General features: G+C 70.4%; 82 protein-coding genes, 1 tRNA gene and 1 rRNA gene (1 of these 84 running past the window's edge). 27 read left to right on the top strand and 57 right to left on the bottom strand.

Annotated features, from left to right (window positions below; all coding sequences use genetic code 11):
- A protein-coding gene (gene helR, locus AC068B_RS10175; protein WP_478671250.1) for an RNA polymerase recycling motor ATPase HelR crosses the window boundary here: on the top strand, positions 1-880 show its 3' portion. Its footprint begins 1,382 nt before the window's first position; only the last 880 of its 2,262 coding nucleotides appear in the window; its start codon lies off the left edge, out of view; its stop codon occupies positions 878-880.
- A 3-nt stretch (positions 881-883) separates the two neighbouring features.
- Here helR and AC068B_RS10170 read toward each other — a convergent pair whose 3' ends face one another.
- Genes AC068B_RS10170 through AC068B_RS10160 form a run of 3 tightly spaced genes read right to left on the bottom strand, consistent with a single transcriptional unit; the run spans position 884 to position 2,981 of the window.
- A complete protein-coding gene (locus tag AC068B_RS10170) occupies positions 884-1,141 on the bottom strand; it encodes a hypothetical protein (RefSeq protein ID WP_478670436.1) in 258 nt (85 codons plus the stop codon).
- Positions 1,138-2,715: an amidohydrolase gene (locus AC068B_RS10165; RefSeq protein WP_478670435.1), complete on the bottom strand. Its 1,578-nt coding sequence runs from the start codon at positions 2,713-2,715 to the stop codon at positions 1,138-1,140. The genes AC068B_RS10170 and AC068B_RS10165 overlap by 4 nt, the downstream gene beginning before the upstream one ends.
- Before the next feature lie 53 nt (positions 2,716-2,768).
- Positions 2,769-2,981, bottom strand: coding sequence for an MbtH family protein (locus AC068B_RS10160; RefSeq protein WP_478670432.1), 213 nt, complete (start codon positions 2,979-2,981; stop codon positions 2,769-2,771).
- A 153-nt stretch (positions 2,982-3,134) separates the two neighbouring features.
- Between AC068B_RS10160 and AC068B_RS10155 the strand changes: the two genes are divergently transcribed.
- Complete coding sequence (locus AC068B_RS10155; protein WP_478670431.1) at positions 3,135-4,235, top strand: alpha/beta hydrolase-fold protein; 1,101 nt, start codon at positions 3,135-3,137, stop codon at positions 4,233-4,235.
- 41 nt (positions 4,236-4,276) lie between these two features.
- Here AC068B_RS10155 and AC068B_RS10150 read toward each other — a convergent pair whose 3' ends face one another.
- The 8 genes from AC068B_RS10150 to AC068B_RS10115 form a co-directional block, all read right to left on the bottom strand.
- The gene (locus tag AC068B_RS10150) at positions 4,277-5,983 is read right to left on the bottom strand and encodes an ABC transporter ATP-binding protein (protein WP_478670429.1); all 1,707 of its coding nucleotides are present in this window, start codon (positions 5,981-5,983) and stop codon (positions 4,277-4,279) included.
- Positions 5,967-16,931, bottom strand: a complete 10,965-nt coding sequence (locus AC068B_RS10145) for a non-ribosomal peptide synthetase (protein ID WP_478670427.1) — start codon at positions 16,929-16,931, stop codon at positions 5,967-5,969. Before AC068B_RS10145 ends, AC068B_RS10150 begins: the two co-directional genes overlap by 17 nt.
- Before the next feature lie 58 nt (positions 16,932-16,989).
- Entirely contained in the window at positions 16,990-18,741 is a 1,752-nt protein-coding gene (locus AC068B_RS10140; protein WP_478671249.1) for an ABC transporter ATP-binding protein, read from the bottom strand.
- Between the two features lie 142 nt (positions 18,742-18,883).
- Positions 18,884-19,936 (bottom strand): iron-siderophore ABC transporter substrate-binding protein, encoded by a 1,053-nt coding sequence (locus AC068B_RS10135; protein ID WP_478670425.1) that lies wholly within the window; start codon positions 19,934-19,936, stop codon positions 18,884-18,886.
- 111 nt (positions 19,937-20,047) lie between these two features.
- Positions 20,048-20,887 carry an ABC transporter ATP-binding protein gene (locus AC068B_RS10130; RefSeq protein WP_468567616.1) on the bottom strand — a complete coding sequence of 280 codons (840 nt, stop codon included), beginning with the start codon at positions 20,885-20,887 and terminating at the stop codon, positions 20,048-20,050.
- Positions 20,888-20,947: 60 nt separating this feature from the next.
- Positions 20,948-22,009, bottom strand: coding sequence for a FecCD family ABC transporter permease (locus AC068B_RS10125; protein WP_478670423.1), 1,062 nt, complete (start codon positions 22,007-22,009; stop codon positions 20,948-20,950).
- A complete protein-coding gene (locus AC068B_RS10120; RefSeq protein ID WP_478670421.1) occupies positions 22,006-23,064 on the bottom strand; it encodes a FecCD family ABC transporter permease in 1,059 nt (352 codons plus the stop codon). Before AC068B_RS10120 ends, AC068B_RS10125 begins: the two co-directional genes overlap by 4 nt.
- A 112-nt stretch (positions 23,065-23,176) precedes the next feature.
- On the bottom strand, positions 23,177-24,529 hold the full coding sequence (locus AC068B_RS10115; protein ID WP_478670420.1) for a lysine N(6)-hydroxylase/L-ornithine N(5)-oxygenase family protein: 1,353 nt from the start codon (positions 24,527-24,529) through the stop codon (positions 23,177-23,179).
- Positions 24,530-24,791: 262 nt separating this feature from the next.
- Here AC068B_RS10115 and AC068B_RS10110 point away from each other — a divergent pair, with 262 nt between their 5' ends.
- Positions 24,792-25,739, top strand: a complete 948-nt coding sequence (locus AC068B_RS10110) for a methionyl-tRNA formyltransferase (RefSeq protein ID WP_478670419.1) — start codon at positions 24,792-24,794, stop codon at positions 25,737-25,739.
- Positions 25,740-25,816: 77 nt separating this feature from the next.
- On the opposite strand, the gene AC068B_RS10105 is transcribed toward AC068B_RS10110, so the two are convergent.
- A complete protein-coding gene (locus AC068B_RS10105) occupies positions 25,817-27,976 on the bottom strand; it encodes a RecQ family ATP-dependent DNA helicase (RefSeq protein ID WP_478670416.1) in 2,160 nt (719 codons plus the stop codon).
- Positions 27,977-28,325: 349 nt separating this feature from the next.
- Here AC068B_RS10105 and AC068B_RS10100 point away from each other — a divergent pair, with 349 nt between their 5' ends.
- Entirely contained in the window at positions 28,326-28,973 is a 648-nt protein-coding gene (locus AC068B_RS10100) for a hypothetical protein (RefSeq protein WP_478670414.1), read from the top strand.
- Positions 28,974-29,144: 171 nt separating this feature from the next.
- On the opposite strand, the gene AC068B_RS10095 is transcribed toward AC068B_RS10100, so the two are convergent.
- From AC068B_RS10095 to AC068B_RS10085, 3 genes are all read right to left on the bottom strand, one after another.
- Positions 29,145-29,861 (bottom strand): hypothetical protein, encoded by a 717-nt coding sequence (locus tag AC068B_RS10095; RefSeq protein ID WP_468567628.1) that lies wholly within the window; start codon positions 29,859-29,861, stop codon positions 29,145-29,147.
- Positions 29,862-29,940: 79 nt separating this feature from the next.
- A complete protein-coding gene (locus AC068B_RS10090) occupies positions 29,941-30,642 on the bottom strand; it encodes a ribonuclease HII (RefSeq protein ID WP_356249980.1) in 702 nt (233 codons plus the stop codon).
- A 90-nt stretch (positions 30,643-30,732) separates the two neighbouring features.
- Positions 30,733-31,347 (bottom strand): TetR/AcrR family transcriptional regulator, encoded by a 615-nt coding sequence (locus AC068B_RS10085; protein ID WP_478671247.1) that lies wholly within the window; start codon positions 31,345-31,347, stop codon positions 30,733-30,735.
- Positions 31,348-31,486: 139 nt separating this feature from the next.
- Here AC068B_RS10085 and AC068B_RS10080 point away from each other — a divergent pair, with 139 nt between their 5' ends.
- Positions 31,487-33,046: an MFS transporter gene (locus AC068B_RS10080; RefSeq protein ID WP_478670412.1), complete on the top strand. Its 1,560-nt coding sequence runs from the start codon at positions 31,487-31,489 to the stop codon at positions 33,044-33,046.
- A gap of 148 nt (positions 33,047-33,194) precedes the next feature.
- On the opposite strand, the gene AC068B_RS10075 is transcribed toward AC068B_RS10080, so the two are convergent.
- The 4 genes from AC068B_RS10075 to abc-f all read right to left on the bottom strand — a co-directional run bounded on the left by AC068B_RS10075 (position 33,195) and on the right by abc-f (position 38,591).
- Positions 33,195-35,042, bottom strand: a complete 1,848-nt coding sequence (locus AC068B_RS10075) for a DUF4153 domain-containing protein (RefSeq protein WP_478670410.1) — start codon at positions 35,040-35,042, stop codon at positions 33,195-33,197.
- 221 nt (positions 35,043-35,263) lie between these two features.
- Positions 35,264-36,172 carry an ADP-ribosylglycohydrolase family protein gene (locus AC068B_RS10070; RefSeq protein WP_478670408.1) on the bottom strand — a complete coding sequence of 303 codons (909 nt, stop codon included), beginning with the start codon at positions 36,170-36,172 and terminating at the stop codon, positions 35,264-35,266.
- Between the two features lie 114 nt (positions 36,173-36,286).
- Positions 36,287-36,946 (bottom strand): histidine phosphatase family protein, encoded by a 660-nt coding sequence (locus AC068B_RS10065; RefSeq protein WP_478670406.1) that lies wholly within the window; start codon positions 36,944-36,946, stop codon positions 36,287-36,289.
- A gap of 34 nt (positions 36,947-36,980) precedes the next feature.
- Positions 36,981-38,591 carry a ribosomal protection-like ABC-F family protein gene (abc-f, locus tag AC068B_RS10060; protein WP_478670405.1) on the bottom strand — a complete coding sequence of 537 codons (1,611 nt, stop codon included), beginning with the start codon at positions 38,589-38,591 and terminating at the stop codon, positions 36,981-36,983.
- 425 nt (positions 38,592-39,016) lie between these two features.
- On the opposite strand from abc-f, the gene AC068B_RS10055 reads away from it, so the two are divergent.
- The gene (locus AC068B_RS10055; protein WP_478670402.1) at positions 39,017-39,547 is read left to right on the top strand and encodes a TetR/AcrR family transcriptional regulator; all 531 of its coding nucleotides are present in this window, start codon (positions 39,017-39,019) and stop codon (positions 39,545-39,547) included.
- Between the two features lie 65 nt (positions 39,548-39,612).
- On the opposite strand, the gene AC068B_RS10050 is transcribed toward AC068B_RS10055, so the two are convergent.
- Positions 39,613-40,218 carry a YdbC family protein gene (locus AC068B_RS10050; RefSeq protein ID WP_478670401.1) on the bottom strand — a complete coding sequence of 202 codons (606 nt, stop codon included), beginning with the start codon at positions 40,216-40,218 and terminating at the stop codon, positions 39,613-39,615.
- 33 nt (positions 40,219-40,251) lie between these two features.
- Positions 40,252-41,073: an arylamine N-acetyltransferase family protein gene (locus AC068B_RS10045; protein WP_478670399.1), complete on the bottom strand. Its 822-nt coding sequence runs from the start codon at positions 41,071-41,073 to the stop codon at positions 40,252-40,254.
- A 123-nt stretch (positions 41,074-41,196) separates the two neighbouring features.
- On the opposite strand from AC068B_RS10045, the gene AC068B_RS10040 reads away from it, so the two are divergent.
- Positions 41,197-41,793: a TerD family protein gene (locus tag AC068B_RS10040; protein ID WP_478671245.1), complete on the top strand. Its 597-nt coding sequence runs from the start codon at positions 41,197-41,199 to the stop codon at positions 41,791-41,793.
- Between the two features lie 207 nt (positions 41,794-42,000).
- Here the strand turns inward: AC068B_RS10040 and AC068B_RS10035 are convergent, their stop codons facing one another.
- Together AC068B_RS10035 and nrdR are read right to left on the bottom strand one after the other, a co-directional pair.
- Complete coding sequence (locus tag AC068B_RS10035; RefSeq protein WP_478670398.1) at positions 42,001-44,898, bottom strand: vitamin B12-dependent ribonucleotide reductase; 2,898 nt, start codon at positions 44,896-44,898, stop codon at positions 42,001-42,003.
- Positions 44,899-45,035: 137 nt separating this feature from the next.
- Positions 45,036-45,581, bottom strand: coding sequence for a transcriptional regulator NrdR (nrdR, locus tag AC068B_RS10030; RefSeq protein WP_478670397.1), 546 nt, complete (start codon positions 45,579-45,581; stop codon positions 45,036-45,038).
- 495 nt (positions 45,582-46,076) lie between these two features.
- On the opposite strand from nrdR, the gene lexA reads away from it, so the two are divergent.
- A complete protein-coding gene (gene lexA, locus AC068B_RS10025) occupies positions 46,077-46,862 on the top strand; it encodes a transcriptional repressor LexA (protein ID WP_030778599.1) in 786 nt (261 codons plus the stop codon).
- A 127-nt stretch (positions 46,863-46,989) separates the two neighbouring features.
- Here the strand turns inward: lexA and AC068B_RS10020 are convergent, their stop codons facing one another.
- The 5 genes from AC068B_RS10020 to AC068B_RS10000 all read right to left on the bottom strand — a co-directional run bounded on the left by AC068B_RS10020 (position 46,990) and on the right by AC068B_RS10000 (position 55,536).
- Entirely contained in the window at positions 46,990-48,960 is a 1,971-nt protein-coding gene (locus AC068B_RS10020; protein WP_478670394.1) for an ATP-dependent DNA helicase, read from the bottom strand.
- A 40-nt stretch (positions 48,961-49,000) separates the two neighbouring features.
- On the bottom strand, positions 49,001-50,935 hold the full coding sequence (locus AC068B_RS10015; RefSeq protein WP_478670393.1) for an IucA/IucC family protein: 1,935 nt from the start codon (positions 50,933-50,935) through the stop codon (positions 49,001-49,003).
- Positions 50,936-50,993: 58 nt separating this feature from the next.
- Positions 50,994-51,710, bottom strand: a complete 717-nt coding sequence (locus tag AC068B_RS10010; RefSeq protein ID WP_478670391.1) for a GNAT family N-acetyltransferase — start codon at positions 51,708-51,710, stop codon at positions 50,994-50,996.
- Positions 51,711-51,746: 36 nt separating this feature from the next.
- Positions 51,747-53,822, bottom strand: coding sequence for an IucA/IucC family protein (locus AC068B_RS10005; protein ID WP_478670390.1), 2,076 nt, complete (start codon positions 53,820-53,822; stop codon positions 51,747-51,749).
- A gap of 100 nt (positions 53,823-53,922) precedes the next feature.
- A complete protein-coding gene (locus AC068B_RS10000) occupies positions 53,923-55,536 on the bottom strand; it encodes a diaminobutyrate--2-oxoglutarate transaminase family protein (protein WP_478670388.1) in 1,614 nt (537 codons plus the stop codon).
- Between the two features lie 498 nt (positions 55,537-56,034).
- Here AC068B_RS10000 and AC068B_RS09995 point away from each other — a divergent pair, with 498 nt between their 5' ends.
- Positions 56,035-57,264 carry a trypsin-like serine peptidase gene (locus tag AC068B_RS09995; protein ID WP_478670386.1) on the top strand — a complete coding sequence of 410 codons (1,230 nt, stop codon included), beginning with the start codon at positions 56,035-56,037 and terminating at the stop codon, positions 57,262-57,264.
- Between the two features lie 181 nt (positions 57,265-57,445).
- Complete coding sequence (locus AC068B_RS09990) at positions 57,446-58,657, top strand: trypsin-like serine peptidase (protein ID WP_478670385.1); 1,212 nt, start codon at positions 57,446-57,448, stop codon at positions 58,655-58,657.
- Positions 58,658-58,747: 90 nt separating this feature from the next.
- Here the strand turns inward: AC068B_RS09990 and hflX are convergent, their stop codons facing one another.
- From hflX to miaA, 6 genes are all read right to left on the bottom strand, one after another.
- Positions 58,748-60,238: a GTPase HflX gene (gene hflX / locus AC068B_RS09985; protein ID WP_478670383.1), complete on the bottom strand. Its 1,491-nt coding sequence runs from the start codon at positions 60,236-60,238 to the stop codon at positions 58,748-58,750.
- 194 nt (positions 60,239-60,432) lie between these two features.
- On the bottom strand, positions 60,433-61,917 hold the full coding sequence (locus tag AC068B_RS09980) for a M1 family metallopeptidase (protein WP_478670381.1): 1,485 nt from the start codon (positions 61,915-61,917) through the stop codon (positions 60,433-60,435).
- Positions 61,918-62,073: 156 nt separating this feature from the next.
- Positions 62,074-64,221 carry a RelA/SpoT family protein gene (locus tag AC068B_RS09975; RefSeq protein WP_478670380.1) on the bottom strand — a complete coding sequence of 716 codons (2,148 nt, stop codon included), beginning with the start codon at positions 64,219-64,221 and terminating at the stop codon, positions 62,074-62,076.
- Positions 64,222-64,363: 142 nt separating this feature from the next.
- Entirely contained in the window at positions 64,364-65,242 is an 879-nt protein-coding gene (gene dapF / locus AC068B_RS09970) for a diaminopimelate epimerase (RefSeq protein ID WP_478670378.1), read from the bottom strand.
- A gap of 47 nt (positions 65,243-65,289) precedes the next feature.
- Complete coding sequence (locus tag AC068B_RS09965) at positions 65,290-65,751, bottom strand: hypothetical protein (protein WP_356250205.1); 462 nt, start codon at positions 65,749-65,751, stop codon at positions 65,290-65,292.
- 107 nt (positions 65,752-65,858) lie between these two features.
- The gene (miaA, locus tag AC068B_RS09960) at positions 65,859-66,797 is read right to left on the bottom strand and encodes a tRNA (adenosine(37)-N6)-dimethylallyltransferase MiaA (RefSeq protein WP_478670376.1); all 939 of its coding nucleotides are present in this window, start codon (positions 66,795-66,797) and stop codon (positions 65,859-65,861) included.
- Positions 66,798-66,979: 182 nt separating this feature from the next.
- Between miaA and AC068B_RS09955 the strand changes: the two genes are divergently transcribed.
- Together AC068B_RS09955 and AC068B_RS09950 are read left to right on the top strand one after the other, a co-directional pair.
- Positions 66,980-67,270 carry a hypothetical protein gene (locus tag AC068B_RS09955; RefSeq protein WP_468567669.1) on the top strand — a complete coding sequence of 97 codons (291 nt, stop codon included), beginning with the start codon at positions 66,980-66,982 and terminating at the stop codon, positions 67,268-67,270.
- 25 nt (positions 67,271-67,295) lie between these two features.
- The gene (locus tag AC068B_RS09950; RefSeq protein WP_356250024.1) at positions 67,296-67,571 is read left to right on the top strand and encodes an antitoxin; all 276 of its coding nucleotides are present in this window, start codon (positions 67,296-67,298) and stop codon (positions 67,569-67,571) included.
- A gap of 63 nt (positions 67,572-67,634) precedes the next feature.
- Here AC068B_RS09950 and AC068B_RS09945 read toward each other — a convergent pair whose 3' ends face one another.
- Both AC068B_RS09945 and miaB read right to left on the bottom strand, forming a co-directional pair.
- Positions 67,635-68,360, bottom strand: coding sequence for a class III extradiol dioxygenase subunit B-like domain-containing protein (locus AC068B_RS09945; RefSeq protein ID WP_478670375.1), 726 nt, complete (start codon positions 68,358-68,360; stop codon positions 67,635-67,637).
- A gap of 50 nt (positions 68,361-68,410) precedes the next feature.
- Positions 68,411-69,901, bottom strand: a complete 1,491-nt coding sequence (gene miaB / locus AC068B_RS09940; protein WP_356250028.1) for a tRNA (N6-isopentenyl adenosine(37)-C2)-methylthiotransferase MiaB — start codon at positions 69,899-69,901, stop codon at positions 68,411-68,413.
- Positions 69,902-70,039: 138 nt separating this feature from the next.
- Between miaB and AC068B_RS09935 the strand changes: the two genes are divergently transcribed.
- Positions 70,040-71,035: a TAXI family TRAP transporter solute-binding subunit gene (locus AC068B_RS09935; protein ID WP_478670372.1), complete on the top strand. Its 996-nt coding sequence runs from the start codon at positions 70,040-70,042 to the stop codon at positions 71,033-71,035.
- A 29-nt stretch (positions 71,036-71,064) separates the two neighbouring features.
- Here the strand turns inward: AC068B_RS09935 and AC068B_RS09930 are convergent, their stop codons facing one another.
- Both AC068B_RS09930 and AC068B_RS09925 read right to left on the bottom strand, forming a co-directional pair.
- A complete protein-coding gene (locus tag AC068B_RS09930) occupies positions 71,065-72,480 on the bottom strand; it encodes a sensor histidine kinase (protein WP_478670371.1) in 1,416 nt (471 codons plus the stop codon).
- Between the two features lie 16 nt (positions 72,481-72,496).
- Positions 72,497-73,186, bottom strand: a complete 690-nt coding sequence (locus tag AC068B_RS09925) for a response regulator transcription factor (RefSeq protein ID WP_468567678.1) — start codon at positions 73,184-73,186, stop codon at positions 72,497-72,499.
- Positions 73,187-73,472: 286 nt separating this feature from the next.
- On the opposite strand from AC068B_RS09925, the gene AC068B_RS09920 reads away from it, so the two are divergent.
- The 8 genes from AC068B_RS09920 to AC068B_RS09885 all read left to right on the top strand — a co-directional run bounded on the left by AC068B_RS09920 (position 73,473) and on the right by AC068B_RS09885 (position 80,285).
- Positions 73,473-74,252, top strand: a complete 780-nt coding sequence (locus tag AC068B_RS09920; protein WP_356250036.1) for an amino acid ABC transporter ATP-binding protein — start codon at positions 73,473-73,475, stop codon at positions 74,250-74,252.
- 46 nt (positions 74,253-74,298) lie between these two features.
- Entirely contained in the window at positions 74,299-75,219 is a 921-nt protein-coding gene (locus tag AC068B_RS09915; RefSeq protein ID WP_478670369.1) for a glutamate ABC transporter substrate-binding protein, read from the top strand.
- Between the two features lie 120 nt (positions 75,220-75,339).
- Complete coding sequence (locus AC068B_RS09910; RefSeq protein ID WP_468567682.1) at positions 75,340-75,987, top strand: amino acid ABC transporter permease; 648 nt, start codon at positions 75,340-75,342, stop codon at positions 75,985-75,987.
- On the top strand, positions 75,984-77,012 hold the full coding sequence (locus AC068B_RS09905; protein WP_478670368.1) for an amino acid ABC transporter permease: 1,029 nt from the start codon (positions 75,984-75,986) through the stop codon (positions 77,010-77,012). The genes AC068B_RS09910 and AC068B_RS09905 overlap by 4 nt, the downstream gene beginning before the upstream one ends.
- A 328-nt stretch (positions 77,013-77,340) precedes the next feature.
- On the top strand, positions 77,341-79,011 hold the full coding sequence (locus AC068B_RS09900; protein WP_478670365.1) for an FAD-dependent monooxygenase: 1,671 nt from the start codon (positions 77,341-77,343) through the stop codon (positions 79,009-79,011).
- Positions 79,012-79,093: 82 nt separating this feature from the next.
- Positions 79,094-79,255 (top strand): putative leader peptide, encoded by a 162-nt coding sequence (locus AC068B_RS09895; protein WP_478671244.1) that lies wholly within the window; start codon positions 79,094-79,096, stop codon positions 79,253-79,255.
- An 80-nt stretch (positions 79,256-79,335) separates the two neighbouring features.
- A complete protein-coding gene (locus tag AC068B_RS09890) occupies positions 79,336-79,887 on the top strand; it encodes a cupin domain-containing protein (RefSeq protein ID WP_478670364.1) in 552 nt (183 codons plus the stop codon).
- On the top strand, positions 79,878-80,285 hold the full coding sequence (locus AC068B_RS09885) for a rhodanese-like domain-containing protein (RefSeq protein ID WP_478671241.1): 408 nt from the start codon (positions 79,878-79,880) through the stop codon (positions 80,283-80,285). The genes AC068B_RS09890 and AC068B_RS09885 overlap by 10 nt, the downstream gene beginning before the upstream one ends.
- Positions 80,286-80,348: 63 nt before the next feature.
- Here AC068B_RS09885 and AC068B_RS09880 read toward each other — a convergent pair whose 3' ends face one another.
- The 6 genes from AC068B_RS09880 to AC068B_RS09855 all read right to left on the bottom strand — a co-directional run bounded on the left by AC068B_RS09880 (position 80,349) and on the right by AC068B_RS09855 (position 87,520).
- Complete coding sequence (locus tag AC068B_RS09880; protein ID WP_478670362.1) at positions 80,349-82,895, bottom strand: FtsX-like permease family protein; 2,547 nt, start codon at positions 82,893-82,895, stop codon at positions 80,349-80,351.
- Positions 82,892-83,656 (bottom strand): ArsR/SmtB family transcription factor, encoded by a 765-nt coding sequence (locus AC068B_RS09875; protein ID WP_478670360.1) that lies wholly within the window; start codon positions 83,654-83,656, stop codon positions 82,892-82,894. The genes AC068B_RS09880 and AC068B_RS09875 overlap by 4 nt, the downstream gene beginning before the upstream one ends.
- 144 nt (positions 83,657-83,800) lie before the next feature.
- Entirely contained in the window at positions 83,801-84,556 is a 756-nt protein-coding gene (gene recX, locus AC068B_RS09870; RefSeq protein WP_478670358.1) for a recombination regulator RecX, read from the bottom strand.
- Positions 84,557-84,559: 3 nt separating this feature from the next.
- Positions 84,560-85,684: a recombinase RecA gene (recA, locus tag AC068B_RS09865; RefSeq protein ID WP_356250054.1), complete on the bottom strand. Its 1,125-nt coding sequence runs from the start codon at positions 85,682-85,684 to the stop codon at positions 84,560-84,562.
- A gap of 249 nt (positions 85,685-85,933) precedes the next feature.
- Complete coding sequence (locus AC068B_RS09860; protein ID WP_478670355.1) at positions 85,934-87,211, bottom strand: AI-2E family transporter; 1,278 nt, start codon at positions 87,209-87,211, stop codon at positions 85,934-85,936.
- Positions 87,212-87,325: 114 nt separating this feature from the next.
- A complete protein-coding gene (locus tag AC068B_RS09855) occupies positions 87,326-87,520 on the bottom strand; it encodes a DUF3046 domain-containing protein (protein ID WP_356250058.1) in 195 nt (64 codons plus the stop codon).
- 79 nt (positions 87,521-87,599) lie between these two features.
- Here AC068B_RS09855 and AC068B_RS09850 point away from each other — a divergent pair, with 79 nt between their 5' ends.
- The 4 genes from AC068B_RS09850 (at position 87,600) to AC068B_RS09835 (ending at position 95,099) form a co-directional block, all read left to right on the top strand.
- Positions 87,600-88,565, top strand: a complete 966-nt coding sequence (locus AC068B_RS09850) for a hypothetical protein (RefSeq protein WP_478670353.1) — start codon at positions 87,600-87,602, stop codon at positions 88,563-88,565.
- Positions 88,566-88,650: 85 nt separating this feature from the next.
- On the top strand, positions 88,651-93,336 hold the full coding sequence (locus AC068B_RS09845) for an ATP-dependent helicase (protein WP_478670351.1): 4,686 nt from the start codon (positions 88,651-88,653) through the stop codon (positions 93,334-93,336).
- 48 nt (positions 93,337-93,384) lie between these two features.
- Positions 93,385-94,185 carry an Fpg/Nei family DNA glycosylase gene (locus AC068B_RS09840; RefSeq protein WP_478670348.1) on the top strand — a complete coding sequence of 267 codons (801 nt, stop codon included), beginning with the start codon at positions 93,385-93,387 and terminating at the stop codon, positions 94,183-94,185.
- A gap of 101 nt (positions 94,186-94,286) precedes the next feature.
- Entirely contained in the window at positions 94,287-95,099 is an 813-nt protein-coding gene (locus AC068B_RS09835; RefSeq protein WP_478670345.1) for an SDR family NAD(P)-dependent oxidoreductase, read from the top strand.
- On the opposite strand, the gene AC068B_RS09830 is transcribed toward AC068B_RS09835, so the two are convergent.
- From AC068B_RS09830 to AC068B_RS09785, 10 genes are all read right to left on the bottom strand, one after another.
- Positions 95,047-95,418: a hypothetical protein gene (locus tag AC068B_RS09830; RefSeq protein WP_478671240.1), complete on the bottom strand. Its 372-nt coding sequence runs from the start codon at positions 95,416-95,418 to the stop codon at positions 95,047-95,049. The genes AC068B_RS09835 and AC068B_RS09830 overlap by 53 nt on opposite strands.
- 254 nt (positions 95,419-95,672) lie before the next feature.
- Positions 95,673-96,143 carry a Dps family protein gene (locus AC068B_RS09825; RefSeq protein ID WP_478670342.1) on the bottom strand — a complete coding sequence of 157 codons (471 nt, stop codon included), beginning with the start codon at positions 96,141-96,143 and terminating at the stop codon, positions 95,673-95,675.
- Between the two features lie 235 nt (positions 96,144-96,378).
- Entirely contained in the window at positions 96,379-96,753 is a 375-nt protein-coding gene (locus AC068B_RS09820; RefSeq protein ID WP_055564110.1) for a helix-turn-helix domain-containing protein, read from the bottom strand.
- Positions 96,754-96,862: 109 nt separating this feature from the next.
- Positions 96,863-97,495, bottom strand: a complete 633-nt coding sequence (locus AC068B_RS09815; RefSeq protein ID WP_478670340.1) for a CinA family protein — start codon at positions 97,493-97,495, stop codon at positions 96,863-96,865.
- Positions 97,492-98,190: a CDP-diacylglycerol--glycerol-3-phosphate 3-phosphatidyltransferase gene (pgsA, locus tag AC068B_RS09810; protein ID WP_478670337.1), complete on the bottom strand. Its 699-nt coding sequence runs from the start codon at positions 98,188-98,190 to the stop codon at positions 97,492-97,494. The genes AC068B_RS09815 and pgsA overlap by 4 nt, the downstream gene beginning before the upstream one ends.
- Positions 98,187-99,668, bottom strand: a complete 1,482-nt coding sequence (gene rimO / locus AC068B_RS09805) for a 30S ribosomal protein S12 methylthiotransferase RimO (protein ID WP_468567714.1) — start codon at positions 99,666-99,668, stop codon at positions 98,187-98,189. Before rimO ends, pgsA begins: the two co-directional genes overlap by 4 nt.
- A gap of 138 nt (positions 99,669-99,806) precedes the next feature.
- On the bottom strand, positions 99,807-100,712 hold the full coding sequence (locus tag AC068B_RS09800) for a helix-turn-helix domain-containing protein (protein WP_478670334.1): 906 nt from the start codon (positions 100,710-100,712) through the stop codon (positions 99,807-99,809).
- Between the two features lie 206 nt (positions 100,713-100,918).
- Positions 100,919-103,708 (bottom strand): DNA translocase FtsK, encoded by a 2,790-nt coding sequence (locus tag AC068B_RS09795; RefSeq protein WP_478670333.1) that lies wholly within the window; start codon positions 103,706-103,708, stop codon positions 100,919-100,921.
- A gap of 146 nt (positions 103,709-103,854) precedes the next feature.
- Positions 103,855-104,538 (bottom strand): response regulator, encoded by a 684-nt coding sequence (locus AC068B_RS09790; protein WP_055564115.1) that lies wholly within the window; start codon positions 104,536-104,538, stop codon positions 103,855-103,857.
- 244 nt (positions 104,539-104,782) lie between these two features.
- Complete coding sequence (locus AC068B_RS09785; RefSeq protein WP_478670331.1) at positions 104,783-110,290, bottom strand: HAMP domain-containing protein; 5,508 nt, start codon at positions 110,288-110,290, stop codon at positions 104,783-104,785.
- 348 nt (positions 110,291-110,638) lie between these two features.
- Here AC068B_RS09785 and AC068B_RS09780 point away from each other — a divergent pair, with 348 nt between their 5' ends.
- A complete protein-coding gene (locus AC068B_RS09780) occupies positions 110,639-113,260 on the top strand; it encodes a SpoIIE family protein phosphatase (protein ID WP_478670328.1) in 2,622 nt (873 codons plus the stop codon).
- A gap of 97 nt (positions 113,261-113,357) precedes the next feature.
- Here AC068B_RS09780 and AC068B_RS09775 read toward each other — a convergent pair.
- A tRNA-Thr gene (locus AC068B_RS09775) sits at positions 113,358-113,430 on the bottom strand.
- A gap of 116 nt (positions 113,431-113,546) precedes the next feature.
- On the opposite strand from AC068B_RS09775, the gene AC068B_RS09770 reads away from it, so the two are divergent.
- Positions 113,547-114,470, top strand: coding sequence for an extracellular catalytic domain type 1 short-chain-length polyhydroxyalkanoate depolymerase (locus tag AC068B_RS09770; RefSeq protein WP_478670325.1), 924 nt, complete (start codon positions 113,547-113,549; stop codon positions 114,468-114,470).
- Positions 114,471-114,473: 3 nt separating this feature from the next.
- Here AC068B_RS09770 and AC068B_RS09765 read toward each other — a convergent pair whose 3' ends face one another.
- Positions 114,474-115,136, bottom strand: coding sequence for a DegT/DnrJ/EryC1/StrS family aminotransferase (locus AC068B_RS09765; RefSeq protein WP_478671239.1), 663 nt, complete (start codon positions 115,134-115,136; stop codon positions 114,474-114,476).
- 117 nt (positions 115,137-115,253) lie between these two features.
- Positions 115,254-115,343, bottom strand: a 5S ribosomal RNA gene (gene rrf, locus AC068B_RS09760); the annotation flags it as partial.

Below are 115,343 nucleotides of genomic sequence, written 5' to 3'. Positions count from 1 at the left end.
GCCGCTGCTGGACGCCGCGCGGCAGCGACTCGGCGACCCTGAGGCGGCCCGGCGCAAGCGGCGCCACGACGCCGCCGTCGCGGCCGAACGCGAGCGCATGGCCGGTGTCATCGACGAGATCCTCTCGGCCGCCGACTTCGCCTCGGCCGGGGACGACAGCGAGGGCGCGGTACGGATGCTGCGCGGCAAAGACCTCCAGGACACCCTGATCGACGAGAGCGCCCTGCCCACCGACGACCCGGACCGGCTCGCGGGCCCGTTCGTGCACGTCGTCGTGGACGAGGCGCAGGAACTGACCGACGCGGAGTGGCAGATGCTGCTGCTGCGCTGCCCGTCCCGGAGCTTCACCATCGTCGGTGACCGCGCCCAGGCCCGGCACGGTTTCACCGAATCGTGGCAGGAGCGGCTTGAGCGGGCCGGGATCGACCGGGTCACGATGGCCTCCCTGAGCATCAACTACCGCACGCCGGAAGAGGTCATGGCGGCGGCCGAGCCGGTCGTCCGGGCCGCGATCCCCGACGCGAACGTGCCGACGTCCATCCGCAGCAGCGGCATCCCCGTCGTCCACGGATCGGTCACGGACCTGGACCGGACGCTCGACACCTGGCTCGACGCGCACGCCGAGGGGGTCGCCTGCGTCATCGGCGATCCGGCCTTCCACGAGAAGTTCCAGGAGCAGTGTCAGGAGCGGTGGCAGGAGCCGTTCCGGGGCCCGTCACGCGTACGGTCCCTCACTCCTGAGCTGTCGAAGGGGCTGGAGTTCGACCTCGTCGTCCTGGTCGACCCGGCGACGTTCGGCGAGGGCGTCGAAGGGACGGTCGACCGCTATGTCGCGATGACCCGTGCGACGCAGCAGCTCGTCATCCTCACGAGCCCCTGAGGATCAGGCGCACGGGCGGCCCGGATACGCATCCGTCTCGGGCACGCCCGCCTCGCGCAGCCTGCGCAGCACCTCGGGCAGGGCCTCGTCGCCGACGTCCGCGGGGCAGTTGATCCGCCGGTCGAAGACGAGGGTCTCCCCGGCCGTGTGCCAGATGACGTAGCGCCGCCCGGACCCGTCGCCGTCCCTCACGTACAAACCGCCCTCGTACGAACGGCCCTCGTACAAACCGCCCTCCCAGGAGCTCACCTGCTCGCTCACGACGCCGCCTTCCCCGTCTCGCAGCCGTCGACGTACGTCGCCGCCACTTCGATCCCGCCGATACGTGAGGTGTCGACACGTCGGGGGTCGTCGCCGAGCACCACCAGGTCGGCGCGCTTGCCCGGGGTGAGGGTGCCCAGGGTGTCCTCCCAGTGACAGGCATGCGCCCCGGCCACCGTGTAGGCGCGCAGGGCCTCGTCGACGGTGAGGCCCTCGTCCGGCCCGATCACCCGGCCCGACTCGGAGGCGCGCTCGACCATGAACTGGACGGCCCGCAGCGGGGATCCGTCGGTGACGGGGCGGTCGGAGCTGCCGACCAGGGGCACGCCGTGGTCCAGGAACCCGCGGCCGCGGTAGAGCCAGGGGGCCCGCTCCTCCCCCATGATCTCCGCGTAGTCGTCGCCGAAGTAGCGCAGGAAGTTGGGCTGGACGACCGCGCTGACGCCGAGTCGCGCGAAGCGCGGGAGCTGGTCGGGGCGGATCAGGCCCGCATGCTCGATGCGGTGCCGGGCGGCGGGCCGCGGCCGGAGTCGCTGGGCCCGTTCCAGGGCGTCGAGGGCGAGGTCGGCCGCGCGGTCGCCGATGGCGTGGACGGCGAGCTGCCATCCCGCCAGATGACCGTCGACGATCATGTCGGTGAGTGCGTCCGGGTCGTCCTGCAACTGGCCCGCGTGGCCGAGCCCTTCGTACGGCCTGCTGAGCGCGGCGGTCCGGGCCATCATGCCGCCGTCGGTGTAGATCTTCAGCGCGCCCACGGAGAGCCAGTCGTCGCCGAAGCCGGTGCGCAGGCCGAGGTCGAGGGCCCTGGAGATGCCGTCGGTCTCGTGCGCGGCGACCGGGCCGAGCCGTTCCGCGGAGACCATGAGCTGCACGCGCAGCGGCAGCAGGCCCTCCTCGCGGGCGAGTTGATACGCGCCGAGCTCGACGGGGCTGTGGCCGAAGAGGGTGCCGCCGATGCCCGCCTCGGCGCAGGCGGTGACGCCCTCGGCCAGACAGGTCCTGGCGGCGCGCCCTATGGCCTCGGCCAGTTCACGCTGGGAGTACGGCAGGCGCAGGGCGCGGGCGGCGCCCATCGCGCCCTCGGCGAGGAAGCCGTTCTCGTGCGGGACGTCCGCGGGGAGCAGGTCCAGGACGGCGGAGTTGACCACGCAGCCGTGCCCGGAGTCGTGCAGCATGAAGACCTTGTGGCCCCGGCTGACCGTGTCCAGTTCGGCGGCGGTCAGATGGCGGCCCAGGGCCCGCTGGTCGTAGCCGACGAGGTTCAGCCAGGCGCCGGGTGAGCGTTCGCGCGCCGCGGCGGCCGCCACGACGGCGAGCACGTCGTCGATCCTCGTGCGGCCCGCGATGCTCAAGGTGCTCTCCTTGAGCCCGGTCCAGGCCAGATGCACGTGGGCGTCGATGAACCCGGGCAGCACGGTGGCGCCCTGGAGGTCGATCACCTCGCGCGCGGGCGTGGAGGTCACGGCCGCGTCCAGGCCCGCGATCCGGCCCCGCCAGATGCCCAGGTCGTGGGCGACGGGGTGGTCCGGATCCATGGTGAGGAAGCGCGCGTTCGTCAGTCTCTTGCAGAGCATCGGCGATCTGCCCCTCCGAATAGCCGGTGACCGGTGGCCGGTGGCCGGTGAGGTCAGCCGTCGACGGACGCCGCGAGCGAACGGGGGCGCAGATCGGTCCAGTTGGTCTCGATGTACTCCAGGCAGGCGTCCCGCGACTCCTCGCCGAAGGCGGTGGTCCACCCGCCGGGCACCTCGGCGAAGGAGGGCCAGAGCGAGTGCTGCCCCTCGTCGTTCACCAGGACCAGGAAGCGGCCTTCGGGGTCGTCGAAGGGGTTGGTGCTCATGTGTCAGTGCCTCCTTGGGCGCGACGGATGCGGAGTGCGGGTCAGGGTTGGAAGAGGAGGGAAGAGGATGGAAGGAGAGGTCAGGATTAGGTTAGGCTCCCCTAATTAATGCGAGCTTAGCCTTTCTCCCTTCCCTCTCACAAGGAGACGTTGATGCGCCCCGCGGCCGACACCGGGAACGCCTTCGCCGAGTACGGACTGCCCGGTGAACCCGGCACCGAAGCCTTCTGGTCGGCCGCCCGGAGTCCCCTCTCCGTGCCTGCCGACGACGGCGGTTGGACCACTCTGTTCCTGTGGCGCGGGTCGCAGGCGAGCATCGGTTTCGAGAGCTGGTCCGAGCCGGTGGCGCTGAACCGCTGGGCCGACACGGACTGCTGGTACGCCGAGGTGGCCATGCCCGCGCGGCTGCGCGTGACCTATCAGGTCCTCGTGGGCGAGGAGGCGTACGCCGACCCGCTCAACCCCGTCGGCGCGGGCGGCGACCGTTCCGTCGCCGCGACCCCGGACGCCCCCGCCCAGCCCCACTGGCCCGACATCGGCGCCGACGACACCCTGCCCCTGCCCGGCACCCGCATCCGCTGGGCCAGCCAGCGGCTCGGCGGGCGGCGCACCGTGCGGGTCCACGCGGTGGGCGGCGGCGGGCCGGTGGTCCTGCTGCTCGACGGGGACGACTGGCTGTATCTGCACCCGGCCATGACCGCCTTCGAATCGGCCGTCGCCAGCGGCGAGATGCCCCCGGTGACCCTCGTTTTCCTGCCGTCCAAGGACCGCCTCGCCGAGTTCGGGTGCAACCCCGCCCTGTGGGAGGCGGTACGGGACGAACTGCTGCCGCTGGTGGCGGAGAGCGGCGTGCCCGCCGACGCGGGCCGACTGGTGGTCGCCGGGCAGAGCCTGGGCGGGCTGAGCGCGATGTACGCGGCGCTGGACTTTCCCGACCTGGTGTCCCGCGTGGCCTGCCAGTCGCCGTCGTTCTGGTGGACGCCGGACGCCATGGCGACGGCGGACCCGCTGGGCGGCACGGTCGGCGGCACCATCGCCGAGCGGCTGCGCAAGGAGCGCCCCGATCTGTCCGGTCTGCGCATCGCGTTCGACCTGGGGGAGCACGAGCCGCGGATGCTCCCCCACTGCGAGCTGGCCGAGTCGCTGGTCCAGGAGGCCGGTGCGACCGTACGGGTCTCGCGGGCGGCCTCCGGCCACGACCGGGCGGGCTGGCGGGACGCGCTGCTCAGGGACGTCGCCTGGGCACTCGCCTAGGAGACGCCACCAGGCACTGACAACCCCCTAACCGCCCCCCATCACCTCGCCACTGCCAAGCAGTAGTCCTCATCCGTGGCGAGGAGATTCCGGTGGCTGTCCTCCGCCGTGATGACGCCCTCGTCCAGGACGAGGACGCGGTCGGCCGCGTCCAGCATCGCCGGGCTGCTCGTGATCACAACAGTGGTGCGGCCCCGGCGCAGCTTCGCGACATTGCGCGCGATGAGCTGTTCGGTGACCGCGTCGACGGCCGTCGTCGGATTGTGCAGGACGAGGACGTCGGTGTCGGCGGCCAGCGCGCGGGCCAGGGAGAGGCGCTGGCGCTGTCCTCCGGAGAGGTTCGCTCCCCGATCGCGTACTCCGTAGTCGAGCCCTTCGCGGTGGAGGGCGACGACATCGGTCAGCATGGACGCCTCGACGGCCTCGGGCACCGTCCGGCTGCTGCCCGCCGGGTCGATGTTCGTGCGCAGGGTGCCCGCGAAGATCTCCCCGTCGTACGGGTTCACCAGCATGTGCTCGCGGACCGCCTCGACCGACAGGTCCGCCATCTCCCGCCCGCTGACCCGCACCACTCCCTCGTACGCGTCCGGCGGCACGTTCATCGCCAGGATCGACGCGAGGTCGGCCACCGCGCGCGGCTGGTACCCGGCGATCGCCACGAACTCACCGGCCGCCACCGTGAACTTGAGCTTGCGCAGCGACCCGTAGCGGACGCAGTCGACCTCCAGGTCCCCACCCGCGGCCGGGCGCTCGGTCCCGGGGGCCGTCACCGGCGGCGCGGAGAGCACCAGCGACATCCGCTCGGCCGACGCCCTCGCGATCATCACGTACTTGGGCATCTCCGAGAACATCTTCAGCGGTTCCATGATGAACTGCGCCAGGCCGACGGCCATGACGAGCTCGCCGATGGTGATGCCGCCATCGAACGCCAGCCAGCCCGCCGTCAGCGTCACCGCGGCCGCCAGGACCGCGTTGAGCGCCTGCGCGGTGCCCGCGTACACGCCGTTCACCTTGGCGACGGTGACCGACTGGCGCTTCGCCTCCGTGCTGACCGCGCGGTAGGAGCGGAACGCCGCGTGGTTGCCGCCGAAGCCGTGCAGCGGACGCAGGCCGCTGATCAGGTCGGCGACCTTCGCGCCTGCGCGCGCCACCCGGGCCTGCTGCTCGCGGGTGCTCGACCCGATCCGCTTGGACATCACGCTCAGGATCGACAGGATCGCGACGGTCCCCACGATCACAAGGAGTCCGAGCCTGAAGTCGGCCATGCCGAGGGCGACCGCCGCCACGAGCACCGCGACCAGCGAGCTGACAAGGAGCGGCACCACCTCGACGATGTCGGCGGTCTGGTCGGCGTCCTCGGTGGCGATGGTCAGCACCTCGCCGGACTTGAGGTCGACGTCCCTGGCCACCGGCTGGAGCCCGCAGGCCGCGACCTTCACGCGCCAGCGGTGCGCCTCGGTCGTGTTGGCCTTCTGCAGGACGCGCATGCCGAACCGCCACGACAGCGAGACGGTCGTGATGATCACGGCGAGCGCGCCGATGGAGATCCCGAGCGCGCCGAGACTGCGGTCGTCCCGCATCGTGTGCTCGACGATCAGGCCGAGCGCGATGGGGAAGGCCGTCTCGCCTGCCTGGTAGAGGCCCATGAGGACGGTGCCCCAGACCATGGCGCCGATGTTGCGGCGCAGTGCGGTCCTGAGGATGTCGGACCCCGGTCGGGGCCGCTTCGTGTCAGTTGTCGGAGTCATCGAGATGGCGGGCAATCGCTTCCGGGGTTCGCAGGGTGAAAAGGTCTCGGATGGTGACCACAGGACCGTACTCGCGGCGGAGCAGCCCGATCAGCCGCACCGCCAGCATCGAGTGTCCGCCGAGGGACACGAAGTCACTCACCGCGCTCACCTCGTCGTCGTCGAGGTCCAGTGCTTCGGCGAAGAACTCGCAGACCACGCTCTCGGTCTCGGTCTCCGGGCCGCGCTCCCCCACCGTGGTCAGCGCGCCGAGGGGTTTGGCCTCGGGCAGCGCCTTGGTGTCAGCCTTCCCGTTCACGGTCAGCGGGATGCTGTCCACCTCGGCGAAGTGCGTCGGGCGCAGGAAGTCCGGCAGGCCCGTGCCCACTTCGGCGGCGACTGCGGGCAGCTCGGCGCCGTCGAGCACCAGGTAGGCGGCGAGGCGGTACGCGCCGTCGACCTGCGGGTCGGGCTGGGCGACCGCGGCGACGAACCGCACCGCCGGGTGCGCGGCGAACGCGGCCTCGACCTCGCCCAGTTCGACCCGGTGGCCGCGGATCTTGACCTGCTGGTCGGTGCGGCCCAGATACGTCAGGTTGCCGTCGGGCCTGCGGAACACCAGGTCGCCGGTGCGGTACATGCGCTCGCCGGGGGCGCCGAACGGGCACGCGACGAAGCGGTGCGCGCTCTGCGCGTACTGGCCGAGGTAGCCGCGGGCGATGCCGATGCCCGACACGTACAGCTCGCCGGGGACGCCGTCCGGCAGCGGCCGCAGCCACGGGTCGAGGACGTACACGTCGGTGTTGTCGATCGGCACGCCCACCACCGGGTCCTGGCACTCGAAGGTGCCGACGCCGAGGGTGTTGATCGTGTACTCGGTGGGGCCGTACAGGTTGTAGCCGACCGTGCCCTCGGTCTCGGCGAGCCGCTGCCACAGCGTCGGCGTGACGGCCTCACCGCCGAGCAGCACGAGCGCGGGGCGCCGCTCCGGGTGGTCGAGCAGGCCCTCGGAGACCAGCTGCTGCGCGTACGTCGGGGTCACGTTGATGACGTCGATCCCGTGCGCCAGGCAGTACTCGACCAGGCCGGGCGCGTCGCGGCGCAGCTCCTCGTCGCAGATGTGCACCTCGTGGCCGTCGGCGAGCCACAGGAGCTCCTCCCACGACATGTCGAACGCGAACGACACGGTGTGCGCGATCCGGAAGGTCCGGTGGCCGTGCTCGGCGAGGACCGGTTCGAAGATCCGGCGCTGGTGGTTGACGAGCATGTTGGTGAGCCCGGCGTACTCGGTCACCACGCCCTTGGGCTTTCCGGTCGAGCCGGAGGTGTAGATCGTGTACGCGGGGTGCCGCAGCCGGTCCGGGTCCTCGGGGGCGAACGTCACGAACGGCTCGGCCGCGGGCAGCGGACGGTCCAGCTCGATCAGGCCGCCGGTGTCGGCCACGGTGCCGGTCAGCCGGGGCGCCACGGCGCTCACGGTGAGGATCGCGTCCGGACGGGCGTCCTCGACGATCGCCGCGATCCGCTCGTCCGGGTGGTCGAGCTCCAGCGGTACGTAGGCGGCGCCGACGCGCAGCACGGCGAACAGCGCCACGATCGAGTCGAGGGAGCGCGGGATCGCGAGACCCACGGTCGTCTCGGGCCCGAGGCCCCGCCCGGCGAGCACCCCGGCCACCGCGCGGCTGCGGTCCCGCAGTTCGGCGAAGGTCATGGTCGAGCCGTGGGCGACGAGGGCGACCCGCTCCGGGTCCCGGTCGGCCGCCCGGTCGAACCGGTCGACGACGGTGTCCGTGCCGACGTCCGTGCGCTCGGCGGGCTCGGGTGCCGCGCCGAGGCCCGGCAGCGCGCCGAGCGGTCCTGTCGAGCGGGCCAGGTCTTCGAGCACCCGCACGTAGTCGTCGAGGAGACGGCGGGCGTCGGCGGTGTCGCCGTGACGGTGCTCCAGCTTGACCGTGAGCCGGTCGCCCGGGGTGACGACCCAGGTGAACGGGTAGTGGGTGGAGTCGTCGGCCTTGACGGAGGTGATGCCGTGCCGGGTGTTCATCTCGGCGAAGGCGTCCATGTCGAGGAAGTTCTGCAGCACGAACAGGTTGTCGAACAGCGTGTCGTGGCCGCTGGCCCGCTGGATCTCGCCGAGCCCGAGGTGCTCGTGCTCCATCGCCTCGACCCTGGCCGCCTGTACGGCCGACAGGTATGCGCCGACGGTGTCGTCCGGCCGGGCCTTCGTCCAGGTGGGCACGGTGTTGAGTAGCACGCCGACGATGTCGGAGAGGCCCTCGCCGTCGCGGCCCGAGACGGTCACGCCGAACACGGCGTCGCTGCGGCCCGTGTGAGCGCCGAGCAGGAGGCCGAAGGCGCCGGTCAGCACCGCGTTCAGGGTCACGCCGTGCCGCTTGGCCGCGTCCCGCAGCAGCTCCGACTGCTCGGCGGAGAGCTGGTGCACGAGTGCGGGCGGCAGCTCCTGCGAGAGGACCGGTGCGGGTCCGGCGAGCAGGGTCGGGCCGGGGACCTCCGCCAGGTGCTCCGCCCAGAAGCGTTCCGATACGGCGGGGTCCTTGGCGGCGAGCGCCCTGGCGTACTCCTCGAAGCTCGGCGTGGCAGGGGCCGCGTCGAGCCGCTCGCCCGCGAGGACGGACTCGTACGCGTCGAACAGGTCCCGCAGCACGATCTCGCGGGACCAGCCGTCCCACAGCAGCAGGTGGTAGCTGAGCAGCAGCCCGTCGTTGCCGTCGGGCAGCCGGACCACGGTCAGCCGGATCAGCGGCGCGTCTGCCGGGTCGAAGCCCGCGTCGCGGTCCTGGGTGCGGAACGCCTCGACGTCCTCGTCGCCCGTCAGCTCGACCGTGCGCACGTCGACGCGTCGGCCCGCCTTGAGGACCTGGACCGGGTTTCCGTCGTCGTCGGTGGTGAAGCCCGCGCCGACGACGGGGTGCCACGCGATGACGTACGCCATCGCCTCGGCCAGCGCGTCGGCGTCCAGGCACCGGTCGAAGGTGAACCAGCTCTGGGCGACGTAGTGTCCGGCCGTGCCCGCCATCTGAGCCTGGAAGAACAGGCCCCGCTGGAGCGGGGTGACCGGCGCGGTGCGCTCGGCGGTCACGGAGGCGTCCGCGATGCGCTCCAAAGCGCCGAGCCAGTGCTCGGTGATCTCGTCGGGGATGCCGTCGGCGAGGGTGAAGGCCGCGTGCAGGCTGCCGGTGGCATCGTCGGTCCAGGCGTTGACCTCGACGGCGTACGGGCTGCCCTGGTCGCCTCCGGTGACGTGCACCGCCTGGGACTCGCTGCCGCGGCCCAGGTAGTTGAAGAGGACCTGGGGGCGGCCGGTCAGCAGCGGGGCCGTCTGCGGGTCGAGGTACTTGAGCTGTCCGTACGCGACGTGCCCGGCCTCGTCCGGCTGGCGCTCGGCGACCTCACGCGCGGCGGCGACGGGGTCGGTGTGCGCGGTGAGCCGTACGGGCGCGATGGAGGTGAACCAGCCGACGGTGCGGGTGTAGTCGTGCTGTTCGACGACCGGGACCCGGCCGTGCCGCTCCAGCTCGACCGCGAGGTCGGTGGGCGACGGCTGGACGTGGGTCAGCGCGGTGCGCAGCGCGCCGCACAGCAGCTCGGTGAGACCGACGCCGAGGGCGGCGGGCGCGGTGCGCGTCAGGCGGTCGCTCGCCTCGGGCGGGAGGATGACGGTGGTCTCGCGCAGGGCCCCGGCGGCGGGCTCCGGGAGCAGCGCGGGCGCCTGGAGCGTGGTGATCCAGTGCCCGAGGGCGTCGATCGCCTCGCCGGACCCGAGCGTCAGCGCCTCGGCGTACTCGGCGTAGGACGTGGTCGTCGGCGCCGGTGCGGTGCCGCTCATGGCGGCGGCCAGGTCGTCGAGGATGACCAGCCAGGACACCGCGTCGACGGCGATGTGGTGCACGGTGACGACCAGGGTGCGGCTCGTCTCCAGCCACGAGAACGCGATGACGTTCCCGGCCTCGGGGTCGAGCCGTCCTGCGGCCTCATCTGCGGCGGCCGTCGCGTCGGCGGCGTCCGTGCGGACGACCGTGACCTCGCGGGCGGGTTCGGTGCGCAGCGCCCACACGCCGTGCTCGACGCGCAGCCGCATCCGCAGGGCGGGGTGCGCGGCCACGACGGCGTTCGCGGCGCGCTCGGCGTCGGCGAACCCGGTGCCGTCGGGGGCCGTCAAGGTCCTGGCCTGCACGAACCGGTCGAGCGATCCGCCAAGGTCGCGCTGGCGCAGGATGATCGGCGTCGGCGGGAACGGGCCGTCCTCGCGGCGGTCGGGGGCAGGCGCGGCGGCCTGCGGGGCGCTCGAACCCAGGTGCTCGGCGAGCGCGCGCGGCGTCCTGAAAAGGAAGACGTCGCGGGGCGCGATCGGTAGGCCGAGCGCCCTTGCGCGGTTGATCACGGTGATGGCGACGATGCTGTCGCCGCCCGCCATGAAGAAGTCGGTGTCCCCGTCCACGGCGGTGGAGCCGGGCAGCGCCTCGGCGAAGATGTCGACCAGCGCGGCGAGCGCGGAATCACCGGCGGCCACGGAGGGGTTGCCGTCGTCGTGTGCGGCGCGCTCGACCAGCGCCTTGCGGTCCAGCTTGCCGTTGACCGTCAGCGGCAGGGCGTCGACCGAAAGGACCCGGCTGGGCACCATGTGCACGGGCAGCTTCGCGGCGAGCAGGCCCGCGAGGTCGCCGGGCACGCGGCCCACGACGTGCGCGACCAGGTGGTCGCCGCTGTCGGCGACGGTGACGGCCACGTCGACCACGCCGTCGAGCTCCCTGAGCGCGGACTCGACCTCGCCGAGTTCTATGCGGAAGCCCTTGAGCTGCACCTGGTCGTCGGCGCGGCCCGCGAACTCCAGCTCGCCGTCCAGCGTGCGGCGGGCCAGGTCGCCCGTGTGGTACATGCGGGAACCGTCGTCCGCGAACGGGTTCGCCACGAACCGGCTCGCGGTGAGGCCGGTCCTGCCCAGGTAGCCGAGCGACACCTGGTCGCCCGCGACGTAGATGGCGCCGACCCGGCCAGGCGGCACCGGCCGGAGCCGGTCGTCGAGCAGATAGGTGACGAGGCCGGGGATCGGGCCGCCGATCGGGCTCACGTCGTCGCCGGAGGCGCGGGAGCCGTCGGAGCCGCCGAAGTCGCCCTCGGTCAGCACCCGGTGGGTGACGTGGACGGTGGTCTCGGTGATGCCGTACATGTTGACCAGCTCGGGCGACGCGGTGCCGTGCCGCTCGATCCAGCCGCGCAGCCGCCCGAGGTCCAGGGCCTCGCCGCCGAAGATGATCCGGCGCAGCGCGGTCACCTGTTCACCGGCGTGCCGGTCGGCCTCGATGAACTGGTAGAACGCCGAAGGCGTCTGGTTGAGCACGGTCACACCGCGCTCGCGGACGAGCCGGTGGAAGTCGACCGGCGAGCGGGTCAGCGCGTACTCGGGCACCAGCAGCTCACCGCCGTGCGCCAGCGCTCCCCACAGCTCCCAGACGGCGAAGTCGAAGGAGAAGGAGTGGAACTGGACCCATACGTCGTGCGGCCCGAAGCCCATGTCGGGCCGGGTGTTGGCGAGCAGCGTCACGACGCTGGAGTGCGGTACGACGACGCCCTTGGGGCGGCCGGTGGAGCCGGACGTGTAGATCACGTAGGCGGGGTCGTGCCAGCGGGCCTCGGCAGCGGGTGCGTCGGCGTCCTGCGGCAGTTCGTCGTCCTGGACGAGCACGCGGGCCGAGATACCCGCCCGGTCCAGGAGGCCGGTGAAGCGGTCGCGCTGCTCGCGATCGACGAGGACGACCTGCGGGGCGGCGTCGGCGAGGATGTACTCGAGGCGCTCGTCCGGGTAGGCCAGGTCCAGCGGTACGTAGGCACCGCCCGCGGAGACGATCGCGACCAGCGCGACGACCTGCTCGACGGAGCGCGGGACGGCGACGGCGACGCGCTTGCCGGGGCCGACCCCGGCCGCGCGCAGCGAAGCCGCCAACCCGCTCTTGGCGTCGGCCAGTTCGCCGTACGTCAGCGACCGGGTGCCGCCGTCGAGCGCGCACTGGGTGACGGCGGTGGCCGCCGGGTCGCGGTGCGCGGCGGCGTCGAAGAGGCCGCCCAGGGTCGTCGGTTCGATCCGCGCGGGGCGCCGGGCGTCCGCGGGCTTCAGGTCGGCGACCAGGGCGTCCGGCCGGGTGAGCAGGCCGGTGAGGGTCCTGGCGAAGGTGCGCAGGATCTCCTGGGCGGTGGACTCGCCGAGGAGCTCGCCGTCGTAGATCAGGTTGAAGCGCGGCCGCCCGTCGAGCGCGCGCTCCACGACCAGCGTGAGCGGGTAGTGCGGGGCGCCCTCGTTCACGATGTCGGTGATGACGAGTTCGGCGTCGGCGGTCCGCAGGCTCTGCGGGTCGGTCGCCACGTCGAACACCACGAGGGTGTCGAACAGCGAACCGGCGCCCGCCTGACGGCCGATCCGCGCGAGCGAGACGTGCTGGTGCGGCAGGACGGCGCTCTGGTGCTCCCGCACCGAGGCGAGCAGGTCGCCCGCCGTGGTCGAGCCGGTCCAACGGGCCCGTACGGGGATCGTGTTGATGAACAGGCCGACCATGTCGCCGATGCCGGGCACGTCCGCGTCGCGCCCGGACACCGTGGAGCCGAACACGACGTCGTCGGTGTGCAGGATGCCGCCCAGCGTCACCGCCCACGCGCTGTGCACGGCGACGCTCAGGGGCACACCGGCGGCCCGGACGGCCGCATCGATGTCGTCGTCACCCTCGACCGCCGTGTCGGCGAACCGGTCCGAGGGAGTGTGACCGTCGGCGACCAGCGAGGCTCCCGGCAGCTCGGCGAGCTCCTCGCGCCACACCCGGTCGCTCTCGTCGTCGTCCCGCCCGGCGAGCCAGTGCACGTAGTCGGGGAAGCCGCCGACCGGGTAGACGGTGCCCGGCGCGTGGTACTCGGCGAGGAGCGCGCGCAGCATCGGCGGGACCGACCAGCCGTCGGCGATGATGTGGTGCACGGTCTGCACCAGGACGGTGCGGCCGCCACCGGCCCGGACGAGCGTGTACCGCATCAGCGGTCCGGTGGCCAGGTCGAACCCGGCGCGACGGTCGCGCTCGGCGAGGTCGCGTATCTCCTCGTCGGTGATGCCGGGGCGGTCCACGGTCGTGAAGGGCGCCTGGACGCCGCTCTCCAGGACGGAGACGACGCGGCCGTCGGCGAGGGCCGTGAAGCGTGCGGCCAGGTTCGGGTAGAGCGCGAGCAGCCGGGTCGCCGCGGCCGCGAGCCGGTCGGCGTCCACGTCGCCGTCCGCCGCGTCCAGCGTGAGGAGCTGCTGCTCGACGTAAGCGCCCGCCGATTCGTCGTCGAAGACCGAGTGGAAGTACAGGCCTTCCTGCAGCGGGGTGAGCGGCAGGATGTCGCGCAGCGCCGGGCTGTCCAGGTCGTCGACGTCGGCCTGGGTGAGCGGTACGAGGGGGAAGTCGCTGGGGGTGTGGCCGCCCTCATCGAGTGCGGCGAGACCGGCCAGGGCCACGCGGAAGTAGCCGCCGAGCGTCGCGATGTCCGCGTCGGTGAACATGCCGTCGGGCCAGGAGACGGTGGTGACGAGTTCGTAATCGCCGCCGGTCGAGGCCGGTTCGGCGATGGCGTTGAACTCCAGGGCGCGCGGCAGGCGCATGTGCGGGTCGCGCTTCTCGCCGAGCTGGCCGGTGGCGCCCGTGAGCTGCCAGTCCCCGGAGGCACCGGCGTCGAAGCGGCCCAGGTAGTTGAAGAGCACCTGGGGCGCGGGCGCGTCGAACGCGGTGCCCGCGAGGTAGCGCAGGGCGCCGTAGGAGATGCCGTTGCTCGGCACCCGGGAGAGGTCTTCCTTGACCGCCTTGAGCGCGGCGGCGAGGTACTCGGGGGCGGTGAGGTCGGGCGCGGCGCCGGGGTCGACGGTCACCGGGAACAGCGTGGTGAACCAGCCGACGGTGCGCGAGAGTTCCGGTTCGAATCCGGCCGCGTCCGCCACGAAGCGTCCCTCGCGGCCGTGGCCCTCCAGTTCGATGTGGGCGAACGTCTGGTCCTGTCCGAGGTCGCGGCGCCAGCGGGCGAGGGCGACAGCGAGCGCGGTCAGGAGGACGTCGTTGACGCCCGCGTGGAACTTGGCGGGGATCTCGCCGAGGAGCGCGGCGGTGATCTCGGGGCCGACGGTGACGGTCTGGATGCGCTCGCGGGCGACGGTGTCGGCGGCGGTGAGCGCGCGTCGGCCCACCGGCCGGTCCGGGCCCGGCAGGGGCCGCTGGAAGTGGTCGCGGTCGGCTTCGAAGCCCGCGCGTTCCAGGAGCTGTGTCCAGCGCCGGAACGACGTGCCGACCGGGGGCAGTTCGACGGGCTCACCGGCAGCGCGCTGGCGCCACGCCGTGGCCAGGTCCTCCATCAGGACCCGCCAGGAAACGCCGTCGATCACCACGTGGTGGACGACGACGACCAGTTGGTTCTCCGCGGGGCGCCGGACGGCGCGCAGCATCACTCCGTTGTCCGGGTCGAGCCCGGCGGTGGCGAGCTCGACGCACTCGTCCAGCGGCCGGTCGCTCTCCTGCCACACCGACCCCGCCGGGGCGGTCCGGTCGGCCTCGGGGATGTCGAAGCTCCAGTGGTCGCCGCGCACGAGCTTCGCGCGCAGCATGTCGTGCCGTGCGAGGACGGCGCCGAGTATCTCGTCGAGGGCCTCTGCGGTCAGGTCCTGCGGGGTGTTGAGGACCACCGACTGCACGAAGCCGTCGATGGCGTCGGTGGTCTCGCCGAGCCACTGGACGACGGGCGAGCCCACGACGGCGCCGGTCGCGACGTCGCCGTGGTCCACGGTGGAGACGTCCTCGCGGCTCGCGACCGCCGCCAGTGCGCCCACGACGGTGTGGGTGAAGATCTGCCGCGCCGTGACGTAGAGGCCCGCCTCGCGCAGCGCGCTGAGCAGCGAGATGGTCAGGATGCTGTCGCCGCCGAGCTGGAAGAAGTCCTGGTCGACGCCGACCTCGTCCAGCTGAAGGACCGCGGCGACGGCCGCGCAGACCACGCGCTCGTTCTCGGTGGTGGGCGGGGCGACCGCGCCGGTCGCCGTGCTGGGTTCGGGCAGTGCGTTCCGGTCGAGCTTGCCGTTCGCGGTGAGCGGGAACGCGTCCATCACGACGATGTGGGTGGGCACCATGTACTCGACCATGTGGTCGACGGCCCACGCCTTGACCTCGTCGGCCCGCAGGTTCTCGCTGCCCGCGGCGGGGATCACGTAGCCCACCAGGTAGGTGCCGCCCGCGGTGTTCTTCTTCGCGACGACGCAGGTGTGGCGGACGCGGGGGTGCTCGGCGAGGCCGACCTCGACGTCCTCGATCTCCAGGCGCATGCCGCGGATCTTGATCTGGTTGTCGGCGCGGCCGAGGAAGTCCAGGGACCCGTCGGGGGCGAACCGCGCGAGGTCGCCGGTGCGGTAGAGCCGGGACCCGTCCGAGGCGAAGGGGTTGGCGACGAACCGGGAGGCGGTCAGGCCGGGCGCGTTGACGTAGCCGCGGCCCAGGAGGAGGCCGCCTGCGTACAGTTCGCCGCCGACGCCGACCGGGACCGGGCGCAGCTCGTCGTCGAGGACGTACAGCTGCGTGTTGGGGTTGGCCCTGCCGATGGACGTCGAGAGGCGCTCGGCCTCGCCCCGGTAGATGACGTGGGAGACGCCGATGGTCGTCTCGGCCGGGCCGTAGCCGTGGTACATCGGGATGGCGAGCCGGGTGCGGAACCGCTCGTACAGCTCGGGGGTGAGCACCTCGCCGCCGCACCAGACGTGGCGCAGGCTGTCGAGGCGGCCGGAGTCCCCCGCCATCTCCAGGAGCACGTCCAGCATGGACGACACGAGGTACGTGAAGGTGACGCGCTGCTCGGCGATCACGCTCAGCAGGTGGTGCGGGTCGCGTTCGCCGCCGGTCCGCAGGACGACCAGGCGGGCGCCGCAGACCAGCGGCAGGAAGATCTCGTTGATGGAGATGTCGAACGACAGCGGCGCCTTGAACAGCGACGCGTCGTCGTGGCCGAAGTGCAGGATCTCGTCGACCTGCCAGAGCAGGCGCTCGCTGATCGCCTCGTGCCGGATCATCGCGCCCTTGGGCCGCCCGGTCGAGCCGGACGTGAAGATCACGTACGCGAGTGAGTCACCGGCGACGGGGACGCCGGTCCCCTCGGTGGGCAGGGAGTCGAACGCCCAGTCGGCGAGGTCGACGGCGACGGCTTCCGGCTCCTGCGGGTCGTGCTCGCCCGAGGAGTTGAGCTGCACGACGACGCGGGCGTCCTCGATGACGACGGAGCGGCGCGCGGCGGGCCACTGCGGGTCGAGCGGCACGAAGGCGCAGCCCGCCCTGAGTACGGCGAGCAGGCCGACCACCATGTCGGCGGAGCGGCCGAGCGAGATGCCGACGACCTGTTCGGGGGCGAGGCCGCGTGCGATGAGGTGGTGGGCCAACTGGGCCGACCGGTCGGCCGCCTCACGGTAGGTCAGCGACCGGTGCTCGTCGACGATGGCGATGGCGTCCGGCCTGGTCCGGGCCTGTTCGAGAAACATCTCGACGAGGGTCGGGCGGGCCCGGTCGGCGTCGGTGTCGTTCCACTCGGCCAGGGTCTCCAGCCGCGCCTGGGCGCTGTCCGGGCCTATGGTGCCGAGCGGCCGGTCGGGGAAGTCGGCCAGGTCGTCGAGCGCGAGCTGTGCGTCGTGCGGCTCGATGCCGTCGGGGACGGGGATGTGGTGGCCCGCCGCGCCCGCGTCCTGACTGCCGGGCCCGGTGCCTCCGTTGTCGACCCAGCCGAGGACGTCGGCGAAGAGCGTGCCCGGGGTGAGCTCGATGCCTTCGGGGCTCAGGCCCGTCGCCCAGTACGACAGGCCGATGGCACACGCCTCGGCGACGGTCCGGTCGGAGTAGTCACCGGCGCGCCGGCGCACATCGGCCAGGCGGGCGGGGGAAAGCAGCACGAGGCGAGTGCTCGGTTCCATCATCGAAGACACAGCGTCCCTTCCAGGTAATCGCAGTTAGGCTAACCTAAATTAGGGTTGCCTAACTACCCTCTCGCCAGGCCCGCCACAGTCGTGCGTACCGGCCGCCCAGTGCCACCAACTCGTCGTGGGTGCCCTGCTCCACTACGCGCCCCGCATCCAGCACGGCGATCCGGTCCGCGGCCATCGCCTGCGTCAGCCGGTGCGCCACGAAGAGCGTCGTCCGGCCCGCACACGCGGCGAGCACGGCACGCTCCAGCTCGGCCGCGCCCTCACTGCCCGCCTCCGCGGTCGACTCGTCGAGCACGACCACCGGCGCCCGGCCGAGCACCAGGCGGGCCAGGGCGATCTGCGCGATCTTGGTGACGTCCAGGCGCTCGCCGCCCTCGCCGACCGTGGTGCCGAGCCCCTCGGGCAGCGCCTCGACCCAGTCGGCGGCGCCCACCGTGCGCAGCGCGTCCATGAGTTCGGCATCGGTCGCCTGCGGCGCGGCGAGCCGCAGGTCATCGGCGAGCGGCCCGGAGAACACGTACGTCTCCTGCGTCAGGATGCTCACCAGGGCCCGCGCCCCGGCTTCGTCGAGACCGGCCAGGTCGTGCGCGCCGATGCGCACCGAACCCGTCTGCGGGGTCCCGATGCCCGCGATCAGCGCGGCCAGAGTCGACTTGCCCGCACCCGTCGCTCCCACGAGGGCGAGCGAGCCACCGGCCGGGATCGTCAGGTCGACGTCCCTGAGCACCGGTTCATCGGTGTCGGGATAGCTGTACGTCAGCCCCTCCACCGTCACCTGGTGCGGCACCGCGTCGGCCGGCGCGACGGACGTGTCGCCCACGAGCCGCTCCTCCGCGGACTCCCCGAGCACACCGACGAGGCGGGTCAGGCTGGCGCCCGACTTCTGCGCCTCGTCGAAGGTGAACATGATGGCGCCGAGCGGGGTGAAAAGGCGGTGGAACATCAGCGGGGCCGCCGACACCTCGCCCAGGCTGGCGGCGTCGGCCTCCAACAGGGCGTATCCCACCACGAGGATGAGGACGAGGCCGATGAACTCGGCGCGGTTCTCCCGGCCCACGAACCGCCCGAAGAACCGGAACACGTCGATGCCGAGGTTGCGCACCCGCCAGGACTCCGTGGTGACCTTCTCCCGGACGTCGTCCTCCAGGCGGTACGCACGCACGGTGTCGATCCCGTTCAGACCGCTGATCAGCGCCTGCGCGCGGTCGGCCTGGGCCACCCGCTGCTTGCGGTAGAGCGGGGCGGAGCGGGGCAGGTACCAGCGCAGGGCCAGCGCGTACGCGGGCAGCGCGGCGGCGCCCGCGAGGCCGAGCCGCCAGTCGAGGCCGAACATGCCGACCGTGGCGATGAAGACCAGCACGCCCGCCGAGAACACCGTGGGGATGGCCGTCCGGATGCCCTTGGACAGCACGGCCACGTCGTCGCCGACCCGGGAGAGCACGTCCCCGCGGCCGACCTGCTCGATCCGCGTGCTCGGCATGCCGAGCACCGCACGGACGGCGCCCTCCCGCAGCCGTGCGAGCAGATCCGCGCCGAGCCGTCCGATCAGATAGGTCGAGGCCGCGGTGGCCACCGCGCCGAACAGCGCGGCGACCCCCATCAGCACGGCGATCGTGACCAGGACGGAGCGCCCTTCGCCCTCGACCACTCCGTCGACCACCCGGCCGAGCAGGAGCACCGGGAGCACCTGGAGCGCCGCTCCCGCCACCGTGGTGAACACGGTGGCGGTCGTCAGCCACGGCACTTGGCGGCAGTGGGCCGTGACCCACCGGGTGGCCTCGCGTCCGGACGCCGTGCGCAGCGTCGCCGGGGCGGCGCCCGCGTCGGCGGCGGACGTGTCGGCGAGAGGCGTGCCGGTCGAGGGTGTTTCAGCGGTGGGTGATTCGGCGGTGCTCACACGTAGACCAAGTCGAGCCGGGGACGGGACAGGTGGAACGTCATCTCTATTCGACCGACTTGACGAGCTCGTCGATCGCGTACGGCAGGGAAAGCGCGGTGCCCTGCGACATCGCGGCGCCGACCGCCGGGCCCTCGCTGTCCAGGAGGTAGGACACGTTGCCCTTCTTCACGGCGTCCAGGTTGGCGAACAGCTTGAACTTCTTCAGCGCCTCGGTGTCCGCCTTGTCGTTGATGACGACGATGCGGTCGACGTCGACCAGGTCCGTGCGCTCGGGCGAGAGTTCGGTGGAGAACTTGCCGCCCGCGATCTTGTCGATCTTCGTCTGGTACTTGAAGCCCATGCCCGTCAGGAGGCGTCCGCGGACGTCCTTGGAGGTGAAGGGGTTGATGGAGTCCTTGTACCAGGACAGGGCGACGGAGGTCTGGTCCGCGAACTTCGGGTGCGCCTTCTTGGCCGCGGTCAGCTTGTCCTCGATGCCCTCGACGAGCTTCTTGCCCTCGTCCTCCTTGCCGAGCGCCTTGGCGATGTGCACCGCGTTGTCCTGCCAGGGGGCGCTGAAGAGCTCCTTCTCGCCCTTGGTGCGGCCCACCGTCGGGGCGATCTGGGAGAGCTTGTCGTAACCGGCCTTGTCGATCTCGGAGTAGACCGCGACGATCAGGTCCGGGCGCAGGGCGGCGATCTTCTCGTAGTTGGGTCCTGAGTCGCCGTTCTTCATGACGACGTCGGGCTTGGTGTCGCCCCACTTGTCCTTCACCCAGGGCCACTGGGTGTTGATGTCGGGGGACTTGCCCTCCGGGTTCGGGTACTGGTCGACCATGCCGACCGGCTTGGTGCCGAGGGCCAGCGCGGTCTGGTCGTCGGTGTAGCCGACGGTGACGACGCGCTTGGGGGCCTTGGTGACCTTCGTGGACCCGAACGCGTGCTCCACGGTGACCGGGAACTTGCCACCGGTGGCGGCCGCCGGGGTGTTGTCGCTCGCCTCGTCGTCCGAGCCGGAACCGCAGCCCGCGAGGAGGCCGACGCCGAGGGCCGTGGCGGTCAGTACGGCCGCCAGCCGCCGCCGGGGCTTCATGAGCGTGGTTCGGTGGAGGAGCATCCGGATTCCCTTGCTTTCGCGCTGACCGCTGCGCCCCGGTCTCAGGGCAGCCAAACCTTACCTTGCGGTGATGAGGTTAGCCTAGCCTTACCTGGCTGTTCTCCGGTGGGGTCAGTCGAGTTGGACGTGCGTACGACCGATCGGCACGATCAGCGGCCGGTCGCCCACCGGGTCGTCGACGACCCGGGCGCGCAGCCCGAACGCCTCGTGCAGCAGATCCGCGGTGATCACGTCGCGCGGGTGCCCCTGCGCCAGGATCGACCCGTCCTTCATCACGATGAGGTTGTCGCTGTACCGCGTGGCCAGGTTGAGGTCGTGCAGCACCATGACCACGGTGCGCCCCGACTCGTGCAGATCGTCCACCAGGTCCAGTACGTCGATCGCGTGGGCCAGGTCGAGATACGTGGTCGGCTCGTCGAGGAGCAGCAGATCGGTGCCCTGGGCCAGGGTCATCGAGATCCAGACGCGCTGGCGCTGCCCGCCGGACAGCGAGTCGACGGGGCGGTCCGCCAGGTCGGAGACGCCGGTCATGGCCAGCGCGCGCTCCACGACGCCCGCATCGTCCGACGACCACTGGCGCAGCCAACTCTGGTGCGGGTGACGGCCCCTGGCGACCAGGTCGGCCACCGTGAGCCCCTCCGGCGCGACGGGCGTCTGGGGCAGCAGCCCGAGCTTCTTCGCCACCTCGCGGGTCTTGAGCTTGACGATGTCCTGGCCGTCCAGCACGACCGAGCCGCTGACCGGCTTGAGCAGTCGCGTCAGGGTGCGCAACAGCGTCGATTTCCCGCAGCCGTTGGGGCCGATGATCGTCGTGATCACCCCGGGCGGGATCGACACGTCGAGGTCGTCGATGACGGTACGGCTGCCGTATCCGACCGAGACGCCCCTGGCGGCCAGCCGCGCGGCGTCCTCGACCGCCGGCTCGATCTCGGTGATGTACTGAGCGACCACAAGCCCCCCTATGTTATTAGGTTTGCCTCACCTTTGTACCAGCTAATGGGGCCGAGCCTGCTATTTGAGGTTCGCCCGTACCAACAGGTAGACGAGGAAGGGGCCGCCGATCGCGGCGGTCACCACGCCGACGGGGAGATTGTTCGGCAGCACCGCGCGCGCGGTCAGGTCGGCGCCGATCAGCAGCAGCGCCCCGGCCAGGCCGGAAGCGATCAGCGGCGGCGTCGGACGCCGCGCGAGACGCATCGCCACCTGGGGCGCCACCAGCGCGACGAACGGCACAGGGCCCGCCGCGCTCACCGCCACGGCCGCCAGCAGCACCGCGCACAGCAGCAGCACCGCACGCACCCGCGCGAAGCGGACACCGAGACCCGCGGCGATGTCGTCGCCGAGATGCATCGGCTTGAACTGGAACGCGGCCCCGGCCACGACGACCAGGAGGGCGAGCGAGCACCAGAGCGCCACCCAGACCTCGTCCCACGACCGGTTGTCCAGCGAACCGACCAACCACGCCTGGGCGCGGGCCACATCCCTGATGTCGGCCGAGACGAGGAGCCAGGTGGTGATCGCCTGCGTCACGGCGCTCACCGAGATCCCGATGAGGATGAGCCGGAAGCCGTCGACCCCACGGCGCCACGCCAGGAAGTACACGAGCAGGCCCGTGCAGAGGCCACCGGCGAGCGCCGCCGCGGACAGCCCCACGGAGTCGACGACCGCCGCGGCGGTGCCGCCCGACACCGTCACCGAGAACACCGCGACCGCGCTCGCGCCGCCGGTGATGCCCAAGATGTCCGGGCTGGCCAGCGGGTTGCGCGCGACCGACTGCGTGATCGCGCCGGAGACGCCGAGCGCGATCCCCACGACGAGCCCGGCCAGGGCGCGCGGCATCCGCAGATCCATGATCACGAACTCGTCGACCTGCTCACCGCGGCCGACGAGCGTGGCCATCACCCGGGAGAGGCCGATGGGGAAGTCGCCGATGCTGATGGACAGGCAGAACACCAGGAAGGTCGCCGCCATCAGCAGCAGCGTGACCAGGACGAGCCAGGGCCGCCATACGAAGGACATGGGGCCGAGCCGCACGCCCGGCGCCACCGTGGGCTTCACATCTGTCTCGCTCATGCGTTCTTGAACTTTCCTCGCCAGACCAGGACCGCGAAGAACGGAGCCCCGAGCAGGGCCACGACGACACCGGCCTCCAACTCGCCGGGCCGCACCACCAGTCGGCCCACGATGTCGCAGACCAGCAGGACGACCGCGCCGAGCAGCCCCGCGTACGGCACGAGCCAGCGGTAGTCGGGGCCGGTCAGATAACGGGCCACGTGCGCCACCATCAGGCCGAGGAACGCGATGGGGCCGCATGCCGCCGTCGCCGCACCGGCCAGCAGCGTGATGGCGAGGATGCCGACGGTCCTGCTGAACGCGATGTTCACCCCGAGTCCCCGCGCCACGTCCTCGCCCAGGTTGAGCAGGTTGAGGGAGGGCAGCGTGGTCAGGGCCAGGACGAGTCCGACCGCGATGAACGCGGTCACCGGCCAGATCACGTCGAAGTCGACGCCCGCCACGGAGCCCGCGTTCCAGAACCGCAGTGCGTTCAGGGACTTCTGGTCCGAGAGGGAGACGGCCGTGGTCATCGCGGCGAGGAACACCGTGATGCCCTGCCCGGCCAGGGCGAGTGTCAGGGGATTACCGGCCCCCCTGCCGAGGCTCGCGAGGCCGAACACGACGACACCGGAGACCGCCGCCCCCGCGAAGCCGAACCAGACGTACTGGAACGGATTGGAGAACCCGAACACGGCGACCACCGTGACCACGGCGAACGACGCACCGGCGTTCACGCCCAACAGGCCCGTGTCCGCGATGGGATTGCGGGTGTATCCCTGGATCAGCGCGCCGCCGACACCGAGCGCGATGCCCGCCACCACGGCGAGCACCGTCCGCGGCACCCGCACGGTCTGCACGATGAGGCGGATCTCGGTGAGCCGCTGGTCGGATTCCGGCGCGGCGAACAGCCCGTGCCACACCTCGGCCGGGGTCAGCGCGCGCGCCCCGACGGCCAGCGACACCGCCGCCGCGAGCACCAGGACCACGGCGAGGATGCCGAGCCCCACGACCCGCCGTCGACGGGTGTCCGTTGCGCCCCTCGGCACGGGGCGCTCCACTGCAGTCGTGCTCATGTCGACGTACGTTATCCCTTTGATCCGTTGTCCTTCTGATCGGATCGTGCCGTACGGCCGGTGGGGCCTCCCGGCGGACGGGGAGGTCCCGCCGGGAGGCCCCGCGGACTGCCTAGCGCGCGGCGCTGCCCGTTTCACCGGCGACCGGGCGGGCCCCGGCGGAGGCGGCGCTCCGCTCGCGCACCGAGTCCAGGATCTCGCCGACCCGGATCGCGATGTTGGACAGCAGCGACGACGTGATGCCGTGCGTGTGCTCCGTACCGCCCTGCAGATAGATGCCGCACCGGAGGTCGGCGTCCGTGGCCACGCGGTAGTCGCGCTCGACGCGGACGCGGCCGTCGTCGTCGCGGAGGCAGCGGTCGGCGACCTCGCCGAGGAGGCCGACGGGGTCGGCGGGGCTGTAGCCGGTGGCGAAGACCACGACGTCGGCGTCCACGAGGTTCTCCTCGCCCGTGACGAGGGACTTCACGGTGGCGCTGACTCCGTCGGCCGTCTCCTTCACGCCGGTGAGCCGGGAGACGTTGAGGAAGCGGAGGCGCTCGGTGCCAAGGACCTTCTCCCGGTACATCTGCCGGTACAGGTCGTCGATCAGATCGATGTCCACCACGGAGTAGTTGGTGTTGCCGTGGTAGCCCATCAGTCGCTGCTTGACGTCCTCGGGCGCGTCGAAGTACTCGTCGACGGCGTCGGGGTCGAAGATCCGGTTGGCGAAGCTGCTGTCGTCCGCGGGGCTGTAGCCGTAGCGCGAGAAGACCGCGCAGATTTCGGCATCGGGGAAGCGGCGGTGCAGGTACGCGACGTTCTCGGCGGCGCTCTGACCGGCGCCCACGACGACGAAACGGGAGGGCGAGGTGCCCTCCAGGGCGTCGACCTTGGTCAGCAGGTCGGAGTTGTGCCAGACGTGCTCGCCGCGCTCCACGCCCTCCGGCATGAGAGGACGCAGGCCGGTGCCTATGACGAGGTTGCGGGCCCGATGGACCGCGAGGCCCTCCGCCGAGCGGACCGTGACGTCCAGGTACTCCACGACGCCGTCGCGGACGAACGGCGTGACCCCGACGACCTCGTGACCATAGGAGACTTGGTCGTCGACCTTGGCGGCGGCCCACTCCAGGTAGTCGTGGAACTCGACCCGCAGCGGGAACAGGTTCTTGTGGTTGATGAAGTCGGTCAGGCGCCCCTTGCTCTTCAGATAGCAGAGGAAGCTGAACTCACTGGTCGGGTTCCGCTGCGTCACCAGGTCCTTGAGGAAGGACACCTGCATGGTCGCGTCGTCGATCAGCATGCCGCGGTGCCAGCCGAAGCTCGACTGCTGCTCGAAGAAGTGAGCGGTGACCGTCTCCTCCCTGCCGACGCTCGCATTGTGCTCGCTGAGTGCGATCGCCATCGCCACATTGGAGGGGCCGAAGCCGATGCCAATGAGGTCGTGGACCAGTGGTGCGTCGTCGCCAGGAAGAACCTGTGACATGTCACTCCCATCGTGCGGGGAAGTCGCCTGTCAGGCGTGGGGGAAGGTACAGAGAGTGGGCAGGTCGGCAGAGCCACCCACTCGAACTTAGGTGAGCCTAAGCTAATCCGACGCGACTGTCGACCGGGCAAACCGGGCGGGGGTACTTACCGGACGGGCGAACCGACCCCTTCAACTGGGGTGCCGAGTAGACTCGTTGCATACTAAGGTAAGGCTTGCTTTACTTAGCGTCAGTCATTCCCTGCCCTGAGGAGGAACCCCCATGCGGGTCGTCATGTTCGGTTACCAGACCTGGGGGCACCGCACCCTGCAAGCCCTCCTGGACTCCGAGCACGACGTGGCGCTGGTGGTGACGCACCCCAAGAGCGAGCACGCGTACGAGAAGATCTGGAGCGATTCCGTCGCCGACCTCGCCGAGGAGCACGGCGTTCCGGTGCTGATCCGCAACCGTCCTGACGACGACGAGCTGTTCGAGCGTCTCAAGGAAGCCGACGCGGACATCATCGTGGCCAACAACTGGCGCACCTGGATCCCCCCGCGCATCTTCGGCCTCCCGCGCCACGGCACGCTGAACGTCCACGACTCGCTGCTGCCCAAGTACGCGGGCTTCTCCCCGATCATCTGGGCGATGATCAACGGCGAGCCCGAAGTGGGCGTCACCGCGCACATGATGGACGACGAGCTCGACGCCGGGGACATCGTCCGGCAGGAGGCGGTCGCGGTCGGCCCGAAGGACACCGCCACCGACCTCTTCCACAAGACCGTCGACCTCATCGCCCCGGTCACCATCGGCGCGCTCGACCTCATCGCCGCTGGGCAGACGGAGTTCACCAAGCAGGACCGCTCCCAGGCGAGCTTCTTCCACAAGCGGTCCGCCGAGGACATCCGCATCGACTGGACCTGGCCCGCCGAGGACCTCGAGCGCCTGGTCCGCGCCCAGTCCGCGCCGTACCCGAGCGCCTTCGCCTTCCACAAGGGCAAGCGGCTCGAGGTCGTCACCGCGGTGGTGTCCGAGGGCCGTTACGGCGGCACGCCGGGCCGCATCTTCTACCGCGAGGGCGAGGGCGTGGTGATCGTCGCCGGAGCCGACGCCCGCAACGGCCGCAACCACGGCCTGGCCATCACGCGCATACGGACCGAGGACGGCCGCGAGCTGCCCGCGACGGAGTACTTCACCTCCATGGGCGGCTACCTGACGAGCCGTCCGTGAGCTGACGCCGACGTACCGGCTTCCCGTGCCGATGTTCCCGTACCGGGAGCGGCACGGGAGCCTCAGTCCAGGGAGGCTCAGCCCGCCGCGGCGAGCACCAGGGGCAGCACCTCCGCGCTGCCCGCCCGCCGCAGGAGGCGGGCGGCGACCGCGAGGGTCCAGCCGGAGTCGGTGTAGTCGTCCACGAGCAGGATGGGGCCCGGCGAGGCGGCCAGCGCGGCGGCCAGCTCCGCCGGGACGGTGAAGGCGTCGGACAACGACCGCAGGCGCTGGGCGGAGTTGCTGCGGCGCGCCGCGTGCGCGCCGTCAGGACCCTCGTACGCCAGCGTCCCCAGGAAGGGGAGGCGCCCGACGGACGCGATGCCCTGCGCGAGGGAGCCGACGAGCTGCGGGCGTGCCAGCGACGGCACGGCCACGACGCCCACCGGCCGGGCGGCGGCGTCCGCGGCGCCGCTCGCCCATCCCCCCGGAGAGCGCGCCCAGTCGGCGAGGACGGCGACCGCGGCCTTGAGCACGTCGTCGGGGACCTGCCCGTCCGGCGCACTCTCGGCCAGCAGCGGACGCAGCCGGTTGCCCCAGCCGATGTCCGAGAGGCGGCCCAGCGCGCGCCCGGTGGAGCACTGCTCCTTGGCCGGAATCCGGCCCTTGAGCTCGACGCCCAGCGCCGCCATGCCCGTCGGCCACATCCTGCGCGGCTCGACCTCGACACCGGGACGGTCGAGCTCCTTGGCCGCGCCCGACAGCGCGTCCTCGGAGACGGATGCGTCGGTCCAGGCGCCCGCGCAGTTGTCGCACCGGCCGCACGGGGCGGCCCCCTCGTCGTCCAGCTGCCTGCGCAGGAACTCCATCCGGCACTGGTCCGTGCTCACGTAGTCCCGCATGGCCTGCTGCTCGGCCTGCCGCTGCCTGGCCACCCATGCGTACCGCTCGGCGTCGTAGACCCACGGCTCGCCGGTGGAGATCCAGCCGCCCTTGACCCGCTTGACCGCCCCGTCCACGTCGAGCACCTTCAGCATCGTCTCCAGACGGGTGCGACGGAGCTCCACCACGGCCTCCAGGGCGGGCACGGACAGCGGCCGCCCCGCGTCGGCGAGGGCGGCGAGCGTCTGGCGGACCTGCGCCTCGGGCGGGAACGCGGTGTCGGCGAAGTAGCGCCAGATGGCCTCGTCCTCCTTGCCGGGCAGCAGCAGCACGTCGGCGTGCTCCACGCCTCGGCCCGCACGGCCCACCTGTTGGTAGTACGCGATCGGCGAGGACGGTGAACCGAGATGCACCACGAAGCCCAGGTCCGGCTTGTCGAAGCCCATGCCCAGCGCCGACGTGGCGACCAGCGCCTTGACCCGGTTCTCCTGGAGGTCGATCTCGGCCTGCAGCCGGTCGGCGTTCTCCGTGCGTCCCGTGTAGGAGGCCACCTTGAAGCCGCGCTGCCGCAGGAAGGCGGTGGCCTCCTCGGCCGCGGCGACAGTGAGTGCGTAGATGATCCCGGAGCCCTGCAGTTCGTCGAGGTGCTCGGCGAGCCAGGCCAACCGGTGCGCGGCGTCCGGCAGTTGGACGACGCCGAGGCGCAGGCTCTCGCGGTCCAGCGCGCCGCGCAGCACCAGGGCCTCACCGGCGCCGGTGCCCAGCTGTTCGGCCACGTCCGCCGTCACGCGCGCGTTCGCCGTCGCGGTGGTGGCCAGCACCGGCACACCGGCCGAGAGCTCGGCGAGCATGGCCCGAAGCCTTCGGTAGTCCGGCCGGAAGTCGTGCCCCCAGTCGGAGATGCAGTGCGCCTCGTCCACCACCAGCAGACCCGTGGTGGCCGCGAGCTTGGGCAGCACCTGGTCACGGAAGTCCACCGAGTTGAGGCGCTCCGGGCTGACGAGGAGGACGTCGGTCTCGCCGCGCTCGACCTCTCCGTAGATGGTGTCCCACTCCTCGGGGTTGGCCGAGTTGATGGTGCGGGCCTGGATGCCTGCGCGCGCCGCGGAGTCGACCTGGTTGCGCATCAGGGCGAGGAGCGGAGAGATGATCACTGTGGGGCCCGCGCCGCGCCGCCGCAGCAGGGCCGTCGCCACGAAGTACACCGCGGACTTGCCCCAGCCGGTGCGCTGCACGACCAGGGCGCGCCGCCGCTCCTGCACCAGTGCCGCGACCGCCTGCCACTGGTCCTCGCGCAGCCGCGCCGAACCCCCGGGGTCGCCGACGAGCTCGGCGAGGATGGCGTCGGCTTCGGTACGGAGCTCCAGGTTGTCCATGCCCCCATGCAACCCGATGGCACTGACAATCGCCCAATCCGCCACGGGTCGGCTCGCGGCTCTCGCGCCCCTCGCGGCACCGGCGGACTCGGCGGGCCCGGCGGACCCCTCGGCGCCGAAGGACTCGAAGGCCCCGGAGGACTCGAAGGGCGGCGATCTGGGCAGGGATATAAGCAGCGCATCGCCCGATACCGGCTTGTGGTGCCGATTGTTCATTGCCCCCGGCGATCGCGGCGGGAACAATTGGAACCGCTCCCCGTGCGGCCCCATGGTCCGGTAGGGCTGTGCCGCAGTGCGCTCCCCCAGACCGACCCCGCCCTCGCACGGGCGCGTAGCCGAAGGGAGGACCGTGACCTTCGGATTCGCCTCGTCCGGCGCGGCATCGTTGCCGGAACACTCGGCGTCGGCCGAATTTGCCCCCGACTCCGCCTACTCCGCCCACCGACTGGCCCGGGTACTCGAGCCCGCCGAGTGGTCGGCAGCGGGAATTCCCTTGCTGCGCAACCCGCGAGAGGTCGTCAGCGGCCTGCACGCGCGCCATCTGCCGACCACGGCGACGGCCGTCGTGGCCGTGCTGGATGCGGACGAACGGCTGCGGGCGAGCGCCTCGTTCAGTCGGCGCGCGGCCATGACGGACGGCTGGGTCTTCCGCAACGCGCTGCTCGCGCAGCTGCGCCGGATCATCCCGCACGACCTGCGGCGCCGCACCCCGGTGCGTACCGCCGTGCTGCTCTACTGCCGCGAGGGGGAAGCCCGTTGGACCCAGGAGGACGGGGCCTGGATGTGGGGCCTGCGAGATGCCTGCACGCTGCACGGGCTGCGCTGCGGCGCGTACATCACGCTGACGTCCGACGGCTGGCAGGTGCTTGGCGAGGGACGCGGCGGCCGACGGCCGAGCGTCGGCTCACGGCCCGAGCTCTTCCCCGGGACCGATGTGCCGACGATGCGCACCGGAGGGGCCGCCTCCGATGTGCTGCGCCGCGCGGCGGCACGCTGACCCGCACCACTGCCCGCCACACGTCGGCCGTCACACGGCGGCTGTCACACGACGCCCGTCGATCGGCGCTCCCGCGCGGTCGGCGCCTGACGGCACCACCGCGCGGTCGACCACGACTCCGCGCCAGCAACGACTCCACGTCAGCCATGACTTCGGCCGACGGAAGTCGTCTCAGACGCCCGCGCCCAGCATCGAGTTGATCCGCTGCGGGTCGCCGCAGACAATCAGCAGGGTGCTCGCACGGGTGAGGGCCGTCGGCAGGGCCGAGACCGCGGTCTCTTCGCTGCCGCCGTTGAGGGCGACGACGACCACGGGCCGGGACACGGCACGGTCCAGGGCGGCGGCGTCGGCGTAGAAGACGTCGTCGCCCGCGTCGTGCTGGGCCCAGTAGGAGGCCTCACCGAAGGACAGCTCGTGCGTGGCCCACGGGTGCGGGTCGCCGGTGGTGATCACCAGGACCTCGCCGGGGACACGTCCGGAGTCGAGCAGGAGGTCGACCGCTTCCTCGGCCGCGTCCAGCGCGCCCTCGGCCGAGGCCGGGATGAGCTGGATCTGCGGAACCGAGGCCGAGGCATCGGCGCTGCCGCCCGGCGCTTCGGCAACAGGCCCGCCAGAAGTGGCGGGGCCGGAAGCGGAAGCAACGGGACCGGAAGCGGCGGGACCGGCGGCAGCCGGGGCGGCAGGCCCGGGCTTGGCGGCCGCATCACGCGGCGTGCGCTGCGCGGGCGGCATCGGCCGGGCAGGACCCGGACGGCCGGGACGCGGCGGTGCCGCGGGACGCGGGCCGGGTACGGGGCGGGGGGTCGGCGCGGTGCGGCTGCTGGCCGGCGTGGCGCGGGGACCCTGGGCACTCTCGTGAATCTGAGGCTCCTCGGGAATGAGAGGCATGAAGTGTTGTCTATCAAACGCCGACGCGACTCGCGTCGGCGGGTGGCACATGAGTGCGACGGGAAGCACCGGAAAAGCGTCAGAACTCAAAGCCGAGCTGACCCTCGATTTCCGGAACATTTCCGTCCGCCCAGCTGCGGGCCTTCTTGAGGTGCCGCCACTGAGGCAACGCATCAAGATACGCCCACGTGAGCCGGTGGTACGGGGTGGGCCCCCGCTCCGCCAGTGCAGCCTTGTGCACCGGCGACGGATAACCGGCGTTGGCCGCAAAACCGAAGTCTGCATGTTCGATGCCCAGTTCGGCCATCATTTTGTCGCGCTGAACTTTAGCGATCACCGAAGCCGCGGCGACGGCCACACAGGACTGATCACCCTTGATCACCGTACGAACCCGCCAGGGGGAGCCGAGATAGTCGTGCTTCCCGTCGAGGATGACCGCGTCCGGGCGGACCGGCAGCCCCTCCAGAGCACGCACCGCGGCGAGCCGCAGCGCGGCCGTCATCCCCATGGCGTCGATCTCCTCGTGCGAGGCATGACCGAGGGCGTGCGCCGTGACCCAGCCCGTCAGTTCCTCGGCGAGCGCGGTGCGCCGCTTGGGAGTGATCAGCTTGGAGTCGGTGAGCCCTTCGGGCGGCCTGCGCAGTCCCGTGACCGCCGCACAGACGGTGACCGGACCGGCCCACGCGCCGCGCCCGACCTCGTCAACACCGGCGACGATCTTCGCTCCGGTGGTGGCGCGCAGGGAGCGCTCGACGGTGTGGGTGGGTGCTTCGTACGGCATGGCGGCAATAGCCTACGCCGCCCTGGACGGCCCGCGACACCCAGGCTCGCCGAACGGCCCCGGAGCCCGCTTCCCGGACGGACCGGGCCGTCAGGGCCGCAGCAGCGGAACCATCACCTGGTCGATCAAGGCCTCGAATTCATCGTCCTGCCATTCGCTCCCGCACACCTTCGAGCGATACATGAACATCGCCGGAATCACATCGCATACGTACGCGTCGACACCCCCGGAACGAACCTCTCCGCGCTCAATTCCGCGACCCACGACCTCCTTGATCAACTTGACGCTCGGCTCGATGATCCCTTCGAAGATCACGTCATGGAAGCGCTCGGCCGTCGCCGTGTCGCATTCGTGAAGCACCGAGCGCAGGGCGAAGCCGGTGCGCGAGAACATGGTGACCCGCATCTCCTTGCACAGCTGCAGCAGATCCTCCCGGACGCTGCCGAGGTCCGGAGGGCTGTCGAGCCGGGGCAGCCCGGCCCGCAGCGCGTCGACGACAAGATCCTCCTTGGACGGCCAGCGGCGGTACACGGCGGCCTTACCCGTCTGCGCGCCCGCGGCCACACCCTCCATGGTCAGCCCGCTCCAGCCGACCGTACTGAGCTGCTCCAGGGCGGCATCGAGGATCGCCCGCTCCAGCACAGGCCCCCGGCGGCGCGGGGACACCGCCCGGGCGGGAGCGGCCGACCAACGAGAAGTAGCCATCAATTTCTCTCCATCGAGCACACAAGGAAGGCGTAGACCAGAAGAAGGGTGAGTGAACGCTTGCGTTCACTCAAGAGGAGTCACTACCGTCGTAGTTGACAGTGAACGGGTCCGTTCACTAAGGAACTTGTGGGGGATCATGACGACCACCTCTCAGCTGACGAAGAATCAAAAGCCCGGATCCGCCCGCCGAGAGGGGCACCCCGGCTTAGCTCTCACCGTCATCGCGGCCTGCCAACTCATGGTGGTACTCGATGCGACGATTGTGAATATCGCGCTCCCCCACATCCAGGGAGCCCTCAAATTCTCGACGACCGACCTCACTTGGGTCGTCAGCGCATACACCCTCACCTTCGGCGGCCTGCTGCTGCTCGGCGGTCGCGCCGGTGACATCCTGGGACGCCGCCGCGTCTTCATGGCAGGCATCCTCCTCTTCACGGCCGCCTCGCTCCTCGGCGGTTTCGCCCAGGAGCCCTGGCAGTTGCTGGCCGCACGCGCCCTCCAAGGCGTCGGCGGCGCCATCGCGTCGCCCACCTCGCTGGCACTCATCACGACGACCTTCCCCGAAGGCCCCGAACGGAACCGCGCGTTCGGCGTCTTCGCGGCCGTCTCCGCAGGTGGTGGCGCCATCGGCCTGCTGGCGGGCGGCATGCTCACCGAGTGGCTCGACTGGCGCTGGGTCCTGTTCGTGAACGTGCCCATCGGCATCCTGATCGCCGTCCTCACCCCGCTCTACATCAATGAATCCGAGCGCCACCCCGGCCGCTTCGACATCCTGGGCGCGCTCACGTCGACGCTCGGCATGGCCTCCCTGGTCTACGGATTCATCCGCGCCTCCGAAGAAGGCTGGCGCGACAGCGTCACCGTGGGTTCGTTCGCCGCCGCGGTCGTCCTGCTCGTGGCCTTCGTGTTCGTCGAGAAGCGGGCGAAGGAGCCGATCACACCCCTCCGGATGTTCGCCGACCGCAACCGCTCGGGCACGTACGTGATCATGCTCAGCCTGGCCGCCGCGATGTTCGGCATGTTCTTCTTCATCGTTCTCTTCGTCCAGAACATCCTGAACTACACCCCGATCGAGGCGGGCCTGGCCTTCCTGCCGGTCACGGTGGTCATCGCGGTCGGCGCGGCCCTGTCGCAGAAGTTCCTCCCCGTGCTCGGCCCCAAGCCGTTCATGGTGACCGGTTCCGCCATCGTCGCCCTGGGCCTCGGCTGGCAGGCACTGATCGGCCCGGACAGTTCGTACGTCGGCGGCGTGCTCGGCCCGATGCTCCTCTTCGGCTTCGGCATGGGTCTGAACTTCGTGACCCTGACACTGACCGCCGTCTCCGGAGTGGCACTCCACGAAGCGGGCGCGGCATCCGGCCTGCTCAACGCCACCCAGCAGGTGGGCGGCTCCCTCGGCCTCTCCATCCTCACCACGGTCTTCGGCACGGCGAGCCGGAACGAGGCCAAGGACCAGGTGGCCGACTTCATGGCGAACGCCACACCGGAGCAGAAGGCCGAGTTCGCCAAGACCCATGAGCTTCCCGCTCCCTGGAGCCACGAGGTCCTGGCCCACGGCATTTCGACCGCCTTCATCCCGGCCGCCGCCATGGCCGTGGTCGCCCTGATCACCGCGGCACTGGTGATCCGCGTACGCAAGAGCGACCTCGACGCCCTCGCCGGCACGGCGAGCGCCGCGGGCCCGGCGGCCGGCTGACGGAACGGACAGTGGGCACCGCGCCGACCGGGCAACCAGGACCGGCAGGGTCGGCGCGGCACCCGCACCCGCGTACCGCCGCATAAACCCATGTCGATACATCGACTTAGGCAGTACGAAAGACACGGGGCGCACCCGCCCGGGATTATCAGTACGAGTCGTAGGGAGCATCCCGGCTCTCGCCACAGACACCGGGGTCCACGGCGAGCGGCCGCTCCTCGATGATCCGCCGGGCCCGGGACTCCCCCAGGCTGGTCGCGAACCACGGCTCGTCCCCGGATTCGAGGTCCTCAACCACGTCCTTGAGCGCGCAGGAACGCTCCGGCTCCGGCAGCTTGTCCAGGGCGGGCACCGCGTCCGCGGACAGCTGGCGCGTGTAGTCGAAGTCGAACTTCCCGGTCTCCTCATACCTCTGTACGTTCCGCTCGGCTATCAGCGCGTCGGGCGACAGCAGCCCGAACGCCAACACACCTGCCGCCGCACTGGCAGCAACAGCACGCGGCAGCCACCGGGCGCCCCATACCCCCGCGGCCATGATCAAGAGGACGATCACGCCGAGCCAGAGCTCCACCGCGACGACCGAGATCCTCAGCCTGGTCAGCCCGTACGCCTCCACGTACATGTCCATCCGACGCACCGCCGACGCCACCACGACGAGCGTCATCACACACAGCGTGCCGAGCACCGCGCGCACCAGCGTGCGGTCCTGAGCACTGCCGCGGGGAGCCCAGCGCAGGGCGAACACGATGACGAGCAGAGTGAGCAGAGTGGCGAGAAGCAGCTGCCAGAACCCCTGCCGCGCATAGTCGGAGTACGAGAGCCCCGTCTTGTCGAGCACGGTGTCGTACCCGCCGAAGAGCACAGCCAGCTGGACCGCGTTGAACGCCGCGAACAGCACGTTCAGCACGATCAGCGGCAGCGCCCACTCGACCCGCCCCCGGGCCCGCCCGGGATTCACCACGAGCCTGTCCCAACGCACGGGCGACGCCGCCGTGTGCGCAACCGCGAGCGCTCCGACCACCCCGATGACAAGGAGCAGGACACGCCAGGGGCTCCCAGAGACCGAGGCGTCGGGTATCAGATCGCCGAGCAGATCCGCGAAGGCGGCGTCCGCACCCGCGAACAGCGCACCGAACACAACGAGCAGCACCACCGTCACCGCAACGGCACGCAGCACAGGCCCCGCACCACGCGCCCCACCAGCCCGCTCCCGCACCCCGCGCCAGCCCCACCGCACCCCGGTGAGGATCGCGTCGAAGAGGCCGAACGGGCTCAGGAGTATGCCTATCCAGGTCTTGCTGCCATGCAGCGCGAACGAGCCGAGCGCGATCGAGGAGACGATCGCCAGGAACGAGGGCCACCCCGCGTCACGCAGCGCGGGCACGACCAACAGCCCGAGCCCGCCAACGGCCCACACCAGCGACCAGGCGCGCGGCCGAAGCCCACCCTTTTGCGCGGCGAAGTAGGCGGCGAGCGTGGCCGGGACGGCAACGATCAGCAGATTCAACGCCAGCCCGTCGCCCAGCAACAGCATGCTCAACAGCCCGGTGGCCAGCACCGCCCAGAGCGTCGCCGTCCGCACGGGCCCGGGCGGATCGACACGCAGATCAGCGAGAAGCGGCGTGTGTTCCACAGGCCCGGGAACCTCCCACGAGTCACGCCCACCCGCCCCGGCCGTCCCAGTTGACCCGGGCGACCCAGCCGCCCCCGCAGCCAATTCGCGCCGCTCACGCCCCACCTGCGACAGATCTACAACTTGAGCCGCCCCTACCGACTGAGGCACACCAACTGACTCGCCCACCTCAGTTGAAGCTTTCGCCTCGTCGATCTCACTGGGCTCACTGGGCTCACTGGGCTCACTGGAGCCAACAGCCTCACCCGTACTGCTCTTACCGTGCGCATCCTCTGCATCACGCGCACCTCCTGCATCACGTCCGTCTGACGTGTCGGACACGGGACCCCCTCCCGGCCGGTCCACACGCGCAGCACGCCACATACAGGTGGCCGCAGGGTCGCCAGGACCGGCATCTCGTTCAACGCACGCGAGTCAAGATCAACTAACGGCCCACCCGAGCGTAGCCGCATGCCCCACCGGCGCCGCCGCCCCGGTCGCGCCTGTGGCATGACCGTGACAGTGGTGGTCCAGAGGCGGGAACTCCCGAAACCGAGGGAGTCAGGTAAGAGATTCAGGAAGCGGACGCCGTGGACGAGGTCAGCTCAGACCGCCCCGCCGGAAGCCCAGTCGGGCAGCGCCTCGGTGCGCTCCAGCCACTCCTCGGGCGGCGCGCCGCCCTCCCCGGACGCGACGACCCCGCCCACGATGGCGCACGTCGTGTCCATGTCTCCGCCCACCCGGGCGGTGTCCCAGATGGCCCGCTCGTACGCCCCGAGCCCACGAGCCGCCGACCACAACGCGAACGGCACCGTGTCATGCGCCGTCGTCCGCCTACCGCACCCGAGAACCGCCGCGACCGTCCCGGCATCGCCGTAGTCGAGCATGTCCCGCGCCCGGCGCAGTCCCGCGCCCACCGCGCTGCGCGGCACCAGAGCGATGACCCCGTCGAGCAGCTCCTTCGGCGCGGGCGGCCCCGCGGGAGCGGCCACCAACGCCGCGGCCGCGGCCACCGCCATCGCTCCGACAACCGCCTCGCGGTGCTGATGCGTGGGGTAGGCCGAGATCTCCGCCTGGTGCGTCGCCTGCTCCGGGTCGTCCGCGTACCAGGCGCCGAGCGGGGCGATCCGCATGGCCGCGCCGTTCCCCCAGGACCCCTGCCCCTTGAAGAGCGCAGAGGCAAGCTCCCGCCAGTCCCCGCCTTCCCGGACCTGCCGCAGCAGCCGGTTCACGGCAGGGCCGTAGCCACGGTCGAAGTCATGGTGCTCGGCGAACGACAGGGCGAGGGCGTCCTGATCGATTCGGCGGTGCTCGGTGAGGATGGCCAGCACGGAGCAGGCCATCTCTGTGTCGTCGGTCCACTGCCAGGGAGCGTCGGGCAGCTCGCGGCGCTTGAGCAGTGGGTAATGCGCGGGCACGAAGAACTGTGAGCCCAGCGCGTCCCCCACCGCCAGTCCGCGCAGGCTGGCCAGAGCGCGCTCAAGGCGCCGGTCGGGAGAGGAATCAGCGGTCATCGCCCTGCCACTCTAATTCGTTGCCAACAGATCCAGCACCATCCAGGCGGCCCTGCCCACCCTGTCGGACCCCTGGGCCGGAGATATCGCCATCACGGCTCCCGGCCGGGGCGACTAGCCGGTGACGCCGTACGGCTCAGGCTCGCGCCAACGCTCGAACGGCCGGTCCAGCGTGTACTTGCCGTCGTCGCCCAGGACCAGCACCCTCATCTCCCCGTTGCCCGGGTTGGACAGCGACTCGAACTCGGCGACCGACCAGTGGAACCAGCGCATGCAGAACAGCCGCATGGTCAGTCCGTGTGTGACCAGCAGGACGTTCGGCGGGTGGTCCGGCGCTTCGAAGCTCCGGTAGAGGCTTTCGAGGAAGGCTCCCACCCTGTCGTAGACATCGGCCCCCGACTCCCCTTGCGCGAAGCGGTAGAAGAAGTGTCCGTACGCGTCGCGGTACGCCTTCTGCAGCCGAACGTCGTCCCTGTCCTGCCAGTTGCCCCAGTCCTGTTCGCGCAGCCTCGGCTCCTCCCGTACACGCACCAGCTCGGGGTCGAGCCGGAACGCCTGGAAGGTCTCGTGGGTGCGGCGATACGGCGACACGTACACACTCACCCGCTCGCGGCCGAGCAGTTCCCGCAGGTGTTTGCCTCTGTCCTCCGCCTGGGACCACCCCGTCTCGGTGAGCTCGAGGGCGTGGTCGGGTTCGCGCTCGTACACGGTGTCGTCGGCGTTGCCTGCCGACTCGCCGTGCCTGACCAGGATGATGCGCCGCGGGCGTGCCATACGGAAACCCTAGATCGGGTCACCGGTGGACTGCTCAGTCGGGTAGCCGCCCGGACTCCATCCGGCGTATTCGGCCCGTGAAGCGCCGACGGAGCAATCGGTCGTGCGAGACGACGACCAGTGCTCCTGTCCACTGGTCCAGTGCCGCCTCCAGCTCTTCGACCAGGCCCAGCGCCAAGTGGTTGGCGGGCTCGTCCAGCAACAGCAGGTCGGCGGGCCTGGCGAGCAGACGGGCGAGGGCCAGCCTCCTTCGCTGTCCGGCAGACAGGAAACCTACCGGGACGTGCAGGTCACGGGGCCGGAACAGGCCGTACGAGAGGAGCAGGTCCCGCTGCTCGTCGTCGGTCAGTCCAAGGCCTCTGCCGAACACTTCGAGGACGGGCTCAGCGGGGCGCCGTACCGGTATCTCCTGAGCGAGATAGCCGATCCGCCCTCTGCGGACGACAGTGCCTTCGTCGGGCTGGAGCACTCCCGCCATGGTGCGCAGCAACGTGGACTTGCCCGCGCCATTGCCTCCGTGGATCAGCAGCCGCTCGCCCGCCGAGACGGTGAGCGAAGCCACGGCCAGCCGCTCACCCACCTTCACGTCCCGCAGGCTTACCAGGGCCCCTTCGGTGGCTCCCGTCACCGGGCGCGCCGTGAAGCTCAGTGGTTCGGGAGGCCGGTGCACCGGCTGTTCCTGCAGCCTTCGGAGTCGCTCCTGAGCGTTCCGGACCCGCCCCGCGACCGAGGCCTGGACCCGTCCTCCGGCCCGGTCGTACGCCATCTTGTTGTTGTCCTTCATGCCACGTCCGCCCGCTACCTCATGGGCAGTGGTCGCCATGAACTCCTCAAGCCGGTTCGTCTCCTCGCACCACTGTGCGTACTGCTGCTCCCAGCGCTGCCGGGCGGCCGCCCGCTCCGCGACCAGTCCCTGATAGCCACCGCCGTGCCGCACCACCGACCGGCGGTCGGCGTCCACTTCAAGAATCGCGGTGGCGACGCGCTCCAGGAACACGCGGTCGTGAGAGACCGCGACCACAGTCCCGCGATGTGCCGAGAGGGCGCTCTCCAGCCAGTCCAGCGCGCCCTCGTCCAGATGATTGGTCGGCTCGTCCAGGAGCATGACTTCGGGGGCGGCCGCCAGGAGACAGGCGAGGCCGAGACGGGCCTGTTCACCACCCGACAGACTGCCCAGGACCCTGTCGCGGCCGATGTGCCCGAGCCCCAGTCCGTGCATCGCCTTGTCCACGCGCGCGTCCGCCTCATAGCCGCCGCGCAGCTCGAAAGCCGTGAGCAGGTCGCCGTACTCCCCCAGTTCACGCTCGGTCGCGGAACCGAGGTCCGCTTCCAGAGCACGCAACCGGCTCTCCATCGCCCGCAGTTCGGCCAGGGCCGCATCGATGGCGTCGTCGACGCACCGATCCGCCGGAAGCCGAGGGGTCTGCGCGAGAAGCCCGGCCCCGCGCTCGGCGACGGTCACCACCTCACCCTCGTCGGGCCGCTCATCGCCGGACATCAGGTGCAGCAGCGTGGACTTCCCCGCGCCGTTCTCCCCCACCACACCTATGCGCTCGCCCGGCCTGATCGTGAGAGACACCGCGTCGAAGATCAGCCGATCCCCGCGAGCCTTGGTCACGCCGTGCAGAGAGATCTGAGTAGGCACAGGCACCCCCGATTTTCGGTCCACCTCAATCAAACGCAACTCCTGTCGCATTACGACGAGTGTGGCAGACTGATCCGTCTAACGCAACACGAGTTGTGATTAATTGCCGGACTGGACCGCGAGGAAGGAACAGATCGATGAGCGAAAAGCCTGTTGCGGCTGGTCAGAGCGGTGGCGCGCCGCGCACCGAGCGGCGCGGACCGGGCGGAGACGGTCGACCCGCGGAAGCCGCAGAAGCCGCAGAAGCCGCGCAAGCCGGGGCGGGACCCGATCCATCTGCTTCACCAGCTTCATCCGCTTCGCCGGCGCCTTCCGCTGCGACCGCCTCGCCCACCGAGTCCGCCGAGCCCACTTCGCCCGCTCCCGGCACCCGTCGCCCCGGCGGCCGAACGGCCCGTACCCGAGCAGCCGTCCGCGACGCCGTAATGAGCGGCCTGGCCGATCACGGATACCCCGGGCTCACCGTCGAGTACGTCGCGGACCACTCGGGGGTGCACAAGACCACGCTGTACCGCCGCTGGGGCGGCCTCGAAGGCATGGTCGCCGACGCCCTGGACATGGCGGGCGAGGACACCTGGACTCCGCCGGACACCGGCAGCCTCGAGGGCGACCTGCGCGAGCTCGCCCGGGAGGTCGTCGATTCCTTCACCGACGACGCGGCCGCGGCGGCCCCCACCGCGTTTGTCGCGGCGGCCTTCCAGTCGGCGCGGGCAGCCGATGCCCTCCACACCTTCTACGCCGAGCGGTTCGGCCGCTGCGAGACAGTCGTCGAGCGCGCCGTGGAACGGGGTGAGGCAGCCCCGGACACCGACGCGGCGGCACTCGTCCGCGCCGTGTCCGCCCCGCTGCTGCTCCGCGTGTTCATCACACGCGAACCGGTCGACACCGCACTCGCCGACCAGTCGGCAGCGGCAGCCATCGCCGCCACCCGCGAAGGCGCGTTCGCTCGGCGTTGACGGTGAACGGCTGCAGCACCACCGGCGGCGCCGATCCGCGAAAGGTCAGAGGAGGGGCACGGCGTTCACACCGTCCACGACGGCTCCAACTGCACGATGTCCCCCGCGAGCGCGGCGACGTCGGCGTCTGTCTGTGCCCGCAGCGAGAGACGCTCCACCCGCTCGGCGCGGTACTTTCCGTGCTCGGCCGACGACAACCACATGGACAGCACCAGGAATTCATGCCCGGGCGCTTCGCCGAAGAGACCACGCACCATTCCGGGCGAGCCCGCCATCGCAGGGTTCCAGACCTTCTCCTGCATCAGCGCGAAGTGCTCCACCCGAGGTTCACGGACCTTGCAGTGCGCGACGCGCACCACGTCCACGTCCGTGAATCGCGGCTCGAACCCGGTCTTGACGTCGAAGCGGTGGTCGAAGAGCTTGGCGCGGAGATCCGTGTAGGTGCCGGACTGCGCGGCGGCCAGGCGGTCGTGGGAGCGCGCCATGAAGGAGTCGTAGAAAGCGCGACTCTCCCAGAACGCAAAGACGTGAGCGACACCCGGCCTGCCCCGACTCCACCCCCCGCCCTGACCCCGGAACCCCGGCTCCCCCAAAAGCCCCGCCCACTTCCGCTGCCCTCGTTCGAACCCCCGACGGTCGACCACGGTGCAGCGAATCCACTTGACCAGCACCGCGCCATCGTACGGCGCGGAGCACGGCACGGGTCACGCTCCGGCGTAGTGCACCCGGATCAGCTCGGCCGAGTCCGCAGCATCCAGTTCAATACCGAACTCCCGGTCGAGAACGTCCATCAATTCGCCCACAGGAACGCTTCGTTCGTCCACCGAGCCGTCCGGGCGCGCCAGCGTCAACTGATCGCCCAGCAACCGGCGACGGACCTCGGGACCGGCCTTCTGCAACACCGGCCGACGAATGAACGACGACTTGGGGTGGGTCGACGTGTAGTGGTTCATTACTACGTAGTCGACCGGGAGCCGCCGCTCCTGGGTGTACGCGTAGAGGTCGAACCATCCGTCGGGGCGCCATGTCCGCAGCGCCAAGACACCTTCGTTCTCCTCCTGGAGGCTGAAACGCCACTCTCCTTGTTGCATTTCCACGCCCCCACGCAGCGGGATCGGTTCGAGCAGCCCATCGGCTCCGAACCCGGTGTCGCAGTGCCACGCTTCGCCGTCCACCTCGACCTTCAGGAGCATGTGGCTCACCGCGCGCGTGGAGGTCGCCCCGGCCCTGACGCGTGCCCCGAGTCCGGTGACGTCGAAGCCGATGCGTTCCAGGGCCGCCGCGAAGAGCAGGTTCTGCTCGTAGCAGTAGCCGCCCCGCCGTCTGCGCAGCAGCTTGTCCTGCAGCGCAGACAGGTCCAGCGGAACCGGGCGGCCGAGCATCATCTCGAGGTTCTCGAAGGGGATGGCCGCCACATGCTCTCGGTGGAGCGTGCGCAGAGTCTCCAGATCCGGCTCCGTCTTGCCCGTGTGGCCGAGCCTCCCCAAGTAGGCGTCGATATCGAGTTCTTCCCCGTTCCATGTCATGGGCCCATGATCTCCGCGGCCGCACTCCGGACCAACCAGGTTTGGCCGCGACTCAGTTACTGAGTCACTGACCTGGGGCACTACGACGTTGTCAGCCCCACGTCGTAGCGTGTGCGTTACGCCATAGCGTGTGCGTGGTGGGACGAGCCTGGTGAAGCGACGGCGGCCAGATCACGAGGAGGGGGAAGTCCAGTGAGCAGTGTCAGCAAGGGCATCAAGAAGGTCGAAGTCGGACTCAAGTGGGATCCGAGTCCGGCTGGAACACCGCCCAACGACCTCGACATCATCGCGGCGACGTACGCGGCCGATGCGCCGTACGGCGCCCCTGTGTACCTCGTGCACTTCGACAGCCGCTCCCCCGACGGCACGATCACCCTCAACCGCGACAGCAGGACGGGGCAGGGTTTCGGTTTCGACGAGGTCATGACGCTGGAGCTGGACCGCCTCGCTGCCACGTTCACCCGGGTCGTGGTGGGAGTGGCCATACAGCAGGAGACGGGCCAGAAGGTGTTCGGTGACATCTCGAACGCCGCGTTCCGGATCCGTGAGGGCCACAAGAACCTGGCGGAGAGCGACCTGGCCGGCATCTCCGGCTGCACGGCCGCGACCATCGCCCATTTCACCCGGGACGAGTCCGGAGCATGGTCGTTCCGCAAGGTCGTCCGGGGCTTCGACGCCGACCCGACGACGTTCGCCTCGCTGATGGGCAGCGAGCACTGACCCCTCTGGCCGACACAGACCCAGGCTGACACGGGCCGCGAGACAGACGGCTGAGCCCACCACGCTCCGGCCGAGCCCACCACACACAAGAGGCCCACCACACACAAGAGAGGGTGCCGACCCATGGTCGGCACCCTCTCTCACGTGGTGCTCAGCGTCTCCGGCAGCAGGCGCTCAACGCCGCCTCGGACGCAGTCCCGCTCGCTGTCAGCTGCAGCCGCTGGTCGAGCCGCAGCCCTCGCAGATGTAGCAGGAACCGGCGCGCTGCATCTTCGTCCCGCAGGAGAAGCACAGCGGCGCGTCGGCCTGGATGCCCAGCTGCATCTCCACGAGCTCAGCGCTGGTGTGCGCCTGCTGCGGAGCCTCCTTGGCCACCTCGGCCTCGGCCTTCGGCGTGGAGACCGCCTTCAGGGACTCGGGCTGCCGCGGAGCGGACTGCGCCAGACCCTCGACGTCCACCTCGTCCTCGGCGGGCTCGTACGACCCGGTCTCCAGGTGACGCTGACGCTCCTCGGCAGAGTGGATGCCGAGCGCGGAGCGCGTCTCGAAGGGCAGGAAGTCCAGCGCCAGGCGGCGGAAGATGTAGTCGACGATCGACTGCGCCATCCGCACGTCCGGGTCGTCCGTCATACCGGCCGGCTCGAAGCGCATGTTCGTGAACTTGGAAACGTACGTCTCCAGGGGCACGCCGTACTGCAGACCGACGGAAACGGCGATGGAGAAGGCGTCCATCATGCCCGCGAGGGTCGAGCCCTGCTTGGACATCTTCAGGAAGACCTCGCCCAGACCGTCGTCCGGGTAGGAGTTGGCGGTCATGTAACCCTCGGCGCCGCCCACCGTGAAGGACGTGGTGATGCCGGGGCGGCCCTTCGGGAGGCGCTTGCGGACCGGACGGTACTCGACGACCTTCTCGACCGCGGCACGGATCGTGCCCTCGGCCTTCTCGGTGACCTCGGCCTTCTCCGCTTCCTTCTTCTTGGCGGAGAGGGGCTGGCCGACCTTGCAGTTGTCGCGGTAGATGGCGAGCGCCTTGACGCCCATCTTCCAGGCCTCGTAGTAGACCTCTTCGACGTCCTCGACGGTGGCGGTCTCCGGGAGGTTGACCGTCTTGGAGAGGGCGCCCGAGATCCACGGCTGGATCGCGGCCATCATGCGGACGTGGCCCATCGCGGAGATGGAACGCTCGCCCATGGCGCAGTCGAAGACCTCGTAGTGCTCGGTCTTCAGACCCGGGGCGTCGATCACGTTGCCGTTCTCGGCGATGTGGGCGACGACCGCCTCGATCTGCTCCTCCTGGTAGCCCAGGCGACGCAGGGCCTGCGGCACGGTGCCGTTGACGATCTGCATCGATCCGCCGCCGACGAGCTTCTTGAACTTCACCAGGGCGAGGTCGGGCTCCAGGCCCGTGGTGTCGCAGGACATCGCGAGACCGATGGTGCCGGTCGGGGCGATGACCGACGCCTGGGAGTTACGGAAACCGTTCTTCTCGCCGAGGCGGACGACGTCCTGCCAGGCCTCCGTGGCGGCGGCCCAGATCGGCGAGTCCAGGTCGTCCATGCGGACGGCCGAGGCGTTGGCGTCGGCGTGCTGCTTCATGACGCGCTTGTGCGGCGTGGCGTTGCGGGCGTAGCCGTCGTACGGACCGACGACCGCGGCGAGCTCGGCGGAGCGCTTGTACGACGTGCCCGTCATCAGCGACGTGATGGCCCCGGCGAGGGCACGGCCGCCGTCGGAGTCGTAGGCGTGCCCGGTCGCCATGAGCAGGGCGCCCAGGTTGGCGTAGCCGATGCCCAGCTGACGGTAGGCGCGGGTGTTCTCGCCGATCTTCTGCGTCGGGAAGTCCGCGAAGCAGATCGAGATGTCCATCGCGGTGATGACCAGCTCGACGACCTTGGAGAAGCGCTCGGCGTCGAAGGACTGGTTGCCCTTGCCGTCGTCCTTCAGGAACTTCATCAGGTTCAGCGAGGCGAGGTTGCAGGACGTGTTGTCCAGGTGCATGTACTCACTGCAGGGGTTCGAGCCGTTGATCCGGCCGGACTCCGGGCAGGTGTGCCAGGCGTTGATGGTGTCGTCGTACTGGATGCCGGGGTCGGCACACGCCCAGGCGGCCTCGGCCATCTTGCGGAAGAGCGACTTGGCGTCGACCTCCTCGATGACATCGCCCGTCATGCGGGAGGTGAGGCCGAACTTGCCGCCCTCCTCGACCGCCTTCATGAACGTGTCGTTCACGCGGACCGAGTTGTTGGCGTTCTGGTACTGGACGGACGTGATGTCGTCCCCGCCCAGGTCCATGTCGAAGCCCGCGTCACGCAGGGCGCGGATCTTCTCCTCTTCCTTCACCTTGGTCTCGATGAAGCCCTCGATGTCGGGGTGGTCGACGTCGAGGATGACCATCTTGGCCGCGCGACGCGTGGCGCCACCGGACTTGATGGTTCCGGCGGAGGCGTCGGCACCGCGCATGAAGGAGACAGGACCCGAGGCGTTGCCTCCGGAGGACAGCAGTTCCTTGGAGGAACGGATGCGGGACAGGTTCAGGCCGGCGCCGGAGCCGCCCTTGAAGATCATGCCCTCTTCCTTGTACCAGTCGAGGATCGACTCCATGGAGTCGTCGACGGCCAGGATGAAGCAGGCGGACACCTGCTGCGGCTGGGGCGTGCCGACGTTGAACCAGACCGGCGAGTTGAAGCTGAAGATCTGGTGCAGGAGGGCGTACGCCAGCTCGTGCTCGAAGATCTCGGCATCGGCGGGCGAGGCGAAGTAGCTGTAGTCCTCGCCGGCCTTGCGGTAGGTCTTCACGATGCGGTCGATCAGCTGCTTGAGGCCGGTCTCGCGCTGCGGGGTACCGACAGCCCCGCGGAAGTACTTGCTGGTGACGATGTTGACCGCGTTCACCGACCAGAAGTCGGGGAACTCGACGCCACGCTGCTCGAAGTTGACCGAGCCGTCGCGCCAGTTGGTCATGACGACGTCACGGCGCTCCCAGACCACCTCGTCGTACGGATGCACGCCGGGGGTCGTGTGGATGCGCTCGATACGCAGACCCTTGCTGGCCTTGGATCCCTTGGCGCGGGAACCTCGTGCCGGGCCGCTCGTCGTCTCGGTCATGCCGCCTCCCTATATCAGGCTAAAACGCCCTGAAGTGCCACGTTGTTCCCATGGCACGGATGTGTGTCTGATGCCGAGGGCACCCCGGAGGGCGCCTTCAACAGGTCTGGTTCGCCGCCGGCCCGTCGGTCAGCCGGTCAGTCGGCGGCAGTGGCGGGCACCGGGACTTCGACAGTCCCTCCCGGCCCGCAGTCATTCACGACGCGCTCTCCGCCCGCGTCGCTCGGCTCGGCATCGAGCCGCTGTTCCCTCAGCTCCTCGATGGCAGCCTCGAAGTCCTCAAGTGAGTCGAAGGCCCGGTACACGGACGCGAAGCGCAGGTAGGCGACGAGGTCGAGCTCCTGCAACGGGCCGAGTATGGCAAGGCCCACGTCGTGAGTGGTGAGCTCGGCGCTTCCGGTGGCCCGCACCGCTTCTTCGACCCGCTGGCCGAGCAGAGCGAGGGCGTCCTCGGTCACCGGCCGCCCCTGGCATGCCTTGCGGACGCCATTGATGACCTTGGTGCGACTGAAGGGCTCCGTCACGCCGCTCCGCTTCACCACCATCAGCGAGCACGTCTCCACCGTTGTGAAACGACGGGAGCAGTCGGGGCACTGACGGCGCCGTCGGATCGACGTGCCGTCGTCAGTGGTGCGACTGTCGACTACGCGGCTGTCGGGGTGCCTGCAGAAGGGGCAGTGCATGGAACTCCCAACCCTCCTTCACGGCACGACTCATAAGCCTCAACGAGCCCTTGGGGCCCTCGAAGCAGCCCCAAGCATAGGCGATCCCGGAGGCCCTGAAAGACCAGGGACCACAACTTCTGGGCTGCTGCCGCAATCCAACCACTAGATCTGGGGTTTGGCCGCTTTTTCGACATCGCGCGTGTCGTGCCGCCTCAGACAACCCCAGACGCAGATAGCCGCCACTCACGCCGCTCTGGGCGGGGGCCGGTGCCGGGTTGACGGGGTGCCGGGTGGCAATATGGGAGCCCCACCGAGGGGGCCACTGTCCCGGCGGTGAAGCGTACCGTAATGAACCGAATTGCCGTTCGGCCCGAGCGTTGGCCATACACCCAAACACATGATCACGGTAGGTAATCTCCGTTTTTTCACTCGAACGTGTGTTTGGCGCAACCTTTCGAAAGCAACTACCGTTGGCTAGCTAGGGAGAGAACATCTCGAGAGGGGCCGACCGACGTGACCACCACCGCAGACAGCGCCACCATCACTGCCCAGGACCGCTCCCAGAGCCGACTCGAGCCGGTGCATGCCATGAATGACGCAGCCACGAACCAGGAGGGGCCCAAGCCCACTCGCTCCCTGCCGGGCCGACCTCCAGGCATCCGCGCCGACAGCTCGGGGCTGACCGACAGGCAACGCCGAGTGATCGAGGTCATCAGGGACTCCGTGCAGCGGCGTGGCTACCCGCCGTCCATGCGGGAGATCGGTCAGGCGGTCGGGCTTTCCAGCACTTCGTCCGTCGCCCACCAGCTGATGGCTCTGGAGCGCAAGGGCTTCCTGCGCCGCGACCCGCACCGCCCTCGGGCGTACGAGGTGCGGGGCTCGGACCAGCCGAGCAGCCAGCCCACCGACACCACCGGCAAGCCCGCCGCGTCGTACGTCCCGCTCGTGGGTCGCATCGCCGCCGGTGGGCCCATCCTCGCCGAAGAATCGGTCGAGGACGTCTTCCCCCTCCCCCGCCAGCTGGTGGGAGACGGCGAGCTCTTCGTACTGAAGGTCGTCGGTGACTCGATGATCGAGGCCGCGATCTGTGACGGCGACTGGGTCACGGTGCGCCGCCAGCCCGTCGCGGAGAACGGCGACATCGTGGCAGCCATGCTGGACGGCGAAGCGACCGTCAAGCGCTTCAAGCGCGAGGACGGCCACGTCTGGCTGCTCCCGCACAACTCCGCGTACCAGCCGATCCCCGGCGACGAGGCGACGATCCTCGGCAAGGTCGTGGCGGTGCTGCGGCGGGTGTGACACCGCCCCTGACCGGGCCCCGGAACCAACTGCGCCGGTTCCGGGGCCCTGCTGCGTCTACGGCTCGCCACGCCCCGCCAGGCACGAGGGGCCGGTCGAGCACAAAAAGCCGGTCGGGCGCGAGAGGCTAGGCCTCGTCGGCCTTCGCCACCGCGTCGATCGCGGCCAGCGAGCGGCGTGCCTGATTACGGTCCGTCGTGTACCAGAAGTCGGGCAGCGAAGCCCGCAGGTAGCTGCCGTAGCGCGCGGTGGCCAGGCGGGGGTCCAGGACAGCCACCACTCCGCGGTCCCCGGAGGCCCGTACGAGACGTCCCGCGCCCTGCGCCATCAGCAGGGCCGCGTGGGTCGCCGCGACCGCCATGAAGCCGTTTCCACCGGCATCGTCGACCGCCTTCTGGCGGGCGCTCATCAGCGGATCGTCGGGACGCGGGAACGGGATCTTGTCCATGATCACCAGCTGGCAGCTGGCTCCCGGCACGTCGACGCCCTGCCAGAGCGACAGCGTCCCGAAGAGGCAGGTCTTCGAGTCCGCGGCGAAGCCCTTGATCAGCTCACCCAGCGTCTCCTCGCCCTGCAGAAGGATCGGCATGTCGAGACGCCCGCGCAGCTCCTCCGCCGCGCCCTGGGCTGCGCGCATCGAGGAGAACAGGCCTAGGGTGCGCCCACCGGCCGCCTCGATCAGCTCGGCCAGCTCATCGAGCATGTCGCTGCGCGTGCCCTCGCGTCCCGGCCGGGCCAGGTGCTTGGCGACGTACAGGATGCCCTGCTTGCCGTAGTCGAACGGGGAGCCGACGTCGAGGCCCTTCCAGACAGGTGCGTCGTCGGATTCGGTGCCCTCCGGAGCCAGGCCGAGCGAGGCGCCCACTCCGTTGAAGTCACCGCCGAGCTTGAGCGTGGCAGAGGTCAGGACCACCGAACGGTCGGCGAAGAGCTTCTCTCTGAGGAGGCCCGACACGGACATGGGGGCCACCCGGAGGGAGGCTCCGTAGCGATCGTGGCGCTCGTACCAGACGACGTCGTACTCGGATCCGTTCGTGATGCGCTCCGACACGTCGTGGATGGACTCCACGGAGGCGAGGGCCTGCTTGCGGACCGCGTCCTCGTCCTGGACCGACTTGTCCCTGGTCGAACCGAGCGCACTGATGACCGTGCGTGCGGCGTCGCGCAGGGCCATCAGCGCATAGCCGAGGTCCTCGGGAATCTCCTCCAGGCGGCCGGGCAGGGCCAGCTCCATCAGCCGCTCGAAGCCCTCCGAGGCGGTCTGGAGCTGATCCGCCGCCTTTTCGTTGACCAGCTTCGCCGCACGGCGCACGGCACGGTTGACCTGCCCCGGGGTGAGCTCTCCCGTGGCCACACCGGTGACGCGGGAGACCAGCTCGTGGGCCTCGTCCACGATCAGCACCTCGTGCTGGGGCAGGACGGGGGCGCCTTCGATGGCGTCGATGGCAAGCAGCGCGTGGTTCGTGACGACGACCTCGGAGAGCTTGGCGCGCTCCCGGGCCGCCTCGGCGAAGCACTCCGCCCCATAGGCGCACTTCGAAGCTCCCAGGCACTCCCTGGAGGAGACGGACACCTGGCCCCAGGCCCGGTCGGACACTCCGGGAGTCAGGTCGTCGCGGTCGCCGGTCTCGGTCACGTCCGCCCAGTCCCGCATCCGCAGGAGGTCCTGGCCCAGCTTGCTGGTGGGAGCGGCCGCCTCGAACTGGTCGAAGAGGCCCTCCTCCTCGTCCTGCGGCATGCCTTCGTGGAGGCGGTGCAGGCACAGATAGTTCGAGCGGCCCTTGAGCATCGCGTACTGAGGTCGGCGGCGCAGCAGCGGATGCAGCGCGTCCACCGTGCGCGGCAGATCGCGCTCCACGAGCTGGCGCTGCAGGGCGAGGGTGGCCGTCGCGATCACCACACGCTCGCCGTGAGCGAGCGCCGGCACCAGATAGCCGAGGGATTTACCCGTGCCGGTACCGGCCTGGACCAGCAGGTGGGAGCCGTCGTCGATCGCCTCGGCGACGGACTCGGCCATGGATACCTGGCCAGGGCGTTCCGTACCACCGACAGCGGTGACGGCGGCGTGCAGGAGCTCGGGGAGCAAGGGCTTCGTCATAGCGCGACCACCCTACGGTGCCCCACTGACAATCCGCCGATCAAGGCTGATGGAGGGGGTTGGCCACGGTTCCGTGCACGGCGGCGTGCGGACGCTGCGGACGATCACGGTACCCGTCGAGGTGGAGGCGGTTCCGGTTCAGGCAGAGCCGCTCGATTCGGGGGGTGAGCAGGTCGAACATCTCGTACCGTTCCTTCAGCTCCGGAGCGCGTGCCTGGTGCCGCAGGATCTCGGACCGCACGAAGGACCAGAAGTCGCTCTCCGGGACACCCAGTTGCTCCTCGCAGAGAGGCGCGAGATACCGGAAGACGCCTACGAAGAGACCCGAGTGGATGAACTGGGTGAGGAAGCCGGGGGGCTCGGTGAGCAGTACGTCGCGGACGTCGCGCGGCATCGAGTCCTGCTCGGGCAACGGCACCGCGCTCACGTTGACGTCGTCCACGAAGTCCTTCACCGCAAGCCGGACAGGCACGTCGTTGTCGTCGAAGACGACGATGGTGTTCTCCCCGTGGGGGGAGAACACCGTTCCGTAGCGGTACAGGAAGTGCAGCAGGGGCGGCAGCAGTGCGGCGAAGAGCCGTCGCAGCCAGGCCACGGGAGTCAGCCCCGAGCGTTCCACTAGCTCTGCGACGAACGCACGTCCGTCGAGGTCGGTGTGTGCGAGTGAGGCGAGGGTGCGGGCGCGTTCCCCGGGCGCCAGGTACCGGCTGATGGGCTCTCGCCAGATGGCGCCGAGCAACTCCCGATACTGATAGGGGACTTCAGGCAGCCCGTCGTACACGGGATGCTCGACGGCCACCGAGGCCACCTCGCCGAGGAGGATGACCCCGCATTCGTCCCGGAGGAAGGGGTCCGCGTCCCGGAGCGCGTGCATCCATGCCGTGACTGCGGGCGCAGCGACCGTGCGGCCGGTCGGGAGCCCCCGCCACACGAGGGTGTTGAGAACCGACAAAGGGAGCTTCACTGTGTGCCGGTCGGGGCGGGTGGTGTTCAGGAACGTACGGATGGATTGCTGGGGCAGGCGCAGATCGCCGTCGCTGCAGAGCGGGACGATGGCGTCGGTGGCGATGGACGGCGCAAAGAGCGGCAGCACGATCTCGTCCCACTGCCAGGGGTGCACAGGGAGGTAGAGGTACTCCTCCGGGGCCAGCCCACGTGCGCGCAGTAAATCGGCGAAGGCTCCCCTGGTGTCGGCGGAGAGCTCCCGGGCATAGAGCTGCTGCGCGGTGTCCAGTCCCGTGACGCCCCGGTACACGGCGAGGCCGGTGTGCACGGCGATCCAGGGGAGGGTCGTGGAGCGGCGGGCCTCGGGCGCCCATCGGTCGGTGTCGCCCGCGGAGAAGCCGATGCGTCCCTTGTTGAGGACGAGCCAGGGGTGGCCTGTCTGGTGCCCTTCGAGTTCCGCGTAGTCGAGGTCGGCGAGCCGGGCAGCGCTGAGCGCCGTGTGGTCGATCCGGGCGTCGGCGCTGAGGGTGACGGTGAGCTCGCGGATGAGGTGACCGAGTGTGGCCCCGTCCAGGCCCAGGGTCCGGCGGGCCAGTACGAGGAATCGCAGGGGGTCGCTCAAAGAGTGGGCAGGCCCGTCGCCCTCGGTGAGGGTCAGGCCGACCGGGTCCACGTACCAGCTGCCGTACGAGCCGCGGCGGGCGCGGAAGGTGACGCTGGAGCCCTGCCGGCCCGCCGAGTCAGTAGTTCCGCCGTGCTCCCCCGCCGCCCCGGCGTCCTCGGCCGCTTCGGCCGCCCCGTCCTGGTCGGCAGGATCAAGGTGGAGCCGATAGGTGTCCCCGCCCCCGTCGGTCCCGGATACAAGTGCAGGTACGGGCACGGGGCGAATGATCTCCTCGTACGCGAACTCCCCGATCATCTTGGCCAGCAGGCGCCGTCCCGCCTCTCGCCATCTGTCCTGGGTCAGCTCGGGCGGGTCGTACAGCTCGGGGGCGGGGCGGGGAATCGGGCTGGCGGACGGATTCGGCACGGGGACTCCTCAGTGAGGGAACCGGATCGGGTCGAGCGGTGTACGAAAAGTGATCGAGTCAGAGCACGGCGCGCAGGGCCCGGTCACGAACCATGAGAGCCGCGCGTTTGTCGGGCAGATCCACCTCGGCGAAGAAGCGGAAGCCAGCGCTCAGGAAGGCGGAGACGGAGGGGGTGTTGCGCAGATCGGGTTCAGCTACGACGCGTGCGCAGGCAGGACGGTGGTCGAGCACCAGGTCGGCCACGGCTTTGAGCAACGAAGTACCGAGGCCACGGCCGCGGTTGGCGACGCTGCCGATGAGGAGGTGGATTCCGGTGTCGTGCGGCCGCGACGCGTAGTGCCTGGCGAGGAGGTCCAGGTCCGCTCGGTAGATCTCCCAGTAGCTCATCGGCATGCCGTCCAGCACACCCAGGCAGGGAACGCTGCGTCCGTCCCCGTCGAGCTGAGTCCGGAGGTGGGCCTCCGTCACGGCTTCGGGTCCGGCCAGCTCCCAGAAGGCGGCCACAGCAGGGTCATTCATCCATCGGCTGATCAGCGGGAGGTCACGTTCGAGACGTACGGGTACGAGCTGGAAGACACCGGCACCGGTGGTGGTGGGGCCCCAGTCCCCGACGCCGTCCAGGAGGTCGTCCTGCACCGCGCCGACCCGCCGCTCACCCTCGGCCAGCAGGGCGACGAGCTCATCGGGCAGCCGCAGGTCGAGGGTGTCCGTGCAGTCGGCGCCGGCGGTGGCTGATTCGATCCCGGCATCGGTGCTCGCATCGGTGGGAGGCACGACGTCGCTCCTGTCAGCAGAGGTGGGGCATGTTCCTCAGGAATGGAGGGGGTTGGGGATGGTGACGTAGACGGACTGGGTGTCGACCGGGCCGACGAGCTCGTCGAGGCCGTGCAACCGGGTCAGCAGATTGGCCTTGCACCGCAGCACAGGTGAGTCGAGCAAGGCCGCGGGCAGCGAGGTGCGCAGCTTGGCGGGCCCCGTGGCGACATCGCCGAGGAAGCGGCGGAAGGCGGCGAGCAGCAGCCGTTCGTCCGCGAGCCGTTCGGCGCCGAGGGCTCCGATGAGACCGAGGACGTTGTTGATGCCGAGGTAGTAGGCGAACCGCTCGTCGGTCACCTCGTCGGAGACGAACGTGTCGCTGTCCCGGCCGATGCCGGGAAGTCGTCGCTCGAGTTCGGCGCGCCGGGACTCGCGGAAGTAGTAGCCCTGGTTGTCGCGGTATCGGCCGCCCACGGGCCAGCCTTCGGGGTCGAGCAGGAGAAGGGTGTTCTGCTGGTGCGCCTCCAGCGCGACACCCGCCTCGCTGTCCAGCCACAGCACGGGGCGCACGACGGTTTCCAGGTAGCGCAGGAACCACTCGGTGGCAACTGCACCCCTGGAACGGCCCGTTCGCCCTGCGAGCCGGGTAACGGTTTCGCCGAGCCGGGAGCGCATCGCGTGGCGGTCCTGGCAGGCGGGCAGCGCCGAAGGCCGCGGCGAGACCAGTCCGGCGATGCAGGTGGCGTCGTCCCCGGACCGGAAGGGGTTGTGCCGGATCATGACGTCGAGTCCGGGGACGGGCGCGCCGTCGGGCCCCGTGACGGCGAGCCACGCCGGGTCGCGGATCACGTCGAAGCAGGGGTGGACCGCCTGCCACTCCTCGGCGAGGCCGCTGCGCAACAGGCGGTGGACCTCGACGCCGCGGTGGAGTTCCTTGCGGAGGTTTTCACGACGGGAGTTGGTGATGCGCAGGCCGAGCGACAGCTTCAGCATGGCGGCCGCGCCGGAGCGGTAGAGGGTGCGTACGGAGGAGGTGGGGCGCCAGGGGGTGCCGTGAGCACCGAGGTCCCGGAGCAGTCCGGCGTCGAAGAGCGCGGCGGTCGCGGGCCGGTGCCGGAGCTCGCGGATCTGCCAGGGGTGCACGGGAAGAGCGACGTGATCGTCCGTGAGCGGCAATTCGGAGCCGACGAGGCGGGCGGTGAGCTGCTCGGCTGAAACAGCCCGGCCGCGCTCGGTCCACGCCGAGTCACAAGCGAGTACGGAGCGGTCGACGGCCAGCCAGTGCAGTGCGAAGGAGCCGCGCAACTCAGGTGAGTAGAGGCGGGATTCGGTGTCGGACAGGCCCTCGCGGCTCTTGGGGGTCGGATGGAGGGGGTGTCCGAGGAGCAGGGACTGCTCGGCGGCGAGGAAGAGGTCGGGCTCGTCGGCGGGCCGGTCGCGGCGGTCGGTGATGAAGGCGGCCGTGCGCCGGACCGAGTCGGCGACCCGGCCGACCAGATCGGCACCGTCGACCGGCTCGACCGGCTCGGCCGGGTCGGCCAGGTCGACGGATTCAGCCGGGTCGACGGATTCAGCCGGGTCAGTTGCTCCGGCCGCATCCGCAGTACTGACTGTGCCGCCCGAACCACCCAGGTCGTACGGGCCTCCCTCGGCCAGCGCCTCCACCGCTACCTCACCCGACGGCGGTTCCGTCGCGCGGCGGGCCGTCTCGCGGCCGAGGAGGGCGGCGACGGTCACCGCGTCGACGGGCGGCGCACTCGCGGGGCCGTCCTCCAGGTAGGGGAGGCCGAAGCGGTGCCAGCCGGTGGCCGACCAGTAGTGCACGGGGACGAGCAGGGCCGTTCCGCTGGCCTCGAGGGGGACCCGGAGGACGCCTCGATCCGGAGCGGGGAGGTTGTTCTCCCTGACCCAGCAGCGGAGGAGGTTCTCGACGGCCGCGGCCTGTGCGGCGACGTGCGGGTCGGGGTGCTCCAGCAGGTCGATGGATGCCCCGCGCAGGCGCTCGGCGTCCTGGCCGCCACCCTTCTGCCGGGGAACCGTACCGGGCTCCGCCACCAGTGAGGTGTGCGCGCCGCATGCGCCTGGGGCGTCGGGTTGGGTGCGGCCTTCGGATGCGGGGGTGGCGTTCAAGAGAGCTTCCTTGTGAGGTTGTTCGGGGCTCCGTGTAGCGACAGGACCCGGTGCGTGACCGGCGGTTCATGTCCGGCAGAACGGCCCGGGCACGTCTTGGCTATCTGCGGTGGGCACGGGCCGCGGTGGTCAGCGCATCGGCAAGGCGGTCGAGGACCGCGGCGGCCTGTTCATCGGTGAGGGTGAGAGGAGGCAGGAGTCGTACGACGCTGGAATGGCGGCCGCCGAGTTCGACGATAAGACCGCGGCGCAGGCACTCCCGCTGCACGGCCGCGGCCAGTTCGGGGGCCGGAGGGTGGGGTTGCGCGGTGGACGGGAGGTCGGCGACGGACGCTGCTCGGGTGGAAGGCGTCCCGGGGGGCGGGACGGCCTCGGCGGGTGCTGTGCGGCTCGCGGCGGTCTGCGACGGAATCGTCGCTGACTCAGGGTTCAACTCCGGCTGTGACGGTGGATGCGACGCCTGAGGTGACACCTGATGTGACGTCGTCGGTGGCTCCAACTGGGCCTCCTGCCCCCGGTCCGTCCTCGGCTCGGACGTCGGGTCCACCAGTTCCACGCCGATCATCAGCCCTCGGCCGCGGACCTCACCGATGCAGGGATGGTGCGCGGCCAGGGAGCGGAGTTGGGTGAGCATGCGGGCGCCGAGGGTGGCGGCACGTGCGGCGAGGCCGTTCTCACGCACGTACGCGAGGGTCGCCGCGCCCGCCGCCATGGCGAGCTGGTTTCCGCGGAAGGTTCCCGCGTGGGCGCCGGGCGGCCATACGTCGAGGTCGTCGCGGTAGACCACGACGGCCAGCGGAAGGCTGCCGCCGATCGCTTTGGAGAGCACCATCACGTCCGGCACGATGCCGCTGTGCTCGACGGCCCAGAAGGCGCCGGTGCGGCCGACACCCGTCTGTACCTCGTCCGCGATGAGCGGGATGCCGCGCGCGGCGGTGATCTCGCGCATCCGGCGGAGCCAGGTGTCGGGCGCGGGATAGACCCCGCCCTCGCCCTGGACCGGTTCGAGGATCATGCCTGCGGGGGTCGGTACGCCCGACTTGGTGTCGTCGAGGAGGCTTTCGGTCCACCGGGCGGACAGTTCGGCGCCGCGATCGCCGCCGAGGCCAAAGGGGCAGCGGTAGTCCTGGGGGTAGGGCAAGCGCGCGACCCGATTGCTCGATGCGCCGCCGGATGCTTCGAGCGCCCCGGCGGTCATGCCGTGGTAGGCGCCGGTGAAGGCGAGCATTCCGTCGCGGCCGGTGGCCGTGCGGACCAGTTTCAGCGCTGCCTCCACCGCGTCCGTCCCCGCGGGGCCGCAGAACTGGATCCGCGCGCGGTCCGCCAGGCCGCGCGGCAGCGTGTGGAACAGCTCCGTGGTGAAGGCGTCCTTGACCGGTGTGGCCAGGTCGAGGACGTGCAGCGGGGCCCCGGAGTCGAGGACCTTCCTGATCGCTTCGAGCACCACCGGGTGGTTGTGGCCGAGGGCCAGGGTCCCGGCGCCCGAGAGACAGTCGAGGTATCGGCGGCCGTCGGCGCCCTCGATCGTCAGGCCGCGGGCCCGGACCGGCACGATCGGCAGGGCGCGCGCATAGGTGCGGGCGGCCGATTCGCGTGCCGACTGGCGTCGCAGGATTCCCTCGTGGCCTGTGCAGTGCGCCGTGGAGTGCGCCGCGGAATCTGCCGTGGTGTGCGCCGCTGTGCGAGTCGCGGGCCGCTGTGCCGTCTCCGACACCGACGGCGATTCGGACTCCGTTACAGACTGCGTTGCGGAATGCGTTACAGAGTGCGTTACGGGCTGCGTTGCGGAATTCCCTGCGGGCACCGCCGCGGGCGCAGGCTCGGTCACGGCCACGACTGGTGGTCCTCCCGCTGGGACGAGCGCGCCCGTCCGATGCGGCTCCGGAGAGCTCCACAGGGGCAAACACGCAGGCGAGTTGGCAGGGGGAATGAACGCAGGCCGCGACTCCCCCGTACGTACCAACGACGAGGGGCCCGGCGGAACACGGGTATTCCGAAGATCCTTGCCGTGACGGAACCGTTGCCCTTCCGTGGGCCGTCCCCAACGCCACCGGCATAGTGTGGGGGCCGTTCATCAGCCACGGATGGCGCCGCTCCCCAGAGCAAACCCGAGCAAACCCAGCGAAGGGGTGCCGCACCGGTGGCAACGGGTGTTCCACACCCGGATGTCCAGCACTTTGGAACAATTTCGAAGCCCAGGGGGAATCTCCAGATGCGACCCATACGTCCGCTCTTCACTGTTCGCAATGGGAGGAGCATGCGCAGCAGGACCTCCCCTGTGGCGGCTGTGGCGCTCGGTGCGGCGCTCGTACTGACCGCCACGGCCTGCGGCCCCAGCGACGACAACGCCGGCGGTGACTCGTCCTCGTCCCAGCCCGGCGGCAGCAACGGTGACGACAAGATCCAGATCCCGGACGCCTGGAAGGACAAGCTCAAGGAAAACGGGATCGATCTGGACGAATGGAAGAACGGCGCCTGGAAGAACTGGAACAAGGACGACTGGCTGCGCGAGGCCGGTGACTTCGTCAACCCGATCATCGAGGACCTGTGGGACCCGGACCGGATGCGGGACGCCGACAAGAACCCCGACCGGGGCGTCGACGACAACGACATCTCCGGTGACCAGGGTGTGACCGACCCGACGCCCAAGCCCGTGGAGGCGGCCGCCGTGAAGGCGCCGTACCACGACCAGGTCGCCGAGTCGGGCAAGCTCTTCTTCGACAGCCCCGAGGGTTCGATGGTCTGCTCCGCGACCGTCGTCAAGGACCCGGCCCACCCGGGCAAGTCCAACATGGTGTGGACCGCGGGCCACTGCGTGCACGCAGGCGCCAAGGGCGGCTGGTACCGCAACATGGTCTTCGTCCCCTCGTACAACAACAGCGGCAAGTCGGCCGAGGAACTGCAGAACGCCCCCAAGGAAGAGGTCGCTCCGTACGGCGTCTGGTGGGGCGACTGGGCGCAGACCTCCGACCAGTGGATCGAGCAGGGCGGTCCGACCGGCGGTGCGGGCGCGCCGTACGACTTCGCGGTCATTCACGTGAAGCCGGAGAAGGGCAGCGAGGGCAAGTCGCTCGAGGAGACGGTCGGTTCCGCGCTCCCGGTGGACTTCAACGCCCCGGCCGTGCCCCGGATCGACACCATGACGGCGACCGGCTACCCGGCGGCGCCGCCGTTCGACGGCCAGAAGCTGTTCCAGTGCGCCGACAAGCCCGGCCGACTGTCGCTGACCAAGCCCGACCCGACGATGTACCGCGTCGGCTGCACCATGACCGGCGGTTCGTCCGGTGGTGGCTGGGTCGCCAAGGGGCAGAACGGCAAGCCCGCTCTGGTGTCGAACACCTCCATCGGTCCGGTGACGGCGGGCTGGCTGGCCGGTCCGCGCCTCGGCAAGGAGGCCAAGGGCATCTACAGCGCGGTGAGCAAGAAGTTCGCCGACAAGTAGTGCGGTAGGAAGGGACTTTCGTACGGTGGCGGGGCGCCGGAAACCTTCACGCCCCCGCCGCCGTTCGTCCCCAACCTCACAGGCATAGTGAGGTGTTGCATCGACGTGGGAGACGCATTCCCACGTCGACTCACATGACACGCACATGACAAATACACGTTCCATCGGGGGTAACAGCACCATGCGTTCCACTCGTGCGCCGTTCGCGCGCAGCCGCGGACGGCGGGTGGCGCTCGCCGCCACCGGGCTCGCAGCGACCCTGGCACTCACCGCCACGGCCTGTGGCCCGAGCGACGACAAGGCGAGCGACAAGCCGGACACCAACGCGTCCCAGGGAGCCGACGGCTCCGACTCCGGTTCCGACGTCCAGCTTCCCGGCGGCTTCGCCGACAAGCTCAAGGACAAGGGCATCGACCTGGACGACTGGAAGAACGGCGCCTGGAAGAACTGGGACAAGGGCGACTGGGTCCGGGAGGCCAAGGACTTCGCCAACCCGGTCATCGAAGGGCTCTGGAAGCCCGAGCGGATGAAGAAGGCCAAGGACCCGAACAAGACGATCGCCTCGAAGGACGCGTCCGCCGGTCAGGGCGGCACCGACCCCGAGCCGTCGCCGGTCCAGGCCAAGCGGGAGCGGACTCCGTACCACAAGAACGCCGCCCCGGTCGGCAAGATCTTCTTCGACTCCCCCGAGGGTTCGATGGTCTGCTCCGGCACCGTGGTGAAGGACCCGCGCAACCCGGGCAAGTCCAACCTCGTGTGGACCGCGGGCCACTGCGTGCACGCCGGCCAGAAGGGCGGCTGGTACCGCAACATCGCCTTCGTGCCCTCCTACAACGACCTGGGCAAGTCCGAGGCCGACCTGCGCAACGCGGCTCCGCAGGAGATCGCCCCCTACGGCCAGTACTGGGCCGACTGGGTCTCGACCTCCAACGAGTGGATCAACGAGGGCGGTCCGACGGGCGGCGCGGGTGCGACGTACGACTACGCCGTCCTGCACGTGAAGCCGGAGCAGGGCAGCAAGTCCCTCGAGGAGACCGTCGGCAACGCGCTCGATGTCGACTTCTCGACCCCGGCCGCGCAGAGCGTGAGCTCCATGGGCGCCTGGGGCTACCCGGCCGCTCCCCCGTACAACGGCCTGATCATGCACAAGTGCGTCGACAAGCCGGGCCGCCTCTCGATGTCGCCGTCCCTGCCGACGATGTACCGCATCGGCTGCACCATGACCGGTGGTTCGTCCGGCGGTGGCTGGTTCCGGGTCTCGGGCGGCAAGACGAAGCTCGTGTCGAACACCTCGATCGGCCCGGCCGAGAACACCTGGCTGGCGGGCCCGCAGCTGGGCCGGGGCGCCGAGCAGGTCTACGACATGATGAGCAAGAAGTACGGCGCGCAGTAGTCACGCGGCGCATCTGAGACGGCGAAGGCCCGCCCCCTGCGAGAGGGGGCGGGCCTTCGCCGTGTGCGCTTACGTGTGGTGCGCCGAGGTTCAGTGCGCCGCAGGCACGTACGGAGCGAGCTCCGCGGCGAGTTCCTCGTGCACCTGCGCCTTGAGCAGGGTGCCGTCGGCGGTGTGCTCCTCGGAGAGCACCTCGCCCTCGGCGTGCGCCCGCGAGACGAGCTGGCCGTGCGTGTACGGAACGAGGGCCTCGATCTCGACCTCGGGCCGCGGCAGTTCGGTGTCGATGAGCCCGAGCAGTTCCCCGATGCCGACGCCGGTCCGCGCGGAGACCGCGATCGCGTGCTTCTCGTTGCGCAGCAGGCGCTGGAGGACCAGCGGGTCCGCCGCGTCCGCCTTGTTGATCACCACGATCTCGGGCACGTCGGTCGCGCCCACGTCGCGGATGACCTCGCGCACGGCGGCGAGCTGCTCCTCCGGCACCGGGTGCGAACCGTCCACCACGTGCAGGATCAGGTCGGAGTCGCCGACCTCTTCCATCGTGGAGCGGAAGGCCTCGACGAGGTGGTGCGGCAGATGCCGGACGAACCCGACGGTGTCCGCGAGGGTGTAGATCCGGCCGCTCGGCGTCTCTGCCCTGCGGACCGTGGGGTCGAGGGTGGCGAACAGCGAGTTCTCCACCAGGACGCCCGCGCCCGTGAGGCGGTTGAGCAGCGAGGACTTGCCCGCGTTCGTATATCCGGCGATCGCGACCGAAGGCACCTTGTTGCGCCTGCGCTCCTGCCGCTTGATGTCACGGCCCGTCTTCATCTCCGCGATCTCCCGGCGCATCTTCGCCATCTTCTCGCGGATCCGTCGCCGGTCCGTCTCGATCTTGGTCTCACCGGGACCACGGGTGGCCATGCCGCCACCGCCGCCGCCACCCATCTGACGGGAGAGCGACTGACCCCAGCCGCGGAGCCTCGGCAGCATGTACTGCATCTGCGCGAGGGCGACCTGCGCCTTGCCCTCTCGGGACTTGGCGTGCTGGGCGAAGATGTCGAGGATCAGGGCGGTCCTGTCGACCACCTTGACCTTGACGACGTCTTCGAGGTGGATCAGCTGGCCGGGGCTCAGCTCACCGTCGCAGACGACGGTGTCGGCTCCGGTCTCGAGCACGATGTCACGCAGCTCCAAGGCCTTGCCGGAGCCGATGTACGTCGCGGGGTCGGGCTTGTCGCGGCGCTGGACGAGGCCGTCGAGCACGAGCGCGCCCGCCGTCTCGGCGAGTGCGGCCAGCTCGGCGAGGGAGTTCTCCGCATCCTGGACCGTGCCCGAAGTCCACACGCCGACGAGCACCACGCGCTCCAGGCGGAGCTGTCGGTACTCGACTTCGGTGACGTCCTCGAGCTCGGTGGAGAGTCCCGCGACGCGGCGCAGAGCCGCACGCTCGGAACGGTCGAACTGCTCGCCGTCCCGCTCTCCGTCGATCTCGTGGCTCCAGGCGACGTCCTCTTCCATCAGGGCATCGGCCCGAAGACCTTCGGGGTAGTTCTGCGCGAAGCTCTGTGCGTCCTGGGAAGGGGAAGAAGAGGAGGTCATTGGGTCCTTACGTCGATACGTCGATGGGAAAGCGACGGATGCGGGACCCGTCACATTCGACAACGCCCGGAGTGATCCGGAGATTCCCGGAACCGGCCGGTCGTGCCCTGAGATGTCCCCGAGGGGATGTCCCTGACGGGCCGCGTCGTCGACCTGACGATGGTTGCACGGCACGGCCCGTCTCGTCATCCTGGTTATTTCCCGGAACTCCAGTCCGGATGCCCCGGCATCGGCGGCGTCTTCTTCCCGTACAGCCAGCCGTCGAAGAATCCGTTGAGGTCACGCCCGGCGATCTCGGAGGCGAGCCGCACGAAGTCGGCGGTCTCGGCGTTGCCGTCGTGGTGGTGACGGACCCAGTCCCGCTCCAGGCGCTCGAAGGCCCGGTGTCCGATCTCCTGGCGCAGGGCGTAGAGCACCAGGGCGCTGCCGTCATAGACGACGGGGCGGAAGATGCTGATCTTCTTCCCGGGCGCGGGGGCCTTCGGCCAGGCCGGCGGCCCACCGGCCGCTCGCCAGCTGTCCGACTGACGGTAGGCCGCCCGCATACGGTCGGTCACGGGCTTCTTCGCCTTCTCCTCGGCATAGAGGGCCTCGTACCAGGTGGCGTGGCCCTCGTTCAGCCAGAGGTCCGACCAGGACCGCGGGCTGACGCTGTCGCCGAACCACTGGTGCGCGAGCTCGTGCACCATGATCGAGTCGACGTACCACTCGGGGAACTCGGGACGGGTGAAGAGCTCTCTCTCGAAGAGAGAGAGCGTCTGCGTCTCCAGTTCGTAGCCGGTCTTCGCCCCGGCGATCAGGACCCCGTAGACCTCGAAGGGGTAGCGGCCGACCTTCTCCTCCATCCAGTCGATCTGTCCGGGTGTCTTCTTCAGCCAGGGCTCCACGGCCTTGCGGTCCTTGGTGGGCACCACGTCGCGGACGGGAAGGCCGTGCGGGCCCTGTCGGCGCAGCACGGTGGAGCGGCCGATCGACACCTGGGCCAGCTCGGTCGCCATGGGGTGGTGGTGCCGGTATGCCCACGTGGTCGCGCTGCCGTGCCGGGTCGTGCCGACGGGCAGGCCGTTGGCGACAGCGGTGTACCCCTTGGGGGCGGTGATCCGGAACGTGAACTCTGCCTTGTCCGCCGGGTGGTCGTTGCACGGAAAGACCAGGTGGGCGGCGTCGGCCTGATTGGCCATGGCGAGTCCGTCGTCGGTGCGCACCCACCCGCCCTGGGTGCCCTTCGCGTACTCGGGATCGCTGGTGTGCCGGACCGTGATCTGCATCCGCTCGCCCTGCCCGATGGGCGCGGACGGCGTGACGACCAGGTCCTCGCCGCCGCTCTCGAAGCGTGCGCGCTTGCCGTTCACCTCGACGGAGCGCACGGTGCCGTGCGCGAAGTCCAGGTTCACGCGATCCAGGGAGGCGGTCGCCTCGGCCTCGATCTTGGTGACGGCGTCCAGCGGCTTGCGGTTGTCACCGCGGTAGGTGAAGGCGATGTCGTACGACGTCACGTCGTATCCGGGGTTGCCCAGGTGCGGGAAGAGGCGGTCGCCGATGCCGAGCGGCGTGGCCGGCGAGGGCGCGCTCGCCGCGACGAGGGCGGCGGACGCGGCCGCCGCGATCAGTGCGGCGGCGACGCGAGGGGGGCGGAGCGACTTCGGCCCTGAGGCCGTGGTCCGAGGGGTGAGCAGCATGAACAACCGCTATCAGCGCGCGTCTTCCGCGTGGTGACGGCGCGCGCCGGGCCACTCGAACGAGTCGCCGCGGGGGTGCCGTGCGTCCCCTCTTCGATGGGCGACGGCCGCTCTTCAGCGGGCGACGGCCGCTCTTCAGTAGGAGGCAGACGCTCTTCAGTTGGCGGCGGCCGCCGGATGCTGCGCGCGGCTCACGTCGTACACCCCGGGGACCGCGCGCATCGCCCGCATCAGCCCCGGGAGGTGTGCGGCGTCCGGGAGTTGGAGCGTGTACGTATGGCGTACGCGCTGCTGCGTCGGCGGCTCCACGGTGGCGGAGATGATCGCCACGCCTTCGAGGGCGATCGCTTCGGTGAGGTCGGCGAGCAGATGCGCCCGGCCGAACGATTCGGCGGTCAGAGTGACCCGGCACTCGGCGGAGTCTCCCCAGCGCACGCCGATCTCCGGGCGCCCCATTTCCTTCATGCGCTCCACGGCCGGGCAGCCGACCCGGTGGACGGTCACGACGCCCCCGCGGACGGCGAAGGCGGTGACGTCGTCGGGCGGCACCGGCGTACAACAACCGGCGAGGCGCACGCTGGCGCCCTCGCGGTCCACGACGGCGTTCGCCGCGGCGGGCCGCACGGCTCCGGACTCCTCCGCCTTGGGCGCGGCGGCGGGCGCCTGCTGCGGCGGCCGCTCCACGGACGGCGTCGGCGCGGCGGCCGCGGGTGCGGGGTGCGTGGTGAGCCAGCGTCGGATGGCGATCCGCGCGGCAGGCGTGCGCGCATGGTCCAGCCACTCGCGCGAGGGCCCGGACGTGAGGTCCTGGCCCATGAGCAGCTGGACCGTGTCGCCATCCCGTAGGACCGTGCTGAGCGTCGCCAGACGGCCGTTGACGCGTGCGCCGATGCAGTCGTGGGCGTCCTCGCCGTACTGGGCGTACGCGGCGTCCACGCAGCTGGCACCGGCGGGCAGGCCCAGCGTGCCGCCGTCGGGCCGGAAGACGGCGATCTCGCGGTCCTGGGCGAGGTCCTCCCGCAGCGTCGACCAGAACGTGTCCGGATCGGGGGCGGCCTGCTGCCAGTCGAGGAGCCGGGAGAGCCAGCCGGGCCTGGTCGGGTCCACGCGCTCGTCGTCGACGTTGTCGGACGGCTCCTCCGAAGGAGGAGCGTAGGGATTGTGCAGGGCGACGACGCCCGCCTCCGCGACCTGGTGCATCTGGTGCGTGCGGATGAGGACTTCGGCGACCTCGCCGTCGGAGCGGGTCACGGCCGTGTGCAGCGACTGGTAGAGGTTGAACTTCGGTACGGCGATGAAGTCCTTGAACTCCGAGACGACCGGCGTGAAGCAGGTGTGCAGCTCGCCGAGGACTCCGTAGCAGTCGGCGTCCTCGGTCACGAGTACGAGGAGGCGGCCGAAGTCGGACGCACGCAGTTCGCCGCGCTTGCGGTGCACGCGGTGCACGGAGACGGAGTGCCGTGGCCTGATGAGCACTTCGGCAGTGATGCCCGCGTCGCGCAGCACGCCGCGCACCTCGCCCGCGATGTCCCCGAGAGGGTCTCCCGCACTCTCGGCATTGGCGGCGATCATGGTTTTGACCTGGGCGCACTCCTCCGGGTGGAGGATCGCGAAGACGAGGTCCTCCAGCTCGGTCTTGAGCGCCTGCACGCCGAGGCGCTCGGCGAGCGGAATGAGGACGTCCCGGGTGACCTTGGCGATGCGGGCCTGTTTCTCGGGCCGCATGACGCCGAGCGTACGCATGTTGTGCAGGCGGTCGGCGAGCTTGATCGACATGACACGTACGTCGTTGCCGGTGGCTACGAGCATTTTGCGGAAGGTCTCGGGCTCGGCCGCCGCTCCGTAGTCGACCTTCTCCAGCTTCGTGACGCCGTCGACCAGATAGCAGACGTCGTCGCCGAACTCGGCCCGCACCTGGTCGAGCGTGACGTCCGTGTCCTCGACGGTGTCGTGGAGCAGGGAGGCGGTCAAGGTCGTGATCTCGGCGCCGAGTTGGGCGAGGATCAGGGTGACCGCGAGCGGATGTGTGATGTACGGCTCGCCGCTCTTGCGTGTCTGGCCCCGGTGCGAGGACTCCGCGAGGACCCACGCGCGGCGCAGTGGCTCCAGGTCCGCGTCCGGGTAATGACCCCTGTGGGCCTCCGCCACATGGCCGATCGCGTCGGGGAGACGGTCCCGGGTGCCTGATCCGAGCAGGGCGGCCCGGCCGAGCCTGCGCAGATCGAGACGCGCACGGCCGCGCTTGCGCTGGACCCCTGACGTCACGGGGCCGGGCGTGGCAGGGTTCGTGGCCTCCGCACTCATGAGCACCTCCGGCTGCTTCGACCGGCGGTGTGCGGACGGCGGCGTACTCCGTCCGGGCCGGTGCTTGATGCTACCGAGCCCATCACGTGGTGCTGACCGCCTCTCGCCGAGCGTGAAACGGATCACCCATTCGAGCGACAGTTCATGCGGATGCCGTTTCGAGCCATTCGGATGCGATCTCGCCCTCGGCGACGATCACGGCGCCGCCCGTCATCTCGATCTCGCCGTCGGGCCGCTCGGTGATCACCAGGCGCCCGCCGGGCAGGTCGACGGTGTACGTGGCCGGGGAGCCGGTCACGGCCGGGTCCAGGCCGTCCTTGCGGGCCGCCGCCACGGCCACGGCGCACGCGCCGGTGCCGCAGGAGCGGGTCTCGCCCGCGCCGCGCTCGTGCACGCGCATGGCGACGTGGTGCGGGCCCCGGGGGACGACGAATTCGACGTTCACCCCGTCCGGGTAGGCGGAAGCGGGGCTGAAGGGGGGTGCCTCGTAGAGATTGCCCGCTTCGGAGAGGTCGTCGATGAAGGCGACCGCGTGCGGATTGCCCATGTTCACGTTCCGCGCGGGCCAGCGGTGATCGCCGACCGAGACGGTGACGTCCCCTTCGGGGAGCGACGCCCTGCCCATGCCGACGGTGATCTCGCCGCCGGACTCCGCCTTGGCGATGTGCACGGTCTTCACGCCGCCGCGGGTGGCCACTGCCAGGTCGCCCTCGACGGCGTGCCCGGCGCGCTGCAGGTAGCGGGCGAAGACCCGCACTCCGTTGCCGCACATCTCCGCGATCGAGCCGTCGCCGTTGCGGTAGTCCATGAACCACTCGGCGCGGTCCGCGAGATGGCGGGCCTCGGGGTGGGCGGCGGAGCGTACGACATGGAGGAGGCCGTCGCCACCGATGCCCGCACGGCGGTCGCACAGGGCGGCCACAGCTGCCGGGGACAGCTCGATGGCGTTGTCCGGGTCGGGGATGATCACGAAGTCGTTCTCGGTCCCGTGCCCCTTGAGGAAGGCGATCCGCGTGCTCATTCCTCGATCGTACGGGGTGGCTACGGCACGCGGCCCGGCCGGTGTGCTCAGCGGAGCCTGGCGACCCGCCACACGGCGAGGACCACAGCGCCCAGCAGCACCAGGGCGTACCCCGAGACGACCCGCCAGTCCGGGCGGTGCCCGGAGCCGCGCTCGGGCAGTCCCGGCCAGGTGTGGCCCACGCGGCGGGCGGCCATCATGCCCCACCCGGCGGCGCAGCAGCTGATGAGCAGTCCGAGCATGGCGACCACCGCACCGCCGTCGCCGAACTCGAAGGCGAGCGGGAAGGCGAACATCAGGGAACCGACCGCGGCCAGGATCACGATGGGCGCGAGCTGCCAGATGCGCAGCCGGGGCTGGGGGCGCAGCTCGACCTCGACCTCGGCCTCCGCCGACATCTCGTCCGCACCGGGACCGTCGTCCGTCACTCCGCCCGACGTCTCGTCGGGACCGTCGGGACTCAGCTGCTCTCCGCCGTCATGCGCGGTGTCACGAGGGCCGGCCTCCATCGCCACGCGCCCTCCCACTTCGGACTTCACCGGTCGATCGATGGTCGATGATGGCACGGTGTCAGGTGCCGGGATGACCGCCGGAGCGTCCCGATGCAATCACGTGATCAGGCTGTGACCGGTCGTTCGACCAACGCCAGCGCGCGTGCCGGGAGTTCCTCGTGGTCGGCGAGGGCCCCACTGAGCCAGTGCACCCGCGGGTCGCGGCGGAACCAGGAGTCCTGACGGCGCGCGAAGCGCTTGGTGGCGCGCACGGTTTCGGCGCGCGCCTCCTCCTCGGTGCACTCTCCCGCGAGCGCCGCGAGCACCTGCTGGTAGCCGAGCGCGCGCGCCGCCGTACGCCCTTCGCGCAGCCCCTGCGCCTCCAGCGTGCGCACCTCGTCGACCAGGCCCCGCTCCCACATGCGGTCCACGCGCGTGGCGATGCGTTCGTCGAGTTCGGGGCGTGCCACGTCGACGCCGATCTGGATCGTGTCGTAGACGGATTCGTGGCTGGGGAGATTGGCGGTGAAGGGCTTGCCGGTGATCTCGATGACCTCCAGGGCACGGACGATCCGGCGGCCGTTGCTGGGCAGGATGGCGCGGGCCGCCTCGGGGTCCGCGGCGGCGAGGCGGGCGTGCAGGGCTCCGGAGCCGCCCAGCGTGAGCTCCTCCTCCAGGCGGGCCCGCACGGCGGGGTCGGTGCCGGGAAACTCCAGGTGGTCCACGGCCCCCCGGACGTAGAGGCCGGAGCCGCCGACGAGGATCGGCCAGCGCCCTTCGGCGAGGAGACGGTCGATCTCGGCGCGGGCCAGCTTCTGGTACTCGGCGACGCTGGCCGCCTCCGTGACGTCCCAGATGTCGAGGAGATGGTGGGGTACGCCGCCGCGCTCATCGGGCGTCAGCTTGGCGGTCCCGATATCCATCCCTCGGTACAGCTGCATCGAGTCGGCGTTGACGATTTCACCGCCGAGGCGCTGGGCGAGAAAAACGCCCAGATCGGACTTTCCTGCCGCGGTCGGACCGACGACTGCGATGACCCGCGGGGCGGGGGCTGAGCTACTCACCGACCCAGTCTCGCAAACGTCGGGCCCCATCCCCGAACGAGCTACGTGACGGCACGGCTCTGAGGTCGTTGCCTGTTGCGAGGTTCCGACCGCCGGTTTCGAGGACCGATGACCCGGGCGACGCAATGGGACGCACCGGGTGGGGCGGGATTTCGCCCACACGAGTAACGTATGGAGTAGATATGGGCGTTTTTGCACGTTTCCGCCGGAAGTCCAAGGACAGCGACGAGGCGTCGACAACCGACGCGGCAGCGGCCACGCTGACGGCCGAGCCGGAAGAGGCCGAGAGCGCCTCCGAGGCCGACACCGATGCGAAGCCTGCTGCCGAGGCCGATGCCGACACCGAGGCTGCCGCCGAGGACAAGTCCGCGGAGACCGCCGAAGCGGCTGAGGCGGAGGGCGTGGAGATTCCGAAGCAGCAGTCCGCGGAGAAGGCGGCCGACAACGAGGCCGGCGAGGGCGCCCGCAAGTAGCTCCCCAGCGAGGGAAGGTGGACCCATGGGCTTCCTGGACCAACTGAAAGCCAAGCTCGCCCCTGCCAAGGACAAGGTCTCGGACCTCGCGCAGCAGCACGGGGACAAGATCGACCAGGGCCTGGACAGGGCCGCGAAGGTGGTCGACGAGAAGACCAAGGGCAAGTACAGCGACAAGATCCAGGCGGGCACGGGCAAAGCCAAGGACGCCCTCGACCGCGTCGCCGGATCCGACGAGGGCAAGGACGCGGGCGGCAGCGCCACCCCTCCGACGCCTCCGTCGCCACCTCCGGCTTCCTGAACGGCAGCGGCGGACGGCCGCGGAGCACCTCGCTTCGCGGCCGCCACCGTGTGTCCTGGTCGGCTACGACCAGGCAGCCACCACGTACCCCACGCCGTACGGCGCGTCCTCGTAGAGCAGCTCACCGCTCAGCGCGGCGCCGTCCGCGGCGCCCGCGAGGACCTGCCACGGGGCACGGCCCGCCGCCTTCAGTTCGTACGCGAGCCCCGCGTCCAGCGCCTTCAGCGCCGCGACGTCGGCCTCGCCGAGGGCGCGCCCGACCTCCGCGTCGAAGCCGGCTGCCCGCTCGTCGAGGTACCCCGGTGCCTTCAGCGTGCGGCACGCGCTGGCGTCGCCCATCACCAGCAGTGCCACCCGGTCGGCCAGGGCCCCGATTTCTTCTCCGACTTGGATACACCGCTCGGCCGCAAGTGGTTCCCCCACACCGAGACCTTCCACCGGCGCGGTGGACCACTGGGTGCGCCCGAGCAGCCAGCCTGCGACGGCGAGCGACGTCGGAAGCTCACGCTGCACGGCTTCGGCTTCAGCTTCGGCTCCGACCGGCCCGAGACGGACGTCGACGTCCACCCCGAAACCCCGGAACGACCCGCGCGCGCCCTGCGGATGCGGTCCGCGCCCGCTCTGCTCGGCGGGCCCGATCACGACGAGCCGGTCGGGCCGCGCGGCGGCTAGCACCGCGACGGCGTCCGAGCATGCCGCGCGCGCGGCATCCATCTCAGGGGCGGCACCCGCGGCGACCTCGGGAACGAGCAGCGGCGGGGAAGGGCAGACGGCTGCGGCGACAAGCATGATCCGCAGAGTAACGCTCCCCCGTGGGAGGAAAGGAACCGTCCGCCCGGTCAGTCGCAGCCGCAGCCGCTGCCCGTCGCCACGGGAAGCGGCGCCGGAGCACCGATCTTCGGCAGCCCCAGCATCACGCCCGCGGGCTTCGCGGCCGCCTCGGTGTTCCGCTTCTCCCAGGCGTCGCCCGCGCGCGTGGGACGCACGTTCAGCACGGCGCCCTCGGCGAGCAGGTGGTGCGGCGCGGCGTACGTGATCTCGACGGTCACTACGTCACCGGGGCGCACCTCGGTGTCCGGCTTGGTGAAGTGGACCAGGCGGTTGTCGGGGGCACGACCGGAGAGGCGGTGTGTGGCGCCGTCCTTGCGGCCCTCGCCCTCGGCGACCATCAGGTCCAGGGTGCGGCCGACCTGCTTCTTGTTCTCCTCCCAGGAGATCTCCTCCTGGACGGCCACCAGGCGCTCGTAACGCGACTGGACGACCTCCTTGGGGATCTGGCCCTCCATGGTGGCCGCCGGGGTCCCGGGACGCTTGGAGTACTGGAAGGTGAAGGCGTTCGCGAAGCGGGCCTCGCGGACCGCGTGCATCGTCTGCTCGAAGTCCTCCTCGGTCTCCCCGGGGAAGCCCACGATGATGTCGGTGGAGATGGCCGCGTCCGGCATGGCGGCACGGACCTTCTCGATGATGCCCAGGAAACGATCCTGCCGGTACGAGCGGCGCATCGCCTTGAGGATCGGGTCCGAGCCGGACTGCATCGGCATGTGGAGCTGCGGCATCACGTTCGGCGTCTCGGCCATGGCGGCGATCACGTCGTCGGTGAAGTCGCGCGGGTGCGGAGAGGTGAAGCGCACGCGCTCCAGGCCCTCGATCTTTCCGCAGGCCCGCAGGAGCTTGCTGAAGGCCTCGCGGTCGCCGATGTCGGAGCCGTACGCGTTCACGTTCTGCCCGAGGAGGGTGATCTCGGAGACGCCCTCGCCGACGAGCGCCTCGATCTCGGCGAGGATGTCGCCGGTCCTGCGGTCCTTCTCCTTGCCGCGCAGTGCGGGCACGATGCAGAAGGTGCAGGTGTTGTTGCAGCCGACGGAGATGGAGACCCATGCCGCGTACGCGCTCTCGCGGCGGGTCGGCAGCGTCGACGGGAAGGCTTCGAGCGACTCGGCGATCTCGACCTGGGCCTCTTCCTGGACGCGGGCGCGCTCCAGGAGGACCGGCAGCTTGCCGATGTTGTGCGTACCGAAGACGACGTCGACCCAGGGTGCCCGCTTGACGATGGTGTCGCGGTCCTTCTGCGCCAGGCAGCCGCCGACGGCGATCTGCATCCCTGGACGCTTGGTCTTCATCGGCGCCAGGCGGCCGAGATTGCCGTACAGACGGTTGTCGGCGTTCTCTCGCACGGCGCACGTGTTGAAGACGACGACGTCGGCGTCGCCGTCGGCTCCTTCGGGCGCACGCTCGTAACCGGCGTCCTCCAGCAGCCCGGAGAGCCGCTCGGAGTCATGGACGTTCATCTGGCACCCGTAGGTGCGCACCTCGTAAGTCTTCGCGCTCATCTCGACCCCAGGGTACGGGGTCGCCACGCGCGCGTGCCCGCGGATTGCGACTGTGGCACCCGTGACCGGGCTCCACGGCGGCTTCGGTGTGAGCTCTCCCCTGGTCATCACGGTGAGTGGACTGGCAGGATCGCGCGCATGCTCAAGGCACTCCCCCACATCGGCAGGCGCCGCGCCCTCCAGGGTGCGGCCGCGGCTCTCGTGGTGTTCGGTCTGCTGCTGTGGTGGCTGCTGCCCGTGGGCGAGGACTCCCCGAGCGGGCGGATCTCGTTCAGCACGGGCGTGCGGGAGGGCGTGTACGAGCGGTACGGCAAGCTCCTGGAGACGGCGATCTCCCAGGACATGCCGGACGTCGACGTCGAGCTCCTCAACAGCGAGGGGTCGCAGCAGAACGTCGCGCGCGTGGCCACCGGGAAGTCCGACTTCACGATCGCGGCCGCCGACGCGGTCGAGACGTACCGCCTCGACGGCGCACCGGGCTGGCACCGGCTGCGGGGGTGTACTCGCCTGTACGACGACTACGTACAGCTCGTCGTGCCCCGGTCCTCGAAGATCAATGACGTCGCCGACCTGCGGAACAAGCGCGTGGCGGTGGGCCAGGGCCACTCGGGGGTGCGGCTGATAGCCGACCGGGTGCTTGACGCCGCGGGCCTCGATCCGACCACGGACATCAAGCCCGTGGCCGCCGGGATCGACACCATGCCCAGCCTTCTGAAGAACCGGTCCATCGACGCGTTCTTCTGGTCGGGAGGACTTCCGACCAATTCCGTTCGTGCCCTCTCCGAAGAGATGGACATCAAGCTCGTGAAGCTCGGCTACCTCGTCGAAGCGCTGCACAAGCAGGGCGGCGGCTCGCGCTACTACCGGGCCGCGACGATGCCGGCGGACGCCTACCCCGAGGCCCAGCAGGGCTCCGCCGTGCCGACACTGGCCGTGGCGAACCTCCTGGTGACCACGGACCGCACCGATCCCGAGCTGACCGAGCAGCTGACCCGCACCGTCATCGACAGCCGCGATCACATCGGCGATCAGGTGCACGCGGCGCAGGTGGTGGATCTGCGCACCGCGCTGTTCACGGACCCGCTGCCGCTCCATGACGGGGCGCGCCGCTACTACCGCTCGGTCAAGCCCTGAACCCTCGCGCGCGGCGCTGAGCGGCCCCCTCAGCCCCCTGCAGGGGGCTCGCTGCGCGGGACGCCGACCGTCACCTTCAGACCGTGCGGTTCATGGCGTGCGTACGCGATGGAGCCGCCGCCCGACGCGAGCAGGGCCCGCGAGATGGAGAGGCCGAGCCCCGAGCCCTGCACGTTCTGGTGGCGGTTGCTGCGCCAGAAGCGGTCGCCTACGCGGGCGAGCTCGTCGTCGGTGAGGCCGGGCCCGCCGTCGGTGATCACGACGGTCGTCGTCCCGTTGCCCGAAGAGACCGCCACCTGCACGGCGCCGTCCTCGGGCGTGAACTTCAGGGCGTTGTCGATCACCGCGTCCAGCGCGCTGGACAGGGCGATCGGGTCGGCCCAGCCGGTGGTGGCCGGGCACTCCCCCGTCAGCCGCACGCCCCGCTCGTCGGCGAGCGGCCGCCAGGCGGCGACGCGCTCGGCCGTCAGCTCCCCGATGTCGATGACGCTCAGGTCCGCGGCGGCGTGCTCGGCGAGCGCGAGGTCGAGCAGGTCGTCGAGGACCTGGGCCAGCCGCTTGCCCTCGGTGCGGACCGAGGCGACCTCTTCGCTGCCCTCGGGCAGTTCGAGGGCGAGGAGCTCGATGCGGAGCAGCAGCGCCGAGAGAGGGTTGCGCAGCTGGTGGGAGGCGTCGGCGACGAAGGCGCGCTGCTGCTCGAGCACGTCCTGGACGTTGTCGGCCATCTCGTTGAACGAATGGGCCAGGCGCCTCAGTTCCGGCGGCCCGCCCGCAGCGGCGACCCGGGACTTGAGCCGCCCGGTCGCGATGTCGTGCGTGGTCGCGTCCAGGACCCGTACGGGGCGCAGGATCCAGCCGGTGAGCCGCAGGGCCGCACCGACGGCCAGGAGCATGGCCGCCGACTCGCCCGCGGCGATCAGCAGCCAGCCGCGCAGCGTCTCCGAACGCATGCGCCCGGTCGGCGAGTCCGTGACGACGACGGCGATGACGTCGCCGTCCTTGATCACCGGGGAGGCGACGGCCAGCCGCCCCCGCTGCCACGGCCACACCTGCTCGGGGTCGTGGCTGCCGCGGGAGCGGAGCGCTTCCTCGAAAGCGTCCCGCAGGGCCCCGTGGCGAGGCAGGAACCAGTCGTTCGGGGACTGGGCCATGGCTCCGTCGTCGCGGTAGAAGACGCCCGCGCGGATGCCGTAGACGCCGTAGTAGTCGTCCAGTTCGTTCTGCAGCGTCTCGCGGCGCTCGTCCGTGCTCCCCAGACCCAGGGGCCCCGTGGGACGTTTGGTGACGAACTGCGCGAGTGAGGCGAAACGGGCCGTGTCGTCGATCCGGTCGACGACCACCTTCTGCTGCTGGGCCGCGGCGACGCTGACGGCGAGCGGAAAGCCGAGCGCGAGCAGGACGCCCGCCATGAGGACGATCAGCAGCGGGAGGAGGCGGGAGCGCACCTGTCCTCGCTTCCGGTCAGGCGGCCGGGGCGACGAGGCGGTAGCCGACGCCGCGCACGGTCTCGATCAGGGCCGGCATGTGCAGCTTGGAGCGCAGGGACGCCACGTGCACCTCCAGCGTGCGCCCGGTCCCCTCCCAACTGGTGCGCCACACTTCGCTGATGATCTGTTCCCGACGGAACACCACTCCGGGGCGCTGCGCCAGGAGGGCCAGCAAGTCGAACTCCTTGCGGGTCAGTTGGACGACCGAACCGTCCACGCTGACCTGCCGGGTGGGCAGTTCGATGCGAACGGGGCCGAGCCTCAGGTCGCTGTCGCCCGACGTCGGCGCATCGCCGGGGGCGGGCCGCCGGATGACGGCGTGGATGCGGGCGATGAGTTCCCCGGTGTCGTACGGCTTCACTACGTAGTCATCGGCTCCGAGGTTCAGGCCGTGGATCCGGGATCGTACGTCCGAACGGGCCGTCACCATGATCACTGGCGTCGAGCCGCGCTTGCGGATCTTGCCGCACACCTCGTAGCCGTCCTGGTCGGGCAGCCCCAGGTCGAGAAGCACCACTCCGAAGGGGGGCGCTTCCGCGGGCAGCAGGGCCTGCAGCGCCTCCTCGCCGCTGCGGGCGTGCACGACATCGAAGCCGTGCCTGGCCAGGACGGCGGACAGGGCGGCGGCCACATGATCGTCGTCCTCGACGAGCAGCAGTCTCATACGGGCCCCCTCCAGTTCATCCGTCGTTCCGTTGCGGCCGGTAAGCGTGGCTCGTCATCGCGCGAGCGCACCAAGGCATCCACTCCGATGGATAAGGACCACGTCAAGAGGGTTCAGGCCCCGGGCACGTTCCGTTACCCACCCGGTACGCACTCCGTAGACCCTCTTCACACGGTGTGTCCGGTTGCGGCCGGATCGTTATGCTCAATTTCCCCTCAGATGTAATGACGCTGGTCGCACTGGGTTATTACTGTCCTCCCAACCGAGGAGGATGGAGCAACAAGCCGTGACCGAAGTTTCGGTGACCAAGGACGCCATACCGCCCGAGGCGGACGACCTGGTCGTGCTGAAGAACGTCAACAAGCACTTCGGCGCTCTGCACGTCCTCCAGGACATCGACCTGACCATCGCCCGCGGTGAGGTCGTCGTCGTGATCGGCCCCTCCGGGTCCGGCAAGTCGACTCTGTGCCGCGCCATCAACCGCCTGGAGACGATCGATTCGGGAGACATCTCGATCGACGGCAAGCCGCTGCCCCAGGAGGGCAAGGAGCTGGCGAGGCTCCGCGCGGACGTGGGCATGGTCTTCCAGTCCTTCAACCTTTTCGCGCACAAGACCGTGCTCGAGAACGTGACACTGGGCCAGACCAAGGTGCGCAAGATCGGCAAGGCCGAGGCGGAGACGAAGGCGCGCGCTCTGCTCGACCGCGTGGGAGTCGCCTCCCAGGCCGACAAGTACCCCGCGCAGCTCTCCGGTGGCCAGCAGCAACGCGTGGCCATTGCGCGCGCGTTGGCGATGGACCCCAAGGTGATGCTCTTCGACGAGCCCACGTCGGCGCTCGACCCGGAGATGATCAACGAGGTCCTAGAGGTGATGCAGCAGCTCGCCCGGGACGGGATGACGATGATCGTCGTCACCCATGAGATGGGCTTCGCCCGTTCCGCGGCCAACCGTGTCGTCTTCATGGCAGACGGCCGGATCGTCGAAGAGGCCGTGCCGGATCAGTTCTTCAACAACCCGCGCAGCGACCGGGCCAAGGACTTCCTGTCGAAGATCCTTAAGCACTGAGGCTCCCACGCCGTCTCAACACCAGTCGAAACAGAGGATGTTCACCATGAAGCTCCGCAAGTCCGCTGCTGCGGCGGCCGTCGTCGCCGCTCTCGCCCTGACCGCCACGGCATGCGGCGGCGAGGAGGGCACCGCCGGCGACAAGCCGAAGGACCCGACCGGCGGGAAGAACGCGCCGAAGCTGCCCACGTACGCCGTGAAGTCCGACGTGAAGGTCGACTCCTCGGTCCTGAAGAAGGCCCAGAAGTCCGGCAAGATCGTCATCGGCGCCAAGGACGACCAGCCGTACCTGGGCTTCAAGGACAGCGCCGGCAAGCGCTCCGGCTTCGACATCGAGATCGCCAAGATGGTCGCGGCCGACCTCGGCTTCAAGCCCGACCAGATCGAGTTCAAGACGATCGACTCCGGCGTCCGCGAGACCACCATCTCCAAGGGCGACGTCGACCTCTACGTAGGTACGTACACGATCAACGACGAGCGCAAGAAGCAGGTCGGCTTCGCCGGTCCGTACTTCATGGCGGGCGCCGACCTCCTCGTCCGCTCGGATGAGAAGGACATCACCGGTCCGGACTCCGTGAAGGGCAAGAAGGTCTGCTCGATCGTCGGCTCCACTCCGCTCCAGGAGATCAAGAAGTCGAAGTACGGCGCGAAGACCGTCGAGCTGGCCAAGTACTCCGAGTGCGTGCAGCAGCTCATCAACAAGGAGGTCGACGCCGTCACCACTGACGACGCCATCCTCAAGGGGTACGCGGCGCAGCAGCCGGAGGCGCTGCGGGTCGTCGGCAAGCCCTTCACCAAGGAGCCGTACGGCATCGGCATGAACAAGGACGACAAGGCCCTGCGCAACGCCGTCGCGGACGCCGTCGAGGCGCACCAGAAGAACGGTGACTACAAGAAGGCGTACGACGCGACGCTCGGCCTGTCGAAGTCGAAGTACACCGAGCCGCCGGCCCTCGAGCGCTACTGACCGCGCCTTTCCGTCCCTCCAACTCCCCGGCAGTGAGTTGACCGGTTCCCCGTACGCATCGCGGTGTGTACGGGGACCGGCTCGCCCTGCCCGACCACTGCCGCCCACGAGGACATCCCCGTGAATGTACTGCTCGACCACTTCGCGGAATTCCGCGAGGGATTCATAGGCACGGTCTGGCTGACTGTGGCCAGCAGCGTGCTTGCGCTGTTCCTTGGTGTCGTGCTCGCCGGTTTCCGGGTCTCCCCGGTACCGCCGCTGCGGTTCTTCGGCACCGCCTGGGTCACCCTGTTCCGGAACACGCCGCTCACGCTGCTCTTCCTGACCATCTGGTTCGCCGTGCCGCAGGTCTTCGACTTCGGCTTCGACCCGTGGACCAAGGCGCTGATCGTGCTCAGCGTCTACACCTCGTCGTTCGTCTGCGAAGCCGTGCGGTCCGGTATCAACACCGTGCCGATCGGGCAGGCCGAGGCCGCCCGCTCGCTGGGCATGACGTTCTTCCAGACCCTCGGGACGATCGTCCTGCCCCAGGCCGTGCGCACCGTGCTGCCGCCGCTGAGCAGCATCTTCATCGCGTTGACCAAGAACTCCGCCATCGCGGGCGCATTCAGCGTGACGGAACTGTTCGGTTGGCAGAAGATCCTCAGCGACCAGGGCTTCGCCATCGCCTGGCTCTTCCTGTGGGTGTCGCTCGGCTACCTCGTGATCACATTCACCATCAGCGGCCTGTTCCGGCTGCTCGAGCGGAGCCTGGAGGTCGCACGATGAGCTCCAGCGTCCTGTACGACGCTCCGGGTCCCAGGGCCCGGGTGCGCAACCGCATCTACTCGGTGATCGGCACGGCCGCGATCATCGGCCTCATCGTCTTCGTGATCATGAGGCTCGCCGACCGGGGCCACTTCGCGTCCGAGGTCTGGAACACCTTCAACTACACCAACGTGCGTGTCGCCATCCGTGACGGCGTCTTCACCACTCTGAAGGTCTTCGCGCTCGCCGGTGCGCTGTCCCTGGTGATCGGTGCGCTGCTCGCGGTCGCCCGCGCGTCGGATCATCGTGCGATCCGCTGGTCGGCCACGGGGTTCATCGAGCTGTTCCGTGCCATCCCGCTGCTGATCACGATCTACGCCCTCTGGGTGCTCTTCCTCACCTACAAGAGTGACCTGGGCATCGTCGGGGAGAACAACGGCTTCTGGGCCCTGGTCATCGGTCTGGCCATCTACAACGGCGCGGTACAGGCAGAGGTCCTGCGGGCCGGTTTCAACGCCGTGCCGCGCGGTCAGGTGGAGGCGGCGTACGCACTGGGGCTGCGCAAGTCCCAGGTGATGACGATGCTGCTGCTGCCGCAGGCGGTCAGGTCCATGCTGCCGACGATCATCAGCCAGCTGGTGGTCACGCTCAAGGACACGTCGCTCGGCTACATCATCACGTACGCGGAACTGCTTTACGCGGCCCGCCAGCTGGCCAACACGACCCTCGTCAACGGTCAGTACATCTACGTTCCGGTGATCATGGTCGTCGGCACGATCTACGTGGCGATGTGCATGGCTCTCTCCGGGCTCGCCACCTGGGTGGAGAAGCGTGGGCGTCGCGCCAAGACGGGCATCGCCGTCGCCGCTGCCGCCGAACCGGCCGAGGCTCCCGGAGCTCTCGACCCGTCCGAAGCCCACGGCCCGACGGTCGAGGGCCCGCAGCCGGCCGACACGCTCGCGGCGAGCCCCAAGAGCACCGCGACGGACGCCGATGGCACCGACAAGCGCGACAAGCCCGACGAGCCGCCCAGCAAGAAGAACTGAGCGCACGACAGGCTCTGAAGCCGAGAGGTGGGGGAGGCAGCGCCCGTGGGGCCGCTGCCTCCCCCACTTTCTTGGCCGCCTTCTCGGACTGCCCTCGTAGGGGAAATGGGCACTCGACGACGGGAACTGACGATTGATGTGACGATCCGACAGGGCAGTGGCGTCGGAGGTCGTGTTAGGGCCGTCGTCGCTTGACGCAAGCACCGGCAATAGGTTGCATACGTTCTGTGATCGTGCACCGGGCTCCAACTGCCAGTTCCTGTACGTACGTCCAGCCACTCCGGGCAGCCCGGACCCTCGGAGCCCGTCGGGCCGGAGGGTGTGCGCCGTGGACCCGGTGATCGTCGTCGGCGCGGGTCCCGTCGGACTCGCGCTCGCGCTCGCCCTCGCCCGGCACTCGGTGCCCACCGTCGTCCTCGACGAGGGACCCGGCAAGGACGAACAGCGCCCCGCGCGGACCGTGGTGCTCCGCGACGACACCGCGGCGTTCGCCGAACGGCTCGCGGGTCACTCGTTCGGTGACACGGAATCGGGCGCCCGGTGGACGGGCTGGCGCTCCGTACGGCGCAAGCAGCTGATGCGGGAGCTCGACTTCGGCGAGGAGATCCCCGCCCCGCTGCACCTGCCGCAGCACGTGCTGACCGCCGCGCTGCGCGAAGCCGTCGCCGACGAGCGGCTCGTCAAGATCGCGGTGGACAGCAAGCTCGACTCCCTGGAACAGGACGCCAGCGGAGTGACCGCACACACGCGCGGGCCCAAGGGCACGTGGTGGCGGGGCAGTTACCTGGTGGGCTGCGACGGACCGCGCTCCACGGTGCGCAAACTCCTCGACGTCCGCTTCCCGGGACGTACGGCCGTCGAGCGACACGCCGTGGCCGCGCTGCGCACGGAACTTCCTTGGCCGGGTCAGGCGTTGTTGCACCGGATGCCTCCGTGGCGCCACGGAGGCGCCGAGGTCGCAGGCCGACCGCTGGCGGGCGGGGTGTGGCGGCTCGACTGGCTGCTGCCGCCGCGCGGTGACCTGGTGACGCCCGACGCCCTCGTCGTCCGCATCCGGGAGACCCTCGCGGGCTGGTGCGGGGGCTCCACACCGCCGTACGAACTGCTCGACACGGGCGTGCACACCGTCCACCACCGACTCGCCCGACGGTGGCGGGTCGGCCGTGCCTTCCTCGCCGGGGACGCCGCGCACCTGCTCGGCGCGCTCGGCACCCAGGGGCTCGACGAAGGGCTGCGGGACGCCGACAACCTCGCGTGGAAGCTGGCGCTCGGCTGGCACCACGGCGCGCGCGAACCGCTGCTCGACAGCTACCAGGTCGAACGCCGGGCCGGTGTGGCCGCCCGCCTGCGCGCCGCCGACCAGTCGCTGCCCGCGCTGCGCGGCAGCAAGGGCCTGCGCTCGTACGTCCCAGGGACCGCGCGGGGGCACGACACGCTCCTCACGGACGGTCATGTGGGGCGCGGGCCGCTCGGCGCTCCCTCGTCGTACGCCGATTCACCGCTGGCGCCCGCTCCTTCCGAGTCCGTCACCGTGGTCGACACGGAGCCCGGAGCGCCGGTCGCCGATGTGCGGGTGACCGCGCCGGACGGATCCTTCGTACAGTTGCGGGACCGCCTCGGGCTCGGGCACCTGATCGTCGTCCTCGTCGCGCCGGGCACCGTGGTGTGGGAGCGGCGGCACTGGGTGACGGCCGGGATCATGCCGCGGCTCGCCGCGGCGGTGACGGCCCTGCCGCACCCCGCCGAGCTGCTCGTCGCGGAGAGCTACCCCGGGGCCGCGGCCCACTCGGTCCTGCTCGTCCGCCCCGACGGGCACCTGGTCGCTGCCCTGTCCGGGGTGCGCCCGGCCGAGCTGTACGCGGCGGCCGAAGCGGCACTGGGCGGACCGACGACGCCGACGGGAACCGGGGACGACGCGGGGCGACCTGACCGTACGGGCGAGGAGGAGAGCTCGGCGGAGTCTGCGGGGGCGGCGAAGGCGGCACGGCGCTCGGTGTGAGCGGGGTCCGCGTCAGCAGGCCATAGGGGGTGCGTCAGCGGGTGGAGGGCTGCGTCAGCGGGCGGCGTACGGCTTGGACGGCGTGAGGAGAGGGCGCCCGCGCCCGCATTCCGAGCCGGGGTTGACCGGCCTCCACCCCCGTGGTCTACTCCGGATCGTGACCGACACCGATGTGCGCCTTTGGCGGAGGGTCCATATGGACCTCGTCCGCTATGCAGGCTGCGTGTGTCATCCGTCCTGCTGAATTCGCATTTCTCCCTCGCGCACCGAGCGCCGCTCCGGGCTGGCTCGTGCGCGCTCCCGCGAGCCTCCAGGACGGTATCCGTGTCTGTTGCCCCCTCCTCCAGCGCCTCCTCCACCGCGCCCGCGTCGGCGCGCTCCTCGGCGCCCACCGCCGCCGAACTCCTCGCCTTCGTCCGCCGCACCGCGGCCGACTCCGAACTCGTCGCCTCCCTGCCGCTCGACCCCGAGGGCCGCACCTGGGTGCGCCTTGAGGGGCCCGGCGGCAGCGAGGCCTGGCTGATCGGCTGGCCGCCCGGCACTGGTACCGGCTGGCACGACCACGCAGAGTCGGTCGGCGCCTTCCTCACCGCGGCGGGCAGTCTCAAGGAGAACTCCCTGGCCGCGCGCCTGCCCACCGACGGGTGGAAGACCTTGGAGCTCTCCGAGGACGTCGACCGCGAACGGCAGCTGACGGTCGGCGAGGGGCGCGCCTTCGGCCGCAACCACGTGCACGAGGTGCTGAACGAGTCCACGACCGAGCACGCCGTCTCCGTGCACGCGTACTACCCGCCACTGCCCCAGATCCGCCGCTACAGCCGTACCGGCGACGTACTCCGCCTGGAGTCCGTCGAGCGCCCCGAGGACTGGCAGTGAGTGACGAACAGCCGGTCGGCATCGACGAGTTGCTGGAACGCGTACGGCTCGGTCTCGACCGCCTCTCTCCTAAGGAGGCGTACGAAACAGCCGAGGCCGGCGGCCTGCTGGTCGACATCCGCTATGCGGCGCTGCGGGAGCGGGACGGGCTGATCCCCGGCGCACTCGTCGTGGAACGCAACGAGCTGGAGTGGCGGCTCGACCCCCAGGGCAGCCATCGCGCACCGGAAGCCACCGGTCATGACCTGCGGGTCGTCGTGGTCTGCAACGAGGGGTACGCATCCAGCCTCGCGGCTGTCTCCTTGCGGCAGTTGGGACTGCGCCACGCCACCGACCTCACGGGCGGCTTCCAGGCGTGGCGGGCGGCGGGGCTGCCGGTCGTGACCACCGAAACGTGAGTACGCGCGCGTGGGCGCCCCTTCGTGTAAGGGGCGCCCACCATTGCGTACCGCTCCTTACTCCTACTCCTTGGCCGTCGCCACGGTGACGGGCAGCGGCCTCAGCGCGGCACGACCCGGAAGGGCGGTCGCGGTCAGGGCGAGCAGGCCGGCGACGGCGATCACGGAGACGTACACCAGAGGAACGACCGTCGGCGCCGCGCTGCCGGTCATCCCCATGCTGAACGCCGTGAGGACGGCCAGCGCCACCCCGCTGCCCAGCGCAGTACCGATGAACAGGACGGCCAGCGCCTCGGTGCGCAGCATCCGCAGCACCTGACGGCGCGTAGCACCGGCGAGGCGCAGCATCGCGAACTCGCGCAGGCGCTCGGAGACGGACATCGCGAGGGTGTTGACGACGGCGATGGCGGTGAAGGCGAGGACGAGCCCCATCGCCAGCAGGTTCACCTCGGCGTTGGCCTGGCGGCTCGCCGCCTGCAATCCGTCCACGGCTGCCGGGGCGAGCACCCGCACGCCCGGGAACTTCTCGACATCGGCCGCGAGTTGTTCCTGCGTACGGTCGCTCTTGACGAGGACGGTGGCGGCGAGCGGGTTGTCCACGTGGCGGGCGACCAGATCGTGCGCCATGGTCAGATCTCCGAACCCGAGCCCGCGTGCGTACACGGCCCGGACGGTGAGTTCTGTCTTCGTGCCGTCTCCGAGGGTGAATGCGAGCGTGCTGCCCGGCTTCAGTCCGAGCCGGTCGGCGGCCAGTTCACTGACGGCGACGCTCTCCTTGCCGAAGTCCTCGATCGATCCGGCGGTGACGTCGGGGTCCCAGGTCCGGGTGAGGTTCTCCGGGGTGACGCCCTGCGCGGGGTACCTATCGAGCCCGACGCGCACGGTCGTGCGGACGACCTCGGTGGCGGCCTCCACGCCGTCGGTCGTACGCAGCTTCCGCGCGGCCTGTGCCGGGACGCCCGGTCCCTGGGCGGTCAGCACCCAGTCCGCGCGGACGCCGTCGCGGGCCTGGGCTCCGGCGGCGTCATCGAGGGTGGGCCCGACGAAGAGGACGGTGCAGGCCATGCCGGTGAGGAGGGCAAGCGGAGTGACGACGGCGGCCATGCGGGCGGCGTTGCCGCGCAGGTTGGCGTGGGCGAGTTTGCCGCCGGGCCCGGTCAACCGGAGCGGGCCCCGGAGGAGTGCGGCGGCCGCTCGGACGACCAGCGGTCCCAGGAGTGCGATGGCGCAGGCGAAGACCACGACCGTCAGGAACGTCACGGGGGTCGACGCCGCCTCGGTGCGCAGCACGCTCAGCACGGCGACCAGGACGACACCTCCGACGAGGAACACCAGGCCCGCGACGATCCGGCTCCAGGCGGGCCGCTGCCGCTCGACCCGCGCCTCGCTGAGGGCCTGCGCGGGGCGGATGCGGACGATCCTGCGCCCCGCGATGCGAGCGGCGGCCCACGCACCCAGCAGGGTGGCGCCGACGGCGACGAGAGGCGGGAAGACGCTGACGGTGCGCTCAAGGGTGGCGGGCACGGCTCCCGTTGCCACGAATCGGCCGTGCAGCCAGCCTCCGAGCGGGATTCCGGCGAGTGCGCCGACGGCTCCAGCCACCGCCCCGACAATCACCGCCTCGCGCCCGAGCAGACTGCGGATCTGCTTCGGGGTCGCGGCGACGGCTCGCAGCAGGGCGAGCTCGCGGTGGCGTTGCTGGACCGAGAGGGCGAAGGTGCCGACGACCACGAGGACGGCGACGAGGAGCGAGGTGCCGCCCATGGCGCCGCCGATGCTGATGAGCTTGACGCGCGCCCCTGCCGCGTCTAGGAACTCCACGGGCCCTCGGTCGTCCCCAGCGCTGACCTGTGCCGTCGTCCCTTCGACGGCCTTCTCGACCGCCTGCTCGAGCTCAGTGACGGTGGTGCCCTTGTCGGGTACGACACCGAAGGCGGTGACCTTTCCGGGGTGCGCCGCGAGCCGCTCGGCCTCTTCGGAGGAGAAGAAGAGCGAGCTCTGGTGAGCCAGGGTGCCGGTCTCCGGCGCGGCCACTCCGGTGATGCGGTAGTCGCGCGGGCTCTGCGTCGACTGCACGGTGAGGCGGTCGCCGGGTCGCAGCCCCGCACGGTCGGCGAGGCCGCGGTCGATGACGAGGTCGTGGGAGGAACGCGGCGCCGTGCCGTCGACGAGCCGGAAGGGCGTGAGGGCTGCGGATTGCCAGGCATGCCCGTACGAGGGCGATCCGGACCCGCTCGCCGCCCCCGGGTTCAACGGCTGGGCGAGAAAGGTGAGTTCGGGCACGACCGCACCCACACCCGGGGCGCTCTTGATCCTGCCCTCGATGTCGCGGGCCTGCAGCCAAGCCCTCTCGGCGATCGGCTTCGCCTTGTGCTTGACCTTGGTCTTGCCCTTCTTGTGCTTGACCGTGGTGCGGTGCACGTTCTGGTCGGCGGAGACGACCACGGGGGCCGCGGCGTAGCGCTCGGTCCTGATCGTGCCGCGCAGGCCGGTCTCCAGGAGGGTGCCGCAGGCGGTGATGAGGGCCGCGGCGCACATCAGTGCGAGAAAGGCGCCGAGGAATCCGCCCTTGCGGTCCCTGACGGTCTGCAGTGCGTAGCGCAGCATCATGAGGGATCGGGCTCTTTTCGGTTGTCGGAGGAGGCCTCGGGCGCGGGCGCGGGGAAGGCCAGGAAGCGCGTGAGGACGGTGCGGGCGCCGTCCGGGGTGTCGGCGTCGGGCCGCTTGTAGCGGTTGAGCAGCGCGACGTACTCCTCGAAGAACTCGTGGAGTTCGGGGAGGGTCAGCCGGATCATGCCCCGTGACCAGGGCAGCGCGTCGGCCCACTCGTCGGGGGCGGCACCGTCCGGACTCTGGTGTCCCTGGCTCCGCTCCCGCTGCAGTTGCGCGAAGAGCTCCAGGTCGGCGGCGTACGAGAGGTGGTTGAGCTCGTCCATGACGAGCCGCATCTCGGGGCTCTGACGGCTGCGCGGCGGAAAGCGCCGGTCTCCCGGGACGGCCCGCCACCAGCGCTCACGTCCGCGCGCCGAGCCGCGCGTCTCCACGACGAAGCCGTAGCGGGCGAGTTCGCGCAGGTGGTAGCTGGTCGCGCCGGTGTTGAGTCCGAGGGCCCTGGCGAGCGTCGCGGAGGTGGCCGGGCCGTGCACGGTGAGGTGCTGCAGCATCTGCTGCCGCCGCGGCTGCGCGAGCGCCTTGAGCACGCGCAGGTCGCTCAATTCCTGCGGGCCTTCGGCCCCGGGCCGGGGCCTGGGCCGGTTGTCGTGGTCGGTCCGGTCGTCGCGCCGGGTTCGGCTGTCGTTGCCGGTCCGGTCGCCCTGCCCGGCCCGTCCTCCGGGCCGTTCCGCGTCGGTCGTGCCGGGTTCCTCTGCCATGCGTACACAGTCGCCTGTGCACAGGTTCCTGTGCACTGCGGCAACCCGGCGTCTCCGCAGGGGGGTTACCCCCACCCTGCGGAGCGCGAGTCGGGATGCGTGGCTCGCTCCGGCTGCCGCCCCACCCCCGTGGGAGCGGCCTGCTCAGAACGCCTCGTACCCCAAGTCGTCGGTCTCTTCGCCCTCTTCCTCCAGCGCCTGCCGGACCACGCGGAGCGCCATGCCCTCCCCGTATCCCTTGCGGGCGAGCATGCCCGCGAGGCGGCGCAGGCGCTTGTCGCGGTCGAGGCCTCGCGTGGAGCGGAGCTTGCGGGCGACGAGCTCGCGCGCGGTCGCCTCCTCCTGCTCCGGATCGAGCTGCCCCACGGCCTCGTCGATCAGCGTGGACTCCACGCCCTTGGTGCGCAGCTCCCGCGCGAGCGCACGGCGGGCCAGGCCCCGGCCGTGGTGCCGGGACTCCACCCAGGCGTCCGCGAAGGCACTGTCGTTGATCAGCCCGACCTCTTCGAAGCGGGAGAGGACCTCTTCCGCCACCTCGTCGGGGATCTCCCGCTTGCGCAACGCGTCGGCGAGTTGCTTGCGCGTGCGCGGGGTGCCGGTGAGGAGACGCAGACAGATCGCCCGCGCCCGCTCGGCCGGGTCCCCCGTCGGCGGCTCCCCCTTCTCGGCCCTCGACGAGGAAGGGGGACCGCTGTCCTGGTGGCCGTCGGAGCCGAACCCGCCACGCCGACGTCGGCGCCCACGGCTCCGTCCCTCGCCGTCCTGGAAGCCGTCGCTGTCGCCACGGCTGTCGTACCGGCCCGCGCCGTCCTGATCCACACCGCCCCCGTGGCCCCGCCCGGCAGCGCCGGTGCGGCTTTCGGGGGCGGTGTGGTCCGCCCAGTCGGTTCGTCGCGTCACGGACTAGCTCTTGGCCGCCGCGGCCTTGGACTTGGTGGTCTTGACCACCGGCGCGGGCACCGTCTTGGCGTCGTCGGCCGCCGGGGCGGCGGCCGCCGCGTCCACGCTCGGCTCCTCGGTCGGAGCCTCGGGCTTCACGCCGACGCCCAGCTTCTCCTTGATCTTCCTCTCGATCTCGTTGGCGAGGTCGGGGTTGTCCTTCAGGAAGTTGCGGGCGTTCTCCTTGCCCTGGCCGAGCTGGTCGCCCTCGTACGTGTACCAGGCGCCCGCCTTGCGGACGAAGCCGTGCTCGACGCCCATGTCGATCAGGCCGCCCTCGCGGCTGATGCCCTGGCCGTAGAGGATGTCGAACTCGGCCTGCTTGAAGGGCGGCGCGACCTTGTTCTTGACGACCTTGACGCGGGTGCGGTTGCCCACCGCGTCCGTGCCGTCCTTCAGGGTCTCGATGCGGCGGATGTCCATGCGCACCGACGCGTAGAACTTCAGCGCCCGGCCACCGGTCGTGGTCTCCGGCGAACCGAACATCACGCCGATCTTCTCGCGCAGCTGGTTGATGAAGATCGCGGTGGTCTTGGACTGGTTGAGCGCGCTGGTGATCTTCCGCAGCGCCTGGCTCATCAGGCGGGCCTGCAGACCCACGTGCGAGTCACCCATCTCGCCCTCGATCTCCGCGCGCGGCACCAGAGCGGCCACGGAGTCGATGACGATCAGGTCGAGGGCGCCGGAGCGGACCAGCATGTCGACGATCTCGAGGGCCTGCTCGCCGTTGTCCGGCTGGGACAGGATGAGGTTGTCGATGTCGACGCCGAGCTTCTTCGCGTACTCGGGGTCGAGGGCGTGCTCCGCGTCCACGAAGGCCACCGCGCCGCCCGCCCGCTGGGCGTTGGCCACGGCGTGCAGGGTGAGGGTCGTCTTACCGGAGGACTCCGGGCCGTACACCTCCACCACGCGGCCGCGGGGGATGCCGCCGACGCCGAGCGCGACGTCGAGCGCGGTCGACCCGGTGGGGATGACCTCGATGGGGTCGTTCGGCCGCTCGCCCATGCGCATCACTGCGCCCTTGCCGAATTGCCGTTCAATCTGTGCGAGCGCGGCGTCGAGCGCCTTCTCGCGGTCGGTTCCTGCCATGGGTTCCACCCGATTTGCTTGAGTCGATCGCTTCACGTCAAAGACGCTAACGCCTGCCACTGACAATCCGCCCCGACGCCCGTCCAGCCTGTGGATAACTCGAGGTCATCGCTCACCGAAATCCTCCGGGAGCCTCCCGGGGATCTCCCCGCCCGCCCCGCAGAATCGCCGCCGGACCACCCATGAGAATGGATGTTCGAATTTAGTGTCAAGCGTGGCACGCCGTGGGGCGCCGCGGGGCGACCTCCCCTACTTGCGCCCGCCCGCCTTCGGCGAAGCCCCGCCGGACTCCGGTGGGGCCTCCGGCCGGTTCGGCCCCCGCAGGGCCCGCCGCATGCGGGCGAGGAGGGATGCTCCGACCTGGCGCCGGTGCCCGTGCACCCGGGGGTCGTCCGTGACGTCGTACCTCTTCACGTACGCCCCGAGGAAGGCCTGCAGCGTCGCGACGGCGGGGATGGCGATCAGCGCGCCGACCGCGCCGAGGAGCGCCGTGCCCGCAATGACCGAGCCGAACGCGACCGCGGGGTGGATGTCCACGCTCTTGGCGGTGAGCTTGGGCTGCAGTACGTAGTTCTCGAACTGCTGGTAGACGACTACGAAGATCAGCACCCAGAGCGCGTACCAGGGGTCGACCGTGAAGGCGATCAGCATCGGCAGAGCGCCCGCCAGATACGTGCCGATGGTGGGGATGAACTGGGACACGAGGCCCACCCACACGGCGAGCACGGGCGCGTAGGGGACTTCAAGCACCTGGAGCAGGATGTAGTGCGCGATGCCGGAGATCAGCGCCATCAGGCCGCGCGAGTAGAGGTAGCCGCCGGTCTTGTCGACCGCGATCTCCCAGGCCCGCAGCACCTCGGCCTGCTTGGCGGGCGGCAGCACCGAGCAGAGCGCACGCCGCAGCCTCGGCCCGTCGGCCGCGAAGTAGAACGAGAACAGCAGGATCGTCAGGAGCTGGAAGAGACCGCCCAGCACCTGCGCGGAGACGTCCAGGACGCCGCTGGCGCTGTTCTGCACGTACTTCTGGAGCCAGTCCGAGTGGACCAGGCTGTCCTGGACCTCGACGCGGGAGAGGTCCGTGTGGAAGGTCTGGTTGATCCAGCTGATGACCTTGTCGAGGTAGTCGGGGAAGTCCTCGACCATGTCGACGATCTGGCCCGCGAGCATGGAGCCCATCAACGCGACGAAGCCCGCACTCGCGATCACCACGCCCAGGAAGACCAGGAACGTGGCGAGGCCCCTGCGCAGCCCGCGCGCCGCCATCCAGCTCACCGCGGGCTCGACCGCCAGCGCCAGGAAGAACGCGATCAATACGTTGATCAACAGCCCGGTCAGCTGATGGAACGCCCAACTGCCCAGTTGGAAGCAGGCAATGAGCGCGAGGGCAAGAACCATGGCCCGCGGCAGCCAACGCGGCATGCGGGCGCCACGTCCTGCCTCTGCCCCGGCGGGGGGCTGTGCGGGCGGCGTCGTGCCGGGCGGAGCGGTGTCCTGGGTGACCTGAGCGGTCTCGTCTGTCGGTGCCACTGGGCAAGTCTCGCCCACGCCGGCGCCGATCGGTCGCCACCCTCGCATCTTGGGACGGGCTTGGGACGGCTCACGCGCGCGTGGAGCCCTCCGTCACCGCCGACCCGTCCGTAGTCAGCGCTTTTCGGCGGGTACGTCCATCGCCGTGCACACCGCGCGCCAGACGTCCTTGGCGTCCCAGCCCCCGTCCAGCGCTTCATGGACCGTACGGCCGCCCAGTTCCGCCATCACGTGATCGCGCGCGAAGGAGTCGGCGTACCCCGCACCGAAGTGGGCCGCCATCCGCTGCCAGAAGACCGTCAACCGCATGACTCCAGTATCACGCCCCTGAGGGTGCAGCCGGGCGCAGGGGGCTCGCCGAGAACGCTTTCCGTCCTACGGTCGGTGCATGGCCGAAACCGGAGCATCCCCCGACGCTGTGCCCTCCCCCGACGCGGTGCTCTCCCCGCTCGCCCGCGCCGAGCACTTCGTCTGGCTCACCGCGCGCGTGCTGGAGCAGCGACGGTTCGCGTACCACTTCCTCGACGGCGCGGGCGGCGCCCCGGCCGCGGACGCGGTGGAGACCGCCCTGACCTCGTACACCACCGCGGACGGCGGGTACGGCTTCGCGCTCGAGCCCGATCTGCGCGGGCCCGTGAGCCAGCCGCTGCACACCGGGCACGCGCTGGGCGTGCTGGACTCGATCCGCCGCTGCGGCGGGCAGCGGGTGGAGCGCGTGTGCCGGTATCTGACCTCGGTGTCGACGCCCGAAGGCGCCCTTCCCGCGATCCATCCCAGCCAGCGCGGCTACCCCGCGGCGCCGTTCATGCCGATCGTCGACAACCCGCCCAGCGAGTTGCTCGCCACCGGCCCCGTAGTGGGCCTGCTGCACCGCAACGAGGTATGGCACGCCTGGCTCTTCCGGGCCACGGACTTCTGCTGGGCGGCCGTCGAATCGCTCGAGAGGTCCCATCCGTACGAGATCCGGGCCGCCGTCGCCTTCCTGGACGGCGCACCCGACCGCCCGCGCGCGCGGGCCGCCGCCGACCGTCTGGGGCGTCTCGTGCGTGAGCAACGAATCGCCGCGCTGGATCCGGGAAACCTCGACGCGTATCCGGTGTCGCCCGGTTACGGACCGGAGGAACACCACTTCCCGCACGACTTCGCGAAGGTTCCCGAGTCGCTCGCGCGCTCGTGGTTCACCGACGCGGAGATGGAGCGCTCGCTCGACTTCCTGGCCGGGGACCAGGAGGCGGACGGCGGCTGGCCGGTGCGCTGGCGGCAGTGGGCGCCGGGCACGGCCATGGAGGCGCGGCCGATCGTCACCATCGAGGCGCTGCGCACGCTCCGGGCGTACGGGCGGCACATCGACTGAGGGGGAGCCCTGGGACGCGGGGGGACGCGCGGCCTCTTTTCCGCAGGTCGGCGCCGATGTCAGTGGCGGGGTGCACGATGGGGGCATGGTCAGCTCCGCGTCCGGTGCCCCCGACGCTCCCAGCGCTCTCGACGGATTTTCCGCCGCGACCCGCGGCTGGTTCACGGGTGCCTTCTCCGCGCCCACCTCCGCCCAGGCCGGGGCGTGGCGAGCCATCTCCGAGGGTTCGGACGTGCTGGTCGTCGCTCCCACGGGCTCGGGGAAGACCCTGGCCGCGTTCCTCGCCGCCCTGGACCAGCTGGCGTCGACGCCACCGCCCGCGGACGCGAAGAAGCGCTGCCGGGTGCTGTACATCTCGCCGCTGAAGGCGCTCGCGGTCGACGTGGAGCGCAATCTGCGCAGTCCGCTGACGGGCATCCGGCAGGAGGCGGTGCGCCTCGGCATGACCGAGCCGGAGGTGCGGGTCGGTATCCGCTCGGGTGACACCCCGCCCGCCGAGCGCCGTGCGCTGTCGACGCGCCCGCCGGACATCCTGATCACCACGCCCGAGTCGCTCTTCCTGATGCTCACATCGGCCGCGCGGGACGCGCTCACCGGCATCGAGACGGTGATCCTGGACGAGGTGCACGCGGTCGCCGGCACCAAGCGCGGCGCCCATCTCGCCCTGTCCCTGGAGCGACTCGACGAGCTGTTGCCGAAGCCCGCGCGCCGCATCGGTCTGTCGGCGACGGTGCGTCCGGTGGACGAGGTCGCGCGCTATCTGTCCCCGAAGCGCAAGGTGGAGATCGTCCAACCGGCTTCTGGCAAGGAGTTCGACCTGTCGGTGGTGGTTCCGGTCGAGGACCTCGCGGAGCTGGGCGGGTCCCCGGTCAGCGACTCCGGAGAGGGCCCGGGGGCCGAGGCGGAGCGTCCGTCGATCTGGCCGCACGTCGAGGAGCGCATCACTGACCTCGTGCAGGCGCATCGCTCGACGATCGTGTTCGCCAACTCCCGCCGCCTTGCCGAGCGCCTGTGCAACCGCCTGAACGAGATCGCGTACGAGAGGGCGACCGGCGAGGCACTCCCCGAGGACCACTCCCCCGCGGAGCTGATGGCGGAGTCGGGCGCCGCCAAGGGAGCCCCGCCGGTCCTGGCCCGCGCCCACCACGGCTCGGTCTCCAAGGAGCAGCGCGCGCAGGTCGAGGAGGACCTGAAGGCGGGCAGGCTGCCGGCCGTCGTCGCCACGTCCAGCCTGGAGCTGGGCATCGACATGGGCGCGGTCGACCTGGTCGTGCAGGTCGAGTCGCCGCCGTCGGTGGCCTCCGGGCTCCAGCGCGTGGGCCGGGCGGGCCACCAGGTGGGCGCGGTCTCGACGGGGGTCGTCTTCCCGAAGTACCGAGGGGACCTCGTCCAGGCCGCGGTCGTCACGGAGCGGATGCGGACCGGCTCCATCGAGTCCCTGCGCGTTCCGGCCAATCCGCTGGACGTGCTGGCCCAGCAGCTGGTCGCGATGGTCGCACTCGACACCTGGCAGGTCGACGACCTGCTGACGGTGGTCCGCCGCGCGGCCTCCTTCGCCTCTCTCCCGGAGTCCGCGTTCACCGCCGTCCTGGACATGCTCGCGGGGCGCTATCCCTCCGACGCCTTCGCCGAGCTGCGGCCGCGCGTGGTCTGGGACCGCGTCGCGGGGACGGTCACCGGGCGGCCGGGTGCGCAGCGCCTCGCGGTCACCTCCGGGGGCACGATTCCCGACCGGGGTCTCTTCGGAGTCTTCCTCGCGGGCGCCGACCCCAAGAAGGGCGGCGGCCGCGTCGGAGAGCTGGACGAGGAGATGGTGTACGAGTCCCGGGTGGGCGACGTCTTCACCCTCGGCACGAGCTCTTGGCGCATCGAGGACATCACGCGCGACCGGGTGCTCGTCTCCCCCGCCCCCGGCGTCCCGGGCCGCCTCCCCTTCTGGAAGGGCGACCAGCTGGGCCGCCCGCTCGAACTGGGCCGCGCTCTGGGCGCGTTCCTCCGCGAGGTCGGCGCGATGTCGCAGGAGGACGCGCGCGGGCGCCTCCTCGCCACGGGGCTGGACGCGTGGGCCGCCGACAACGTCCTGGCGTACCTCGGCGAGCAGCGTGAGGCCTGTGGGCACATCCCCGACGACCGGACCATCGTGGTCGAGCGGTTCCGCGACGAACTGGGCGACTGGCGGGTCGTCGTGCACTCCCCCTTCGGAGCCCAGGTGCACGCTCCGTGGGCCCTCGCCCTCGGCGCCCGCCTCACCGAGCGGTACGGCATGGACGCACAGGTCATGCACGCCGACGACGGCATCGTGCTCCGGCTTCCGGACGCCGACCTGATGGGCCTCGACCTGCTCGACCAGGAGCCCAGCGCTCCCCCTGTGGAGTACGACGCCGACAAGCCCCCGGTGAGCGCCGGTGACGTCACCTTCGACAAGGGCGAGGTCAATCAGATCGTCACCGACCAGGTGGGCGGCTCGGCGCTGTTCGCCTCGCGCTTCCGCGAGTGCGCCGCCCGCGCGCTGCTGCTGCCGCGCCGCAGCCCCGGCAAGCGCACCCCGCTGTGGCAGCAGCGCCAGCGTGCCGCCCAGCTCCTGGAGGTGGCCAGCGAGTTCGGCTCCTTCCCCATCGTCCTGGAGGCGGTCAGGGAGTGTCTCCAGGACGTCTTCGACGTACCGGGCCTCACCGAGCTGATGGGCGACATCGAGTCCCGCCGCGTCCGTCTCGTCGAGATCACCACGCCCGAGCCCTCCCCCTTCGCCCGCTCCCTCCTGTTCGGGTACGTGGCACAGTTCCTGTACGAGGGTGACTCCCCCCTCGCCGAGCGGCGGGCGGCCGCCCTCTCCCTCGATTCCAGGCTGCTCGCGGAGCTCCTCGGCCAGGCGGAGCTGCGCGAGCTGCTCGACGCCGACGTCCTGACGGAGCTGGAGCAGGAACTCCAGTGGCGCACCGAGGACCGCCGCATCAAGGACACCGAGGGCGTCGCCGACCTGCTGCGGCTCCTCGGCCCGCTGACCGCGGCCGAGTTGACCGAGCGCGGCGCCGAACCGGACTGGGCGGAGGAGCTGGCGGCCGCCCGCCGTGCGATCCGGGTCCGTATCGCGGGCGCGGACCACTGGGCGGCCATCGAGGACGCGGGCCGACTGCGGGATGCCCTCGGCACCGCCCTGCCCGTGGGGGTTCCCGAAGCCTTCACCGAGCCCGTCAAGGACCCCCTGGGCGACCTCCTCGCCCGCTTCGCCCGCACGCACGGCCCGTTCACGTCCGCCACGGCCGCGGCCCGTTTCGGGCTCGGCGCGGCGGTCACCGACGGCGCGCTGCAGCGCCTCGCGGCGAACGGCCGTGTGGTGCAGGGGGAGTTCCACCCGGCGGGCATCGGCCAGGAGTGGTGCGACGCCGCGGTGCTGCGCCGCCTGCGCCGCCGCTCCCTCGCGGCCCTGCGGCACGAGCTGGAGCCGGTGCCGCCCGCCGCCCTCGCCCAGTTCCTGCCCCAGTGGCAGCACCTGAGCGGGCACGGTCTGCGCGGCATCGACGGTCTGGTGCGCGCCATCGAGCAGTTGCAGGGCGCCACGGTCCCCGCATCCGCCTTGGAGAAGCTCGTCCTGCCCTCGCGCGTGATGGGCTACAACCCGGCGATGCTCGACGAACTGACCGCGGCAGGCGAGGTCATCTGGGCTGGGGCCGGTTCCCTGCCGGGAAAGGACGGCTGGGTCTCCCTCTACCTGGCCGACACCGCGCCCCTGCTCCTGCCGCCCCCGCACCCCCTGGAGCTCACCGCACTGCACCAGTCGGTCCTGGACACCCTCTCCGGAGGGTACGGTCTCTTCTTCCGCCAGATCGCCGACCAGGTCCGCGCCACCACCCACCCGGACGCCCTGGATCCGCAACTGGCCGACGCCATCTGGGAACTGGCGTGGTCCGGCCTGCTCACGAACGACACCCTCGGCCCGATGCGCTCGCTCCTGGGCTCCGGCCGCACCGCGGGATCCACGGCCCACCGTGCCAAGCGCGGCGTCCCGCGCGGGCGCTACGGCAGCCTCACCGCGGCCGCCCGCACCGCCTCCCGCACCGGCCCTCCCACCGTCGCGGGCCGCTGGTCGCTGCTCCCTCCCCGCGAGCCCGACCCGACGCTGCGCGCGCACGCCCTGGCCCGCGCCCTCCTGGACCGGCACGGCGTCGTCACACGCGGCGCGGTCGCCGCCGAGGGGGTCGAGGGCGGCTTCTCGGCGACGTACCGCGTCCTGTCCGTCTTCGAAGACAGCGGGCAGGCGCGTCGCGGCTATGTCGTCGAAGGGCTGGGCGCCGCACAGTTCGCGATGGACGGCGCGGTGGACCGCCTGCGCGCCACGGCGAACTCGCGCGACCGTACGGACGGTTCACGCCCCTCCGATGCGCAGGCCGCGGTGGTCCTCGCCGCCGCCGACCCCGCCAATGCGTACGGGGCCGCGTTGCCCTGGCCCGAGCCGCCGAACGGCGCAGGCCACAAGCCGGGCCGCAAGGCCGGTTCCCTGGTCGTCCTGGTCGACGGCGAGCTGACGCTCTACATGGAGCGCGGCGGCAAGACGCTCCTGGCCTGGCCCGCCACCCCGGACGAGCCGATCACCGACGACCCCCGGCTGCACGCCGCCGCCGAAGCCCTGGCCTCGGCCGCCCGAGCGGGCTCCCTCGGCACGGTCACAGTGGAGCGGGTCAACGGCTCCGCAGCCCTCACGTCCCCCTTCGCCCCCCTCCTGGAAGGAGCCGGTTTCCACGCCACCCCGCGCGGGCTGCGGCTGCGCGCGTGAGGGGGCGCCTCACACAGCACATCACCCCCGACATGCCACCCTGGACCCATGCCCGAAGGTGACACCATCCACCAGGCGGCCCGGCGCCTGCACGACGCCCTCGCCGGGCACACCCTCACGCGCTCCGACCTGCGCGTGCCCAAGCTCGCGACGGTCGACCTCACGGGGCGCGCCGTCCTGGACGTCACCCCGCGCGGAAAGCACCTCCTCACCCGCATCGAGGGTGGCCTCACCCTGCACTCCCACCTCCGGATGGACGGCTCCTGGCGGCTGTACGCACCCGGCGAGCGCTGGCGCGGTGGCCCCGGGCACCAGATCCGGGCGATCCTCGGCACCGCAGAGCGCACCGCCGTCGGCTACCGCCTGCCCGTCCTGGAACTGCTCCGCACGACCGACGAGGACAAGGCCGTGGGCCACCTGGGCCCCGACCTGCTGGGCCCCGACTGGGACCCGGAGCGCGCGCTGAGCAACGTCCTGTCCGTGCCCGACCGCGCCCTCGGCGAAGCCCTCCTGGACCAGCGCAACCTCGCGGGCATCGGCAACATCTTCAAGAGCGAGCTCTGCTTCGCCCTTGGCGTCACCCCCTGGCTGCCCGTCGGCCAACTCACCGAGGAAGCCGCCGCCCGCGTCCCCGTACTCGCCAAGAAGTTCCTGGAAGCCAACCGGAACAGACCCAACCGCACCACCACGGGCCTCGACCGCCCAGGACAGCGCCTCTACGTCTACGGGCGGGCACCCCGCCCCTGCCTGCGCTGCGGCACCCCGATCCGCGCGGCCGAGCAGGGCGACGGCTCCCGCAGCCGCCCCACGTACTGGTGCCCCACCTGCCAACAGGGCCCGACCCCCTGAGCCTCAGGACCGAACCGCCTCCGCACAAGCACAAGAACAAGCAACAGTGCGCACCGCCAGACCAGTTGACGGCCCGTCAGATCCCGCCGTACCGTCCCGTCATGCCCGTCAAGGCGTACGACCTCACCGGACGCACCGCATTCATCACCGGCGCCGCCAGCGGCATCGGCCGCGCAACGGCCCTGCTCCTCGCGGAAGCGGGCGCCACCGTGCACTGCGCCGACCGCGACGAACAGGGGCTCAGGGAGACCGCCGCCCTCATCACCAAGGTTGGCGGCACCGCCCATACGTACCCCTTGGACGTGACCGTCAGGGCACAGGTCGACCAGGCGATAGCCACAGCGGCAACGACACCCGCCACCCTCACCAGCGCAGACGGCACCCCCACCACCCCCCGCCTCGACATCCTGGCCGCCATAGCGGGCGTCATGCACAGCAGCCCGGTCCTGGAGACCCGCGACGAGGACCTCGACCGCGTCCTGAACATCAACTTCAAGGGCGTCCTGTACGCCTGCCAGGCCGCGGCCCGCACGATGATCGACGCCGACTCGGGCGGCAGCATCATCACCATGGCATCGGGCGCCGTCGACACCGGCGCCCCCGGACTCCTCTGCTACGGCGCGGCGAAAGCGGCCGTGGTCCAGCTCTCCAAGACCCTGGCCACGGAGCTCGGTCCGCACGGCATCCGCGTCAACGTCGTCGCGCCCGGCTGGATCCGCACTCCCATGACGATCCGCCACGACACCGAGAAGCAGGCCCACACCGAACGCACCATGCTGCGCATGTCACCGCTCGGCCGCGTGGGCGAACCGGACGACATCGCACATGCCGTACTGCACCTGGCGTCGGACGCCGCGTCCTTCACGACGGGCCAGATCCTCCGCCCGAACGGCGGCGTCGCCATGCCTTGGTAGCCCGCGCCCTGACGGCACGCGCTCGCACCCGCCCCGCCGATACGGCCGCCTTCCCCCACCACGCGAGGGCCGTACGCTCCCCAGGCCACCGCAGCTCCCCGTCGGGCCGCCGCGCGTACAGGCTGGGATCGGCTCCTCTGGCCGCCCTGGCCTCGCCCAGGGCGCGGGCCTTGGGCACGCAGTGCACCGGCAGCACGCTCAGCCCCCATCCACCGGCCGCGACCGCCCCCTCGAGAACGCCCGCGTCGGGCGAGAAGGCGAGCCGCAGCACGCCCCACCACCAGAGAGCGCCGAGCGCCAGGACCGGCACCCATCGCACGGCCCGCCACGTCACGGATGTCCCGCCCACGGTTGCCACAGATGCCACCTCCCGCCCAACGCGAGATCGACGCTAAACGCCGGGGTTCACCCCATGGGAGGGCGTACCGGCGGCGCTGGAGGCACCCAGCCGCGCCGAGAGCACCACGGCGCACGAACGGCGACGCCAGTCACATACACCCCACTCCGCACGCCCCCGTCCCGCACGCCCTCCCACGGGACAGCGGCGGGACGGGGGCGTGATCCCCAGAGGGATCAGCTGTTCTCCGCCTGGAACATCCAGTGATGCTTCTCCAGATCGGCCGTGATGCCGATGAAGATGTCCTGGCTGACCGGGTCCGCCTCACCGGTCGACTCCACGCGCTCACGCATCCGCGTGATCACCGCACCGAGCGCTTCCACGAGCGTCCCGACCGCGTCCACGTCCTTGACCCAGCCCTCGGGGATCCTCCCGATGCCGCTGCTCTGCGACACCGTCGCCGCACGCCCGTCGGGCGAGACACCGAGAGTGGAGGCGCGCTCCGCGACGGTGTCCGAGTGCTGCCTGGCGGTGTCCACGACCTCGTCGAGCTGCAGGTGCACGGAGCGGAAGCGCGGGCCGACCACATTCCAGTGGATCTGCTTGGCCACCAGTGACAGGTCGACCAGGTCCACGAGCGCACCCTGCAGGGCCTCCGAGACCGTCTTGAGATCCGCATCGGACAGCGGGCTCTTCACGACGTACATCTGTCTCCTCCAACACACGAGCGAATGAGGTAAATCCCCACCAACCATGTCATAAATTAACCAAATAGGTCGATTAACGGATGGTCGGTCACCGGCCGCTCATCAAGCGGCTCACCGGCGGGCTCACCAGGGCATACGTCTGACAACACAGCAGCTTCCGACAACGCAGAAGCCCCGACCGAGTACCCGGTCGGGGCTTCCACACACTTCTCAGCTGCTCAGCAGCGGCACCGCATCACGCAGCGACGACGTCGACCGCCTCCGCTGGTGCCTTGATCGTGACCCGTTCCGGTGGCACGCCTGCCACGGATACGGAATTGAGCATCGAGCGAACCGGCGCACGCACCGGCTCCGGGACTGCTGCAGACTCAGCCAGCTCGGCGAGCGACAGTTCATCGCTCACTTCACGCATGAGCTCGGACATCCGTACGTCAAGCGCGTCGCAGATCGCGGAAAGCAGCTCGGAGGAAGCCTCCTTCTGCCCCCGCTCCACCTCGGAGAGATAGCCGAGCGAGACTCGGGCGGACGAGGAGACTTCGCGCAGAGTACGGCCCTGGCGCTGGCGCTGCCGACGCAGCACGTCACCAAGCAGGCGACGGAGCAGAATCATCGGTGGCTCCCTCCTCGGACCGCGTAGCCGCATCCTTCACGCCCCACCGTACCGCCTTGCGCGGCGGCCGTGCGGGGAGCGATGTCGTGTTCACTCAGGGCTGCAAACATCAATTCCCCCCGTTCTGTTCCGTATCCTGTGCCCGCCCATTCCCGGAACGTTCTCCGGTCAGCTGCTCGTGAAGCAACGTGAGCACGCTCCGTACACTCTCCATACGGATTTCCGAACGGTCGCCGTTCAACCGCAGGGCGGCCACTTTCCCACGGGCTCCGCCATCGGCGTAACCGGGCATGCTTTCGAAATCGGACCCCGCGGCCTCGATATTCGGCCGCGCGACGGCAATATCCGGCCCCGCGACCGCCACGTACACGGTCCCGACCGGCTGTCCGTCCTGCGGTTCGGGCCCGGCGACCCCGGTGGTCGCGATCCCCCAGTCCGCGCCGAGGACCGTGCGCACACCGTCCGCCATCTGCCGCGCGACCTCGGGATCCACGGCCCCTCGCTCGTCCAGCAGAGTGCCGTCGACCCCGAGCACGTCCCGCTTCAGCTCGGTGGCGTACGCGGTCACCGACCCCCGGAAGACCTTCGAGGCCCCCGGCACCGACGTGATCTCGGCGGCCACCAGGCCGCCGGTCAGCGATTCGGCGACGGCGAGCGTCTCACCGCGCGCGGCCAGGAGCCGCACGAGACCACTCGCGGGCAGCTCACCGGCCGAGACGGCCGAGAGCCCGGAGGACGTCACTTCGCGGCCTCCCGAGCGGACTCCGCAGCCGCCACACGCGCCTCAGCCATGCCCTGCCTGCGCAGCACGACGGCCTGCTTCACATAGTCGAGCCCGGTCACCACGGTCAGCACGACGGCAACCGCCATCACCCAGAAGCGCAGGGTCGCGAGCGGCCCGGTCAGGGCGAGGACGTACATCCCCACCGCCGTGCCCTGCGCCAGCGTCTTCATCTTCCCGCCGCGGCTGGCCGGAATGACGCCATAACGGATCACCCAGAACCGCAGCAGCGTGATCCCCAGCTCGCGCCCGAGAATCACGCCGGTCACCCACCAGGGCAGATCGCCGAGCCAGGACAGACAGATCAGCGCCGCCCCCATGATCGCCTTGTCGGCGATGGGGTCGGCGATCTTTCCGAAGTCCGTGACCAGGTTGTACGTGCGCGCCAGGTGCCCGTCGAAGAGATCGGTGATCATGGCCACGGCGAAGGCGGCCCAGGCGAACGAGCGCCAGGCCGGGTCGTATCCGCCGTTGCCGAGCAGCAGCATCACGAACCCGGGCACGAGCAGCAGCCGCACCATGGTCAGCAGGTTCGCGACGTTCCACAGGCTGGCCTGATTGACCGCCGCGGCGCCCAGCTTCCCGCCGCGCACCGGCTGGGCGCTCGAAGCGCCCTGAGCGCCGGAGCCGCCCGCGGGTGCCGGGACTCCTGTCATCTGCGAGCCTCCTCGAGACACTCGGCCACCAAGTCCACGCCCTCCGTGCCGACGACCTTTGCCACGACCATACGGCCGACCTGCAGGCCGTCCCCACCCGTGGCGCCCGTCAGGCGGATCTGGCCGTCCGTCTCGGGGGCCTGGTGCGCGGCCCTGCCGAGCGGGCCCTCCTCCTCGTCGAGGGATTCGACGAGGACCTCGAGGGTCTCGCCCATCCGCTCGTCGGCGCGCTGCGAGGTGAGCTCCTCGGCGAGCCGTGAGATGTGCGCGAGGCGCTCGTCGACGACGTCCTGGTCGAGCTTCTGCTCGTACGTCGCCGCTTCGGTGCCCTCCTCGTCGGAGTATCCGAAGACGCCGATGGCGTCGAGCCGCGCGCCCGTCAGGAAGCGCTCCAGCTCCGCGAGGTCCGCCTCGCTCTCGCCGGGGAAGCCCACGATGAAGTTGGACCGCACACCGGCCTGCGGCGCCTTGGACCGGATGGTGTCCAGGAGCTCCAGGAAGCGGTCGGTGTCCCCGAAGCGCCGCATGGCGCGCAGCACGCCGGGCGCGGAGTGCTGGAAGGACAGGTCGAAGTAGGGGGCGACCTTCTCCGTCGACGTGAGGACGTCGATGAGACCGGGTCGCATCTCGGCGGGCTGCAGATAGCTGACGCGCACGCGCTCGATGCCGTCGACGGCGGCCAGCTCGGGCAGCAGCGTCTCCAGGAGCCGGATGTCGCCGAGGTCCTTGCCGTACGAGGTGTTGTTCTCCGAGACGAGCATGACCTCCTTGACGCCCTGCTCGGCGAGCCAGCGGGTCTCGCCGAGGACGTCGGAGGGGCGGCGCGAGATGAAGGAGCCGCGGAAGGAGGGGATGGCGCAGAACGAGCAGCGCCGGTCGCAGCCGGAGGCCAGCTTCACCGAGGCCACGGGGTTGCTGCCGAGGCGGCGGCGCAGCGGGGCGCGCGGCCCGGACGCGGGCGCGACGCCCTCGGGGAGGTCCTGGGGGGCCGGGGCGGGCTCGGCGGGGCCGTGGCCGGGAAGGGCGACGGCCGCCTGGGCGTCCTGGCGCTCCGCGGGGCTGATCGGCAGCAGCTTGCGCCGGTCGCGCGGGGTGTGGGCCTCGACGCTGCCACCGCTGAGGATGGTGTTCAGGCGGCCGGAGATGTCGGCGTAGTCGTCGAAACCGAGCACGCCGTCGGCCTCGGGCAGCGCCTCGGCGAGCTCCTTGCCGTACCGCTCGGCCATGCAGCCGACCGCGACGACGGCCTGGGTCTTGCCGTGGCCCTTCAGATCATTGGCTTCGAGGAGGGCGTCGACGGAGTCCTTCTTGGCGGCTTCGACGAAGCCACAGGTGTTGACTACGGCGACGTCCGCGTCCTCGGCGTCCTCGACGAGCTGCCAGCCGTCCGCCTCCAAGCGGCCTGCGAGCTCCTCCGAGTCCACCTCGTTACGGGCGCAGCCAAGGGTGACAAGGGCGACGGTGCGGCGTTCGGGCATGGTCTCAAGACTACTTCGTCCGCGCCTCGGCCCCGGCCGCCAGGGTTACCCGGCGGTCGGCCCGAGGCCGTCGGCCCGTCACCCTGCCGTCACCACGCTCCGTACAGATCCGCTGGTCAGCGGCGGTACGGGAGGCTGTCAGCCGACCTCGGGGTCGCCCTTCGTGTACGTGAGGCGCTCCACCTGGCCGGGCTCGAATTCGTTCTCGACCTGCTTGCCGTTCACATACAGCTCGATCGCTCCGGCGTCGCCGAGGACGAGGTCGACCTTCTGCTTGTCCTGGAACGTCTTGTCCTGGCCCTGCTCGAGGACGCCGTCGAAGAGCGTGCGGCCGCTGTGGTCCTTGGCCGAGATCCAGCTGCGGCCGTCCGCGGCCTGGACCTTGACCGTGACCTTGTCGCGCGGGACCCCGGCGATGGCGCTGTCCGAGGGATCGGGCTTGGGGTCGGCGGGCTTGGTGGGCTTGGGCTTCTCGGCGGACTTGGTCGGGGCCGCGGTGGCGCCTTCGGCGACCGACTTGGAGCCGTCGTCGCTGTCGTCGCCGCCACCGAACGCGGTGAAGCCGACGAAGCCGATCACCGCGACGATCGCGGCGACCATGGCCGCGGTCCAGTTCGGGCGGCGCGGCTCGGAGCGGATGCGCTCGGCCTCGAAGAGGGGCGCAGCCGGTGTGGGCGCGGGCGGGTGGCCGCCGTGGCCCTCGTCGTACTGGGCGACCAGCGGGTTCGGGTCGAGGCCGACGGCGCGGGCCAGCGTCCTGATGTGGCCGCGGGCGTACACATCGCCGCCGCACCGGGAGAAGTCGTCCTGTTCGATCGCGTACACGATCGGGACGCGCACTCGGGTGGACGTGCTGACTTCGTCGACGGTCAGACCGGCGTCGACGCGGGCCTGCTGCAGGACGCGGCCGATCGAGGGCCGTTCCTCGGCCGGTCGGTCGCCCGCCCGGCTCTCGTCGGCCGGACTCTCGTCCGTGACGCTGTCGGTGCGGTCGAGGCGGTCGTCCGAAGGTTGGTCGTCTTCAGGGGAGTTGCCGATGGACACGGGGGCGCCTTTCGAGCGTGTAGCCACCTGCCGGAGGTTCAGTTTAGGGGGGCCTTGAAAGGGTGGGGCAACCGGGCGGACGGACTTTGTACGCCATCAGAATGGCCGGACATCCTGATGGTGGGACATCGTGCTCTTCTCTCCCTCAACTTGACGTATGCCGAAGAGAAACGGTTGCCTGCCCTTCCCTTACGGGTGAGCCTTGCTCACCCTTCTGGGTGAGCCTCCCCGCGGATCACCGCGAGCACGCCGTCCAGCTCATCAGGTTTCACAAGAACGTCACGAGCCTTGGACCCCTCGCTCGGCCCCACGATGGAGCGCGACTCCATCAGGTCCATCAGCCGCCCGGCCTTGGCGAAGCCGACGCGCAGCTTGCGCTGCAGCATGGACGTGGACCCGAACTGTGTGGAAACCACCAGCTCAGCGGCCTGACAGAGCAGATCGAGGTCGTCGCCGATGTCCTCGTCGATCTCCTTCTTCTGCTTGGTGCCGACGGTGACGTCGTCCCTGAAGACGGGCGCCATCTGGTCCTTGCAGTGCTGGACGACCGCGTGGATCTCGTCCTCGGTGACGAAGGCGCCCTGCATACGGGTGGGCTTGTTCGCGCCCATCGGCAGAAACAGTCCGTCGCCCTTGCCGATGAGCTTCTCCGCGCCCGGCTGGTCGAGGATGACGCGGCTGTCGGCGAGCGAGGAGGTCGCGAAGGCGAGCCGGGAGGGCACGTTCGCCTTGATCAGGCCGGTGACGACGTCCACGGACGGGCGCTGGGTGGCGAGCACGAGGTGGATTCCGGCGGCGCGCGCGAGCTGCGTGATGCGCACGATCGAGTCCTCGACGTCGCGCGGCGCGACCATCATCAGGTCGGCGAGCTCGTCGACGATCACCAGCAGGTACGGGTAGGCCTTGAGCTCGCGCTCGCTGCCCTCGGGCGTCTTGAGCTTGCCGTCGCGCACGGCCTGGTTGAAGTCGTCGATGTGCCGGTAGCCGAACGCCGCGAGGTCGTCGTAGCGCAGGTCCATCTCGCGGACGACCCACTGGAGCGCCTCGGCGGCCCGCTTGGGGTTGGTGATGATCGGCGTGATCAGGTGCGGAATGCCCTCGTACGCGGTGAGCTCGACGCGCTTGGGGTCCACGAGGACCATCCGGACGTCCTCGGGCGTCGCTCTTATCATGATCGACGTGATCAGGCAGTTGATGCAGGACGACTTGCCGGATCCAGTGGCTCCGGCCACCAGGATGTGCGGCATCTTCGCCATGTTGGCCATCACATAGCCGCCCTCGACGTCCTTGCCGAGCGCGACGAGCATGGGGTGGTCGTCCTCGGCCGCGTCGGCCAGGCGCAGCACGTCCCCCACGTTGACCATCTCGCGGTCGGTGTTCGGGATCTCGATGCCGACCGCGGACTTGCCGGGGATGGGCGAGATGATCCGGACGTCCGGGGACGCGACGGCGTACGCGATGTTCTTGGCCAGTGCCGTGATCTTCTCGACCTTCACGGCGGGGCCGAGCTCGATCTCGTAGCGCGTGACCGTCGGGCCGCGCGTGAAGCCGGTGACGGCGGCGTCGACCTTGAACTCGGTGAAGACGTTCGTCAGCGAGTCCACGACCGCGTCGTTGGCCGCGCTGCGGGTCTTGCCGGGGCCGCCGCGCTCCAGGAGGTCGAGCGAGGGCAGCGAGTAGGTGATGTCGCCGGCGAGCTGGAGCTGCTCGGCTCGCGGCGGCAGCTCGCGGTGGGTCTCGGGCGCGGACTTGGTGAGGTCCGGCACGGGGCTGTCGGCGGCCTCCTGCGGCTTCTTCTTGAGCTTGCCGGGCACCGGCGCGTCCGTAGCGCGCGCGGGCGGCACAGGCGCCTTGTGGTCCCGCTCCTCGCGCTGTCCGCGCTCCTCCCGCTCCCCGGAGACGCCCTGCGTCAGATCGGCGACCAGCGGCGAGGGAGGCATGCCGTGCATCACGGCGCCGTCCAGGGCGGCGGCCGCGGCGGCCGCCACGTCCACGGCGTCCATCGGCCGGTCCATGTCCGGCTGTACGGGTGCCCTGCGCGGCCTGCGGCGCTTCGTGAGCGCCTCTTCCTCGGCGTGGTCGGGGTCGTACGCGTCCGGGGCGGGGCTGCGCCTGCGCGAGGGGCGCTCGGGCAGCGCCTCGCGCCACTGCTCGTCGTAGCGCTCGTCGTCGTCCGTGAAGTCGTAGGCCTCGGGTTCCGGCTGGATCACGCCGAGCTTGACCCCTAGCAGCCGCAGCCGCTGCGGGATGGCGTTGACGGGCGTCGCCGTGACGACGAGCAGTCCGAAGACGGTGAGGAGCACCAGGAGCGGCACCGCGAGGATCTCGCCCATGGTGAAGATCAGGGGTGTGGAGGCGCCCCAGCCGATCAGGCCGCCTGCGTCCCTTATGGCCTGCATGCCGTCGCTGCGGGCCGGTGAGCCACAGGCGACGTGGACCTGGCCGAGGACGCCGATGACGAGGGCGGACAGGCCGATCACGATGCGGCCGTTGGCCTCGGGCTTCTCCGGGTGCCGGATGAGCCGTACGGCGATGGCGCCGAGCAGCAGCGGCACCAGCAGGTCGAGGCGGCCGAACGCGCCGGTCACCAGGACCTCGACGAGGTCGCCGACCGGGCCGCGCAGGTTCGACCAGGTGCCCGCCGCGCAGATCAGCGCGATACCGAGCAGCAGGAGCGCGAGGCCGTCCTTGCGGTGGGCCGGGTCGAGGCCCTTGGCGCCCCGCCCTATGCCGCGGAACATCGCGCCGACCCCGTGCGCCAGGCCCAGCCAGACGGCGCGCACGAGCCGGTACACGCCCCCTGTGGGGCTGGGCGCCGGCTTGGGCGCGGGCTTCTTGGCAGCGGCCTTCTTGGCCGGTGCCTTCTTCGCGGGCGCCTTCTTTGCCGCGGTTTTCTTCGCGGGCGGTCTGGCAGCGGCCTTCTTCGCCGGAGCCTTCGTCGGCGCGGCCGCCTTCTTTGCGGGCGTCTTCTTGGCTGCGGACTGACGTGAGGCCATGGGTGTGAGGTTACCGGTGCGAGCCACTGCGGACACGTGTGCCCACTGCTTCACCCGTTCGTGTCGCCCCTGTGGAGGCGGAGAACTGACGGTGATTCACCGGGTGCCCGCGGCACGAAACCTCGTCAGTGAGGCTTCGCGCCGCGTCAGTTCTGCGAGGGGACCGAAGGGGCGCCGGTGCCGGTGCCCGGCTCCAAGGCGTCAAGAGCCCGCCGCAGACCGGTGAGTTTGCGTTCGAGATGGGCCGCCGTGGCCACCGCCGCCGCGTCCGCCGACTCGTCGTCCAGCTGTTTGGAGAGCGCCTCGGCCTGCTCCTCGACCGCGGCGAGCCGCGCCGACAGCTCGGCGAGCAGCCCCGCGGGCTCCTTCGCGTCACCGGCCGCCGCCTTGCCGCCGCCCTCCAGCTGGAGCCGCAGCAGCGCCGCCTGCTCCCGCAGTTGGCAGTTCTTCATGTACAGCTCGACGAACACCGAGACCTTCGCGCGCAGCACCCACGGGTCGAACGGCTTGGAGATGTAGTCCACAGCGCCCGCGGCATACCCGCGGAAGGTGTGGTGCGGCCCGTGGTTGATGGCGGTGAGGAAGATGATCGGGATGTCCCGGGTCCGCTCCCGCCGCTTGATGTGCGCCGCGGTTTCGAAACCGTCCATTCCTGGCATCTGGACGTCCAGCAGAATGACCGCGAAGTCGTCCGTGAGTAGTGCTTTGAGCGCTTCCTCCCCGGACGATGCCCGCACCAGTGTCTGATCGAGCGCAGAGAGGATGGCCTCCAGCGCCAGCAGATTCTCCGGCCGGTCATCGACCAGGAGGATCTTGGCCTTCTGCACCATGGCCCGCCCTCCTCGCCCCGGCGAAACACCGGGCGCCGCCCCAGAGGACGACTCCCTTGCGCCGCCCGTCCTTGTGCCGGTCATGGTAGCCGCACCCCGCCTGTCGCCACACCCTGTCACCGCGATGTCACTGTGCACGTAGCAGAAACGCGGTGGGAGACCAGAAGGTTCCCCGAATACCGCGGTTCTACACGACCTCCGCCACACTCTGTCAGCAACTCCGTGTGACGAAGCCGGTTCTCGGTCACTGATCGCGCATCCACTGCTCCATCACCGACAACAGGTGATCCGGGTCGACCGGCTTCGTAACGTAATCGGAAGCTCCGGAGTCGATCGCCTTCTCCCGGTCGCCCTTCATCGCCTTCGCGGTGAGCGCGATGATCGGGAGCCCGGCGAACTGCGGCATCCTGCGGATCGCCGTCGTCGTCGCGTACCCGTCCATCTCGGGCATCATGATGTCCATCAGAACAACCGTCACATCGTCGTGCTGTTCCAGCACTTCAATGCCTTCACGGCCGTTCTCCGCGTACAGCACCGCGAGACCGTGCTGCTCCAGGACGCTGGTGAGCGCGAAGACGTTACGGATGTCGTCGTCGACGATCAGCACCTTCTCGCCGCCGAAGTGGAAACCGGGCCGCGCCGCGGCCGGTGTCTCCTGGCCCGCGGTCGGCCACGGCTCCTGCGCCCGCTGCTCCTCCTGGGCTCCGCTGACCGGCTGCCCCGGCAGCACCGAGGGCTCCTGCGCGGACGCGGAACGGCGCCGCCTCCGGAAGAGCGCGGAGGTCCCCAGCGGCTCCTCACGGCGCACCGGAGCGATCTCCGGCTGTGCGGTGCCCTCGGCGGCGGGAGCCTCCTCCAGAGCGGGCAGTTCGCGCGGCTGGGGCGAGGGGGCCAGCTGTGCATAGCCCTGGGGCGGCAGTTCGCTCGGGTGCAGCGGCAAATAGAGGGTGAAGGTGGAACCGCGTCCCGGCTCGCTCTGCGCGTGGATCTCGCCGCCCAGCAGCCGCGCGATCTCCCGGCTGATGGAGAGGCCGAGGCCGGTGCCGCCGTACTTCCTGCTGGTCGTGCCGTCGGCCTGCTTGAACGCCTCGAAGATGACGCGCATCTTGCTGGCGGCGATGCCGATGCCGGTGTCCGTCACCGAGAAGGCGATCAGGTCGGCGTCGGCGTCCCGCAGCGAACCCGCTTCCAGGAGCTGCTCGCGGATCGCGTTGGGCACGTCGTTGTTGGCGTGCCGGATCACCAGCTCGACCGCTCCGGAGTCGGTGAACTTCACCGCGTTCGACAGCAGGTTGCGCAGCACCTGCAGCAGGCGCTGCTCGTCCGTGTGCAGCGTCGCGGGAAGTTCCGGGGACACCCTTACGGAGAAGTCGAGTCCCTTCTCCGCGGTCAGCGGCCGGAAAGTGGCCTCTACGTAGTCAACGAGTTGGACAAGGGCGATGCGCGTCGGGGAGACGTCCATCTTGCCCGCCTCGACCTTCGACAGGTCGAGGATGTCGTTGATGAGCTGCAGCAGGTCCGAGCCCGCGCCGTGGATCGTCTCGGCGAACTCGACCTGCTTCGGGGTGAGGTTCGCGTCGGCGTTGTCGGCGAGCAACTTGGCGAGGATCAGCAGCGAGTTGAGCGGCGTGCGCAGCTCGTGCGACATGTTCGCGAGGAACTCGGACTTGTAGCGCATCGAGACCGCGAGCTGCTCGGCCCGCTCCTCCAGGACCTGCCTGGCCTCTTCGATCTCGGTGTTCTTGACCTCGATGTCACGGTTCTGCTGGGCCAGCAGCTCGGCCTTCTCCTCCAGCTCGGCGTTCGAGTCCTGGAGGGCCTTCTGCCGGTTCTCCAACTCGGCCGAGCGCTCCCGCAGTTGCTCGGTCAGCTCCTGCGACTGCTTGAGCAGCACCTCGGTCTTGGTGTTGACGCTGATGGTGTTGACGCTCGTCGCGATCATCTCGGCGATCTGGCTGAGGAAGTCCTTCTGGATCTGCGTGAAGGGCTGGAAGGCGGCCAGCTCGATCACCCCGAGCACGGTCCCCTCGAAGAGCACCGGGAGCACGATGACCTGCGCGGGCGGCGCCTCCCCCAGGCCGGACGCGATCCGCAGGTAGCCGGAGGGCGCGTTCTCCACGAGGATGGTGCGCCGCTCCTTGGCGGCCGTCCCGATGAGCGTCTCGCCGGGCCGGAAGGACGTCGGCATGGACCCCATCGAGTAGCCGTAGCTGCCGAGCATCCGCAGCTCGTACGCATCCTCGTGGTCGCCCCCGAGATCCTGCCCGTCGTCCGTGGGCATCGCCAGGAAGAACGCGCCGTGCTGCGCGGAGACCACCGGCGTCAGCTCGCTCATGATCAGCGAGGCCACGTCGTCCAGATCGCGGCGGCCCTGCATCAGGCCGGAGATCCGCGCGAGGTTGCCCTTGAGCCAGTCCTGTTCCTTGTTGGCGAGGGTCGTGTCGCGCAGGTTCGCGATCATGGTGTTGATGTTGTCCTGCAGGACCTGGATCTCACCGGCCGCGTCGACCTCGATCTTCAGGTTGAGGTCGCCGCGGGTCACCGCGGTGGCGACCTTCGCGATGGCGCGCACCTGACGGGTCAGGTTCCCCGCCATCTCGTTCACGGACTCGGTGAGGTCGCGCCACGTGCCGTCGACGTCCCGCACCCGAGCCTGACCGCCCAGCTGGCCCTCCGTGCCCACCTCGCGGGCGACGCGGGTGACCTGCTCGGCGAACGACGACAGCTGGTCGACCATCGTGTTGATGGTGGTCTTGAGCTCCAGGATCTCGCCCCGGGCGTCGATGTCGATCTTCTTGGTCAGATCACCCTTGGCGATCGCGGTGGTGACCATCGCGATGTTGCGGACCTGACCGGTCAGGTTGGACGCCATCGAGTTCACGGACTCGGTGAGGTCCTTCCACGTACCGGAGACGCCCGGCACCCGCGCCTGGCCGCCCAGGATGCCGTCCGTGCCCACCTCGCGGGCCACGCGCGTGACCTCGTCGGCGAACGAACTCAGCGTCGTCACCATGGTGTTGACCGTGTCGGCCAGCTGCGCGACCTCGCCACGCGCCTCGACCGTGACCTTCTTGGTGAGGTCTCCGTTGGCGACCGCCGCCGAGACCTGGGAGATGTTCCGCACCTGGCTGGTCAGGTTGTTGGCCATCAGGTTGACGTTGTCGCTCAGGTCCTTCCAGATGCCCGTGACGCCCGGCACCCGCGCCTGCCCGCCCAACTGGCCCTCGGTGCCCACCTCGCGGGCCACGCGCGTCACCTGCTCGGCGAACGACGACAGCTGGTCGACCATCGTGTTGACGGTCGTGACGAGTTCGAGGATCTCGCCCTTCGCGTCGACGGTGATCTTCTTGGAGAGGTCGCCCATGGCGACGGCCGTGGTGACCTCGGCGATGTTCCGCACCTGGAGGGTGAGGTTGTTCGCCATGCCGTTCACGGACTGCGTGAGGTCCTTCCAGGTGCCCGAGACGCCCTGGACCTCGGCCTGGCCGCCGAGGATGCCGTCCGTGCCCACCTCGCGGGAGACCCGGGTCACCTGCTCGGCGAAGGCGGACAGCTGGTCCACCATCGTGTTCAGGGTGTTCTTCAGCTCCAGGATCTCGCCGCGCGCGTCCACGTCGATCTTCTGGGACAGGTCACCGCGGGCCACCGCCGTCGCGACCTGCGCGATGTTGCGCACCTGCGCGGTGAGGTTCCCGGCCATGCCGTTCACCGAGTCCGTCAGGTCGCGCCACACACCGGCCACGCCGGGCACCTGCGCCTGACCGCCCAGGCGCCCCTCGGTGCCCACCTCGCGGGCCACCCGGGTCACCTGGTCGGCGAAGGCGGAGAGCTGGTCGACCATCGTGTTGATGGTGTTCTTCAGCTCCAGGATCTCGCCGCGGGCGTCGACCTCGATCTTCTGGGAGAGATCACCGCGCGCCACGGCCGTCGTCACCTGCGCGATCTGACGCACCTGCGACGTCAGGTTCCCCGCCATGAAGTTGACGGAGTCGGTCAGGTCCTTCCACGTACCGCTCACGCCGTCCACACGGGCCTGACCGCCGAGGCGCCCCTCCGTGCCCACGTCGCGCGCCATCCGTGTGACCTGGTCGGCGAAGGACGACAGTTGGTCCACCATCGTGTTCACGGTGTTCTTCAGCTGGAGCATCTCACCGGAGACGTCCACGGTGACCTTCTGCGACAGATCGCCGTTCGCGACCGCCGTCGTCACCTGCGCAATGTTCCTGACCTGCCCGGTGAGGTTGCGGAAGGCGGTGTTCACCGAGTCGGTGAGGTCCTTCCACGTACCGGCCGCGCCCTGCACCTGCGCCTGGCCGCCGAGCTCACCCTCGACACCGATCTCCCGCGCCACCCGCGTCACTTCGGAGCCGAAGGCCGACAGCTGGTCGACCATCGTGTTCACGGTGTTCTTCAGCTCGAGCATCTCGCCCGCGACGTCGACCGTGACCTTCTGCGACAGATCGCCGTTCGCCACCGCCGTCGTCACCGTCGCGATGTCCCGCACCTGTGTGGTCAGGTTCCGGAAGACCGTGTTGACCGAGTCGGTCAGGTCCTTCCACGTCCCGGCGGCGCCCGGCACATTGGCCTGCCCGCCCAGCTGCCCCTCGGCGCCGACCTCGTTCGCCACCCGGGTGACCTCGTCCGCGAACGTACGCAGCGTCTCGGTCATCTGGTTGATCGTCTCGGCGAGCTGGGCGACCTCGCCGCGCGCGCTCACCGTCACCTTCCGGGACAGGTCACCGTTGGCGACCGCCGTCGTGACCTCGGCGATGCCGCGCACCTGCGCGGTGAGGTTGCCCGCCATGAGGTTCACCGAGTCGGTGAGGTCCTTCCACACGCCCGCCACACCCGGCACCTGCGCCTGGCCGCCGAGCTCGCCCTCCGTGCCGACCTCGCGGGCGACGCGCGTCACCTCGGACGAGAACGACGAGAGCTGGTCCACCATCGTGTTGACGGTGTTCTTCAACTCCAGCATCTCGCCCGCGACATGGACCGTGACCTTCCGCGACAGGTCACCCTTGGCCACCGCCGTCGTCACCAGCGCGATGTCCCGGACCTGCGCGGTCAGGCGGTACGCCATGGTGTTCACGGAGTCCGTGAGGTCCTTCCACGAACCGGACATCCCGCGCACCCGGGCCTGACCACCGAGCTTGCCCTCGGTGCCGACCTCGCTGGCCACGCGCGTGACCTCGTCCGTGAACGTGGAGAGCTGGTCGACGAGGTTGTTGACCGTCCGCCCGACCTTCAGGAACTCACCGCGCAGTGGATGACCGTTTCCGTCGGCCCCCGGCGCCCGCAGCTCCATGCGCTGCTCCAGGTCACCGTCCGCCACCGCGGAAAGCACCCGGCCGACCTCGGAGACCGGCCGTACAAGATCATCGACCAGGGCGTTCGACGCGTCGATCGCGGCCGCCCAGGAGCCCTCGCTGGCGCCGCCCTCCAGTCGTTCCGTGAGTTTTCCCTCACGTCCGACCATGCGCCGCACCCGCGACAGCTCACCCGTCAGATGCAGATTCCGGTCGGCCACCTCATTGAAGACCGCGGCGATCTCCGACATGACGTCGTCACCGGAGACCGTCAGCCGCTTGCGGAAATTGCCGTCCCGCATCGCCACCAGGGCCGCCAGCAGCCTGTTCAGAGCCGCCGCATCCACGGAAGCCGTCGTCCCGTTGCGCGGTTTGCGCTGTTTGTTCAGGGACTGTCCGTCTTTCGCGCGCGTCTTAGTGCCCCGCGTCGCTGCGCCAGACTCCACTGTGTCCCTCCCGCAAGGGTCGACCGGTACTGCTCGGGTTGTTCTGCCCTGTCTCCATGAAGCTTGCCCAGTGTTTCACCATGGCCGAACCAGGCCATAACAGTTCGGCAGCTTCGCACACCGTCCGCACACCCTCCGGGCGGAAACACTGACGACCGGCATCAGCATGGACGGCGAAGGTAAGTAACCTTGCATCCGGCTGTCCAACCACCCCGGTCCTGCCCGGCCTGGGCGGTGGTACACGAAACAAGCGGGCATCGGAGGGGCGGCCGCACCATGGGTTCGGGAGAACTGGGCGTCGATACAGTCGACTCCGTCGATACTGTCGATACTCGTACGAGGAGTGCTGTGATCACCGCGCGTGCGGCTGCCACCTTCGACCCCGTCGGGCGTTCCGTCGCGACGGCCCGCTCCTTCGTGCGCGACACCCTCCAGGGCTGGGGATTCTCCGACGTCGTCGACGATGCCGTCGTCCTCACCAGCGAGCTGGTCACCAACGCCGTGGTGCACGCCGGTACGGCCGCCGACGTCGAGTGCCTGCGCAGCGAGGACGCCGTCCGGATCGAGGTCTCCGACCACTATCCGGAGCGCGAGATCCCGCTCCAGCAGTCCTCCGTGAACATGGGCAGCCCCGACCGCGAGGGCGGCCGCGGCCTCCAGCTCTGCGCCGCGCTCGCCACCCGCTGGGGCGTCGACTACACCCCCACGCACAAACAGGTCTGGTTCCAGCTCGACCTGCCCCAGCGCTCCGTGGGCACCCGCGCCGCGGGCCCCGCGCTCCCGGCCGACCTCCTGCCCATCGCCGACGGCAGGGTCCGCGTCGCCGTCATCCAGATCGACCGCCTGGGCGCCATCTCCTCCTGGAACGAAGACGCAGGCGAGCTCTTCGGGTACGTGGCCGAGCAGGTCATCGGCAAGCCCCTCAACGACCTGGCGGCCTGGCCCCACACCCCGGGCACCAGCACCGGCATCGCCGAGGCCCTCCAGCTCTCCCGCTGGGAGGGCAGCTACGGCGTCCGCAACACCCACGGCCGCGTGATCCCCGTGTACGCCTCGCACCTGCGCGTCCGCGACTCCGACGGCGAACCTTCGACGGTCTGCCTCCTCGTGCGCGACGACGAGCGCGCCGTGCTCCAGACCCCGCTGCGCGGCACGGCCCCCGACCCCGGCTCCCTCAGCGAGCCGCACGCCGCGGACCCCTTCGAGGTCTTCATCGGCTCCCCGGCCCCCGACGACCTCGACGGCCTGCTCCAGCGCACCGTCGAGCGCGCCCGCGACATGCTCGACGGCGACGCGGCGTTCCTGCTCCTGGCCACCGACGACGAGACCGAGCTCGAAGTACGCGCCTCGACGGGCCTGCCGTCGGCCCGCCAGCGCTTCGCCCGCGTCCAGGTCGAGTCGGCCCCCGGACGCTACGGCTCCGCCCGCATGCCCGCCGTCCACGAGGACCTCACGGTCGTGCCGGGCGCCGTCCCGCTGCTCTCCGGCACCGGCATGCGCTCCGTCGTCACGGTCCCCCTGAAGGTGGAGGGCCGCCTCACGGGCTCCCTGGGCGTCGCCGCCGAGGCCTCCGGGCGGTACTCGAACGAGGAGGCCCTGCGTCTCCAGTTCGCCGCCGACCGCATCGCCCTGGCCGTGGAGTCCGCCCGCCTCGGCGAGCTCGAAAGGCTCCGCCGCGGCTCGCTCTCCTTCCTCGTCGAGGCCTCCGACCTCCTCGCGGGCACCCTCGACCGGGACCAGACATTGGCCCTCATGGCCCAGATGACGGTCCCGACGCTCGCCACCTGGTGCGCCGTCTACACGATCGCCGACCAGTCCGCCGAGCCCTACCTCTCGTACGTCCTGCACGAGGACGAGGAGCGCATCGACGGCCTCAAGGCCCTCCTCGCCAAGATCGCCCCACCGGACCCGGTGCCCACCCCGGGCGCCCGCGTCTGGGCGGCCCCCTCCGAAGCCGCCCACGAGGACGCCCTGCGCACCTCCATGCGCAGCCTGGGCCTGGGCGAACCCCCGGCCCTCGGCTCGGGCATCGGCACGACGCTCTCCACCGCCTCCGCGGTGGGCGGCGAGACCGTGGTCCTCCCGCTGGTCGCCCGCAACCGCGTCATCGGGATGCTCACCCTCGGCAAGCCTGCCGACGAGCACTTCCGCCAAGAGATCCTGGAATTGGCCGAAGATCTATCCCGCAGGGCCGCCCTGGCGCTCGACAACGCCCGCCTCTACTCCGAGCGCATGGCCATCAGCCAGTCCCTCCAGCGCAGTCTGCTGCCACCGGGGCTCCCGCAGGTCCCGGGTGTCGAGGTCGAGGTCATCTACCGCGCGGCAGGCGAGGGCAACGAAGTCGGTGGTGACTTCTACGACCTCTTCCCGATCCGCGACGGCGCGTACGGCTTCGCGATCGGCGACGTCTGCGGCACGGGCCCGGAGGCCGCGGCCGTCACGGGCCTCGCCCGGCACGCCCTGCGCCTGCTCGCCCGCGAGGGCTTCGGCGGCCCGGCGGTCCTCGAACGCCTCAATGCCGCGATCCTCGACGAGGGAGCCCGCAGCCGCTTCCTGACGCTCCTGTACGGCGAGTTGTGGCCCCAGGAGGACGGCTCGGCGGTCCTGAAGGTCGTCTGCGCCGGCCATCCGCTGCCGCTGCGTCTGCGCCAGGACGGCACGGTCGAGCCGTACGCGGAACCGCAGCCCCTGCTCGGCGTCATGGACGACCTGGAGCTGTACGAGCAGACGATGACGCTCGACCCGGGCGACGTCCTGCTGTGCGTCACCGACGGCGTCACGGAGCGCCGCGAGGGAACGCGCATGCTCGGCGACGACGGCCTCGCCGACGTCCTGACGACCTGCACGGGCCTCACGGCGGGCGCGGTCGCGGGCCGCATCATGCGCGCGGTGGAGCGCTTCGCCACGGACGCCCCGTCGGACGACATGGCGATCCTCGCGATGCGGGTCCCCGGCCTCCAGAAGGACTGAGCGTTCCGGGGCGCCGCCGAGCGGCGCCCCGGCCTCCCGGTCCCCCCGGGATACCAAAAAGGCCCCCGCCCAACTGGGCGGAGGCCTTTCCGACTTGAGCCCCCAAGCGGAATCGAACCGCTGACCTTCTCCTTACCATGGAGACGCTCTACCGACTGAGCTATAGGGGCCTGTTGTCCTTGGGGGTTTTCCCCGCGGCAACGGAATAGATCATACCTGAAATCGAAGGTGCCTCGAACCGTCCGTTCCTCTGGACCGCCCGCGCCGACGCTGCCACTCTGCGCGCATGCCGACCCGACGCGGTACGCATCTGAGGTACGCATATCCCCTGACCCTCACCGCGTTGCTCCTGCCCCTCGCGGCCTGCGGGTCCGACGAGGCGAACAGCGCCTCGGACCAAACCCCCACCAAAGAACCGACAGCCGCCACTGAGACCCCACGCCCCGGCGACCAGAAGGTCACGATCTCCTGGAAGGGCCAAAGGCGCAGCTACACCGTCCACGCCCCACCCGGCTTCTCCCGCGCCGAAAGCCTCCCGCTCGTCGTCGCCATGCACCCGTATCCGGGCGACGGCAGAGCCGCGGCCGCCGTCAGCGGACTCAACACCAAGGCGGACAAGGAGAACTTCCTCGTCGCCTATCCCGACGGCCTCAACAAAGGCTTCAACGCCTTGATCTGCTGCGGTTCCGAAGACGATGTCGGCTTCATCCGTACGATGACGAAGCGCCTGACCCGCACGTGGAACGCCGACCCGGGCCGCGTCTACGCCACCGGCATCTCCAACGGCGCCGACATGGCGTACAAGCTCGCCGTCGAACTCCCCCACACCTTCGCGGCCATCGCCCCGGTCAGTGGCGGATATCTCGGCAAGGACCCCGAGGACGCGTCCTACGTACCGAAAACCCCGGTCTCCGTCATCACGTTCCTCGGCGGCGCCGACCGCTACTTCGCCGCGATGGACCAGGGCATCGAGACCTGGCAGCGACGCCTGTCCTGCAGAGCGGGACGCCCCGGCAAGCTGAAGAAGAACATCAAGAAGACCTCGGCCGAATGCCGGGACGGCTCGCACGTGGTCGTCTATCGGCTGCCCGGCATGGGCCATGCCTGGCCGGACGGCGCGGGCGGCGGAATGTCCGACCCGACGGCAGGCATCAACGCGACCGACCTGATGTGGGAATTCTTCAAGTCCCACATCAGGCCGGCCGCGTAGGGCTCAGAAGGCCGGCTGCAGAAGCCCACCGAGCGCATTGCACGCGGACACGACGCGCTGGAGTTCGCGCCGCGTCATGGCCGCGCCGACCGGCAGCGCCAGCGTCTCGTCCGCGGCCCGTTCGGTCTCGGGCAGCCGCACGTCCCGCCAGAACTGCGGCATGCGGTGCACAGGGGTCTTCACCGGCACATGGCAGTCAACGCCCTTGGCCCGTACGGCGCGTGCGAACGCGTCCCGGTCGGGCCGCCCGTTCCCGGGCACGCGCACGACGTACTGCTCGTAGCTGTGCCCCTCGCCGCCGTCGGGCGTCATGACGCCGCTGAGCCGCCCGCTGAGATACGCGGCATGCGCCCGCCGACGCGACAGCCCGTCGTACGAAGCGTCCGACTCGCCCTGCTCCAGGACGAGCAGACCGTGCCGCTGTCCTACGTCCCGCAGCCGCCGCACGTCGGCCTGGTTGCCGAAGCGGTGTACGACGACGACGGCGGCCGTCCGCGGGGTGACCACGGCGGCGACGGCGTCGGGATCCAGGCAGTACGTGCTGGGCTCTATGTCAGCGAAGACGGGCACCGCTCCCGCGAGGGTCACGGCTTCCGCCACCTCGGTGTTCCCGTAGGCGGGCACGACGACCTCGTCACCGGTACCGACACCGGCGGCGCGCAACATTCCAACTGTCCCCATGTGCCGGATGTTGGCTGCGCAACGTGAACGGCAAGTAACAGAAAACAAAAAAGAGCTGGTCCCTGAACCGAAGTTCAGGGACCAGCTCTCTTATTAAAATGAGTTCGGCGGCGTCCTACTCTCCCACAGGGTCCCCCCTGCAGTACCATCGGCGCTGTGAGGCTTAGCTTCCGGGTTCGGAATGTAACCGGG

Source organism: Streptomyces sp. NPDC042371 (genome assembly GCF_056437465.1).
This window is presented reverse-complemented; position numbering and strand designations above follow the sequence as displayed.

Coding starts and splice junctions, on each gene's coding strand:
- AC068B_RS10085 (WP_478671247.1), bottom strand. CDS start 31,347: ATGGCTACTTCTCGTTGGTCGGCCGCTCCCGCCCGGGCGGTGTCCCCG.
- AC068B_RS10150 (WP_478670429.1), bottom strand. CDS start 5,983: ATGACTCCGACAACTGACACGAAGCGGCCCCGACCGGGGTCCGACATC.
- AC068B_RS10155 (WP_478670431.1), top strand. CDS start 3,135: ATGCGCCCCGCGGCCGACACCGGGAACGCCTTCGCCGAGTACGGACTG.
- AC068B_RS09975 (WP_478670380.1), bottom strand. CDS start 64,221: ATGAGTGCGGAGGCCACGAACCCTGCCACGCCCGGCCCCGTGACGTCA.
- AC068B_RS09790 (WP_055564115.1), bottom strand. CDS start 104,538: ATGGTGCAGAAGGCCAAGATCCTCCTGGTCGATGACCGGCCGGAGAAT.
- AC068B_RS10065 (WP_478670406.1), bottom strand. CDS start 36,946: ATGGCACGCCCGCGGCGCATCATCCTGGTCAGGCACGGCGAGTCGGCA.
- AC068B_RS10125 (WP_478670423.1), bottom strand. CDS start 22,009: ATGAGCGAGACAGATGTGAAGCCCACGGTGGCGCCGGGCGTGCGGCTC.
- AC068B_RS10045 (WP_478670399.1), bottom strand. CDS start 41,073: ATGACATGGAACGGGGAAGAACTCGATATCGACGCCTACTTGGGGAGG.
- AC068B_RS10165 (WP_478670435.1), bottom strand. CDS start 2,715: ATGCTCTGCAAGAGACTGACGAACGCGCGCTTCCTCACCATGGATCCG.
- AC068B_RS10105 (WP_478670416.1), bottom strand. CDS start 27,976: ATGGACAACCTGGAGCTCCGTACCGAAGCCGACGCCATCCTCGCCGAG.
- AC068B_RS09980 (WP_478670381.1), bottom strand. CDS start 61,917: ATGCTGCTCACCCCTCGGACCACGGCCTCAGGGCCGAAGTCGCTCCGC.
- AC068B_RS10020 (WP_478670394.1), bottom strand. CDS start 48,960: ATGACGAAGCCCTTGCTCCCCGAGCTCCTGCACGCCGCCGTCACCGCT.
- AC068B_RS09845 (WP_478670351.1), top strand. CDS start 88,651: ATGGTCAGCTCCGCGTCCGGTGCCCCCGACGCTCCCAGCGCTCTCGAC.
- AC068B_RS09770 (WP_478670325.1), top strand. CDS start 113,547: ATGCCGACCCGACGCGGTACGCATCTGAGGTACGCATATCCCCTGACC.
- AC068B_RS10075 (WP_478670410.1), bottom strand. CDS start 35,042: ATGTGGCGTGCTGCGCGTGTGGACCGGCCGGGAGGGGGTCCCGTGTCC.
- AC068B_RS09950 (WP_356250024.1), top strand. CDS start 67,296: ATGGGCTTCCTGGACCAACTGAAAGCCAAGCTCGCCCCTGCCAAGGAC.
- AC068B_RS09990 (WP_478670385.1), top strand. CDS start 57,446: ATGCGTTCCACTCGTGCGCCGTTCGCGCGCAGCCGCGGACGGCGGGTG.
- AC068B_RS09795 (WP_478670333.1), bottom strand. CDS start 103,708: ATGGCCTCACGTCAGTCCGCAGCCAAGAAGACGCCCGCAAAGAAGGCG.
- AC068B_RS09855 (WP_356250058.1), bottom strand. CDS start 87,520: ATGCGGTTGACGGTCTTCTGGCAGCGGATGGCGGCCCACTTCGGTGCG.
- nrdR (WP_478670397.1), bottom strand. CDS start 45,581: ATGCACTGCCCCTTCTGCAGGCACCCCGACAGCCGCGTAGTCGACAGT.
- AC068B_RS10080 (WP_478670412.1), top strand. CDS start 31,487: ATGACGACCACCTCTCAGCTGACGAAGAATCAAAAGCCCGGATCCGCC.
- AC068B_RS10070 (WP_478670408.1), bottom strand. CDS start 36,172: ATGACCGCTGATTCCTCTCCCGACCGGCGCCTTGAGCGCGCTCTGGCC.
- AC068B_RS09850 (WP_478670353.1), top strand. CDS start 87,600: ATGGCCGAAACCGGAGCATCCCCCGACGCTGTGCCCTCCCCCGACGCG.
- AC068B_RS09820 (WP_055564110.1), bottom strand. CDS start 96,753: ATGATTCTGCTCCGTCGCCTGCTTGGTGACGTGCTGCGTCGGCAGCGC.
- AC068B_RS09840 (WP_478670348.1), top strand. CDS start 93,385: ATGCCCGAAGGTGACACCATCCACCAGGCGGCCCGGCGCCTGCACGAC.
- rimO (WP_468567714.1), bottom strand. CDS start 99,668: ATGCCCGAACGCCGCACCGTCGCCCTTGTCACCCTTGGCTGCGCCCGT.
- AC068B_RS10160 (WP_478670432.1), bottom strand. CDS start 2,981: ATGAGCACCAACCCCTTCGACGACCCCGAAGGCCGCTTCCTGGTCCTG.
- AC068B_RS09995 (WP_478670386.1), top strand. CDS start 56,035: ATGCGACCCATACGTCCGCTCTTCACTGTTCGCAATGGGAGGAGCATG.
- miaB (WP_356250028.1), bottom strand. CDS start 69,901: ATGAGCGCGAAGACTTACGAGGTGCGCACCTACGGGTGCCAGATGAAC.
- AC068B_RS09905 (WP_478670368.1), top strand. CDS start 75,984: ATGAGCTCCAGCGTCCTGTACGACGCTCCGGGTCCCAGGGCCCGGGTG.
- recA (WP_356250054.1), bottom strand. CDS start 85,684: ATGGCAGGAACCGACCGCGAGAAGGCGCTCGACGCCGCGCTCGCACAG.
- AC068B_RS09915 (WP_478670369.1), top strand. CDS start 74,299: ATGAAGCTCCGCAAGTCCGCTGCTGCGGCGGCCGTCGTCGCCGCTCTC.
- AC068B_RS10120 (WP_478670421.1), bottom strand. CDS start 23,064: ATGAGCACGACTGCAGTGGAGCGCCCCGTGCCGAGGGGCGCAACGGAC.
- AC068B_RS09955 (WP_468567669.1), top strand. CDS start 66,980: ATGGGCGTTTTTGCACGTTTCCGCCGGAAGTCCAAGGACAGCGACGAG.
- AC068B_RS09765 (WP_478671239.1), bottom strand. CDS start 115,136: ATGTTGCGCGCCGCCGGTGTCGGTACCGGTGACGAGGTCGTCGTGCCC.
- AC068B_RS09825 (WP_478670342.1), bottom strand. CDS start 96,143: ATGTACGTCGTGAAGAGCCCGCTGTCCGATGCGGATCTCAAGACGGTC.
- AC068B_RS10055 (WP_478670402.1), top strand. CDS start 39,017: ATGAGCGGCCTGGCCGATCACGGATACCCCGGGCTCACCGTCGAGTAC.
- AC068B_RS10035 (WP_478670398.1), bottom strand. CDS start 44,898: ATGACCGAGACGACGAGCGGCCCGGCACGAGGTTCCCGCGCCAAGGGA.
- AC068B_RS10135 (WP_478670425.1), bottom strand. CDS start 19,936: ATGCTCCTCCACCGAACCACGCTCATGAAGCCCCGGCGGCGGCTGGCG.
- AC068B_RS10090 (WP_356249980.1), bottom strand. CDS start 30,642: ATGCCGTACGAAGCACCCACCCACACCGTCGAGCGCTCCCTGCGCGCC.
- AC068B_RS09945 (WP_478670375.1), bottom strand. CDS start 68,360: ATGCTTGTCGCCGCAGCCGTCTGCCCTTCCCCGCCGCTGCTCGTTCCC.
- dapF (WP_478670378.1), bottom strand. CDS start 65,242: ATGAGCACGCGGATCGCCTTCCTCAAGGGGCACGGGACCGAGAACGAC.
- pgsA (WP_478670337.1), bottom strand. CDS start 98,190: ATGACAGGAGTCCCGGCACCCGCGGGCGGCTCCGGCGCTCAGGGCGCT.
- AC068B_RS09835 (WP_478670345.1), top strand. CDS start 94,287: ATGCCCGTCAAGGCGTACGACCTCACCGGACGCACCGCATTCATCACC.
- AC068B_RS10110 (WP_478670419.1), top strand. CDS start 24,792: ATGCGGGTCGTCATGTTCGGTTACCAGACCTGGGGGCACCGCACCCTG.
- hflX (WP_478670383.1), bottom strand. CDS start 60,238: ATGACCTCCTCTTCTTCCCCTTCCCAGGACGCACAGAGCTTCGCGCAG.
- AC068B_RS10145 (WP_478670427.1), bottom strand. CDS start 16,931: ATGATGGAACCGAGCACTCGCCTCGTGCTGCTTTCCCCCGCCCGCCTG.
- AC068B_RS09875 (WP_478670360.1), bottom strand. CDS start 83,656: ATGGCAGAGGAACCCGGCACGACCGACGCGGAACGGCCCGGAGGACGG.
- AC068B_RS09965 (WP_356250205.1), bottom strand. CDS start 65,751: ATGGAGGCCGGCCCTCGTGACACCGCGCATGACGGCGGAGAGCAGCTG.
- AC068B_RS09925 (WP_468567678.1), bottom strand. CDS start 73,186: ATGAGACTGCTGCTCGTCGAGGACGACGATCATGTGGCCGCCGCCCTG.
- AC068B_RS09935 (WP_478670372.1), top strand. CDS start 70,040: ATGCTCAAGGCACTCCCCCACATCGGCAGGCGCCGCGCCCTCCAGGGT.
- AC068B_RS10115 (WP_478670420.1), bottom strand. CDS start 24,529: ATGTCACAGGTTCTTCCTGGCGACGACGCACCACTGGTCCACGACCTC.
- AC068B_RS10095 (WP_468567628.1), bottom strand. CDS start 29,861: ATGCCTCTCATTCCCGAGGAGCCTCAGATTCACGAGAGTGCCCAGGGT.
- AC068B_RS09880 (WP_478670362.1), bottom strand. CDS start 82,895: ATGATGCTGCGCTACGCACTGCAGACCGTCAGGGACCGCAAGGGCGGA.